This is a genomic window from Streptomyces sp. NPDC038280, assembly GCF_055600045.1.
Window position 1 is genome coordinate 1 of sequence record NZ_JBVJYZ010000020.1, and the last position, 113,661, is coordinate 113,661.

Consider the following 113,661-nt stretch of genomic DNA (forward strand, 5'->3'; position numbering starts at 1 on the left):
TCCAGGAAGGCCAGGCGGTGACCTTCGACATCACCCAGGGCCAGAAGGGCCCGCAGGCGGAGAACATCACCCCCGCCTGACCCGAAGCCGGACCGGCGCCGGGCCCCCGGAACACAACTCCGGAGGCCCGGCGCAGGTGCACCCCCGTCCCACGTGACTCAGGGGTGCATCCGGGCGCCCTTGAGGACCTTGTCCACCGCGTTGCGCGGTCCGTACACGGCGAGCCCCACCACATCCAGCTGCTCCTTCGGCACAGCCCGCACCGCCGCGCGGTTGTCCCGGTCGTTGCCCGTGGCGAAGAGGTCGGACGTGAACACCGACCGGGGGAGCGCGCGCGACAGGGCCTGGCCGTGCGCGCGCGTCAGTGTCTCCTTCGTACCCTCGAAGACCAGGACAGGCTGGCGGAACATCGGCAGGTAAGGGGTGTCGTCGGCATCGGCGTACGGTGCGCCGATCACCTCGGGAAGCGCCGAGCCGAAGCCGCTGACCAGGAACGCGGTCACATTCAGCCGCTGCCAGGGCTCCAGGTCCTCGCGCAGCAGAACAGCGATCTTCGTGTCGAACCGTACGGGGGTGCTGTCGGATGTCATGATCCGAGACTGCCGTCCGTCCCGCCGGACCGTCTTGTACGTTCTTTGCATGGTGGCCCGCCAGGAGATCTCCGCGTGGCGTCCGCGCGTCGCGGGCGTCGTCGAGGTCTTCCACGCCCACTTCACCGAGCACGCCTATCCCATGCACGTCCACGACGCGTGGACCCTGCTGATCGTCGACGACGGCGCGGTCCGGTACGAACTGAACCGCCACGAGCACGGCACCCCGCGGGACACGGTGTCCCTCCTCCCGCCGCAGGTGCCGCACAACGGCTCGCCCGCCACCCCGCAGGGCTTCCGCAAGCGGGTGCTCTACCTGGACCTGACCCAGCTGGACGAGAGCTTCATCGGCCCAGCGGTGGACAGTCCCGACCTGGTCGATCCCGTCCTGCGCCGACGCGTCGGACAGCTGCACACGGCCCTCGCGGACCGGGGAGACGAACTGGAGGCGGAGAGCCGTCTCGCCCTGATCGGCGAACGGCTGCGCACCCATCTGCGCCCCCGACTCGTCCCCCGCCCTCCGCGCCCCGATCGCGGTGTGGCCCGCGACCTGCGAGAACTCCTCGACGACCGGCTGCTGCAAGGCGTGTCCCTCAACGAGGCCGCGACGCTGTTGCACGCCCACCCCGCCCACCTGGTACGGGCGTTCAGCGCCGCCTTCGGTATCGCCCCGCACCAGTACCTGATGGCCCGCCGGGTGGACCGCGCCCGCCGGCTGCTGCTCGACGGCCGTCGGCCGGGCGACGTGGCGGCGGCGACCGGCTTCTACGACCAGTCCCATCTGAGCCGGCACTTCACCCGCGTCGTCGGCATCGCCCCCGGGCGCTTCGCCCGTCGGTGACAGGCGGGTCTCCCGGGGGGCGCCCGGCACTCTGGGTCTTCGTCACGACGGCGGTGTGCCGAGGTGTCTCCACAGGAACGTGTACGCCAGCGCGTGGTTGAAGGCGGCCTGTTCGTTGTCGGAGGCGCCGCCGTGACCACCGCCGGTGTTCTCGTGGAAGAGCACCTGGTGACCGAGTTCGCGCAGGCGTGCCGCCGCCTTGCGGGCGTGACCCGGGTGGACGCGGTCGTCACGGGTGGAGGTCATCAGGAGCACGGGCGGATACACCGGGTCGGCCGACAGATGGTGATAGGGAGAGATGGCCCGCAGGTGGGAGAGGTCGGTGTCGCTGTCGGGGTCTCCGTACTCGCCGATCCAGGACGCCCCGGCGAGGAGCTTGTGGAAACGGAGCATGTCCAGGAGCGGGACCTTGGCGACGACGGCGGCGAACAGCTCCGGGCAGCGGGCGAGCATCGCGCCCATCAGAAGACCGCCGTTGCTGCCGCCGGTGATCCCGAGCCGCGCGGGCGTGGTGATGTTCCGGGCGACGAGGTCGGCCGCGACGGCGGCGAAGTCCTCGAACGCGCGGGTGCGGTCCGCGCCGAGGGCGGCCTGGTGCCAGCGCGGCCCGTACTCGCCACCGCCGCGGATGTTCGCGACGACGTACGTACCCCCGCGCGCGAGCCACGCCCTGCCGGTCACCGGACCGTAGAAGGGTGTCAGGGAGACCCTGAAGCCTCCATAGCCGTACAGCAGCGCCGGACCGGGACCGCCCGCGCGATCGGGGCCGACGACGAAGTACGGCACCCGCGTGCCGTCCGGTGAGACGGCGAAGAACCGCCGCACCGACAGGCCGGCGGCATCGAAGTACGCGGGAGCCTGCTTGACGATCTCGCTGTCGGCCCCGATCTCCCCCCGGTGGAGCGTGGACGGCTGTAGATAACCGTCCACATCGAGGAAGTACTCGTCGGAGACGTCCGGATCGGTGTCGGTGACGGTCGCGGAGGACAGCGGCGGCACCTCCGCCAGTGCGCGCCGCGTCCAGCCGTCGCCCACCGGAGTGAGGACTTCGACGCGCGAGGAGACATCGACCAGGGTCGTCAGGATCAGATGGTGGCGGGTCCAGGAGTGCCCGACCAGCGCGGTGTGCTCGTCGGGTGTGAACAGCACCCGCGCGTCCCGGCCCCCGGCGAGGAACGCGTCGAAGTCGAAGGCGAGGAGCGAGCCGGCGGGATGGTCCAGCCAGGGCGACTTCGGCGTGACGATCAGCCACTGCCGCCAGGCGTACGCGCCGGCGTCGTCCGGCACCTCGATCTTCACCAGCGTGCCGTCGTCGGCCAGCAGAAACAGCTCGTCGTGCCAGAAGTCCAGGGAACGGGAGACGAAGTCCCGCTGGAAGCCGGGCGTCTCACTGCGCCAGCCGTCGGCCGACACATCCCCGTGATCGGCCTCGAAGACGAGCTCCGCGTCCTGAAGCGCCGTACCGCGCCGCCACCGGCGGACCGTCCGCGGATACCCGGACGCGGTGAGCGAGTCCGGCCCCGTGTCCGTGCCGACGAAGACATGGTCCTCGTCGATCCAGCTGATGCGGGTCTTCGCCTCGGCGACCTCGAACCCGCCCTCGACGAAGGCGCGTGTCCCGAGGTCGAACTCCCTGACCACCACCGCGTCCGAGCCGTCACGCGACAGGCTGACCAGGGCCCTTCGGTAGTCCGGATACCTCACGGTGGCGCCGGCCCATACCCACTTCTCTCCCTCCGCCTCCGCGAGGTCGTCGACATCGAGGAGGATCTCCCACTCCGGGGCGTCCTTGCGGTACTGCTCCAGCGTCGTACGCCGCCAGACCCCCTTCGGCCGGCCCGCCTCCCGCCAGTAGTTGTAGAGGAAGCGGCCGTAGCGGACGGTGTAGGGGATCCTGTCGACATCGTCGAGGACCTCGCGCACCTCCGTCCGCAAGCGCTCGAAACCGGGATCGGAGACCAGCTCCGCCCGGGTCTCCGCGTTCCGCTCGGCCACCCAGGCCAAGGCGGCCTCACCCTGAATGTCCTCGAGCCAGAGATATGCGTCGTCATCGGTCACGAACCGATTGTGCAGACTTCCCGCCGACGGTGTCCCGCCGACCGTCGAGTCCGCGTGTTTGGGCGTGACCGTAGCGGCAAGGCGGTCCTCGACACCCAGTGGTGCCGTTCCTGCCAGAAGGAGTGATCATTGTGTCCGCCGAGGAGAAGGCCCAGGCGAAGGCCGAGCAGGCCAAGGGCAAGGCCAAGGAGAGCATCGGCCGCGCCGTCGGCAACGAGCGCATGGAAGCCGAGGGACGCGGCGAGCAGGCCAAGGGCGACGCCCGCCAGGCCAAGGAAAAGATCAAGGACGTCTTCAAGGACTGACGTTCCCGCGACGCGGGGTGAGCCGCAAGGCACCCCTCCCAGCAGGCGAAGCGCTGAAGAGCAGGGAGCGGCGCCCCCGAAGAGGGGGCGGCCGCTCTCTGCGGTCCATGCGGTGGGCGACCGTCGCACGGATGACGCGCTCGGCAGCCCGCCGGTCATTCAGGGGTGAGGGAGCGACGCCGGGGGAGCCCGGGTCAGAGACCGAAGAGCTCCGGGGCGTGGGCCAGCTTGCGGAAGTACTCGCGCGGTTCCGCGACCATTCTGCGCTGCTTCAGGTCCAGCAGGCCGCCGACACCGGTCACCTCGGCGGCCACGGTGCCATCGACCTTGCGGATCGTCTGTTCGATGCGGAAGGTCTTGCCCTCACCCCAGATGAAGGCACACGTCACCTCCACCTCGTCACCCGCGCGCAGTTCACGCAGATAGCGCACCGTCACTTCCAGAGCGACCGGCCCGAGCCCCCTCTCCAGCAGGTCCGCCTGCCGGATGCCGGCCTCTTGCAACAGCGACCAGCGGGCGTGCTCGGCGTACTGGAGATAAACGGCCTGGTTGAGGTGGCCCTGGGTATCGGTCTCGTATCCGCGCACGACGACGGGTACGGAAAACGGCTCTGCCACTGCGTTCCTCTCGACGGGCACATGCTGAGCGCTTGCTCATCGGGGGGTAACTGTCCCGCGGCGCACGACATTCCACGGCGACGGGTTCGTACGCCTGTCGGAGGTACAGGCAGGGCAGGTCCGACGCGGACGAGTCGGGCGAGGGCGGCCGGGCGGTCACCGGTCCGGGCGCGGATCCTGGCCGGTCGGCCCCTCCGGGGGATGGTCGCCGTGACGGTGGACGATCCGCCACCGTCCGTTCTCGCGACGGTAGACGTGGGTGGCTCGCAGCGTGTACGTCGTCTGCCTGCCGTTGACGGAGACGACGTTGTGCTCAAATCCGACCGTGTAGGCGAGATCGCCGCTGGCACCGGCCGCGATCACCTCGAACTCGTAGTCACGTGAGTCGGAGAACTGCGCGGCGACCTGCTCGAACGCCTCGCTCACCTCGCCCCAGCCGGTCCGCAGCGGTATCCACGCGCCGAAGAGGCTGACCGGGTCGGTGTGCGACCACAGCGTGAACCTTGGCTCGGCGTTGCCCTGGTGCATGGCCCGTTCCGCGGCGATCTGCTGCGGCAACACCTCACGGAGAAATTCGTCGACCTCGGACGCCATGACGGCCTCCATTGCAGTACGACTATTTGATACAGCTAGCATGTATCCAATGAGTGAGACGGTCAAGAGGAGCTATGACTCGACCCGCCGCCGGGACCAGGCCCGGCAGACGCGCCGGCGGATCATGGCGGCAGCGCACGACCTGTTCATCGACAAGGGCTACGGCCGGGCGACCATGGCCGACGTCGCCCGCGCCGCCGGAGTGGCCGTCGAGACCGTCTACGCGGCATTCAAGAACAAGCCCACGCTGCTGCACCGCGTCTGGGACGTGACGGTGGGCGGCGACGACGAGGACATTCCGTTCCTCGACCGTCCCGAGCTGAGGGCCGTACTGGCGGAGCCCGATCTCCGCGCCCGTCTCGTCGGATTGGCGGTCGTCAACACCGTGACCATGCGACGTACCGCGAGACTGCACCTCGCCGTGCGCGGCGCCGCGACCAGCGACCGGGCCGCAGCCGCGATGCTGGCCGAGATCGACCGCCAACGGCTCGAGAGCATGGCCGTCCATGCCGAGGCGGCCGCCGCCACGGGACAGCTCTCGGTGTCCGAGGAGGAGTGCCGTGACGTCCTCTGGTCCACCACCGACGGTTCGCTGTGGCATCAACTCGTCGAGCAACGGGCCTGGACCGACGAGCGCTACGCGGCCTGGCTCGGCCGCCTCTGGGTCTCGCTGCTCGTCGGCTGACGCCAGACAGTGCGCAGACCGTTCCGTTTCGGATGACCGCAGAGCGCCGTAAAAATCTGGTGGACCGCTGTACGAGGCGATACGATCATCGCGATGTTGACTCACTCCATTGACAGAATGGGGGTCCCGTCCGCGCAAGGTGAGTGCTGATGCTCACTCAACCCGCGCATGGGGACTCCCGCCTTTCCCTCTGGCTGCGCGTGCGCGAGTTCGCCGTGCCGCCATCCATGATCGAGACTGCGACCGCCCGCCGTCTTACCGGCGACTGGGCGGGGGCGTGCGCCGCCGCAGGCATCGATGTCGATCTCAACCTGCGTTCCCTGGCCCGTATCCATGGCCGGGAACTCGCGGCCCAAGTCCGGGCCGATCTCCGTCATTTGGCTCCTGACCTGCTGCGCTGGCACATGCCCAGGGTCGCTCCCGACGGGCGGTTGCGCCCGGGCCTGACGATCACCCTGGCTCGGTACGACGCTGCGGGCCCTGACGGCGAGCGCCCGGTCCACCTCGTGGCCCGGACACCGCCGGCGTGGGCGGACGCCGGTCAGCGGATCAGTCTCGCCCTGTGGGACGGACCCCACGGCGAGGCCGACGCCCGCCGTCATCCACATCCGCGTCCCAACCGGCGGTTCCGCCTCGATCTGCATCGTCACCTGTGGGACGCGCGCAGAGCCGATGAGCTGCGGATCCGGTCCGGGGCCGATGTGCCGCCCTCCGATGGCGTGTCCGCGAGGGATCCGGATCCCAGGGGGACCGTGCCGCAGGGGCGCCGCTGCGCCGTCGACCGGTGGGCGGCCGAGGCGGAGATTCTGCTCCGGGCCGAGGGACGGCCCACAGGCCCCGTCGCCGTACGACTCGGGAACCGACATCCGCTGCTCCTGGACCTGGTCGCGGACGGGGACGGCGCCGGGCCGCCCGCGTTCCGGATCGCGGCGGCGTCCGCGGATGGCGCCGCTGCCCCGCTGCCGGTCCTTCCCGACGCGGCGACCTGGGCGCTGCCGGACCTGGAACTCATCCGCGCCGGGGCGATCGAGGCCGATCGGCTGCACCCGCTGGTCGCCCCGGCACTCGTACCGGAGTACTCGCCGACCGTCCCCTCCCCGCCTCCGGACCTGGCAGGACAGCCGCGCCTCGTGGACTGCCGGGGAGCGCGGCACCGCATCGGCCTGGTCGACGGCGTACTGGCCCCGCTGGACCACGACCCCGCCGAGATCCGGCGGGAGGAGCTGCTGGTCGCACTGACCGGCACCCCGCTTCCCTGTCTGCGGGCAATCGACGAGGCGCACCGCCGTCCCGAGTGTCTCACCGGCGTCCGAGAACGCCTGGACCACGGCGACATCGCCGGCGCGCTGGCCGTCGTCGAAGGCCTGTTGGGCCCCGACGCGCTGCTGCGCAACGGCGCTCTACGGGACGAACTCGAGGCGGCCGCGCGGCGGCGGATCCTCCACGGACTGTTCCGAGCGGGCCTGGCGGAACCCGGCCCCGGCTGCGTCGGGCCGCCCCCTCGCCAACCCCATGACCACCGCTCCCGCCGAAGTTCCCGCCGCGCGACTCCTCGCTGACCCGGGACCTCCGTCCCTCGCACCCGCCGCCCCAAGCGGCCTCGCACTTCTCACGGGACCTCCGTCCCGGAACCACTCGGCTCACCACACACCCAAAGGTGATGAAACTTGCCCAAGCACAGCCCGTTCGCTGCCACCGCCACGCTCTCCGATCCAGCCCACGCCTCCCAGCTCGACGTCGCCGGCGACTTGCTGGCCCTGCTGCGCGCCACCACCACCGAACCCCGCCCGGACACACAACTCGAGGCCCTGACCCTGGCCGTGGCCGCCGACCTGCCCGTGCTCCTGTGGGGTGAGCCGGGGATCGGCAAGACCGCGGCCCTGACCCAGCTCGCCGAGGCCCTGGACCTTCCGCTGACGACAGTGATCGCCAGCGTGCACGAACCGTCCGACTTCTCGGGCCTGCCCATCGTCGGAGACGACCCCGCGGAACAAGGAGTCCCGATGGCCCCGCCGGACTGGGCCGTACGACTGGTACGGGCCGGCCGAGGGCTGCTGTTCCTGGACGAGCTGTCCACGGCACCGCCCGCCGTGCAGGCCGCCCTGCTGCGCCTCGTGCTCGAGCGGCGGATCGGTGCCCTTCGACTGCCCCCAGAGGTCCGGATCGTCGCCGCCGCCAATCCGCGGTCCTCGGCAGCCGACGGCTGGGAGCTGAGCCCGCCCTTGGCCAACCGGTTCGTGCATCTTCAGTGGACACACGACCACGAGGTCGTGGTGCGCGGCCTCGGTGGCACGTGGCCCCGGGCGACACTCCCGCGGCTCGCTCCGGAGCGGCTGCCGGACGCCGTGGACCTCGCCCGCCGCGCGGTGTGCGGGCTCCTCACCGCACGCCCGGCACTCGTGCACCGACTGCCCAGCAGCGAGACGCGCCGAGGTGGCCCCTGGCCCTCCCCTCGCAGTTGGGAGATGACGCTGCGTCTGATCGCGTTCGCGACCGCGGCCGGGTCCTCCCGGGACGTACTGTCCCTGCTGATCAGGGGCACGGTGGGGGACGGGCCGGGGCTGGAGCTGCTGGCCGTGATGGACCGGATGGACCTCCCGGACCCCGAGGTGCTGCTCGCCGACCCGGCGGCTGCCGTCCTGCCCGAGCGAGGGGATCGGCGCCAAGCCACGCTGGAGGGCGTGGTGGAGGCGGTCCGCAACCGCCCGGAGAAGTCCCGGTGGGACGCGGCGTGGTCGCTCCTCGTGCGGGCCGTGGAGACCGGAGCTCCTGACCTGGTGGTCGTCCCCGCGACCACGCTCGCTTCGCTGCGCCGCGAGGACTGGGATGTTCCCCCGACGATCGAGCAGCTCGCGGGAGCCGTGTCGCTCTCCCGGCGGGCAGATGACGCGGCGGCCCGCGTCGCGGTAGCCGCGAGGTCAGGCCGATGACCGCGGACGCGCAGGGCGCCCCGGCTGCAGTGACGCCGGAACTCCCGGACGCACCGGCAACACCGGGACCGCCGGAACCACCGGGAAGCCTGGACGCCGAGAAGCTCTTCGCCGCCCGGCTGCACGCCGCCCGTGTCCGCCCGTACTTGGCGACCGCGCTGTTCGCCCTGCACCCCGTGGAGTCGCGGCGGGTGCCGACGATGGCCGTCGACCGGCACTGGCGGTGCTACGTCTCGCCGGCGTTCGTGGACCGTACGCCGGTGGAGGAACTGGCCGGCGTCTGGGTGCACGAGGTGTCGCACCTGCTGCGCGACCACCACCAGCGCGGCGACCGGGTCGCCCGGGAGCGCGGGCTGACGGGCCCCGGGGACCGGCTGCGAATGAACATCGCCGCCGACTTCGAGATCAACGACGACGCGTTCGGCGACGGACTCGCCCGGCCCGAAGGCGCCGTCATGCCCCAGCTCCTTCAGCTGAACGAGGGGCAGCTCATGGAGGACTACCTGCGACAGTTCCGGCTCGGGCCGCGTACGCAGAGCCTGGCCTGGCTGGACTGCGGCAGTGGCGCCGACGGGCTCGAACGGGAGTGGGACCTGGGACCGGACGGCGCGCACGGCCTCAGCGAGCAGGAGCGGGACGCGGTGCGGTTCCGCGTGGCGCAGGGCATCACCGGCCGCCCGGGAAACGCCCCGAAGGGGTGGCAGCGCTGGGCGGAGGAGGCCTTCCACCCACCGCAGCCCTGGCGGGAGTTGCTGGGAGCGGCCGTCCGCTCGGCGGCCTCCGGCTCCGGAGCGGGTGAGGACTACACGTACGGGCGCCCGTCGCGGCGCTCCGCCGGAGTGCCCGGAGCCGTTCTGCCGAGCCTGAGGCGCAGGCCTCCCCGGATCTCCGTCGTCATCGACACCTCCGGGTCGGTCAGCGACGCCGAACTGGGCAGCGCGCTCCACGAGGTCGCGGCGATCTCCCGTGCCGTGGGCGGGCGTCGGGACCTGATCACCGTTCTGCCGTGCGACGCGTCGGCCCGGATCGTGCACCCGCTCTGCCGAGCCGAGGGGATTCCGCTGATCGGCGGTGGGGGTACGGATCTGCGTACGGGCTTCGCCAAGGCGCTCCGGGCGCCGGCCCGGCCGGATGTCATCGTGGTCCTGACCGATGGACAGACGCCCTGGCCGGCCACGCGACCGCCGTGCCGGACGGTGGTGGGTCTGTTCCCCCGGCAGCACGAGACCGGATCGTGGGACGAGGACGATCCCGGCTACGTGCCGGACTCGCCGCCGGAATGGGCGCGCGCCGTGGTCATCGGATCGCCGAGCGGCGGCGGGTGAGCCGGCTCGGGGCCACGCTCCCGCCCGCCACCGGACGGCCGGCGGGGAAGCGTGTCGCGGCGACGGCCTTCGGCGCGGATCCGCTGGTCGGGCGTATCGCCACGGCGCAGTCCCGGGTCGCGCGGTGGCACTGCTCGTGAGCTCCTCCGACCGGGTCCCCTTTCCGCGCGCCTGCGTGCGGCGCGGCGGTGGCTGGTCAACAGTCGTGACGAGTGATCCACAACTCCAAGGAGAAACCATGTTTCGGCGCGTCTCACTGACTCTGGCCGGCCTGATGACCATCGGCTTCATCGCGGCGACCCCCGCTGCCGCGTTCCCCTTCGGTGCCGAAGGCGGGCAGGAGACCCAGTACGGGGTCGAAGGCGGCGGCTGGGAGACCCACGAGTCCGAGGGCAGCAAGACGTACGTCTACTACGTGAGGACTGACGAGACCGAGGTGGCCCGATACCACTCCGTCTCCTTCCACACCTCCTGACCTCACACTGGTACGGCGCGCCTGGGCACCAGGCGCGCCAAGCGACCGGATTCCTGCCTTTCGGACGCGGAAACCGCCTGCCCCATGCCCGTGAACGACTGGGCGTGGGGCAGGCGTATGCGGCCGGAAACGCCGAGCGTGCCGAGGCCCGGGATTCGTCGGCCTAGTCGAACGGATCGAGCGTGACGTAGGCCTGCTGCGGGTTGCCGTCGTGGACGAGCGACTCATGAGCGCCGACGTCGTCGAAGGCGAAGCCGTACGCCTTGCCGTCCGACATCTGGGCGTGGATCTTGCGGGAGTAGTGGTTGGTCACCGTGTCCTGGTAGAAGCCGGCCGAAGTGGTGTCCGGCTGGTTGGGGTTGGTGAGCAGGGTGGAGCGGTTGTAGCCCGCGCATAGGGTGCGCGAAATGGGGCCGCGTACCTGGTCGTTGGGCGCGTCGAGCAGCTTGTAGCAGCCGAACACGCTGTCCGAGTCGGGCTTCTGGAAGGACGTGACGAGCGCGCCCGAGGTGTTGGTGAAGTTCATGGTGTTGCCGGAGACGCGACCGTAGTACTTCACGGACGGCTGGTTGGCGAACGGCGTCACGGTGAGCGTCGAGGTGGCGTACTTGGCCCAGACGCGGTCGATGTAGTTGTTCATGGCGTTCGACGGCAGGGCACCGGCCTCGATGCCATGACCAGGTGCGAGCGCGCGCAGCACGGTGCCGTCGGATCGGGTCTGGATGAGGTTCGCCCAGCCGCCCGGCTGGCCCCGCAGTGCGTTGAAGAAGCCGTTGTAGCCGCCGGGCTTGAGGCGGCCGGTGGTGGCGACACTCCCGTCGGGGCGCTTGAGTCCGACGGCGTACGGCGCCGAAACCATGTCGACCTGGGTGCTGTTGATCCAGAGACCCGAGTCGTTGAGCGTGTACTCGGACCAGTTGAAGAGGATGCTTCTGTTCGGGTCGCTCGGATTCTGGACAGCCGGCTGCACCAAGCCGCCCGTCACGAGCTTGAAGACCAGCTTCTGGCCGTAGCTGAAGTAGATGCGGCCCGAGAACTTCGGCAGACGGATCGTCATGGACTGGCCCTTGGCAGGTCCGGATATCGCCGCGTCGGGCGCCGGGACGGGCACGGACCCGCCGGCCGGCCAGGGATGGAAGGTTCCGCTCGCGTCCGCCCAGCCCTGGCGACCGGTGGAGAGCTCGGTGCCGAGGTTGTAGACGTAGATCTGCTCACCGCGGTTGGAGTTGTTCTTGAAGGTGAGCGGGATGGTGGCCGGAACGGCGGTGGCTCCGGCCGTGTTCGCCCGGACGGTGGGGGAGGGGCCGGCGAGCGTGAGGCCGGCGCCGACGAGGGCGGCGGTGACGGGGATGAGCACGTTGAGCTTGCGACGGTGGAGGGAGGGCATGAGGGGGCTCCTGGGGGATGTGGGGTGTCCTGAGAGCGCTCTCAGCATGCTGATGGGTGATGCGCCTGTCAATGGACGTGACGCACCCGGCCGAGCGGAGGCTGATGTATGCGACCGCGAACTCGCCGCGCGTTGCGAGGCGTTGAGGGGGCGGCGCCGGCGGGGTCGAGAACGTGCCCACCACGCCGGGCACCGTCACGGGTCGGCCGTGCGGCGACCCGGTAGTCGCTCAGCCTTGCTGCTCGCTGATATTGACGAGCCATGTGATCCCGAAGCGGTCCGTGCACATGCCGAAGACGTCGCCCCACATCTGCTTCTCCAGGGGAACCGAGACGGTGCCGTCGCCGGAAAGCTTGTTCCAGTAGCCGCGCAGTTCCTCGGCGTCGTCCCCGCTCAGGCTCACCGAGATATTGGTCCCCGGGTTGTACGGCATTCCCGGCGGGGTGTCGGCGGCCATGAGCGTGAAGCCGCTGTCGGTCTCGAGCATGCTGTGCATGATCTTGTCGGCAGCGTCGCCCGCCTCCGCCTGCCCGAATTCCCCGAAGGTGTTCAATGCCAGCGTTCCGCCGAACACCTCCTTGTAGAACTCCATGGCTTGCCGGGCGTCACCGTCGAAACCGATGTACGGGTTGAGGCGAGAGGGCATGGAATTGTTCCTTTCACGGGGGGCTTGTTTCCGACAGGTTAGGTGGCGTACCGCCGCTGACAGGGGAGGCTCCCCGGCGGCCCAGGACGTCAGCCTGCTACCGCCTGATGCTCCATGGCCGTCGCTCAATTGCGTCCAGCCGGAAGAGCGGGCACGCGGGCGCGGCGCACGGCGCCGGCGCATACGGGCGGGGGCGTGCGGACGGTGGGGCGGTGCCGGCAGTCTTGCCCGGTACTGAGCGACGGACATGACGAGGACCGGCCGGCGCCCGGTGAAGGGCTGGTGCCCCCGCCCGCATTCTGGGCCGCCTATCTGATGCGGACGTGCCGGACGGACGACGCGGACCGCCGGCTTTCCTGCGGGGAACGACTCGCCCGCGCATTGGAGACCTGGCCCGCTTGACGTCGGCGGGCGAGGTCACAAGAGGCCATGCGGTGCGGACGCGGTCCGCACCGGGATGCCCGTGGAACCTGCCTTGCGGGATCGCGTCCTGCCGGTCGCCGCTTACGCGCGGACGAACTGACACTGCGACAGCGCGCTCCGGGTGGCTGCGGGCCCCCGGCCGCGATGTCAGTGGTCGCTGCCATGATGCCCGCAGTATCGACAACGCGGGAGCAGAGCATGGTGGAGCAGGCCGTCCAACCCATAGTCGAGGCGATCGTCGCGAATGCCCCCAGCGGCTGGACGCACGCGGTGATGCACAGCCGAGCGGGGCGAGGCGGCACGTCGGCGACCGGCGGCTACGCACCGACCCGGAACCGCTGGAACACGGGCGTTCCCAATCCCTACGCGGAGCTCATGGCGCTGGCAGAGGTGCTGCGCGAGGAGCGTGGCTGGGAGCCGGTCAGCCTCGAGTTCCGGTGCCGGCCGTCGGGCGAGTACGAGTTCGTGGCCTTCAACGACGCCGTCACCTGGGTGACCGGGGCGGGCAGCGGCTTCCAGGTGGTCCTCGACCCCGACTACCGGTTGCCCCAGCCCGGTCTGGACCAGGAGCCCGGGACCGCCGCGCCGGTGGGCGACCCCGCGCTTGCGGTGGCCCGCTTCCGCGCCTATCTCGAGCGGCGCGCCGCGATCCTCGGGCACCCCGACGAACTGCCCCTGCCCGCCACGGCCGCGGCGATCGACGAAGCCGAGCGCCGTCTCGGGCGCCGGCTGCCCGCCGACCTGCGGGCGCTGTACATGATCGCCGACGGTGACGGCACCGGCTACGAGCACCGCTATCTCTTCCAGGGCAACGCGTGGCTGTCTCTGGAGAGCCTGGTCGCCGAGCACACCGATTGGACGGGGGGCGAACGGCCCTGGTACGGCTGGGACCTGGAATGGGACGCCGTCGTCTTCGACGCCACTCCCACCAACACCGTCCGCCGTTGCGGAAGCCACCCCGGCTGGTTGCGCTTCGCCACGAGTGAGGACGGCAACTATCTCGCCGTCGACACGGACCCCGCTGCCAATGGACGCCCGGGCCAGATCATCCGCACCGGCCGCGACTACGACGACGGCCCCGCCTACGTCGACGACTCGATCACCTCACGCCTCGGCCACTACCTGGACCTGCTGGACCAGGGCGCGTTCGAGAAGCGCGGCGACCACATCTCCCTGCGCGGACCCCGCGTCGATTCCGCCCCTCGGCAGATCATCGGCGAGATCCCCGACGATGTCCCGCCCTCCCTCCAGGCCATCCACATCAACGACGCCACCGCGGTCGTCGACCTCGCACCGCTCACCGCCGCCCCCCATCTCCGCCGACTGCACCTCAACCGCTCCACCGCCGCCGATCTGATACCGGTGCGGGATCTGCCGGTCGAATCGCTGCGTGTCACCCTCGACGACGGCGATCTGAGCCCCCTCGCCGGCCACGCCCGCCTGGCGTCCCTCGACCTCATCACCTCCACGCCGGTCGACCTCACGCCGCTGCGTACCGCGCCCCGGCTGCGCGGCCTCGATCTCTCCCGAGCCGAGATCGCCGACCCGACCGTCCTGGCCGACCTGGCGGAACTCCGCTACCTCTCCCTCACCGGACGCCAGTGGAGCACCCTGCTGAACGACGGCAAAGTGCCCTCCACCCTCATGGCCGCCCACCTGGCCGACGCGGACGCCACACTCGACGATGCCCTGGCCTGGGCGTCCCGCCTCGGCCTCACCACCGAGAACGCCCTCCGCGTCACCGGGACGCTCAAGTCAGTGGGCGGGTGAAACGGGGGCCTCCCGGCGGCCCTGTCGATGACGGTGAACGGGTGATCGTCGGGGTCCGTGCATCGGCTGGGCGGGCCCGGTACGGGTGAGGGCGACTTCGGGGACGCAGGTGCCGATGGGCGCACTGTTTTCGTCGCGCGATTTGCCGTATCGGCAACTGCTGTTGGCCGGTGGCGAGGAGGGCGTCCATCGTGGGCGACGACCCCACGCCGCGGCCTTCAGCGGGCCGCCCGTACCCAGGAGCGCGCCATGTCCGCACTGCCCACGGAGAGAACCGGGCCCGCGGCCCCACCCACGAGCCGTACCCCGTCGGCCCGATGGGCGCTCGCCGGCCTGTCCGGGTCGATGCTGCTGTCCTCGCTCGGCACCAGCATCGCCAACGTCGCTCTGCCCACCCTGGCGCAGACCTTCCACGCCTCTTTCCAGGAGGTGCAGTGGATCGTCCTGGCCTACCTCCTCGCCATCACCACACTCATCGTCGGCGTGGGGCGCCTGGGCGACCTCACCGGCCGCCGTCGTCTGCTGCTGGCCGGCATCACGCTGTTCACCGCGGCCTCCGTCCTCTGCGGCCTGGCGCCCACCCTGTGGCTACTGGTCGCCGCCCGCGCGGCCCAAGGACTGGGTGCGGCCGTCATGATGGCCCTGACCATGGCCTTCGTCAGCGACGCCGTCCCCAAGGACCGGACCGGCAGCGCCATGGGCCTGCTCGGGACGATGTCCGCGATCGGAACCGCCCTGGGCCCGACCCTCGGCGGAGTCCTGATCTCCGGCTTCGGCTGGCGGGCGATCTTCCTCGTCAGCGTGCCCCTGGGCGCGGCCACCCTGATACTCGCCCACCGGCATCTGCCCGCCGATCGGCCCGGCCCCACCAGTGGCGACACCCGCTTCGACCGCCTCGGCACCCTCCTGCTCGCCCTCACGCTCGGCGCCTACGCCCTGGCCATGACCCTCGGCCACGGCTCCTTCGGCCCCCTCAACACCGCACTGCTCCTCGCCACCGCCGTCGGTGCCGGCCTGTTCGTCCTCACCGAATCCAGAACCGCCGCACCCCTGATCCGCCCCGCCACCTTGCGCAGCCCCGCCATCAGCACCGGTCTCGTCACCAGCATCCTCGTCTCCACCGTCATGATGACCACCTTGGTCGTCGGGCCCTTCTACCTCTCCCGCGCGCTGGGCCTGCACGCCGCGCTGGTCGGCCTGGTCATGTCCACCGGCCCGTTGGTCGCCGCCCTGACCGGCGTACCCGCGGGCCGCGTCGTCGACCGGCTCGGCGCCCAGCGCATGACCCTCCTGGGACTGGCTGCCCTCGTCGTCGGCTGCACCGCCCTCGCGGCCCTTCCCGCAGCCCTTGGCGCCGCCGGCTACATCGCCCCTCTCGTCGTCGTCACCGCCGGCTACGCCCTGTTCCAGACCGCCAACAACACGGCCGTCATGTCCGACCTCCAGCCCACCCAGCGCGGCGTCGTTTCCGGCATGCTCAACCTCTCCCGCAACCTCGGTCTGATCACCGGCACTTCCGTCATGGGAGCCGTCTTCGCAATGGCCGCGGGAACCGGCGACCTCACCAGCGCCCACCCTGCCGATGTCGCCGCCGGGATGCGCCTCACCTTCACCGCGGCGGCGGCCCTGATCGCCGCCGCCCTGGGAATCGCCGTCACCGGCCGCGCCTTCACTCGCCGCACCCAGCCGGCTTGAGGACCCGGCCGCTCATCCCCGGAAACCCGAGGAGGCGTCCTCGCGGGGGCTTCATTTCCCCGCGGCGGTCACCTTGCACCGGCCGTTCTCACAGGACCGCTGCAGGCGGCCCCTCGAGATGGTCTGCAGCAGGCCGATCGTCCAGCACATCGGACAGCCGCGCAGCGCCAGTACGCCGACCGGCAGGAGGACCAGGCTGATCGCGCCGACCGCCGGGATCAGCGCGAACGAGCCGATCAGGCCGCCGAAGCCGATCACGCCCCGGATGAGGTGCCGGGGCAGGGAGGTGCTCGCGAAATCGGGGCCCTCAGCCTTCGTCGCTGTCATCGTTGCCTCCAGGAGCAGAGTCGGGTGTGGGACGCAGGGCGAGCTGAACCGCCGCCCGGGCGCGGTGCAGACGTGATTTCATCGCGGCGGTACTGAGGCCCAGCGCGTCGGCGACCATCCGTCCGCTGTAGCCCTGGACGTCCCGCATGATCAGCACACGGCGCTGGTCGGCGGGGAGAGCCGAGATCGCCGCCACCACCTTGCCGGTCTCAAGGCGTTGCAGTACCTCCTCCTCGGCCGAGCGCACGGCGGAGTCCGGCACGGGGACGTGCTCCCGCATCGTCCGCGCGCGCCGCAGGCACTCATTGCGGACGATGCGGAACATCCACGAGGCCAGAGCGCCGGACGCCCGTAGCATCCCGATCTTGCGGTACAGGATGATCAACGCCTCCTGCGCCGCGTCCTCGGCATCCTCGGGCGTGGCGCAGAGTGAGCGGGCGAATCTCCGCACGTTCGGGTGCGAGCCCGACACCAGCGCGGTGATCGAATCGGCGTCACCGCGCTGCGCCGCGAGGACCAGCTGCTCACCGGGCCAGGTCGGGTCAGCCACGTGCCCGACCTCGTTTGCGCACGACGACGAAGCCGCAAGCGCAGAGCAGTACGACTCCGACGGCGACAGCGATACCAACGACCATCACAACCTCCAGACGTGTACCGGCGTTTTGTCGGTACGCGTATAAGAGGCGCGGACCCGCCCAAAGGATTCAGCCCGTGCCCCGAAAAGGTGTCCGAGGTCGAAGAAACGCGACGGTCCGGCCGCTGGTCGAAGGGAGAGGCCGCCCAAAGCCCGTCACCGGCGTCCTCACCGTCCGGTCGCGCTGAGCGCCACCAGACCCTTCACCGACATGCCGTAGACCCGGCCGCCGCCCGCCCAGAGCGCCGGCTGGGGGGTGAACGACAGCGTGGGGTTGAGCTCGTACCACCAACGGGCCTTCCCGTCCCGTGCGTCGAGGGCCCACAGGCGGCCGCCCATGGAGAGGTAGACGGTGTCGTCCGCGCTCTGGATCACGGGCGGGGGGCCCGACGAGTCCGGGAGGGATCCCGCCCAGCGCACGGTGCCGGTGCGGGCGTCGAGCGCGTAGACGACGTTGTCGAGTCCGATCCGGCCCGCGGCATAGACCGTCTTCCCGTCCGGACTCGCCACCACGGCCTTGAAGGGGACCTTGGGGGAGCGCCAGACGACCTGCCCGTTCGCCGGGTCGATGGCGTAGAGGAGGTCCGCCACATGGAGGAACCAGCCGCCGGCCGAGGAATGCGGGCCGTCGCGCCAGGGGCCGTAACTGCCCTTCAGGTACTGGTCGAGATAGCTTCCTCCAGCGCCGGGGGCCGGCTGCTCCCAGGCGGCCTTCCCCTTGCCCCGGACGTCGATGCCCGCGATCATCGGGGCGCTGCCGTCGCTGTTGTCGCTCGCGTAGAACAGGCGCGTACCGGACGACGGTATGAACAGCTTCCCGCGGCTGTACTGGGTGTCCGGGTCCGTGATGAACGATCCCCAGGCGAACTTGCGTCCGGCGGTGTCCACGGCCCAGATGAACGTGCCGCCCCTGGACGGCTGCGGGGGTTTGGTGATGTCGAACGTCGTCGTCCCACCGGTGATGTACACGTGGCCGTCGAGCATGCCGGGAACGGTCGCGTCCGACGTGATCCGCTGCGGCAGGGCAGCGGTCCAGGCGACGGCGCCGGTGTCCAGGCGGACGGCCCGCAGGCTGTGGTACATGGTCCCGCTGTGGACCAGGGTGTACGCCATGCCGCCGGCGACGGCGGCATGGAGACCCCCGATGGCCGCGCCCCCTCGGTCGGGGACATTGGCCAGCGGCCCCCATCTGCGGCGGCCCGAGGGGTCGAAGGCCCAGATGTTCTTGGCGCTGAACGCGACGACGGTGTCCCCGTCGGCCGCGAGCTGCACGACGGGTTCGGCCACGGGCACCGTCCACAGCGCGGTGGCGGAGGTGGTGGTGCCGAGCGGGCGCGCCGGGTCGGTCAGAGCGGGGGCGGGCCGTTTCCCGGTGGACGGTGTCGTCACGGAGGTGTCGCGCCCCAGCCACAGCCCGAGCGCCGTGCCGCCGCCCGCCAGCGCCACCGCGCCACCCGCCATCCCGAGCAACAGCCCGCGGCGGCCGAACGTCCGGGCCGGCGGGGGCGGCTGCGGCGAGTACGACGGCGGGGGAGGCAGCAGGAGGGTGCCGCTCGCGGGCGGCAGCGCGGCCGTGGTCGCGGTCGGGGAACTGCCGGGCGGGGCGGAGTCCGGTGGGGGAGGTGCCGGGGTCACGGAGGGCGCCATCACCGCCGCGGCCTCCTCGATCGCGGCGATCAGCGCGGGCGGCAGCCACGCCCCCGCCGACCACGGGGCCGCTCCCCGCGCGACGGACTCGACGACCTGACGAGGAGTGGGGCGGTCGTCGGGATTCTTCGCCAGACACGCGGCGACCAGGAGCCGCAGGCCGTCCGGCACCGCCGAGAGATCGGGCTCCTCGCCCACCACCCGCTTGAGGACGTCCGCCGGCCGCCCGCCGTCGAACGGCCCCTCTCCGCGCGCGGCGAAAGCGAGCGTCGAGCCCAGCGAGAACATGTCGCTCGCCGGGCCGACCGGCCGGTCCGTGGCCTGCTCCGGCGACATGTACGAGGGGGTGCCGAGGATCGTGCCCGTGGCGGTCAGGGCCGTGCCGTCGACAGCACGGGCGATGCCGAAGTCGATGACGTGGGGCCCGTCCAGGGCGAGCAGGACGTTGCTCGGCTTGAGGTCCCGGTGGGTGAGACCCGCGTCGTGGATCGCCTCCAGTGACTCGGCGATGCCGGCCGCCAGAGCACGCATCGCCGTCTCCGGCAGCGGTCCGCCGAGGGCCACCGCCCGGGCGAGCGGGACTCCCGGCACGAATGCCGTCGCCATCCACGGCACCGGTCCGTCGGGATCGGCGTCGACGACCGGGGCGGTGAAGGCCCCGGACACCGCGCGGGCCGCCGTCACTTCCGCCCGGAACCGTGCGCGGAACACGGCGTCGCCGGCCAGTTCCGGACGTACGAGCTTCACCGCCACCGTGCGTCCACCGGCCGAACGACCCAGGTACACGGCCCCCATGCCACCGGCGCCCAGGCGGCCGAGCAGGAGGTACGGGCCGATCCGAGGCGGATCCGAGGGATCCAACGGCTCCATGCTCAGGATCCGTTCGCTTGCAGGGCGGCGACCGTCGTCTGAGCGGGGTTCGAGACGCACAGCCGGTTGTCTCCGGCGCTCCAGGCGAGGTTCACGGGATTGGTCCCCTTCCAGCCGGTGTGCTTCCAGCGGGGTTTGCCGTTCGCCGCGTCGAAGGCCCACAGCACGCAGTCCGCCCCCATTCGGTACACGTTCTTGTCGGCGTACAGCAGCCTGGCGCCGAAGTACGCGGAGCTCTTGTCGTCGGCCGGTACCGGCGTCCTCCATCGAATCTCGCCGGTCGCGCTGTCCCGGGCGGCGAGCGAGAAGCCACCGTCCTCGTCGCGCCACAGGGCGTAGAGCACGGTTCCCTTCTCGTCGGTCGCGATGCCGTCGCCCCTCAGGGACGCGCCGACGACGCCCGTCGCCTTCCACGCCACCTTGCCGGTCGCCGGTTCCAGGGCCGACAGGGTCCCCGCGGAGTCCACGACGAGGAAGTACCGGCCGGCGGCGGCGACCGTGTAGGGCGTGAAGGACTTCGACCAGGCGACGGCGCCCTTCCCGTCGAGAGCGACCAGCTTCTTGGCGCTGGCGTACAGCAGGCCGCCGCCGGTGTGCGGCAAGGCGCAGAAGAGCGGTGTCGCCTCGGCGGTGTGGAGCCAGGCGGTACGGCGGGAGGCGAGGTCCAGAGCCCATGCGCCGTAGCCGCTGATGGACCCGAGGCCCTGGGTCGTCAGGGACAACAGGTGGGCGCGGCCGTCGCGTACACCACAGAGAAGCTGCACCCCCAGGCTCTCCGACCGGTCCAGGGTGGCCAGCGCCGGGTCCTTGCCGTCGGCCATGCGCATGCCGAGCACGACGGCCCTGCCGATGGTCTGGAAGCCGGTCGACACCGTCCCCGTCGTGGTGTGCGTCAGCCCGCCCACGTACAGACGGCCGGCGTCCACGGCGGCGACGGGCCTCGGGTTGGGGCCCGTCACGGCGAATGCCATCCCGTGGTCGGCGGCGTTCACCGTCCACTTGGTGGTGCCCTTGCCGTCGATCCCCCAGATCTGTTGCAGGGACACGCACGCGACAACGCCGCCCGCGGTGAGCACCTGCGTGCAGGGCGCCGACTGGCGTACCTTCCAGGCCAGCTGGGCGTCGGGGACCGACTCGGCCGAAGGACGGGCGACGGTCCGGCTCCCGCCGGGCTTCTTGGAGGCGCCCCGGTTCAGCGCCCACACGGTCCCGGTTCCGGCGACCGCGAGCGCCCCGCCTCCCAGGCCGAGGAGCAGCCCGCGGCGGCTCGGGCCAGAAGAGTCGGGAGGCAACTCGCCGACGTCCGAAGGGCGCAGCACCTCCGTCGGGCCCGTCAGCGGCATCGTCGGTTCCGGTCGGGGCAGGGCCGTCATCACGGACCGCAGGGCGAGGACATCCGCCGCGACCGGCTCGGGAAGCCACCCCGCCCCGGGCCGTGGACGGTCCTCCCGCTCAACGAACTCGATCACCTCGCGCGGAGACGGCCGATCGGCCGGGTCCTTGGCGAGACACCGCTCGATCAGGGGCCGCAACCGCCCCGGGACCGCGGAGAGGTCCGGTTCCGTGTGGACGACACGGAACATGACCGCCGCCGCGGCCCCGTCCCCGAACGGGCTCGCGCCGCCCGCAGCGAAGGCGACCGTCGACCCGAGCGAGAAAAGGTCGCTCGCCGGGGTGAGCGGCTGTCCCAGGGCCTGCTCCGGCGACATGTACGGCGCCGAACCGATGACCGCCCCGGTCGACGTCACCGCCGTACCGTCCGCTGCCCGCGCGATGCCGAAGTCGATGACGTGCGGCCCGTCCAGGGCGAGCAGCACGTTGGCCGGTTTCAGGTCCCGGTGGATCACGTGGGCGGCATGCACCCCGGTCAGCGCCTCCGCGAGACCGGCCGTCAGCATCCGTAACGCGTCCTCGGGCAGCGGCCCTCGCGTGGTGACCGCCTGATGCAGCGAGACACCGACGACGAACGCGGTCGCCATCCACGGGACCGCCGCGTCCGGATCGGCGTCCACGACAGGGGCGGTGAAGGCCCCCGACACCTGTCGCGCCGCCGCGACCTCACGCCGGAAACGGTCGCGGAAACCGTCCTCGCGCGCCAGATCCGGCCGTACGACCTTCACCGCGACCGTACGGCCCCCGGCCGACCGCCCGAGATAGACCGCCCCCATCCCACCGGCGCCCAGCCGTCCCATGAGGGCATAGGGCCCGACCTGGCGCGGGTCGGCGGCGTCGAGTGGCTTCAAGTGGATCCCCTCCCCCGTGGGCCACAACAGGTTACTGGGGAGCCTCCCGGAAGGAGATCGTTTCGCGGTACGTGAGTGGAACGCGTGGCGGGCCGACACCCGCCGGCCCGTCGTGGCGAGGATCGGACTTCCGGCGTAGCCGGGCGACGTCGTCACGGGGCGCCGTTCGGCACCGATCCTCAAGCCACAGGATCAGGGGAAGAGTTTGAAGGTCACGTCCTTGGAGCCCGGAGGCGGTGCGCTGTTGGTGTAGTGGAGCTGGATGCTGGTGAAGCGCTGGGTGTCGGGGTGCGCGGGCCAGGGCTTGGGGTTGCTCAGGGTGACCGTGACCGGGTACGGGCGGAAGCGGCCCGCCGCGCAGTAGGGGCGGCAGTCGTTGACCATGTCGGTGCCGTTGGCCGTAGCCGTGCGCGTGCCCCAGGTGTTCCAGTGGAGTCGGATGAGGCGGTTGTTGCCGTCGCCGCAGGCCAGCAAGTATTCGGCGGGGCGAATCTGGGCCCGGGAGAAGCAGTCGACCACCACGACCGGATCCGGTGCCGGGGCGGCCCGGGTCTGCGCGCAGGCGGGCACTGTGCCGGCCGCGAGAGCCGCAGCCGCGCACAGCAGGGTGGCCAGCCGCACCTTGGTTCGGGCTACGGGAGGGAGCCCGCCGTTTCCTGAAGCGTCCACGAGACCTCCTCGCGCGGTCGGTGATGCAGCAGTGCCCAGCGTCCCCCATCCGGGCGCACGGCGCACCCGCTGCGGGGTGCCGACGGGGGCCGGGGGCAGATGGGCAACAGCGTCCCCACCCCCAGCTGCCTTCTCGGCCCGGTCCTGGAGCACACGTTCTCGTGCGGTGCGTGTGCGCCTCCCTGGTTACTGAGGGCTACAGGCCACCTGCGCGCTGTATGACCAGCTCCAGGGCCTCCGGTGCTGATCGACCGGTGCGATAGTGGAAGTGACGCCTCCATGCGAATGAGGAGGGCACGCGATGTCCATCGATACCAACAAGGCGCTGGTACGGCGGTTCTTCGACGAGGTCTTGAACGGTCGGCGCGTGGACCTTGTCGACGAGCTCGCCGTGCCGGAGTACGAGGAGCACGACCCGCTGCCGGGGCAGCGCGCCGGCCGCGAGGGGCTGAAGGACCGAATGACCATGCTCATCGAGGGACTGGCACCGACCTTCACCGTCGATGACGTCATCGCCGAGAACGACCGCGTCGTCGTCCGCTGGACGAATGACGCCACGCACTCGGGCACGTTCTTGGGCATCCCTCCCACAGGGCGGTCGTGCCGGTTCGCAGGCGTCGACATCTTCCGCCTCGAGGGCGACCGGGTCGCCGAGCACTGGCACGTGGTCGACCAGCTCACGATGCTTCAGCAGCTCGAACTGCTGCCGTCCTCCCAGGGAGCGTCGGCGTAGAGGCGCGTAGCTCCGTTCCCTTCCCGTCGGCCGATACCAGGTGGCGCAGGCCTCACCTCCGGGAACACCCTCGTCGGCCCGGACAGCAGGAGGTGGGGGCTGCTGCCACCAGTTGACGACATCGGGTCCGCCGGCAGCGAACCCGTCTGGTTGCTCGGTGGTCGCGGTGCTTGGGTGTGGGGATGGAAATCTTGGTTCTGGGCGGAACAGCATGGGTGGGCCGGGAGCTTTCGCGGCAGGCGACAGCGCGTGGTCACCAAGTCACCTGCCTCGCGCGCGGAGAAAGCGGAGAAGTCGCCGACGGAGCGACGTTGGTGGCCGCCGACCGGCGCGATCCTTCCGCGTACGAGCCCCTACGCGATCGCGAATGGGACGCGGTCATCGAGGTGTCATGGCAGCCCGGCTTCGTGCGCGAGGCGCTCCACGCACTGGGTGACAGGGCCAGGCACTGGATCTACGTCTCCTCCGTCAGCGCCTATGCCTCGCACGCCGTGGCGGACGCGGACGAGTCCGCGGCACTTCTGGCCCCGACAGACCGGAGCGAGGTCGACCGCGCGCTGTACGGCGAGGCGAAGGTCGCCTGCGAGCAGGTGTCGACGGCCGCCGTGGGCGACCGCCTCCTCATCGCACGCGCCGGCCTCATCGGCGGCCCGGGCGATCACAGCGGACGCTCCGGCTACTGGGTGGCCCGCGCCGCGCGGGATCCGCGAGGACCGATGCTGGTTCCCGACGTACCGGCCATGCCGACACAGGCAGTTGACGTGCGGGACCTCACCTCCTGGCTGCTCGACGCCGCGGAGAAGGGCACCACCGGCGTCTACGACGCCGTCGGTCCGGTCGTTCCGTTCGAAGAATGGATCGAGCTGTCCCGGGCTCTCGGCGGGCACACCGGTCCGGTGGTCACCGCCGACTCGGCATGGCTGCTCGCGAACGGCGTCGCCGAGTACATGGGGGCCGAGTCGCTGCCGATGTGGGTGGTCGAGCCGGGTTGGGAAGGATGGTCGTCCCGGAGCGGTTCCGCGGCGCGCGCCGCGGGGCTGCGAAACCGGCCGCGGGCGGAGCTGCTGGCGGACACGCTGCTCTGGGAACGCGAACAGGGTCTGGACAGGGCACGACGCGCCGGGCTCAGCGCGCAGCGCGAACGGGAGTTGCTCGAGGCTCTTGGCGAGGGCTGACGTCGCCGGCCTTGTGCGCTTGGCGCGAGCCACACCTCGTGACCGACCGGGGCGGCGCTGTCGGCAGGCCCGCCATGAGCTCCAGGCGGAGCGTGTCGCCAGAGCCTGTCTCCTTGGCCGGTCGGTGACTTCGTGGCGGGGCGGGTTAGGTTGTGCCCCGTATTCACCCTCATCTGCGATCAACTCCAATACAGGCACGCTCGACATGCTGGAAGGACGCTAGTGGTGGCAACGCTCCCAGAGATCACAGCCCTGATGGGCGAACCCCGTTTCACCTGGTCGGATCCGGCTCCTTGGATCGAGCTGGAGCGGGAACTCGGTATCGAGTTTCCTGCGGACTTCCGTGAGATCGTCGATGCCTATGGTTCGATCGAGGTCAACGGGCAGTTGTATCTGACGCACCCCGCCGGTCATCTTCTGCATAGTCTGGGAGAGCAGATCAGGGGGGATCTCGAACTCTGGCGCGACGAGGACATGGTCGAGTTCCTGCCCAGTCCGGTAGGGCCGAATCCCGGTGAGTTGATACCGGTGGCATCGGCCACGACGGGGGAAGCGATATTCCTTCGTGTTCCCGACGACCCGTCGTCGCCCTGGCGCGTCGTGGTTCAGGAGTTCGACAGTCCAGCCTGGACTCTCTACGAGATGACGTTCAGCGAATGGTTGCTGGCTTATCTCAAGGGGAGGGACGTGACGGTGTGTTCTCGCAACTTCGCGCCTGACGGCCCGTTCTACAAGTTCCTGCCCTGAAGAAGAGCAGGCGCGATCCGCAAGGAGGGCCGCAGGGCGGTTTCTTGGCCTGCCGAGTCCGCTTCCTGGGATCCGGGCTCTGCCGGCTTGCCGAGACTGGATCGATCAGGATCAGCGTGAGGATCAGGCCTGGAGACGGCGCGCCATCCCCAATGGGCCGCTCAGCCGAGGACGAACGGCAGCTTCGCGGCGAAGTCGCCCAGCGCGGCCTTCTCCGCGTTCGTCGGCGTGCGACGTCCGGTGCCGACCAGCAGCGTGTCCTCGTCCGAGAACGAGGCGGGAAACGGGGAACCGGCGATCTTCTCCAGCGACGCGCGGGCCGCCGCGAGGGTCTCGGCGGGCGGCTCGGCGGCCGACGGCAGAAACGCGATCAGGTCGAGGTGGTGCAAGGTCCATTCGAGTACGTACGCGGAAAGGAAGTCGCCGACGGTCAGCACCTCGTCGCGAGTGCTGACACGGACGGTGGGATCGGCGAGTTCGGCGGCGCGGCCCGCGGCGGAACCGACGTCGTCGAAGTGGAACTTGAGCCACCGAGGATCGCCGTAGGCGGCGGCCAGCCGGGGGATCAGCGCGTCGAGCGGGTCCTCTCCGGTCGGTGGGTCGACGAGGTTCCAGTAGGTGACCGCGTCCACGGTCGGTTCGGCTGCTGCGGGCGTGACCAGGGTGATCAGGACGTCCTGGGCGTCGATGACCAGGTGGCACACCAGGTCCCGCACGAGCCAGCCGGTACATCCCGACGGCCGCTCGAAGTCCTCGTCCGGGGTCTCGGCTACCGCCGTGCGCAAAGCCGTCCAAGAGCGTGAGAAGAGATCCACTACGGCACGGTAATACCGGACCGGAACGGCGGACAAGCGCGTACGGACGGTCGGTTCGAGTGGCCCCGCAGCACTGACAACCCCCGGCCTCGACCCCTTCACGCCCCATTGTCAGAGGCGGATGGCATGGTGGGCTGAACCGAATGAGACACGGGGAGCGGAGAACCATGGGTGACTACTTCGAGCGGATCGTCGACCTCGAGGTGAGTGCCGAAGATGCCGGTGCGCTTGCGGAGCGGATGGTCGACTGGATGGTTTCCGAAGGCCTGATCACACGCGACATGTCCAGTGACTGCATGTACTCCACGAACGTAGACAAGGGTTATGTTCCCGGCCCGAACTGGCGGCGCGCCGTGGAGGACTGGGACCCGGACCGGATACCCGGCCCGGTTGCCGTCGTAGTCGGGCGGGAGGATCACATTGCGGGCCAGGGAGAGATCGAGCCGGAATGCGCTGTCTGCCCCCGCTGCGACGTCGAGACCGTGATCATCGATTACCCGAACGGGGTGTGGGAGCCGGACGAAGCGGTCTGGCAACCCTTCCGGGACGGCGTCGAACAGTGGAAGGCGACGGGGGAGGGGAGTGCCGCGTGCCCGTCCTGCGGCGCGCTGGTCCCTGTCACCGAATGGGAGTGGCCCCCTGGCTTCGAGCTCGGGTCGCTGGCCTTCGACTTCTGGGGGTGGCCACCGCTCCTCGAGAGCTTCTTCGTTGAATTCCGCGCACAGCTCGGACACCGCACCGCAGAGCATTCGGGGAAGTTCTGACACGCATCGGCGTCCGGCGCGCCACCCGCCGTACCTCGACCCCTCAAGGGCTCGAGGCAGGGGGCGACCGCGCGCACGGCAAAGGCCCGGCTCATCGCGGGCAGCAGAATGACATGTGCCGGAGCCACCTGGACTGCCTCGAGCCGACACGACCCGTGCCGGCCGGCCGGTCGCCGGCGTCAGGACGCGTCGGCTCCGCCCGTCCACCTCTGCCGATCACGCGTAACCGGCACCTGACCGCGCGGACACGAGCGCGCGAGGTCCAGCGCGTGCGTGGCGGACCGTCACCGAACGCAGCGCTCAGCGCCTGGCCCCCGACGGTCGCCTGCGGGAGGCGACGGTGTGAGTCGTTGGCTGGCTTGCGCGGCTGCGGTGGCTGACCCATAGTCCGAGGTATGGACGCGCGCGAGGCGGCGCTACGGCAGGCGTACGGCCATGCCCTCCGCTGGCTGGCGAGCCTGTCCGACCGCCCGGTTCCCGCCCGCGCTTCGGTCGATGAGATCGTGCGCGCGCTCGGTGCCGACCTGCCCGACGGACCGAGCCCACCCGCCGATGTGGTCGACCTGCTGGTCAAAGCCTGTGAGCCGGGGCTCACCGCGTTTCCCAGTGGTCGCTTCTACGGATTCGTGGTCGGTGGCACCGAACCGGCCGCACTGGCCACGGACTGGCTGGTCAGTGCCTGGGACCAGAACTGCGTGATGCGCTCCGTCTCGCCCGCCTACACGGCGGCGGAGGACATCGCCGGCGGGTGGTTGCTCGATCTGCTCGGCCTGCCGACCGACAGCGCCGTCGGCTTCACCACCGGTGCCACGATGGCGAACTTCACCTGCCTCGCCGCCGGGCGCGACGCGGTGTTGGCACGAACCGGCTGGGATGTCACCCGGGACGGGCTCGTGGGCGGGCCGACTGTGCGCGTCCTCGTCGGCGAGGGCCGGCACATGGCCATCGACCTGGCGCTGCGCTACCTGGGGCTCGGTGCCCCGGTACTGGTGAAGGCGGACGATCAGGGACGTATCGAGCCCGAGGCGCTGCGGCATGCCGTCGAGGCCGGCGGACAGAGCCCCGTGATCGTGATCCTTCAGGCCGGAGAGATCCACTCCGGCGCCTTCGATCCCTTCGCCGAGACGATCCGTGCCGCTCGCCAGGCAGGAGCATGGGTGCACGTCGACGGCGCTTTCGGGCTGTGGGCGGCCGCCTCCCCGACGTACGCACATCTGGTGGCGGGCTGCGCAAACGCGGACTCCTGGGCGACGGATGCCCACAAGACCCTGAACGTCCCCTACGACTGCGGCCTCGCCATCGTGCGCGACCCGTCCGCGGTCCGGGCAGCGATGGGCCTGCGGGGCGACTACCTCATCCAGGCCGAACACGGCGACCCCATCGACAAGGTCCCCGAGCTCTCCCGACGCGGCCGAGCCTTCACCGTGTGGGCCGCGCTCCGGTCCCTCGGCCGATCCGGAGTGGCCGATCTCGTCGAGCGGCTGTGCCGGCACGCCTCCGCGTTCGCCGGCGGGATTGCCGAGATCGACGGCGCGACAGTCCTCAACGACGTGGTATTCACCCAGGTCTGCGCCGAGTTCGGCAGCGACGAACGCACGGATCAGGTACTCGACCGGCTGCTCGCCGAGGGCACCACGTGGATCAGCGGCTCCACCTGGCACGGTCGTCGTGTCATGCGGATCTCCGTGAGCAACTGGTCGACGACGGACGACGACGTGGCACGCGCACTCGACGCGATCCGGCGCGCGTCCATCAGCGCCTGATCCGACGCCGCCATCTGGTCAAGCCGCCGGCTTTCCTCCGACGTCGGGCCTCCGTCCGCAGCCGGCCGCGACCCCCACGACAAGGAACTCCACGACCTCGTCGGCGAACTCTCCACCCGCAGCGACGCCTTCCGCACCCGCTGGGGCGCCCACAACGTCCGCCACCACGGAACCGGCTTCAAGCGGTTCCACCACGCGGTCGTAGGCGAACTCACCCTCGCCTACGAAGGGCTCGAGATGGCCGCCGTACCCGGCCTCACCCTCACCATCTACACCGCCGAACCCAGCTCACCGTCCGCGGAAGCACTGCGCCTCCTGGGTTCCTGGGCAGCCACACAAGAAACGGAATCGGCCCCGCCCCCGCTCCCGACCAGCTGAAGTAGCTTGATCCGCCGCGCGTGGACAACCCACCGCTGGGATACGCGCCCCGGACGCCGACCCTGACCGCCTCCGATCGGCGCGAGTTCGGTGCCAGACGGCGTAACGACGCGGGTCGCGGTCTTGTGGCCCGACTTACGTTTGCAGGAGGCCGAGGGAGGCACTGATGACCGATCATCCGAACACCGTCGTTTTCCACCGCGTCATGGCCGCCTTCTCGGCTGGCGACATGGACGCGCTGGCCGAGCTCTTCCATCCTGACGTGGTGTGGCACGTCGGGGGCAGGAATCTCCTGGCGGGCGACTACCGAGGGCGTGATGACACGTTCGCCCTGTTCGGCCGCGAGTTCCAGCTGACGGACGGCACCTACCGCCCGGAGCTCCACGACGTCCTCGCCAACGACGACCACACGGTCGCCCTGCTCCACGTCACGGCGTCACGCGAGGGCAGGAGGCTTGACCTGGACTATGCCCTCATCTTCCACATCGATGACGGCCGGATCACCGAGGGCTGGGTGGTGACAACGGACCCGGCGGCGTACGACGAGTTCTGGTCTTAGCGGTTCGGTCAGCCATGGCGGCAGCGGAGTCGGCGACGGTGGTGTTCCCCGACCAAGGGCCCGGGCTCGGTGATGTGCGGCAGCATGAGGCCACTCTCGGACCGGACCACGACGATCGCATCGCCGGCCTCACCAAGACGGCACAGTATTCGCGACCACCCGGTCTGCCACCGAGAACGCAGTTCCGCAGTCAGCGCACGCCGCTTCTCCGAAGAGATACGGCAGCCTTTCAGCAAGTACTGGCTGTCCATCACCGAGGGCCTGGTAGTACAGCCGCTCGGCCAAGCCCTCCAACTCTGCCGGGTCAGCCGGCCGCAGCGGGGTTTTCTCGACATCCCCCAGCGCGTAGTCCTCGCTGCATGAGAAAAAGCCGTCATCGCCCGTCACGATGAACAGGTTCACCCCGCAGTAGGGGCAGTCGACCTCGTATTCGCCCTGCGCCAAGTCGTCCAGGTGCTCGTCCCAGACCTCTACGCCCTCGAAGGCCAAGGCAGCCTGAAGCAGTCCGACATAGTCCTCCATCTCCAGAGGCAGACGGAGGCACTGCTCAGTGAACCGCGAAAGCTCGGCGATCTCCGACGAGTAGACCTCGCGGGCCGCAACGCCCTCCACCGACCGACGCGCGCTGGCCACGATCGGACCCGCCGCGAACAACACCCAGCGCCGCTCGTCAGGCTCCCGGCCGGCTGCGATCTGAACAAAGCGGGGCAGCGCCGCAAAGCTCGCGGAGAACGCTGTGTCGAGCATCGGGCAGAGCCGGTCCATCAGCTCGGACCAGACGCCACGCGGATCGGCCTCGAACCGGTCGAGCAGACCGGGGACACCCTCCGCGGAACCATGCGCGTCACTGAGCTTCGACCAATCAGCCATGCCCGGATCCAAGCAGACCGTCGACAGCCGTGACGAAACCGGTCCTCACGAACCGCGCCTGTCAGACACCGGTGAGATGCGGCCGCTGGTTGTGCGGCCGCTGTGCTCACCTCGTCGGGCGGAGGCGCCCCATGATCGTTCTTGACCCGGCGTCGGGTCATGCTCGACTCCGCTGGTCGACGAGTGCCTTGGGTTATCCGGAGCCTCCCGTCATGCGGATCGTGGTCGGCTAGAACATCCCCGACGAGATCCGGAAGGTGGCGCCCTAGGCGGCCACTGTCTGCGTCCTGTCCACGATCGGGATCAGGTCGGCGTTGTCGAAAAAGGCAGTCTCGGCCTTGTTCCACAGCGAGCAGCCGGCCGCTCCCGGCAAGGTGGCGGCCTTCGCCGTCAGGCGGTCGTAAGCCGTGTTCCTGAGGTGGGCGAAGTTGTTGCCGGATCGACCACCGGTCTCCGCGACGGACGGCTCCTCATCGCCCGTCTCGGTGCGAATCTCCCCCGAATGCCACAGCCGCCTCAAGCGGCGCCTGCGCGCGGCCGAGATCACCCTCACCACAAGGACCGAGAGCCATGGAGATCCACCCCGATGCCGACCACCACCACCCCCACCGCCCTCGACCTCGAGGCCGGCCGCCTCTACGAGACCGCGGCTTGGCAGCAGATCGTCACCAACTGGGCCGCGACCGCCCAGGAACCGACGGTCCGTCCAGCCGGGCAAGTGACTCAAGCGACCCGAGCCTCCACCCGTGGTGGCGAACCGGGGGACTGGCGCAGCCTCCTCTCCGCCCCCGTCGACCAGCTCATCACCACCGCCCTCAACGCCCTCCCGGCGCAGCCTCCCGACGAGCGGCGCCTGCCCGGCCGGCTGGGCGCGATCCTCCCCGACCGCCTCCACGCCTGGCGCCGCATCGGCCAAACAGACCTACGCCCCTCCACCCACCTCGCCTACGCCCGCCATGTGCTGGCCGAGTGGGGCTGGCAGAACACCCCGTACAAGCTCCGCAACGCCCGCGGTGCTCGCTGCCTCTGCGGTGCCATGCTCACCGCGCACCGCCTCGGCTACGGCAGCACCGACTGCATGAACCAAGCCGGCGCCTGGATTCTCACCGAACTGCGCACCCAGGGATGGAGCGGCCTCATCGGTCCCTGGAATCGAGCCCCCGGCCGCACCGCTTCCGAAGCCCTCGACCTCATCGACGCCACGATCCGACGCGCCTCCCACGCTGGGCACTGAGCCCACCCGGGGTCGGAAGCCCCGGACAAACGCCCGACATTCAGCTAGGTGTCCCGCCCCCCGACCGGATCAAGGCCGACCCGACACCAGCTCATCGTGACTGCGTACGCGGTCGCAGCGATCTGTCGGCGCCGGGAACGCTGGGCCACGGCGGGTCACCATGTGCTGCCGAGAATATTCCGGTCGGGGCCCCGCGCGGCGTGCCTCGCCCGCGCGGGCGCCGGCGCGTGCAGGATCGATGTACATCGGCCCCGCCGCCCGCCGCCCGCCGCCCGCCGCCCGCCGCCCGCCGCCCGCCGCCCGAAGAGGTCCCGCCGTGGAACTGCCCGACTCCCCGCTCCCCGACCGTGGCGACACCCTTGACGGCCGCTACGGCGAGGCGGTGTTCCCGCCGGAGCGGCCCGGTGAGGACGAACGGATCGACCTCGGCGCGCTCGCCTACGACGAGACCACCTTCGCGCGGTTCGGGGCACTCGGGGTCGGTCCCGGGTGGCACTGCCTGGACGTCGGAGCCGGGACGGGTACGGTGGCCCGCCGGTTGCTGGAACAGGCTCGCGTCACGTCCGTGCTCGCCGTCGACCGTGACGTACGCTTCCTCGCCGCCCGGCCCGCACCGGGGCTCACCGTCATGGAGGCGGACATCACCGACCCGGACTTCGATCCCGGGCGGTTCCAGCTCGTCCACGCACGGTTCGTCATGATGCATCTCCCCGCGCGGCGAGAACTCATCAGGAAACTGGGTGAGTTGCTCGCCCCCGGGGGAGTGCTCGTCCTCAGCGACGCGGTCGACCTGACCTCCGCCGGAGCGGCCGACACCTCGTACACCCGGGTGATGCGGGCGATGTGGCAGGGACTGAAGGACACCATCGGGACGGACGTCGCCTGGGTGCCCGAGTACCCCCGTCTGCTGCGCGAAGCCGGGCTCACCACCGTGGCCGCGGAGATGTACGTCCCTCCGCTGCTGCCCGGCAGCGCGATCAGCCGCTTCTGGGCCGATACGTGGCGGCGCGCACGGGAGTCGATGACGGCGACGGGCCTCGTCGACGACGCGACGGTCGAGGAGGCGATCCGCTGTCTGGATGCGCCGGACTGCGCCGAGCTGTCGCCCGGGATGATCACCGCGTGGGGCCGTCGGGCGGGAGACAACGGTTCCTGAGCGCGCGAATACGGGCGGTCGTGCTCAGGCCGGGGAGCAGCGAGCAAGACAAGAAGAGGCTGCGGGGGTCGTGGCGTTCCCCGTCCTCTTCCGACGCGCCCTGCGTCAACGGCCAAGGCCTCGTCGTCAACGGCGGCCTGGTCGGTGCCGTGCCCGGCTGGCGAACGACCGGGCACGCCGGCGCCTGGTCGGTGCCGTGCCCGGCTGACGAATGACCGGGCGTCCACCCGCAGCCGATCGGCCTTCCCGCGGGCCGCGCCGTAGCGCGGCGCTCTGAGGCCGGCGCGGGACGACCGGCCGGGCGCGGTGCTCACGACGTGGTCGGCTATTGAAGGCCGGGCCAGGGCTGTGTGGGTGCAGGCCCCGAGGTGCTGACAGGTAGTGGTGGTTCGGCCGCTCGTGAACGCCGGTCCTCCGGCAGGACTTTGCGCATATCCTCCGGAGATGGTTGATCACCGCTCGGTCGACGTGGGAGGGGTCCGGCTGGCCTATCAGGTGTCGGGGCCGCTGGATGCTGTCCCGCTCGTCCTGTTGCACGCGTTGGGCGAGGACGTCACCGACTGGGACGTGGTGACACCCATCCTCGCCCGCAGCCGACGGGTATACGCTCTCGATCTTCGCGGTCACGGCCGAAGCGATTGGCCGGGGAACTACTCCCTCGAACTCATGCAGACCGATGTGCTCCGGTTCCTGGACGTACTGGGGCTTGGCCCGGTGGACCTGATCGGGCACTCCATGGGCGGGATCGTGGCCTACCTGCTCGCGGAGGAGCATCCGCAGCGGGTGAGCCGGATGGTCCTGGAGGACGTTCCGGTTCCGCGTCCCCGGGAGCCGACCACCCCGACCAGGCCGGACGGTGACCTGGCCTTCGACTGGGAGATGGTGCTGGCCGTCAGGAGGCAGATCGACCTGCCTGACCCGAGGTGGCTGGAGCGGCTCAGCCAGATCACCGCCGAGACTCTCGTGGTGGCCGGCGGTCCACTCAGCCATGTGCCCCAGGACGGCATCGCCGAGCTGGCCCGCCGCATCCCCGGTGGGCACATGGTCACCATCCCGGTCGGACACCTGATCCACCACGCAGCGCCGGAGGCGTTCGCCGAGGCGGTTTCGGCCTTCCTCCTTTCGGACGAGGACTCCCGTCCCGCCCGCCAACCATGAGCGCGACGTCACCGGCCGTGATGTGAAGGAGCCCGCACGGTTTTTCGAGTGTGACCAAGAAGTGGGCCCGTGCGGCCCTGTCCCATCCTGCCTTCACCGGTCTCTCCCGTGCACATCTCGCCGGTTTGATCGAGACCCGTGGTCCCGGGCCGACCGGCCCGGAAGAACGCACGATCAGACCGTGATGCGCACCGAGGGCATCGCCGAGCAATTCCGCCTGCACCCACGGGTGAAGGCTGAGGTCGACGACGGCTACCGGGGCCTGGCCAACGAGTTCCCCGAACAGGTCAGCGCGCCGCCGAAGAAGCCGAAGGGCGAGGATGCGGCACTCGGCGAGCAGTACGCCTCGCGCGAGATGCGGCGCCGCCAGTCCTCCACTCGGACCTGCGTCGAGCACGCCAACGCCGAGCACAAGCAGTGGCGCCCGCTGCAACGGTTCCTCGGGCGCCGCGAGCACTACGCCGCCACCCACCACGCCCTCGCCGCTCTGGTCTCCGACCGCGCCTCCAAGCGGGCCACCCGCCGCAAGGCGAGCACCGAACTCGTGCCCGTCAGCTCATGGCCGGCTGAATCACCAACCAGCCGAACCTCCAGACCGGCACGCCCGATCTTCAATAGCCGACCACGTCGTAGTCGCGGCTGCGGATCATCGACATCAGGAGCTCGTGGGTTTCGCCGTCGGCGGCCACGACCAGTCCGCGGCCGGTCTGCCCGATCGGGGCGCCGTCGATCCCGGTGACCACGCACCCGGCTGCCTGGCACAGAGCGATACCGGCCGCGAAATGCACGCTCTCTGACAGGTCGCCTCCGTCGGTGACGTACGCCGCGCGCTTGCCGGCAGCCACCCAGGCCAACGCCAGCGTCGTGGAGACGACCCGAGGGCGGAACCGTTCGACGAACGCGGGGTGGGCCAGCAAGTCCACAGCCCGGAACCCGGGCGCGCTGGGAAACGGCGGGTCCAGGTTGACATCCACGAGGCGGGTGGAAGCCGTGGGCGCCAGCCGGACATCGGCACCGTCGTGCTGTGCCCAGGCGGTCTCACCATCGGTGCAGAAGACCTCGCCGCTGAACGGGTCGGCCACCGCCGCCGCACCCTCGCGCAGTGCCACGTTGACCGCCACCAGGGCGTTACCGACGGCGTAGTTCAGCGTGCCGCACAAGGGATCCACCAACCACTGGCGGGCGGCCTCCGCGGAGCCCTGCTGACCGCCCTCTTCGCCGAGCACAGCGTCATGGGGCCGGGCGGCCTGGATGACGCCGAGGATCGCCTTCTCGGCCTCGACATCGGCGTCGGTGGCGAAGTCCCCGGCGGCCTTGTCGATGCGGGTGCGCCACCGGCCGTACATGGCGCGTACGATGTCGGCGCCGGCCCGTGCCGCGGCTATCGCCACCCCGGCATCATCGAGGCCCGCATACGAGTCGAGCAGGTCACGCAGGTTGCTCTCCGGCCACGCGTCAAGGTCACGCGGCGTCCCCTCACGTCCACGCGGCGGCTTGCCCGTCATGCTTCCTCCAGTCACTTCGGAACCCTTCCTTCAGAGACATTCTCCGTCGGTCGGAGTCCGGTGCCTGCTCGTGATCGGCGGCCGGGCAGGGCAGTTCTCAATGACACGTCAGAGGGCGGGCGCTGGTGACGCGGCCTCCCACGCGAACCCGTCCGGGTCGGTGAAAGGCCCCGCACCGCCGCCGATCGCGAGCCGGTGCGATCCGGTGCCCTCGGGAGAGACGCCGACGTCCTTGGCCAGGGCGCGGCGCCTGTACAGCGCCAGCTTGACGGGACTCGACCCCGCGGCGAACTCGACGTACACGCGGCCGAAGCTCTTCGCAACGGCAAGGCCCTGGTCGACGTAGAACCGCTTGCTCGCGGTCACGTCCGCGACTCCCAACAGGAGCACGATCTCGTCGAACTGCCGGGTGGCAGGACCGGTGTCCTTCCTCGCCGAGGTCGCGACCTTCCAGATCGTGCCGTCCGGGGCTTGTACGACACCGCCGTAGCCCCAGAGCGACTTCGCGGCGGGCTTCAGGGGTGTGGCGCCGGCGGCGAGGGCGGCGTCGATGAGGCTGTCGACGTTGGCCGGCTGGGACACCGTGAGGGCCAGGGTGAACCCGCGGAAGCCGGTTGTGGGTGCCTCCGACGCCCGCAGGCGTATCTGCGAGTCCACACCGAAGGCAGCGGTGTAGAAGCGATGGGCGGCAGTGGGGTCGGCCACGTCGAGGGTGATGGATTCGATGGATGCCATGGCCATCACGCTAGTTGCGGCTCGGCGACCGGCGCTTCTTGATTCCTGACCGGTCTTGTCACCTGTTTCGCCACGCACGGCGGCATGCCCTCGGCCGCGCCCGTCGCGCGGCGCCGGTAGGCGCCGGGCGGCATACCGACCAGCTCGGTGAAGCGGGTGCTGAAGGTGCCCAGCGATGAGCAGCCGACCGCGAAGCAGACCTCAGTGACGCTGAGGTCGCCACGACGCAGCAGCGCAGTCGCACGCTCGATGCGACGCGTCATCAGGTACGCGTACGGTGACTCGCCGTACGCCAGCCGGAACTGGCGGCTGAGGTGGCCGGCGGACAGGTTCACGCCACGGGCGAGCGCCTCGACGTTCAGCGGCTGCGCGTACTCCCGGTCGATCCGGTCGCGCACGCGGCGCAGTCGCGCGAGATCCGTCAGTCGCGCGAGGTCACTGAGGCGCTGCGCCGCGGCACGTGCGCGCCCCCACGAGGGGTGACACATGGGAGAACTCCTTGTCATCGAGGTCCGCGAGCACCTGGGTCGCCTGCCGAGGCAGGCGGCGAGGCACTCGATGGCGATGACCGGCCTGCCGGAGTCGACGAGCCGGTCGAGCAGGCGGAGCAGACCGAGCAACTGTCCGAAGGCGGCGGGATGGAGGCGGGTGGGAGCTCGGGGAAAAGGATGTGGACGCCGTCCTTGTGGGCATTCCCGGCGCGCCGCACTCTGGTGCCCGGCACGGCTGTCCGGCGTGTGTGTCTCGGCCTCGGCGGCCGGCATCGCGAGCACTTGTGCGAGGGTGCGGCTGCCGAGGCGGTGGTCGAGTGCAGCGGCTGGGAAGCGCCGGCCGCCGCGTTCTTCGCAGGGGCTCGCGACGCGGGCCATCACGGCCGAGTCGATGGCCGTACGGCTCAGCGAAGCTCCTGGATGCGGACCATGTTGCCGGCGGGATCGCGGAAGGCGCAGTCGCGGATGCCGTACGGCTGCTCGGTCGGCTCCTGGACGACCTCGGCGTCGCTGGCCTGCACCTTCTCGAACGTGCCGTCAAGATCCCGGGTGGCCAGCAGGATCCAGCCGTAGGTGCCCTTGGCCATCATCTCGATGATCGTGCGGCGCTCGTCCTCGGTGACCCCGGGGTCGGCGGCCGGTGGTGCCAGGAGGATGGAGGTGTCGGGCCGGCCGGCGGGACCGACCGTGATCCAGCGCATCTTGCCCTGTCCGACGTCGCTGCGGACCTCGAAGCCGAGGGCGTCGCGGTAGAAGGCCAGGGACGCGTCCGGGTCGTCGTGCGGGAGGAAGGTCGTGTGAATAGTGATGTCCATGACGGTCAGGCTAGGTGCGGCCGCGTGACCCGCGCTTCTCGATTCCTGACCGATCCGGCGCCTTGTTTCACCGCACACACCGGCGCATCTCGCCGGCGCGCTCACCGCCTGGCGCCGCGCCGCCTCGCCCAGTCGTGTGACTCCGCGGCTGACTCCGCGGCCGTACGGATGGGGCGAGGAACGGCCGTACGTAGGGGGCGCGGGCCGGCGAACGTACCCCCCGCTCCCGCCTATCCGTTCCCGGATTTGCCGGTGATCCGTTCCAGGTCGCTCATCAGTGAGGCCAGCCACGACACGGACGCGTAGTACAGCCGCAGCGCGCCCGGTGGCTCCGCCGCGAATCCGTCGAAGGGCGGATCCCACCGCAACACCGGCGCCTGCGGGGTGTCGCCGCTCGGGTCCAGGAACGCCGAGACCAGCAGCATCCTGCCGGCCACCCGGTCCCCAAGCAGGGTCAACGCCGCCGCCGACTCCTGTCCCAGGGGCGGCGCGACGACCTGTTCAGTGGGTACGAGCAGCCGGCTCGCCCCCCACAGCGTGTGATGGCCGGCTATCAGCGTGGCCTGCCAGTCCTGCCCGCCGGGCGCCACCGCCAGTCCCTTCGGCTCGCTCTGGTACTGCGCGTAGGCCGACTCCGCCAGGATCAACGCGTGCTGCAGCGACCGGTGCCCCGGCGCGGTGAGCGACGGCTCCCGCACCCCGCCGGCGGCGACCTGGGCCGTTGTCGCCACCACGGTCTCCGCCGCGCCCCGCATCAGTACCGCCACCGACCGCCGCAGCTCGTCCTGCGCGCCCCGCGGCCAGGCGAGGAGCCCGAACAGGGCGCCGACGGCGCTGCCGGTCAGCACGTCCAGCAGCCGGAACTCGGCGAGCTGCCAGGTCGCGGGCGCCAGCTGCGCGAACACCAGGGCGATCACCACCGTGAACATCGCCTGGGCCCAGCCCACTCCCTTGACCGGCCCCAGCGCGAAGGTGACCAGCATCAGCGGCGGCAGAGCCGCGGCGTACACCGCGATGTCCGTCCCCACCAGGGCCAGCAGCGCGGCCGTGACCAAGGCGCCCACCAGGGTGCCGGTCAGCGCCACCCGCATCGTCGAACGCGTCCCTCGCACGGTCGTCCGGGTCAGGGTCAAGGTCGCCAGCAGCACCCAGAACCCGTGCGGCAGCGTCTCCGCTCCGGCGATGACCCGGGCGGCCGCCAGCGCCAGGCCGATCCGCACCGCGTTCTGGAAGAACACCGACCGCTGGCCCGCGTGCCCCGACAGCCGCCGCCACCACAGCTGCGGCGCACGCATCCTCGCGTACCAGAACGGCCCCGACGCCGCCCGTGCCGCTCCCGCCCGACCCCGTACCGCGATCCCGGCCGCCGTCGACATCGCCAGGGCGGCGTCCGCCACCTCAAGCAGCGCCGCGTCCCGGCGCAGTACCGCCGGGGAGCCGTCCTCGGCCGGGCCGGCCGCCAGGGCCTTACGGGCCCGCAGCAGCCGGGCGTGCGCGTCCCCGGGGCCCGCGCGGCCGCGCAGACAGCCGGCCGTCTCCTCGGCCGCGTCCCGCACCGCGCACAGCACGTCGTGCCCGGTGCCGCGCGGCGGCGAGCCCACGAGGACCGGCGGCAGCAGAGTCAGCCTCGCCAGCAGGGTGCGGGTCGCCAGACCTGTGTGGGCGAGGGCCCGGTCCCGTACGCTCGGCCCGGCCGGCCGCTCGGCCGCGGCCACCTGGGAGGACCGCAGCCCGGTACCCGCCTCCTGCGCCGCCCGCAGCGCCCCCTCGGACAGCGCGTACGGCGCCCCGGCCAGCGCACCGGCGCAACTCCGCGCGATGTCGGCTGCCCGCGCGGCCAGCTCCCGGTACGGGACGGTCGGTGGATCGGGCAGCAGGAACACCTCCGCGAGTACGAGGAGCGCGACGCCCACGGTCGCGCCCGCCAGCCGTTCGCCGAGGGAACCGGGATCGTAAGGCGGGAAGGACGGCAGGATGTACATCAGCTGCAGCCCCGGCGCGGCCCCGGCCGGGCGCGGCCCGCCCACGGCGACGAAGGCCAGCGCGAACCCGACCACCAGCATCCCCGCTGCCGCGCTCCAGGTCCGTATGGACAGGTAGGTGCCGATCGTGATCAGCACCCAGCAGGCGGGCATCAGACGCAGCAGCACCGCGGCGCGCTGCCGGCCGGTGCCGGGGATGTGCGAGAGGCCCGCCAGCGCCACCGCGGCGAACAACGCGTAGGTCGCGGCGACGGCCGAACCGAAGCCGTACAGAAACAGGTAGAAGCCCGCACTGCCGGCCAGCGTGACCCGCACCGACCCTCGGGCCGCCGCCGCGTAGGCGGCCGGCAACCGCACCCTGGCAACGCGACCCATGCCACCAGGATCACCCGGCAACGGCCGCCCGGCACGCGACGGACGGCGCAGCGCTCAGAATGTGATGGTCACGCGAAATGGTGATCGTCCATACTCTGCGCATGGAGTTCTTCTGCTATCACCGCGACCGGCCCGAATCCGTGGCGCTGCGCGACGACATGCTGGAAGAGCACTGGTCCTACATGGACCGGTTCGAGAAGGAGATGATTGCCCGCGGTCCGACTCTCACCAGCGACGGTGACCTGCCCACGGGCAGCGTGCACATCGTCGACCTGCCGGATCCCGCCGCCGCACGCGCGTTCGCCTTTGACGAGCCCGGCTACCAGGGCGGTGTGTACCGGGACGTACTGCTGCGTCGATGGCGCAACGTCCTGGGGCGCACGATGTGGGACTTTCCCGGTGGCCGGACCGGTGGCAACCGGTACCTGGTGCTCGGCCTCGGCGCGGGGCAGGCCGTCGATCTCGTGGCGCCGCCCGACCGGGACGAGTTGATCGCGTACGGGCCGCTGCTTTCCGACGACGGCACCGCCTGGTTGGGTACGGCGGCGCTGCTCCGGGCGCCTGACCCGGACACGGCGCGTGCCGTCCTGACACCGGACGGGTATGCGGACATCGAGGTCCATAATTGGCAGTTCGGCGGCCGACAGCCATGAGCCGGGGGAGGGCGCCCGGCGCTGCGCGTCGCGGGGCGTCGTCCGCCCGCTCCTCGGGGCGGCTCGCGAACCTGCGGAGCTGTGCCCGCCGCCACCCTGCCTTGCTGAAACGCCTCAAGAACCCACCGAGCCGGTCGACTGGTTGCTGACGCCACCGACCACCCACTGCCCGGATTCCTCCCGAAAGCTCATCTCCCCGGCGCCCAGCGCTTTCCCTCGAAGCAGTTGCAGGAGCAACGTATGCGGGGTGCGGGGCTGAGGCGGCAGCGCCCGGGATCCTCCGGCCATTCCGCATCCGTCGACCGGCGCACCCGTACGCAGTTCTGCGGGCCTCGTCCGCCCGGTGGCTCGTATGCGGGGCATTGTCAGGGGAGGGGTAGCTGAGGTAACCACTGGACTTTCCCTATGCAAACGTTCTATGTTTGCTGCGGCGAGAGGTCGGCCGGACAACTGGCCTATATTTTCAGGACCGGGGGGTCGTCGATGTCCAAAGCGCGTGCCGATGTTGGCGCGAGAGAAGCGTCAGCGCCAATTGCCTGCGGGGATCCTGCGTTGCGGAAGCTTCAACGCCGTCCGGAATCTCCTCCCCAGCGGCACACCACCCAGGACGCCTCAACACATCACTGCCCGGCCCATCACAGCGCAGCACGTCACCACGCCCCACAACGGACTGGTTCTCCCGCGCGGCCGCTCTCGAGATCCGGGGCCTCGCCGCCGTACACGCTCACTCTGTGGCCCACCACCGTTGACCTCACCCGACTGCACCCCAAGGAAGCCCCGATGAACAGCACCACGCCCCGCCGAGCCCTGCTGGCAGCCGCAGCCGCCGTCCTCACCCTCATAGGCGCTTCCGGCTGCGCGGCTGAAGACGCCACCAAGCCCACCGGGAAGGGCGCCCCGTCCCAGAACACCGCCTCCAATCAGGTCTCTTCGGCCGGCAGCGTCGATCAGGCCCAGGCCGACGGGCAGCCACTGGCCACCGTCAAAGGAGCGGACGACCTGACCCTGCGCGTCACCGCCGCCCAGCGCAGCCGGCAGGGCACATGGGTGACCGTACGCGGCACCGTCACCAACGACGGCAGCAAGGACTTCTTCGGCGTCGCCTACTGGCACGGCGACGTCTTCGAGATGCGCAAGAGCCCCGACTCGGTCGCCGGCGCCACACTCGTCGACGAGGCGAGCATGAAGCGCTACTACGTCCTGCGCGACACCACCGGCCTCTGCCTCTGCACCACCAACATCAGCAAGGTGGAAGCGGGCAAGACCATCTCCTTCACCGCCCAGTTCCCCGCCCCACCCAAGACATCGACCGAGGTCGGCTTCCAGCTCCCCACCTTCCCCGTCGCCACCTTCCGGCTCGGAGGCTGACCATGACCCGCCGTACCGCCCTCCTCGGCGCCGCCCTACTGCTCACACTCACCGCCGGCTCCAGCCTCGCTCACGCCGACGAAACGCCCGCGCCTGATAGCAGCCTCCTCCAGCCGGGCGCGACCCTCGCCCCTCCCGTCATCGAAGACCTGCGCATCGTCACCGCCCCCATCGCCACCGTCTCGGGCACCGACGAAGACCGCCGAGAAGACACCGCAGATCACGTCAAAGTCACCCTCGGCGCCAAAATCCTGTTCGGGAAGGACAGCGCTCAGCTCACGCCCGCGGCCAGAGCCCGCATCCGCGACATCGCCCGCGAGATGCGCAGCCGGCACGCCCCGAGCGCCGCCATCGCCGGCTATACCGATGATCTCGGCTCGGCCGCCCACGGCCTGACGCTCTCCCGCCAGCGCGCCGAAACGGTTCGTGACGCACTCCGCACCGAACTCGGCGCCGCTACGACCTATACGGTTCAAGGCTTCGGCGAAGCCAACCCCATCGCCGACAACAAGACCGAGGTTGGGCGGGAGAAGAACCGACGCGTCACCATCACCTATCCTCGCCAGCGGTAACCGCTGGTCCATGGGACGCAAAGCCATGGATGCGGGGGAACTCGCCCGTCCGAACCGTGACATGCGCGGCCTGGTCCGCCGCGCACGCGTCAGGCATGCCGGACACGTCATCCAGGCACCCGGACCCACCCCCGGCACGACCACGACGAGTGAGGCGTACGGGCTGCCGTCTCCTGCGCACCCATACGCTCAGGCATCCGGGCGGCAGGGCTCCCGCCCGGCGCGGGTGCCGGGGCCGACGGCCGGCCGCCGTCACCGGTCGGATGGATCTTGGTGGTCAGTCCCGCCGGGGGACGTCCTCGAGGCGGCCCATCACCACCAGATTGCCGTCCGGGGTGCGCCGCGCGAGCTTACCGGTGCGGAAGTAGCCGCCGGTGGTGAAGGAGCGGGCGTTGTGTTCGGGCGCCCGGTAATAGCCTCGCGGGGTGTACGGACCGCGGGCGAGGAGTTCGCCGGGCTCCCCGTCCGGCGCGTCCTTGCCGTCGACGTCGACGATGCGGATCTCGTCGTCGGGCGAGAGCGGGCGGCCCTGCGTGGTGAGCACGGTCTCGTCCGGATCGGTGGGCCGGGTGAGAGTGAGCAGCCCCTCAGGCATGCCGAAGACCTGCTGCAGGCGGCAGCCGAGCTCCGGGCCTATCCGTTCGGCGGTCGCCCGGTGCAAGGGCGCGCCGCCGATCTGCATCAGCCGCAGACTGCTCAAGTCGGCCCGGGCCGAGGCAAGTTCGTCGAGCCACAGCTGGGCGATGTCGGGCATCACCGACGTGATGGTGACCCGTTCCTGTTCGATGGCCCGAAGGCATGCGGCGGGTCCTGGGTTCTCGACGAGGACGACGGTGCCGCCGACGGAGAGGGTGCCGACGATGCCGGGGGAGCCGAAGGCGAAGGTGGACTCGGCGGGCAGCGCGGCGAGATACACGTCGTTCTCGGTGAGCGATACCAGCTCGGCGGCGGCCTGCGCCTGGTAGGCGTAGTCGTTGTGGGTGCGCGGAATGAGCTTGGGCGCCTCGCCGGTACCGCCGGAGAGCAGGAAGAACGCCACCTGGTCGGCGCTCTGCGCAAGCGCCGGCTCGGGCGCGGCGTCGATGGAGCCCAGCGGGGAGTACTGGCAGCCCGACGGGTCGGTCGTAAGACCGCCGTAGGGGGAGGAGACGCCCGGCTCCTCAAGGGTGAACACCCGCCGCAGGAAGGGCCATCGGGCCGCGATGTCCGCGGTCATCGCCGTGAGGTCGAAGCCCTGGTGCGTCGAAGGACCGACGTAGCCGACGGCCTGGGTGACCCGCACGAGGGAGGACACCTCGGACGCGCGGTGCGAGAGCGGGCAGAAAACGGGGACCGCGCCGGCCCGCATGAGCGCGAACGCCGTGATGACGAACTCGGGCACGTTCGGTAGCTGGACGACGACTCGCTGCCCGGGCCGGAGGCCGCGCAGTCTGAACCCGGCGGCCATGCGGTCCACGCGCCGGTTCAGGTTCGCGTACGTGATGCGGGTGCGGCCGTGCACGAGCGCGGTCCGCGGTCCGTGCTGCAGGGCCCAACCGCGCAGCAGATTGTCGAGCGTATTGCCACGCCAGTGCCCGACCGCCCAGTAGCGGTCGACGAACACCTCGGGCCAGGGCGTGCAGCCGTCCAGCATGGATGTCATTCGCTTCCTTCTGTACCAGTGTCTGAAGCGGAAGCCGTGCGGGGCGTGTTTCGCTGTGACAGGGGCGCTGCGGCCGAACTCCGCCTCGGCCGCCATCGCTCGAGCGCAGACCGTCGTCAGGATGTAGTCGCCGGTGTCGCCGCTCATCAACGCCGGGTTGAACCCGTCGGCTTGATCTTGTCAATCCAATCCGGCGGCTCCTCTTGCGTGCAATGCGCTTTCCCAACCATGGACGCGGAATCCCCTCAGCGGAAGGTCCAATGGGCGCCGCTGACCAGGGGGTATGGAGGGGCTCGATCCAACTCGGCTCCCGAGCCCCCGGGGGAAGCCGGTGACGTTGTGGGCGTGGCCCAGGTCGCGTTCCCCCGGCGGTTCCGTCGAGTTGGCATCGGAACGGAAACTGCGGTGCGCAACCCGTGGGTATGCCGTGACGACCGACCGGACAGCCCTGCGGCCCGCCCGATCACGCATGCGATGACCGGTGCGGGAGTGGGCCGTGGTTCTCGGCCGTCCCCGCCCGCTTTCCTGCACCCACTGGAGCGTGTGCCGCTGCCGTGCCGCGCTGTCGGCATCACCGTCCGGACCACGACCGGCCGTTCCCCGGGCAACGAGACCGCGTCCGGTCGCGTCTTCACGGTCATGATCGAGAATGTGGATCCCTCCAACACCGGCAGCTACGAAGAGTACGAGGCGGTGCGGCCCGGCCCCTGGTGGCGCCATGTGCTCTGGGTGGCCGGCGCCACCCTCCTGGGCGTCGGCCTCGGGTGGGCGACCGCCCTGTTCCGGATCAGCCCCGAGGAGTACGGGCTGCCCCCTGCCGCTCCCGGGAACGCCTGGCCCTATCTGGCCGCCTGGACCGCGACCGGAGGGGCGGCGGCATCCGTGCTACGCGCTGCCGCCGCGAGGGTTGCGGTGTTCGCCCCTGGCCGGATCGCCGTCCTCCTCACCGCCCTGGGCGTACGGCTCTCGCTGGGGTGGAGGCCGGAGGCGCCGGTCACGATCGCCATGATGACGGCGGTCCTGACGGCGGCCGTCGTCTGGTCCGTCCTCGCGCTGCGCTCCGCCACCCGGGGCGCCGGCGAGGGCCAAACCCCGTCCATGGGCTGAAGCGACGGGGGCGCCGGCCGCGAAACGGCCCCTGCCGCAGGGCGTCCCGGGCATCCGGACGTCTGCCGGGGCAGCGACATCCCCGCTTCCTGCCCCGACCGTCGTCAGCTCACGAGACGGCGGGCGATGGCCGGTGACCGCGTGAGCGTCTCCTCCCCCCGGTCATCGGGCAGCCCGCGCCAGCCGTGGTCGGCGCCGGGCAACCGCGCAGGCTCGGCGGGCGAACCGGCCTCCTCCAGCGCCCCTTCGGACAATTCGCTGTGCGACAGCCCACCAGCGCGTGTCCTCCTCACCGTCGGGCGGGAGGAACGGCGGCCGACCCGGCCGGACACGGGCGAGCGGCTCCGCGGCCCGGGCGCGCCGCGGTTCGGCTGCAGCGGCCACCGCGAGCATGAGCACCTCGGAGGCGGCGGCTTCCTCGGCAGCGAAGCGACCACGTGCGGGGGTCAGGTCGCTCGGCCCGTACCGGACCAAGGCACCGGCGCCGACGAGGGGAGTCAGGGCGAGGAGGAGCGCGCGTGGCCGCGTCCCCACACCCCGCTCCGCTCCGCTCCGTCTTCACCGTCGAGGACCCCCGGCCTCCGGGCGGCCGGGCGGGCCCGGCGGTGGGCCCGGGCGACGTCATCGGCGCGGTCGTCCGGGACACGGTCGCCACGGGCGCGGCGCTGCTCCCTGCCGCACCGGGCGCCAACTGCTGTGCCCCGGAGTCGTGTTGCACAAGCCGCCAAAGTCCGCCGGATAGCGAACATCAACGTTTCTCAATCGGACAGAAGTCGTCAAAGACTTGTGAGGTAATTGTTGGCACTCCGTCAAATTCGTTCATCCGGTGGGACGCTCGCTGCCGTCAACCCCCCACAGGACGAGCGATGGAGATCGCATGACTCCCCACAAGTACACCCGGCGCAGCGCTGCCCTCGTAGCCACGGCCGCCATGGTCGTCGTCGGCGTACAGACCGCATCCGCGAATCCCGCGCCCGCGCGGGCGGACGGTCCCGGCCTCACCCCCACGAGCGCGTCCGCGCGCGCCGAGGCCATCAAGTCGGCCCAGGCCGACGCTCCTTCGGCCGCCGGCAAGCTCGGCCTCGGAGCACAGGAGAAGCTGATCGTCCGTGACGTGATCAAGGACGCCGACGGCACGGTGCACACGCGCTACGAGCGCACCTACGCCGGGCTGCCCGTCCTCGGCGGCGACCTCGTCACGCACACCGCGAAGAACGGCACGCTCAAGGGCGTCGACAAGGCGAACGACGCCCGCATATCGGTGGCCACCACTGCCACCGAGCGCCGCGCCGCGGCCGGCGCCCGCAAGGTGATCTGGGCGCGCCACGGCAAGCCCGTCCTCGCCTTCGAGACGGTCAGGACCGGCGTACAGAAGGACGGAACGCCCAGCAGGCTGCACATCATCACGGACGCGGCCACCGGCCGGAAGCTGCACCAGTACGAGGCGGTCGAGACCGGCAGCGGCACCAGCCAGTACAGCGGCGCGGTCACGGTCGGGAGCACCAAGGGCGGCTCCGGCTTCGACCTCGCCGACGGCGAGCGCGGCGGCCACAAGACCTACAACCTCGACCACGGCCAGAACGGCACCGGGACCCTCTTCAACGACGCCGACGACACCTGGGGCAGCGGCAAGCCGGACGACCCGCAGACCGCAGGCGTCGACGCCGCCTACGGCGCGGCCCTCACCTGGGACTTCTACAAGGCGGAGCTCCAGCGCAACGGCATCGCGGGTGACGGAAAGGCCGCCTACTCGCGGGTCCACTACGGCAAGGCGTACGTCAACGCCTTCTGGGACGACAGCTGCTTCTGCATGACGTACGGCGACGGCGACGGCGACAAGAAGCCGCTCACCTCGATCGACGTCGCCGGCCACGAGATGACCCACGGCCTCACCGCCGCGACCGCCAAGCTCGAGTACGCGGGCGAATCCGGCGGGCTCAACGAGGCGACCAGCGACATCCTCGGCACCTCGGTCGAGTTCTTCGCCGCCAACAAGGAAGACGTCGGTGACTACCTCATCGGCGAGAAGGTCGACATACGCGGCGACGGCACGCCACTGCGGTACATGGACAAGCCGAGCAAGGACGGGCAGTCCCTGGACGCGTGGAAGACCGGCGCCGGCGACGTCGACGTCCACCACTCCTCCGGCATCGCCAACCACTTCTTCTACCTGCTGTCCGAGGGCAGCGGCAAGAAGACGATCAACGGCGTCGAGTACGACTCCCCGACCGCCGACGGCTCGACGGTCACCGGGATCGGCCGGGAGAAGGCCTACAAGATCTGGTACAAGGCCCTCACCGCGTACATGACCTCGACGACCGACTACAAGGGCGCCCGCGAGGCGACCCTGAAGGCCGCCGGCGACCTGTACGGCGCCGACGGCGCGGAGGCCAAGACGGTCGCCGCGGCGTGGGGTGCGGTCAACGTGAAGTAACGGTTCGCCATGCACGGACCTCTTCCCGGCGCGGGCCGGGAAGAGGTCCGTGGTCGTTGCGCCGGCCGGTCCGCCAGTCGGGCGACCAAGCAGTGGGCCCATGTCCGGCCGGTCAGTTCTTGACCGGCCACTCCAAAGGCTCCTTGTAGAAGCCCCGGGTCAGTTCCACCGCCGCCGCCTTCTGGCCCTCCGGGATGAGGAAGGCGGTGCAAATCTTCCCCGACTGCCCCGGGGTCAACTGCTTCTCGCTGCCAGAGCTGGACCGGCCGACGACCAGAGGCGGTGTCAGGACTCGGCGGTGTAGAGCTGCTGCAGGGGCTGGGCGGTGTCGGTGCCCGCGTGCCCGAACGGGGCGTCGAAGCTCCACACCAGGAACAGCAGGAACACGATCAGCGCGCTGAACGTGGTGGCCAGGAGCAGCTCTCGTGGTGAGCGGCGGATCTGCAGGGTGTAGATGAGGCCGAGGGTGACCGCGCCTCCGGCGATCAGGCCGAACCACACCACCCCCGGCAGGGTCGACCCGCCGGTGTCCAGGCGCTGGTGCCGGGCGTCGTCGGCGGCGGCGACCTGGTCCAGCAGCGGCTGATAGGCCTGGGCCTGCAGTTCGTCGCCGGGGGTGTGGTGGGCGATGTCCGTGCGGATCTCCTTGAGCAGGCCGGCTCCCTTGGAGTCGACCTCGTCGTCGTTCTTCAGCGCCGGCCATTCGCTGGTCACGGCGTGGCGGGCGTAGGCGTGGATCCGGTCGCGGACCTGCGCACGGAACGCGGCGGGGTAGACGTCCAGGCGCTGGTCGATCTCGTACAGCGCCTGGGCCTCGCGCTGGACGGTGTCCTCCGCCGCCCCGCGAGCCTCCCAGACGCCGGCGATCGCGAGCCCCAGGACGATCGCGTAGACGACCCCCACCATCATCACCATGTACTCCAGGACGTCCGGGGTCTCGGAGGTGTCCTCGTCGACGGCGACCCTGCGGTGACGCATGACCGTGGCGGTGACCACGAGGGCGCAGACCAGGACCGAGGCCAGGGTGTAGATCAGCCATTCCGGCACAGCACAACTCCAGAGCGGACGCAGGGGGATGAGGGAAGGAGGAACAGTCGTTCAGCCGTTCTGACCGCGGCGCCGGGAGCCGGGGCGCAGGGCCGCGGCCGCCAGGATCGCCGGGATGGTCACGACGGTGGCCGTCGTCGTCATCGGCAGACCGACGGGCGCCGGGCGCGACGAGCGACCGGCGTAGCGGAAACGCGGAATCCATCGGTACCCCGGCGCAGGGCGGGCGGGCTCCGGCGCTGCGGCTCGCGGGGGTACGTCCGGTGACGGGGCGTCAGCACTGACGCCGGGCAAGGGCGGCGCCGGTTCGGGGGATGGCGCACGGTCAGGGATGGGAGCGGCGGTCGGCGGCGCGGGGGGCGTCACCGGGTGTCCGGCGGGCGCGGTCGGTCGTACGGAGGGCGCGGGGGACGGCGACGCGTCGGGTGTCGGCGGTGGTGTCGCCGGAGGCGCCGTGGGTGTGGCCTCGATCGGTGCGTGGTCGACGGTGACCCAGGCGTTCCCCGAGCACACCACCACGTGCGACGCGGCAGACGAGTGGTCGACGATGACCAGCCCGCCGGTATGGCCGGGCACCGGACACAGCACGACGGCGGCCCCGAGACCGATCGTCATCCAGCCGCTCACCAGGGTCTTCCTCTCCGCAACGGCACCACGTCCGCCGGGCGAGAGCGGACCTGTGCCGGATGTGATGTCCGGATGTGTGTTCCGTCGAACCGGAAGCCGACGTTGCGAGCAACGATCATGGCGATGTGTGGTTACGGTGCCACCGCCACACGCGCACCGCCGTCCGCGCCGGCGGGCGCTCGCCGCGTCGGCAATCCCGGCGATTCGAGGCTTCTGCCCTTCACCCGTACCTCTCTGGGGACGCGCCCGGCGGTGGCCCGGGAGTCGGATCCAGCGCTGAGCCTTGCCCAACGGCTCTACGCGCAGTGGGGAACGCATGACACCGGGCCCGCGGTTCGGCCGAATCAAACGCCATGCACAGCGTCTTTGAGTACGGTGAGGCCGCAGGCGGGGGCAAGGGGGTGGGGGGATGGCGCACGTGTTCTCCGGGAGACGCGGCCGGCACCCTCGGAATCGGACGTCCGTGCGCTGGTGGATCGCAGGGCGCTCGGTCCATGCCCTGCTGCTCATCGGCTTGGGCGCACTGCTGTCCATCGCCGTGCCGATCGCCTTGGCCTTCGTCCTCGCCGCCGACTCCCCACGGAGCATCGCCGGGCGGATGGGTGACCTCTCGCTGCTTCTCGACACGTCGTTGGAGGCGCTGCGCGCCTGTGTCGGCACGGACAACCTCGACGTGCAGAAGGGCAACACGGTTCAGGAGTGGCTCGCCACCCTGGCCTCGATGACGGGAGCGCTGGCGCCCGCGACCCTGCTCGGCGTCGTCCTCGTCAAGATGTTCACCGTACGGCCGTTCGTCTGGCGCCGTCGGGCGAGCATTGCCCCAGCTGTCAGCGCGCACCACTTCCCCGGCTACGCCCGGCGATACGCGAACAGCGATCACGCGATCATCGCCGTACGGTTCTACAACCGTCTGGACAACCTGTCCCTCGTGGACGTCCGCGTGCGAGCCCAGCTTCGATATCTCGAGATCCCGTCAGGCATCGAGATGTTCGTGATCTACAAGAAATGGCTGAAGGTCCTGGACCAGGAGGGCGAATTGGCCGATGAGCGGGCTTGGCTGACGGTGGAGCGCGGCGCCCCTTTCACCGTCTGGATACCCGTCGACGCACCCGTGGGACAGCTGCCGCTCACAGAGATCCAAGGCAAGCGGCTGGAGCACGCCCACGGCGCGAAGTTACTGGTCCGGCTGGACGCCCGGACGGTCGGCATGGACACGAACATTGTGGACGAGTGTTGGTTCGACCTGGACGGGGATGACGTCGAGTTGGGTCGGTTCGTACCCCTGGAACCGGATACGCGCACCGACGTGTGGTCATGGCGAGGGTGGGAAGGTTTTGACGAACTTCTGCCGCCCGGACCCTCGGATGACCCGGGTGCGCGCCCCACATCCTGAGCCCGCCGCAGCGCCGACGACGGGTCGCGTCACGATCACGTGGCCATGTGTTCCGCATCCCGCGAGCGAAGCGCCGCCACATCGCGCCGGGCCCCGGGCTTCCAGTGCCCGGTGCCCACGGGGTCGTACGCCCACGCCAGGCGACGAGGACGGCGCGTCCGCGGCGGTTCCGGCGTCGTAGCGCCCGTGACGTCCCTCCGGGCGCGGGTGGGCTAGGCACTGTCTGATAATTGATCTTGTGGTGGCAGAAGGCCAACCGCCTGCGGCGCGGGAAGGCCGGCGGCAGGCCGCCGGCCTTCGACCGCGAGCTCTACAAAGCTCGCAACGTGGTCGAGCGCTGCTTCGGCCGCCGCAAGCAGTTCCGCGCGACCGCCACCCGCTTCGACAGACTGGCCGCCCGCTACAAAGCCGGAGTCCACCTCGCGTCGCTCATCCTCTGACTCCGCGAACCCACCCAAGATCCGGGTACCCGGGTTCCGTAGCCGACAGCTCGACCCATACGGCGGACGCCGGGCGCCGGAGGCTTAAGGAGCGCGGCCCCAGCACAAGCCTCCGTACATGGAGGTCGAGGAGATGATCTGGTAAGCGGAGGTGCGAGAGGAGATCGCAGGCGGCTTTCTGGCCCGAGCAGTCTCCGGGCTGAGGGCTCAGCCGACCGTGCCATGCGGTCCAGGGCAGATTGGCGTCCGCCCAGATTGCCCCCCGCGCAAGAGCGAGTACGGTGGAACTGAAATGTGCGGCTGAGTCGCCGCTTGCGCCTGAACGCTAAGGCCGGCGGCTTGACGCTAGTTGCCGATCTGGTTACGGATACTCGCCAGAGGCATCTAAGGTGGCCGGAACCCTGCGGTTTATCCCTTTGGCTGCAAAGACATGTTTCGCGACTGTCGTTGCCATTTTCTTCCGCATTCTCTGCGGGAATAAATTTCGGAGGTTCAGTCATGGCAGGACCAGTAAGTGGGACAGGTGTGAACGAACCCGGGGTAACCGGGACAAGCCAGCAGAACGATGGAGTCCTTGGGGTAGCTACGGCTGCCGGAAAGGCAGGCGTGGCTGGTGTCAACGAAGGCAGCAACGGCCTCTATGGCAGGGGGCGCACCGGCGTAGCAGGCCTAGGGGGAGCGGGGAATGGCATCTACGGCAAGAGCGAGTCGGGGGACGGAGTCCTTGGGGTAGGCAAGCATCCCGCTAAAGCAGGCGTGGCTGGTGTCCACGACTTCGGCGGCAACGGCGTATACGGAAGGGCGGATGGCGGAGGGTCGGCAGGACTCTTCGATGGCGTGGTGACGGTCACGAAAGCCCTCGAAATACCAGGCACCTTGCTCGTCCACCACAGCAACGCTTACTGCGCCTACTTCACTAGGCCCATTATGGTCAATGGCAAGGTAATAGGCACTAACGGCTACGCCGAGATCTTTGCTGCAGAGGGGGAGATGCTGCTGGGGGCTGTGGCGGTCATCAGGGACAACGGCCTTCTCGCCCCGTGCAGCGGGGAATACGACACCCAAGTGGTTGGCGTGGTTGTGGACAGCGAAGACGAACGAGAGAGTTCACACCAGGTGGCGGTCGCAATGGCCGGACAGATTTCGGTACTGATTGACCCGCAGTACGGGGAAGTTTCGCCCGGTGATCTACTCACCACTTCGCCCACGGCGGGGTGCGCCATGCTAGTGAAAGACCGAGAGCGCGCTTCCGGCGCGATTATCGGAAAGGCCCTTTCGTCGCTAGACAAGGAAACCGGGCTTGTTCGCATGCTCGTAATGGCCACCTGATGCCGACCCGCGTAAACGCCGCGACCAGGTCGCCAACCGCCGCCGACGCGGGAGCCTCGGCGGCCGCCCACCCGCCTTCGACAAGGCGATCTACCGCGACCGCAACGTGGTCGAACGAGCTTCGCAGCCTCAGGCAGCTCCGCGCGATCGCCACCAGGTTCGACAAGCTCGCCGACCGCTACCACGCCGGAGTCATCCTGGCCTCACTGATCCTCTGGCTCCGCGAACCAGCCAGGTGGTCATTTGTCAGACGCGCCTTTAGGAGCCGGGCTAGTCGTGCCGGGCGCGTGATGCGCTCCGGATCTGCTCTGTCGCCTCGCGGAAGGCGGGCGTCGCGCGAGTGAAGTAGTCGAAGAGCAGGTCGAGTTGTTCGGGAGTGTAGTCGGCGAGTACGTCGGCGACGCGGCGGCGGGCAGGTGCCACCACGCGCTCGATGGCTGCGAGGGAGCCGGGTACGGCCTCGACGACCACCTTGCGCCGGTCGGCGGGGTCGGCGGTGCGTCGCGGCAGGCACCTACCTGTATCTCGACGCCACCTCCGGGATTCGCCACGTCGGCGCCGCCTCCTGCGCGCAGGTCGTCCCCGTCGGCGCCGACCCGGCCGACGGCGCGGCGATCTGCGCGACCCTCGACGCCCTCACCGGCGCTTGGAACCGTGGCGACGCCGACGCGTACGGACGCCAGTTCACCGAAGACGCCACCTACACCACGTACGTGGGCAGCCACTACGAGGGGAGGGCCGACATCACCGAGGGGCACCGCGCGCTCTTCCGGGAATTCGTCAAGGACACGAAACTGGCGGGGACTTACCTCAACCTGCGATTCCTCGGCAAGGACGCGGCGATCCTGACCGGCCGCGGCGACGACTACACCGGCACGCGGCCCGCGGACGACGAGCTGTCCAAAGTGCAGACGTACACCCTGGTCCGGGACGCCGACGGCGTGTGGCGCATCGCCGCCTTCCACAACACCAAGCGCCAGAACGTCATGGAACGCTTCTCGTTCCTGTACGCGCCCGCGACCGCGCCGAAAGCCGAGCAGTGAGCCCGGGCCGCCCCCGCGCCCTGGTCACCGGCGCCACCGAAGGCATCGGCCGGGCCCTGGCCCTCGCTCTCGCCGCCGAGGGGTACGCCGTCACCGCCGTCGCCCGCACCCCACAGCGTCTGAACGAGCTCATGGGCGCGCTGACACCCGGCGAGCCGGAAGGCGAGCGGGACCACCGCTTCCTCACCGCCGACCTCGCCACACCGGACGGTCTGGGCAGGGTCGCGGCGGAGCTCACCGCCGGCACTCCCTACGACCTGTTGGTCAACAACGCAGGCGCCATCCGCCACGGTCCCTTCCACGAGGTCCCGCTCGAAGAGCATCTCGCGGTGACCCGTCTCAACTGCGAGGCGGTCATCACCCTCGCCCACGCCTTCCTCGGTACGGCCCGCCCCGGCGCCGCCCTGCTCAACGTCTCTTCCACTCTCGGCTTCAACCCCAAACCGGACGAAGCCGTCTACAGCGCGACCAAAGCGTTCGTCACCTCTTTCTCGCAGGTCCTGTGGCACGAGCACAAGGAGCGCGGCGTGTACGTGGCCGCCCTCTGCCCCGGCCCCACCGCCACGCGCCCCGGCCTGCACGACGCCACCCCCTCATGGCTGATCCAGTACCCGGGCGCGGTCGCTGCCCGAGCGCTGGCGGCCCTGCGCCGGCGCCACCGGCCGACGGTCCTGCCCGGCTACCCGAACCGTCTCCTCACCGCGGCGCTCCGCGTCCTGCCCCGCCGGACGGCACTCGCCCTGCTCGCGGAAGACGCCCGCCCGGCCCTCTCGTCACATCGTTAGCCCCGTGCGGGGGCATCGAGGTCTGCCCGCATTCATTCGAGGGGTGCAAGGGTGGGCGGCGGCCAGGGCGCGTCTTCTCGGCACGACGTCGGACGCCGGCCAAGACCGTCGCGCCGCCAGGGCGACGGCTACGGCAGAGCCTCGCCGGGGACCAGCGTGTTCTTGGAGGCACGTGCAGGTCCGCGACGGAGTCCGGTGGGACGGGGCGCGCTGCTGTCCCGAGGTGATCGACGGCGAACTGCCGTGAACTGCCTACCTGTTGCCCTTTTCGTGCCCCTGTTGGCAGACTCACTCTGATCACTTTCGATCACCAGTTCTTCACGGGGGGTTCACACAGTGAAATTCCGCATGCCCGCACGCGCCGCCGCTCGCACGGCCGCCGTGCTCGCCGCCGCCGCTCTCGCGCTCCCGATGGCCACCGCCGGCACGGCCCGGGCCGCCGAGATGCCGCAGGGCGAGTTCAGCTGGTCCGGGGATCAGGGCGACGGCTGGGACGACCAGGCTCGCTGGTACGGGCCGGGCCAGGGCGACAAGATCGACGTCACCGCCTCCGCCGACCACCGCACCCTCCGGGTCACCATCACCCGTCCCGGTGACTCCTGGACCATGGACCTGGCCGCGCCGGCCGGACAGGCCCTGGCGGTCGGCACGTACCAGAACGCGGTGAAGACCCCGGAGATGCCGGACACCGTCCTGGACCAGCCGAGCATGTTCGTCAACGGCTACTACGGCGGCTGCGCCACTCTCACCGGCGCGTTCACCATCAGCGAGCTGGTCTTCGGCGAGGGCTCCGCCGTCAAGAAGATCAACCTCTCCTACGAGCAGGACTGCGACGACCGCGGCCTGCTCAGGGGCTACCTGACGGCCAACGACGTCACCCCGCCGAAGCCGGTCGTCCTGGGCATGACGATCAGCGGCAACGGCAAGCTGTCCAAGGCCGGCAAGGCCACGGTGAAGGGCACGGTCACCTGCACCAAGCCGGTGAAGGTCGCGATCGGCGGCTCGGCCGGCCAGGAGCAGCCGAAGTTCGTCCAGGGCTTCATCCGGGCCGAGGTGGACTGCGTGCCGGGTAAGACCTTCGCCTGGCAGTCGCCGGTTCAGGTGCACACCCCTGAGACGGACACCCCGTTCATCAAGTCCGAGCGGCTCAAGGTCCTCGGCTGGGCCTCGACCACGGACCCCGACCTCGGCCAGTACGTCTCCGTCAACGCCGACAAGTGGGTCAAACTGAGCTAGCGGATGGCGTGTCGGGCGGCTCGGATCAGCGGCGGAGCACCTCCGCCGGCTCGATTCGGCCCTCCGGCACACCTCGTAGATGCCCAGGGCAGCCCGGTCAGCCGCCCTACAAGCGCACACGGCCTCCGGCTCCGGGGGCAGGCCCGAGGCGGTGCGCCCGTTCTTGTAGGTCATTGAATCCTCCCCGTTCAGGGCGCGTTGGCAGGGATCGGGTGGTCCTACGCCGGCGTCCGTATGCGTTCGACGCCTTGCTCGAAGGCTTCGTCGAAGGAGACGGGGGTCAGGGCCCGGCGGACGGCCGTGGTGATGCGATCGACGTCGCCGCGTTCCCCGGGGGGAAGCGGCATGCCGGCGGCCTCGCGTGCCGCGGCCGCCGAACCGAGCAGCCGGGCGGCTTCTCCGTGGTCACCTGTGAGGGCGTGGGCGCCGGCGAGACCTTCGAAAGCGCGGGCGAGTACCCGTTGGTCGCCGGTCCGCCGGGCGTAGTCCAGCCCTTCCTGGTGCAACGTCAGCGCGGCGTCGGCCTCGCCCCGCTGCTCGGCGATGAATCCCAGTTCGGACAGGATGAACGCTACGCCGAGGTCGCCTTCCCACCGGCGGCACCAGTCGAGCCACACGCGCAGGTGGGTTTCGGCGTCGTCCAGCCTGCCTTGGCGCCGTGCCACCAGGGCCAGGCCCACTTCGGCGAACTCCTCGCCGCGCTGGTACGAATGCGTGGCCGCGAGCTGCTTGGCACGTCTGTGCAAGGTTTCGGCGCGGTCGAGGTCGCCGGTGAGCAGCGCGGTACGTCCCAACCGTGCCAGCATCTTGGACGCCTCGTTCCACAGCTCCAGCTGCTCGGCCAGCCGGAGCCCGTCCCGGCGCAGGCGTCCTGCCACGTCGTAGTCGCCGGTGAATTCGGCCAGGTCGCCGAGGGTGACGGTGGCCTGCAACTCGCCCCATGCGTCGCCGAGTTCTCGGAACAGCGTGCCGGCGAGCTCTGCGTCGGCGCGCGCGGTGTCCGGGTTCCCCCGGTACATGGCGACCTCGGCGCGGACGGAGAGCGCGGCGGCCGTTCCCCAGCGGTCCTCCAGGGTCCGGAACTCGGCACAGGCCTGGTCGGCGAGGTCGAATGTCGCCTCCACGTCGCCGAACCCGGCCCTGCCCAACGCCACGAACCATCGGGCCCGGGCCCGTCCGGCGGGGTCGTCGCCCTTGTCGTAGAGCGTGAGCACGGGTTGGCTCTCGTTGTCGGGGGCGTCGAGGAGCAGCAGCGACATGCCCGCCCGCCACGCGCGGGCCGAGTTCCTCAGCCTGGGGTCGCCCCCGATCGACAGGGCGAGGTCGAATGAGCGTCTCGCTTCGGCGAAGCGGCCGCGCAGGAACCAGAACCAGGCGGTCGCGTTCGCCAGCCGAAGTGCCCTGTCCCCGCTGTCCCTACGGACGGCGTATGCGAGCGCGGCGCGCAGATTGGCGGCCTCGGCGTCCATGCGTTCCAGCCAGAGCCGCTGCTGGTGGCCCCGCAGCAGTGGATCGGCGTGTTCGGCGAGGTCGACGTAGTGGGCGAGGTGGCGGTCGCGCACGCGCTCTTCGTCCCCGGACTCGACGAGCCGCTCCAGGCCGTAGGCCGCGACCGACTCCAGCAGCCGGTAGCGCCCGCCGCGGTGGACGACCAGGGAACGGTCGACCAGCCGTCCGAGCAGACCGAGGACGTCCTCGGTCCGCACGCCCTCGCCCGCACACACCGCCTCGGCGGCCCGCAGATCGCAGCCGTCCGTGGGCACGGCCAGGCGGCGCAGCACCATCCGCTCGCTCTCGGTGAGCAGTCCCCAGCTCCAGTCGATCACCGCCCGCAGTGTGCGCTGCCGCGCCGGCACTCCGTGCAGGTTCGCCGCGAGAACCCGGAACCGGTCGTCGAGGCGGTCGGCGAGGTCTCCCACGTGCATGACGCGTACCCGGGCGGCGGCCATCTCCAGCGCGAGCGGGATTCCGTCCAGCCGACGGCAGATCGCCGCTACGGCTTCCGAGTTGTCGGGCTTCAGGGCGAAGCCGGGGACGGCGGCTGCGGCGCGGGCGACGAACAGCCGCACGGCGTCCGACTCTTCCGGCCGGTCGGCTTCCGGTTCGGGCGGATCCAGCGGAGGGACGGGCCAGGTGTGTTCACCGGTGACCGCCAGCGGTTCCTGGCTGGTGGCCAGGATCCGCAGGTCAGGCGCGGCGCGGAGCAGCCGCGCGGCCAGCTCGGCGACCGGCTCCACGACGTGCTCGCAGTTGTCGAGCACGAGCAGCATGCGCCGCCCGGCCACGGCGTCGGTGAGCCGACTGGCCAGAGACCGGACCACGGCGCGGGCCTCGTCCCGCAGTTCGAGAACAGCCGCGATGGCCTCCTGTATGTCGGCGCCCGTGCGTGCGGCGCCGAGCTCCACCAGCCAGGCGCCGTCAGGGAGATCCTCGGCTCGGCGCGCGGCCACCTCCAGCGCCAGGCGCGTCTTGCCGACCCCTCCGATTCCGGTCAGGGTCACCAACCGCTCGGAGTGCAGCAGTTCGCCGATCCGACGCACTTCCTCGGTGCGGCCGATCAGGTCGGTGAGCGGAGCGGGAAGGTTGCCGCGTGGCCGCTCTGCGGGAACCCTGTCGGGGGCCAGGGTGGCATCCTGCCGCACGATCGCCTGGTGCAGCTCGGCCAGCTCGCGGCCGGGATCGACGCCGAGGTCGTCCCGGAGCCGGGCGCGGAGCTCTCCGAGGCTTGCCAGCGCGGAATCCTGCCGGCCCGACCTGTACAGAGCGCGGACATGAGCGGACCGCAGACCCTCGTGCAGCGGATGCGCGGCGACAAGTTCCCCCAACTCGGCTGCCACCAGACTGTGTTCGCCCAGCTCGAGGCGCGTCTCGGCAAGCTCTTCGTGGGCGACCAGTCGCTGTTCTTCGAGTCGCCGGGCCTCGGCCTGGACGAACTGCGCGTCCGCGCGGTCGGCGAAGGCCGACGGCCCGCGCCACAGCGCCAGCGCCTCGATGAGCAGCCCGGCCTTCGCGCGCGGGTCGCCGGAGATTGTCCGAGCCCGCCTCAGGAGCGTTTCGAAACGCCCGGCGTCGACCGCGTCGCCGTCCACGCGGAGCAAATATCCCGGCGGCGTCGACACCACCAGGTCACGGCAGCCCTGCTCAGCGTCCTCCAGGGTCCGCCGCAACAGCGACACCTTGGACCGCAACGTGCGGACGTCGTTGGCCGGAGGCACGCCGCCCCACAGGTCGTCGATCAGCCGATCCACCGAGACGACCTGCCCCCGCCGTACCAGCAGAGCGGTCAGCAGCGTGCGGACTCTGGTCTCGCGCACCTGAACGCGCCGGCCGTCCGCCGACCAGACCTCCAGCGGACCCAGCACCCCGAAACGCATACGGCCACGTTACCCGCAACCCAACCACAACCTTTCCGGAGACCGAGCGGAACCTCCCTCGCGCACAGTCGTCCCATGAACAACACACCTGTCACCGTTATTGGACTGGGGCTGATGGGCAAGGCCCTCGCCGCCGCCTTCCTCAGGGCCGGCCACCCGACGACCGTCTGGAACCGCACGCCGGCCAAGGCGGAGGACCTGGCGGCCCAGGGAGCCGCCGTCGCTCCCACCGTCGGCGATGCCGTCCGGGCGAGCTCATTGATCGTCGTCTGCCTGACCGACTCCGCCGCCGTTCGCGACACGGTTGGCCCCCACCGGGCCGAACTGGCCGGCCGCACCCTGGTGAACCTGACCTCCGGCACGTCCGACGAAGCCCGCGCGACCGCCGCGTGGGCTAGTGACTACCTGGACGGCGCGATCATGGCCGTCCCCGAGGTGATCGGCCGGCCCGAGGCGTTCTTGCTGTTCAGCGGATCATCCGGCGCGTTCGGCGACCACGAGGACACCCTCAAGCGCCTCGGTAACGCGGTCTTCTTCGGCGAGGATCCGGGGTTGGCCTCCCTCTACGACGTGGCACTGCTCGGCGTCATGTGGGGCACGCTGAACGCCTTCCTGCACGGGGCCGCCCTGCTCGGCGCCGCCAAGGTCGACGCGTCCGCCTTCGCACCGTTCGCCAACCAGTGGGTCTCCAGCGTGACCGGGTTCGTCAGCGCCTACGCCGACCAGATCGACCGCGGCGCCTACCCCGCAGAGGACGCCGCCCTCGAAACCCATCTGGCCACGATGAAGTACCTGGTACGCGAGAGCGCGGCCGCGGGCATCGACACCGACTGGCCCGCCCGCATCCAGGCCCTGGCCGAACGCGCCATCGACGCCGGTCACACCGGCGCCGGCTACGCCAGCCTCATCGAGGTCTTCCGAGGCCAGGTGTAACCGACACCGACGTCCATGACGTGCCGGGGGAGTGGGTCGCCCAGGAGATCCACTCCCGCACAGCAGGAACGAACCCCCGACACCGGGGCCCCGCCCGCCTCTCGCGCACGCGCCCGCACCATCGTCCTCGACCCTTCCGGACGAGGCGTCAGGGGGTGTGGTCGGGCCAGGGGACGTCGGTGGCGACCGGGGCTGTGTAGTCGATGCCGGGCACCGAGAACCCGTAGAGGCGTCGGACCTCCGCGCGGAACCAGTCGAGGTCGGCCAGGTCGGCGATGGTCGTCGTGGTGGCGGTCTCCCAGCGTTCGGCAACGGCAGCCTGGACCTCGTCGGTCAGTTCGAAAGTGTCCAGGCGGATCCGGCCCTCGTCGTCGAGGGCGAGCGGGGTGGCACCGGTGAGCTGGTCCCACAGGGCGGCGAGTTGGTGGATCGGCGGGACGAGCCCGTCTCCGAGGACGCCACGCAACAGGCCGGTGTACAGGGCGATGCCGGGGATCGCCGTGGAGGACTGGGTGACGGCGGCGCCATTGACGGAGGTCACGGCCCGCCCGCCCACCATCTTGTCGAGCCGCTCGTTCAGGGTGCGGGCGGTGGCCTCCAGGTGGGCCTTGGCCGCGCCGATGGTGCCCTGCCGGTAGATCGCCGCCGTCAGCGACGAGCCGATGTAGGACAGCGCGGCGGTGGTGAACGTGTCGGCGAGCAGTCCCCGCCCGGCGAGGTGGTCGATCCACCGTTCCCAGTCCGCGCCGCCCATCACGGCCACGGTCTGCTCCACGTCGTCGCGCTCGGCCGGGCCGGTCTCGACCTCGCGGACCTCGGGAACACCCTCGTCGTCGAAGACAAGGGTCTTGGTGCGGTTGGCCTGGCCGATCGGCTTGAGGACCGAGGCGTAGGTGGCGCCGGTGGCGGGGTCGGTACGCCGGGGCGCGGCCACCGAGTAGATCAGGTAGTCCAGCCGGCCGCCGAAACGCCGCTCGATGAGGTCGGCGACCCGATCCTTCATCGCGTCGGAGAACGCGTCGCCGTTGAGGAAGACCACATCCCGCCCGGCAGCGCGAGCGATGCCGGCGGTGGCGGCGGTGCGGTACCAGCCGGCCGTCGCGGTACGCCGCACGGTGGGGGCCTTCTCGAAGGACACGCCTATGCCGCGGATACCGGCGCGCTTGAGTCCGGCGAGCGTGGCCGCGAGACCGTATCCGGCGGAGGAGCCGATGACCAGCGCGACCGGTCCGTCGCCCTCCGGCACGTCGACAGGGGCCGGGCATGCCTGCCACATATCGGCCACCAGCTGCGCGCACCCCGCCGGGTGGGAGTCGAGAAAGAGAAAACCCCGATTGCGGGGAGTGAGAACGCGCTCGTTCACGATGGCAGTCCTTGGGTCGGCCGGTACAGGGACGCGGCGGCCGTCCGGGCCACCGCGCTCTGCAAGTCTGGGCCAGTGCGCGCGCACGCAGTGGCCCCGCCAGTAACAATGATCACGAGCCGATCTTGGAGTGTTCCACCACTTCCAGCCGTACGCCGCCCACCACGTCGCCGGGCAATATTCCCGGGTCGATCCGACCGGCTGTGCCGGTGCTGTGCCGGACCGCCCCGGGTCTCCTACGGGCGAGCCTGATCTTCGCCCTCTCGCGCGCTATCGGCCACCGGAGCTCGCGTGGACCTCGGTGTCCGCGTTCGGCCGCGCCCCCTGGCGGTCCTGTTCGAAGGTCCGGAGCAGGTCGGCCGCGACGCTCACCGCGATCGTGGCGGGTTCCTTGCCGGTGATCTCGGTCAGTCCGATCGGGGTCTTGATCCGGTCGATCGTGGCGGTGTCGTGGCCGCCCTCGGTGGACAGGCGGTGCCGGAACCGCGCCCATTTGGCGGCCGAGCCGATCAGTCCGATCGAGCCGAGACCGGCGGTGCGCAGGGCGGCGTCGCACAGTGCGGCGTCCTCGGCGTGATCGTGGGTCATGATCAGGACGTGGGCGCCGGACGGCAGCTCCGCGAGCACCTCCTCGGGAAGCAGCGGCGTGTGGTGCACGTGGATCTGCGCCACCGCGTCCGCGAGCACAGCGAGTCGTTCGTCGGTGAGCATGTCGGGGCGGGTGTCGATCAGGTGCAGATCCAGGTCCTGACGGGCCAGGATGCGGGCCAGTTCCAGTCCGACGTGCCCGACGCCGAAGACGGCCACCGCCTGGACCACCGGCAGCGGTTCGAGCAGGACGCTGACGGCTCCGCCGCAGCACTGCACGCCGTGCCGGCCGGTGACCTTGTCGTTGAGGGCGAAATCCATCAGCTCGGGTTCCGGATCGGGCGCGCCGATCAGCTCGCGTGCCCGATCGATGGCGACGGCCTCGATGTTGCCGCCGCCGATGGAACCCCACGTCTCGGTCCGTCCCACGACGAGCTTGGCACCGGCTTTGCGGGGCGCGTGGCCGCGCACGGTCGCGACGGTCACGAGCACGCCGGTTTCCCGGCGGGCCCGCAACCGCGCGACCGCGGCCACCCATGTCATGTCAGGCATTGCTCAAAGCGCTCGTGCCGGCGAGGATCTCGCTGTCCTCGGGCTTCACGTCACCTCGGCGCGCCGCTTCGATCGCCCAGTACACCGCCTCAGGTGTCGCGGGGGCGGCGAGTTCCACGCTGACCCCGGCGGGCCCGAACGCCGCGGCGGCCTGCCGCAGTGCCTCGCGCACCGAGAACGCCAGCATCAGCGGGGGCTCACCCACCGCCTTGGACCCGAAGACCGCGCCCTCCTCGGTGGCGTTCTCCAGCAGCCTGACGTTGAACTCCTCGGGCATCTCGGAGAAGCTCGGCAGCTTGTAGGTGCTGGCGGCCTGGGTCAGCAGCCGGCCGCGGTTCGGACCGTCACCGGCGTCCCAGCGCATGTCCTCGAGCGTCAGCCAGCCCGCGCCCTGTACGAAACCGCCCTCGACCTGACCGATGTCGATCATCGGGGACAGGCTGTCGCCGACGTCGTGCACGATGTCGACGCGCCGGATGCGGTACGCGCCGGTGAACCCGTCCACCTCCACCTCGGTCGCGGCTGCGCCGTAGGAGAAGTACTTGAACGGCGAGCCCCGGAACGTCTTCGCGTCCCAGTGCAGACCCTCGGTCCGGTAGTAACCGGCCGCCGACAGCTGGACCCGCTGGAAGTACGCGGTGCGCACCAGGTCGTCCCAGGCCAGCTCCGTGTCGCTGCCGAGCACGCGCGCGACGCCCTCGACGATGCGCACGTCCGAGGCGTTCGCGCCCAGCTGGGAGGCGGCCACCTGCAGCAGCCGCTCGCGCAGCTGCTCGCAGGCGTTCTTCACCGCCCCACCGTTGAGGTCGGCCCCGGAACTGGCCGCGGTGGCGGAGGTGTTGGGCACCTTGTCGGTCCGCGTCGGGGCCAGCCGCACCTTGTGCAGCGGGATGCCCAGCGTGGTCGCGGCCACCTGCAGCATCTTGGTGTGCAGGCCCTGCCCCATCTCGGTGCCGCCGTGGGTGATCAGGACCGAGCCGTCCTTGTAGATCAGCACCAGTGCGCCGCCCTGGTTGAAGGCGGTGAGGTTGAACGAGATGCCGAACTTGATCCCGGTGATCGCGAGCGCCCGCTTGGTGTGCGGGTGCGCCGCGTTGAACGCCTCGATCTCGCGCTTGCGATCGGCGATGCCGCCGTCCGCCTGCAGCTCCTGCCAGATGGTGGAGATCCGCTCGGCCTGGGTGACCGGCTGACCGTACGGCGTCGTCTGGCCCTGCCCCGGCTGGTAGAAGTTGCGCTCCCGCAGCTCCATCGGATCCAGGCCGAGCAGCGGCGCGCACCGGCCGAGGATGTCCTCCATCACCAGCATGCCCTGCGGTCCGCCGAAGCCGCGGAAGGCGGTGTTGGAGACCTTGTTGGTCTTGGCGATGCGACCGGCGACTCGCGCGTTGGGAATCCAGTAGGTGTTGTCGATGTGGCACAGCGCGCGGGCGACCACCGGCTCGGACAGGTCCAGGCTCCAGCCGCCGTCCGCGGTCAGCGTGGCGTCCAGGGCCTGGATGCGGCCGTCGGCGTCGAAGCCGATCTTCCACGTGGCATGGAACCCGTGGCGCTTGCCGGACATGGTCAGGTCCTGGGTCCGGTTGAGCCGTACCCGGACCGGCCGGCCGGTCAGCTTGGCGCCGAGCGCCGCGACGGCCGCGAAGCCGTGCGGCTGCATCTCCTTGCCGCCGAAGCCGCCGCCCATCCGCAGGCACTGCACGGTCACCTCGTGGCTGTGCAGGCCGAGCACGTGCGCGACGATTTCCTGCGTCTCCGAGGGGTGCTGGGTGCTGCTCTGGATGAACAGCTGCCCGTTCTCGTCGACAAGGGCCAGCGCCGCGTGCGTCTCGAGGTAGAAGTGCTCCTGGTCGGAGAACTGGAACTCGCCGGTGAACACGTGCGCGGAGTCGGCGAAGCCGGCGTCGATGTCGCCGGTCACCATCACCGGCCGGGCGCCGTGGAAGCTCTCGGCCGCGATCGCGTCCTGCAGCGTGATCAGGGAGGGCTGCTCGTCGAGTTCCACCTCGACGGCCGCCGCACCGAGCCGGGCCGCCTCCAGGGTCTCGCCGAGCACCCAGGCGACCGCGTGGCCGTGGAACATGACCTCGTCGGGGAAGAGCGGTTCGTCGTGCTTCATTCCGGCGTCGTTGACGCCGGGCACGTCGGCGACGGTCAGCACGCGGACCACGCCGGGCACGGCGAGCGCGGCCTCGGTGCGCAGCGCGGTGATCCTGCCGTGGGCCTTCATGACCTGCACCGGGTAGGCGTGGAGTACGTCCTTGGTGCGAGCGACCAGGTCGTCGGTGTAGAGCGCGGCACCGGTGACGTGCAGGTTGGCGCTCTCGTGCGGCATCGGAACGCCGACGACAGGCTTCTCGGGGAGCTCGGACAAATGACTCATGACGACACCGCCTCGGTGGTCTGGGCGTACAGCTTCAGCAGGCTCTGGCCGAGCATCGCGGAGCGGTAGCCGGCGCTGGCGCGGTGATCATTCATCGGCGTGCCCTGGGCCTGCAGCACCTGGGCAGCGGCCTCGACGGTCTCCGCCGACCACGTCCTGCCCTCGAGGGCGGCCTCGGTGGCGAGGGCCCGGATCGGGGTGGCGGCCACGCCGCCCAGGCCGATGCGCGCCTTGCGGACGGTTCCGTCCTCGATGTCGAGCGCGAAAGCGACCGCCACGCTGGAGATGTCGTCGAAGCGCCGCTTGGCGATCTTGTGGAAGGCCGTGACCGGCGACAGCGGCAGCGGGACGCGCACCGCGCGGATCAGCTCGCCGGGCCGCCGCACGCTCTGCCGGTAGCCGGTGAAGTAGTCCGCCAGCGGGACCTCGCGCTCACCGTCGGCGTGGGAGAGCACCAGCGACGCCTCCAGCGCGAGCAGCACCGGCGGGCTGTCACCGATGGGAGAGCCGGTACCCAGGTTGCCGCCGAGGGTCGCACTGTTGCGGATGAGCCGGGACGCGAACTGCGGGAACAGCTCTGCCAGCAGCGGGACGCTGCCGTCGAGACGGCGTTCGATCTCGGTGAGCGTCAGCGCCGCCCCGATCTCGATGTGGTCGGATTCGACGCGCAGCTCGCGGAGTTCGGGCAGCCGGTCGACGGCAACCACGCAATTCGCGCGGCGGGAACGGATGTTCACCTCCACGCCCCAGTCGGTGCTACCGGCGACCACCACCGCGTCGGGCCGCTCGTTCAGCAGCTGCAGCGCCTCGGCCAGGGTGCCCGGCCGCAGGAACGTGCTGTCGTCCTGGGTGTAAGCGGTGGCAACCGGTTCGGGCGGCGACTGCTCGCGACGCTGCGCCAGCGGGTCGTCCTCGGAAGGCGTACCGACGGCGAACGCGGCATCGCGAATCGGGCGGTAACCGGTGCAGCGACACAGGTTTCCGCTCAGCGCGTGCAGGTCGAAACCGTTCGGACCGTGCTCGGAGTCCGTTTCGTCCGCCGAGTCCGAGCCTGAGGCCGCGTGAGCGCAGCGGTCGGGCCGGTAGTACTCGGAGGCCATGCTGCAGATGAATCCCGGTGTGCAGTAACCGCATTGGGAGCCGCCGCGGACGGCCATCTCCTCCTGGACGGGGTGCAGCTCGGGCGGCGTGCCGTCCTCGCCGGCGGTGGCGAGACCTTCGGAGGTGATGATCTCCTGGCCGTCGAGCGCGGCGGCCGGAACCAGGCAGGCGTTGACCGCCACCCAGTCAGTGGGCTTGTTCACTCCGGGACGGGCCACCAGGACCGAACAGGCGCCGCATTCCCCCTCGGCGCAGCCTTCCTTGGTGCCGGTGAGCCCACGCTCGCGCAGGAAATCCAGCACCGTGGTGTGGGGCGCAGCCGGTGAGATCGGTGTTTCTTTCCCGTTGACCGTGATCCGCGCCGCTACCATGGCACATCCTCATTTCGGTGCGCGGTCGATCGGATTGTCCTAGTCGCCATTTCAGGAGCTTTCTGTTTTGGTGGCGCAGCTCGAGACCCGGAGCGCGCACATCAGCACGCAAGGGCGTGCCGCAGGCGGTGACAGAAATGGAAAGGTGCCGGGGCCACAGTCGGGCACGCCGGAAAAAGGGCGGCTGCTTAGCAGCCGTGTGCTACACGACCCCGTGTCCAGGCGGTCTCGTGAGCGAGGCGATGTGCTTCGGAGATGGTCGACATCCGAATTCGCCTCCTTCCATCAGCTCACGAACCGGTGCGCTCGCAAGCTACGTTGCCGCACGTCCATCGGTCAAGCCGTCGTGCGGACCAGTTGTATCTGTCGAAATGGTGGGCCGAGGACCGACAGCGGTGTCGTGCCGGCGAAGAACCCAGACGGGCGCGGCTCGCTCCTCGAACCGCACTTCCGATCGACCTCCCGGCCTCGTCGTCATCACCGAGGTGGGCAGGGCGAGGGGCCCGTGCGCGCCGGCCAAGGCGGCCACGAGCCTGCCGCAACCGGGTCCTTTCTCCGGCGCATGTGCGCGGGGCGTGGGGCGGCGGCCTTGGAGGCCGCTCCCACGCCCCGCGTCACGTCTGCGAGCCGACGGCTTCGGGCCTCAGCCGGAGTCGCCGGTCACCAGGCCGATGACCAGTAGAGGGCGTTGCTCGTCGCACGCAGGGGAGCGGCGCCGCTGCTGGTGTGCCGCCAGCCCTGTCCGCCGTCGTTGGAGTAACTCATGGGCTTGGTTCCCCGGCTGATGATGCGCAGTTCGCTGTGGCTGATGCCGGCCGACTCGTCGTAGCGCACCAGGTGCGGTGCCCCGTGGTCGGTCGGAGTGGCGCTCCTGGGCGACACCGACTCGTCGGCCTGAGAACCGATGAACGTCCAGTCGGTTCCATGGCGGGACTGGGGCACCTTGGCGTCGGTCAGCCAGTTGCTGAAGTACGAGCCGGGTGTGATGTCCACACACTGCTGGGCCGTCGGGAAGGTGTCGACGCAGATGTCGGCGTTGAACGTGCCGTAGTGCGGGGTGCCGAGCGTCACCGCGTCCTCGACGTAAATGTAGTCCGGCCAGTCCTTCTTGTGCTGTTGGGTGCCCAGCACGGCGGCCCGGATGATGAGCCCGCCCATGGAGTGGCCGACCAGGTCGACGCTCTCGCCCTTGACGGAGTGGTTGAGGTGGATGTTCCACGCCAGTCGGCGGCCGAGCTCTTCCAGGCCCAGCGCCCATGTGCCGTCTCTCGGCGCGAGGTTGATGTCGCAGTTGTAGTCACCTTTGTAGAAGCCGACCTGGGTGAACTGCTTCTTCTTCCAGCCCCAGCGCTTCGAGGCGTTGACCAGGTACTTCCAGCGGGCGTTGCAACTGACGCCGTCCGATGTGGGATCCGGGTTGAATCCCTTGACGAGGTACACCGTCTCGTTGGAGCTGTTGTCGCGCGGCGGTGGTGTGTCGCCAGGATCGGCGGCCGCGCCGGTGGCACCGCCGACGATCGTGGCCAGGCACAGTGTCACTATGCCCAGTAACTTCCCCAGATGTCTCATATTTTCCCCTTCGTTTCCCGTGCTCTGGCTCCCGCGCCCGGAGCGCGGGCGGCGTGCCCCGACGACTGCGCGGACGGGCTGCACCCCCGACCATTGGGAAAGCCGCATGGGCATGTCCATCCGATGCGCCTGTCCGGGACAGTCCCGGACAGATCTGTCCGGCGACCCGACGGCCGGCACGAGGTGACGGCTGAGCGGCTGCGGAACAGCCCCGCGCGCAGGTGCTGAGTGCGCGGCCGGGGTCCCGGGAGCAGGACGTGCTCGCCGAGGGGCCCCGCCGCACGACCGTGGAGAGGAAGTGGAGAGCGAGCTCCTGAGCGCCTTTGATGCCGTCGTCCTCCATGACGAGCCAGGGCGAGGGCAAAGGCGTCGGCCGGCGCGTAGGCGGCACCGCGGCCGTGATCAGGCCTTCGTTCCGTCACCCGACCGGCCCACCAGGACCTAGAGTATGCGCGTGACCGAGCAGAACTCCGAACTCATCGCCGGCCGGTACCAGCTCGTCGAACGCATCGGCCAGGGCGGCATGGGGCGGGTCTGGCGGGGCGTCGACCAGCAGCTCTTCGGCCGCGAGGTGGCCATCAAGGAGATCCTCTTCCCGCCGGGAATGGACGACGGCGACCGCGCCACGCTTCTCAGGCGCTTCACCGGCGAGGCCCGTGCGGCGGTCACTCTCAGCCATCCCGGGATCATCACCATTCACGACGTCGTGGAGCACCAGGGCGCCCCCGTCATCGTCATGGAATTCGTCCGGGGACAGTCCCTCGCCACGGCCATCCGCCGGCAGGGCCGGTTGTCCGTGGAGCGGGTGGCGGAGATCGGCTCCGCGATGCTCGACGCGCTTGCCGAGGCGCATGCCGCGCGGATCGTCCACCGCGACATCAAGCCGGACAACCTGCTCCTGACCAAGGACCGCGTCGTCCTCACCGACTTCGGCATCGCCTACCTCGCGGATGCCACGACCAAGCTCAGCCACAGTGGCATCGTCATCGGCACCCCGCACTACATGCCGCCGGAGCAGTTGGAAGGCAAGCGCCCGACCCCCTCCAACGACCTGTGGGCGCTCGGCGCCACCCTCTACCACGCTGTCGAGGGGCAGCCGCCGTTCGATGCCGAGGGGCTCCACGCCCTTGCGGTGGCCGTTTTCACCCGCCCCCACCGGCCGCCGGCCCATGCCGGCCCGTTGGCGCCGGTGCTGGACGCTCTCCTCACCAAGGACCCGGCGCATCGACCTGGAGCCGCCGAGGCCGCCGAATTGCTGGCGTCGGCGCTGCGGTCCTCCCGGTCCCGGGCGGGCGTCACCGACGAGGCCGTCCCGCCCGAGCCCGAACTCCCACCCGCACCGGATCCGGCCTCCCTGCCGGACGCGGCGACGGAGCACGCCCCCACTGCTACGGAGCGGGGGGCGGAACCACCGCCTCCGCCACCCCTGCCCACGCCCACCGCCAAGGACTCCGCGCCCACTTCCCCCACCCCCGGTGGGTCCGCACCGGACCGGTCGACCGCCTCGCCCGTGCCCACGGCCGAGGCCGTGATCTCGCTCGGCCGGAGGGGCCGGGAGGGGCGCGGCGAGCAGGGGGCCGCCCGGCGGCGCGCTCGCATCCGCCGCTCCGCCGTCCTCGGGGTGGCGGTGGCCACGCTCGCCGTCGGCTCCGTCCTGGCCTGGACCTTCAACCGTAACGACCCGCCCGGCAGGGGCGGTGCGGGCGGCAGTGGCGGGGCGGCTTCCGCCGTCACCGTGGTGATCGGGGTGGACGCACCGCTCAGCGGCGACCTGTCCTCCCTGGGCGTCGGAATCAAGAACGCCGCCGACCTGGCGGCCAGGAACGCCAACCGGACCCGGCACGTACCCGGCGTGAATTTCACGATCAAAGCCTTGGACGACGAGGCCAATCCCGCCAAGGGCCAGTCGAACGCGGCTCAGTTCGTTGCCGACGAGAAAGTGCTGGGCATCGTCGGACCACTCAACTCGGGCGTCGCCCAGACCATGGTGAAGCCGCTCGTACAAGCGAGCCTGGTCAGCGTGTCACCCGCCAACACCAACCCGGCGCTGACGCTGGGGCCCCGCTGGGCCGAGGGAACCAAGTCCCGCCCGTACAAGACCTACTTCCGTACTGTTGCGACGGACATCGACCAGGGGCCGTTCGCCGCCCGGTATCTCCACGAAAAGGCAGGGAAGACGAAGCTCTACGTCATCGACGACAGCAGCGCCTACGGCACCAGCCTCACCGCCGGGTTCAAGACCGAGTTGAAGAGGCTCGGCGGCGCGGTCGTGGGCGCGGACCAAGTCGACCCTGCGGAAAGCGATTTCTCGGGGCTCGCCTCGAAAGTACGGGCATCCGGTGCGGATGCCGTGTACTTCGGCGGCTACTACACCACTGCCGGGCCGCTTTCCCAGCAGCTCAAGCAGGCGGGCGCGAACATCCCCCTGATGGGCGGCGACGGCGTCTTCGACCAGCAGTTCCTCACGGCCAACGCGAAGGCCGAGGGCGACCTCGCCACCAACATCGGCGTCCCCGCGGAAAGCCTGCCGGGGGGAGAGGCGTTCCTCGCGCAGTACCGAAAGGCGGGGTATCCCGAGGAGGCTGGTTCGTACGGCCCATACGCATACGACGCGACCTGGGCTGTCATCGAGGCGGTCAAGGCCGTCGTGGCGGCTCACGGAGGCACCCTCCCCCAGGACGCCCGGGCGCAGATGCCACAGGCGGTGGCGGGGGTGGGGTTCGACGGTGTGACGGGTCGCGTTGCCTTCGACGAGTACGGTGACACGGTCAACCGCCGACTGACGGTGTACGCGGTGAAGGGCGGCAGCTGGACGACTGCGACCAGCGGCCCCCTCACGTTCTGACCCGACGTGGTCTCTCCGAGCGTCGCCGCGCATTCGGGACGGGGAACGGGCGGTCGGCCTGGGGACCCCTGGGGCCCCACGAGGCGGCTGGGACCGGCCCCGGAAGGATGAGACCCCGGGGAGTTGGTTCCCCCGAGGTCCCTTCACAGCTACGGCTGTGCGTTCTGCGCGTCGGAGACCGCGCGCTGGGTGCGGAAGTTCTCCCGGTAGGCGTCGAACACCGAGGCGGTGGGGTGCCCAAGGTCCGTGGAATCGTCCCACTTCAGGAGCGCCTCGTCGTTACCGACGAGGGCCGACTTGGTGTAGGGGTGGCTGCCGGTGAAGACGATCTTCTGGTTCTTCAGGCCCTTGTAGGTGCCCGGCCCAGCCTGCGAACCCGGGCCGGCGTCGCCGGGGTATCCCGGACTGTCCTGGCCCCGCCGCGCTCAGAGTTTTCCGCCGACCGTTCGGACGCGGTGGCCGAGGACCCGGCCGAACTCGGTGATGAACTCCGGGCGGAGGCGCGCCGCGTTCCAGATCTCGAACCCGAGGTGGCCGCAGGCGAAGCGGTCCTCCTGCCACGTCCACTCGGGGAGCGGGGCCGAGCGTTCGCACCCCGGGCACCGCAGCTCGGCCCTTCCGGTCTCGTGCCAGGCGGTCAGAGCCTCGAGCCCGGACCCGGTGAGGTCCGGCGCGGAGCAGTGCGGGCAGACGGGGGCGCCGTCGGAGCCCAGGGAGCCCCAGAAGACGGTGCGGCCCCGGATGACGGCCAGCCCGTCGGTGCCTTGCCCCGGCCACTCCGTGACGTCGTCCCAACGCGGCCCCGGCGAGTACACCGGCCTGCCGAGCATCTCGTACGTCCGCTCGGCGCGCACGAGCTCCTCGCCCACCAGCCATGCCACCACCCGCGCCGCGAGCGCCTCGGCCTCCTCAGGTGCCGCCTCGATGTCGACGATCGTCCGGAAGTAGTCCCCCATCAGCCCACACCCCATGACTCACTACGGTGATCCTTCACGTGCGAAGACTGCCAGACGGCCGCAGATCCGGACGCGGCCGCTTGTCCGGCCCGGGGGCGTAGCGCTGCGGCTGGGCGGCAGCCGGGCACTGCTGAATCGATCTGTCAGACCGGCGCGGACAGCAGCGGAGCCGCCCAGTGTGCGAAGTCCTCGATGTCGCGCGGTTCACGGCCGGTCAACTCCCGTACCGCGCCCGTGGTGGACGAGTTCAGGCCGTCGCGCAGTGCCCCGAACGCGGCCACCACCTGCTCCGCCAGCCACGGCGGCAGACCCGCCTGGGCCATCCCCTGGATGGCCGCCTCATCGGGAACCGCCACGTACTGGATCGTGCGGCCGAGCGCGCTCGACAGATGGCCCGCCACGTCCGCGTAAGTGATCACCTCCGGGCCGGTGAGTACGTGGGTCCGCTCGCCCTGCACCGCCGTGCTGAGCACCGAGGCCGCCGCCGCGGCGACGTCCCGAGGATCGACCATCGCGATCCGCGCGTCACCGGCGGGCAGGAAAAAGCGGCCGGCCTGCTGGATGGTGGCGGCAGAACCGAGGATGTTCGACATCATGTGGCTGGAGCGCAGGACCACCGCCGGCAGCCCCGAGCCGCGCAGGTGCTCCTCGATCCGGCCGTGCTGGTCGAAGAACATCGTCGGGGACCCGGCCTCCGCGCCGATCGTGGACAGCATGACCACCTGCCGGATCCCGGCGCCTGCCGCCGCGTCGATCGTCCGCGTTCCGTACTCGACCTGCCGGGGGTCGTTGGAGCAGAGCAGGAACAGCCGCTCCACGCCGTCGAGGGCTTGGCGGACCGACGCCGGCTCGGCGAAGTCCCCCTGCGCCATCTCGACCTCACCGCTGAGCACGGCAGCCGCGCGGCCCGGGTCCCGTACGAAGGCCCGGAGGGGAATTCCGCGGTCCTGGAGTTCCGCGACGACCTTCGAGCCGACGTTCCCCGTCGCGCCCGTCACCAGCACCGTCGCCATCTTCGCTCACTCCTCGAGGCTCAATCGCCGACAGCTCAACCTACCCGAGGGATGACATGGGGTGACAGATCGCCACAGACGGTAACCGGCGAGCGTGCTGCTGGGGAGGGCGCCCGCCCAGCGCACTCGGCTGACCGGCACCCGCTACTCCCTCATGCCTCAATGTCGCAAAAGGGTAGTTCTGCGCGGGCATGCCGAGGGCGGGGGCTCGGCGTAGTCGGATGGCGTCCGATTTTGGCCTCAAGCGAGGCCGGCTTCGACAAGATCAAGACGGCTCGCGCGAACGCCATGCCATGGGAGCGGGTGGCGGCTCCGGTCACGGCGCGAAACCGCCGCCCGCCCTTCGTCCCAGCTCTTGCTTCACCTATCGAAGTTCGATAGATTCCGATCGCAACTCGATGGAAGGGTGGGTCATGGGAAAACTGACAGTGGGTGCGCTGCGCGCCGTGCTCGTGGTGGTGCTCGCCGGCACCGTGTTCGTACAGGCATTGATGGTGTGGGCGTTGGCCACCGACCCGGAGGACGGGTCGCTCCCGCTGACCCCGCTGCGCGTGGTCACGACCCTGGGCATGGTGTCGGTCCAGGTCGCCCTGGTCTGCGTATGGCGGCTGGTGACGATGGTGCGGCGCGGAACCGTGTTCTCCCACGCCGCTTTCCGGTACGTGGACGGCGTGATCGGCGCGATCGTGGCGGCTGCCCTCCTGTGGTTCGCGGTCACGATCCTCAATGCGCCGGGCCAGCGGGAGGACCCGGGCGTCACCGTCATCATGGGCGGGGTTGGCCTGGCCATTCTGGGGGTCGCGCTGATCGTGCTCGTCCTGCGGATGCTGCTCGCCCAGGCCGTCGCGCGCGACGTCGAAGCGGCGCAGATGCAGGCCGAGTTGGACGAGGTGATCTGATGCCGATCGCCGTCGACATCGACGTGATGCTGGCCAGGCGGAAGATGTCCGTGGGCGAGCTCGCGGACAGGGTAGGGATCACGCCCGCCAACCTGGCGGTACTCAAGAACGGCCGCGCCAAGGCGGTGCGCTTCGCGACGCTCGCCGCGCTCTGCGAGGTGCTCAAGTGCCAGCCGGGTGACCTGCTGCGCTGGGAGGCCGACGACTCCGCCAGCGGATGACGTCCCCCCGGGCGGGGTGTGGAACCGCCTGGCACCACCGGCCCGTGACACGGGACGGGGACCGCATGACCGTGGATCGCCCCTCACCGGCAGCAGCGCCCCGACCCGTTGGGTGGATTCCGGTTGACCCGCACCGCACCGTCCTGGTCGACGATCGGTGATCTGCGTGACCTGCCCACCGCAAACCCCCGTCCTTCCAGCGCGGAAGGGCGGGGGTTGGTCGTTGGGCGGACAGCTGGAGCTGCGCCGTAGCCATTGACACCGGATCCGTGACGAACTGTCGGTTCTACGGAGTTCTGGGAACGTGACAGGCACAGGCCTCCAAGGTCATGGAGTCCTTGGCGTCCCGTGATCCGAGTGGAAGACCGCGTCGGAGCCGGAGGTTGTTCCGGGGGCTGCGTGGGTACGGGGGGCGCCTGCCGACGCGCCATCGGCACCGCTGCTCGCCCGACCCCGTCTGCCTTGACGAACTCCGTGCGCATACCGGGGCCGTGCCGAGGAGATCCCGGGCCTGCTGGAGCGACTGGCCGAGGTGCCCGGCCCTCGCGATCCGCGCTGCGCACGGCACGCTCTGGTCGTCGTGCGCGCGCTGACCGCGTGCGCGGTTCTGGGCATGCGCCGGGCCTCCCGTGGGGAGCCGGGAGGCGGCGCGGTCCGCGCTGTCTTCGACGGGCAGGGCGGACCGGGGCGGCCACTCTCGGACGGGGGATGACCGAGGGGCCGTATGGATCACAGCATGCACCTGAACAGGCCACTCGGATAGAGGTGTGGTGGCTGAAAGATGCCGACCTCGTGTGTGCGCCGGCCATCGGCGTCGACTTCGAGGTGACCCGCCGGCGTCCAGGAGTCAGACGGAAGCCTGGCGGGCCGCCCGTGCAGCGGCCCCTCGGCGATGCAGCGGGCGGCCTGGCTGTCGGTCTTCTCCGGGATCGTGGCTTCGGGACCGTGCTTGTTGCTCTGCACGACGAGGGGGCCCGGGTGTTGCCGAAGTCCAAGGTCGATCTGTCCGCGGCGATCCGCCGTGACTCGCGTCAGGGGCTCTTGAGCCGCGCTCAGCAGCGGAAGTACGGCATGGGGTTCCTGACCGTGCGGAAGGCGTGGGCGTGGGCGTGGCCGGAGCTGCCGCCGACGGGGACGCCGGAAGCCCACGGTGGAACAATCGCCCTCGTACGCGGACGCCGAGGTTGGCGCAGTAGATGAGGGAGCACACGTGACAACACCCCGTGACCTGGTGATCGGTTACGTCGATGCTCTCAGCTCGGCTGGTGAGGCCATGCTGGCGGCGTTCCCCTCGCTCGAGCGGCTTTCGGACGTGCTAGGCCTGGTCCATTCGCACCGGATCAGCCGGAGCGGTGACATCGGCACCCACTCCTACAGCGTCCATGGGGCAGGTTGCCTCTTCATCAGCCTGGACGGCTCTGAGATCGATGTGGACTTTGCGGCCGACGGGGCGGAGGTCTTCGACCTCTGGCGGCTGCGCCTCTATGGGCAGAGTTTGCCTGAGCCTTTTGACCTCACGGAGCATGATGTGCGGTCCGCGGTGGAGTCGCTGAAACCCCTGCTGGCCGAGGTGCGGCCTGGGTGGTTCAGCGTTGGCGAAGCCAAGGCTTCAGCGTGAGACCGGCGTGTCAGGTGGCTGTCGGTGGCCTCGTCAAGCAGAGTCCGCGGGGTGCCCAATGAGCCTGCACCCGATGACCTTTGGGAGCGCATAGTTCCGCTGCTGCCGCGGCCGCCGAGCGCAAGTACCGATATGTCGGTCGACTCCGGGTGCCGGATCGGGTGGCGCTGGCCGGACGCGTCTATGCGCTCCGTAAGGGCGTTGCTTGGAGAGACGTTCCCACGTCAGTGGTGGGCTGCTCCGGAGTGACCTTCAGTGACCGGGCGGCAGTGCGGCGCCGGAGTGGTCGATGACGTTTCCGTTGGAGCAGTTGTTCTTGTGGTTGCCGGTCCAGTCGCTCAGGGCGGGGACCACGGCGAGTTCCTGGATGCACGTGTCAGCGGCGGTGAAGTTCCAGTTGTTCGCCGCGTTGACCCCGCTGCCGAAGTTGCTGTCGTTGTCGGCGAAGGCAGGCGTGGCGGCGGAAAGGGCCGCGGCGGCCAGCAGGCCGCAAGTGATGATCTTTCGCATGACCGATGAACGGGCCCCTGCTTGTGGAGGTCACGCAGCAATCGTCCGTACGTGAACGGGCGAGGGTCAGCTGCCGGACACGCGCGAGGTTGCGGAACGCCCAGCCCCACGGAGGCCACAGCACAGAAGTTGAGCCGGCCGGAACTCCTGAACCAAGTTGTGACGCCCGCTGCAGCCTCTCAGACGCGGGCGCGTGCGCAAGGCGTGCCCCAGCCTTCACGGCCGCGCACGCCCCCGCAGGCGGCGGCCACGAGCCGGCTGCCGTGTCACTGACGTCATCTGCTCTCCGTCACTCCTGTCGGCTCACCCCCGTCCTGCCGCCGCGGGACGGGCGAGAGTGGCAGCGCTGTCGTAGGGGAGGAGGGATTCGTCCTCGACGAGCGGCAGGACGACCTGCAGCAGGTTTTCGGAGGCGGGGCTGCTGGTGCCGGCGTGACGAGCGGCGATGGCGGCGGCGGCGCCTGCGAGGAGATCGGCGAGCTGTATGGACGGGTGCTGCTCGGAGTTATCGCGCACGAGGTGGGGGAGGGCAACGCCCGTGATACGGGAGGACGGGGTTGCGCCCTGAGTGACGAGCAGGGCGCCGGCGAGGACGCCGAGCCGCTCGTCGGTGAAGGACTTCTGGTCGTTGGTGAGGACGCTGACCGGGCCCTGGAATTGACGGGCCCACCCTCGGGCTACCTCGGCAATGCAGGGGACGAGCATCTCCAGGATGGGCAGGGGGCCCGCGTCGGCTTGGAGGACGTCGTCATGCGGGCGGGTGCACGTAGGCTGCCACCGGCCATCGAGCGTGCCGCCGGGCGCCCAGCGCCAGCGCAGCAAGTCCCGGCGCCCGGGGCTGCTCTGGAAGGACTTGAACTTCAGCTCGGGACCCTGCGCCCGAGTCGCACGGCGCAGCTCCTCCACGATGGGCGCGGCCTTGACGTCATCGATGGCCACCGAGGCGTACACGAGGTAGCGGCCGTTGTTCAGCAGCCTGTTCACCGCCGTAGCCAGACTCGTCACAGGCGATCCAACGGCCGGTGTCAGCGCTGTCCTTGGTGGGCTCGGTCCGGCTGTACTGGGTGAAGTCATCTCCGCTAAGGGGCATCCCCGTAGTGTTGCGGATCCGCCTCGCATGCTTCATGGCGGCCCCTGAGGCGTTTCATGAAGCGGAATCAGGCTCCCCGCCGCTCACCGGCTTCCGGACGTCGTCCCCGCCCTGCCCTGTTTGCACGGCGCAGATGCCGTCGGAACCTGCTTGACCTGGGAAAATCGTTTGCCTCACACTTGCCCGACCCGCGGGCATGAGGAGGGAACTTCGTGAGGACGCTCGACGCCTACCAGGACCACTGTGAGCAGCTGTTCGTCGCCCGCGGTTACGCCGCTGTGCGGCGCGCGGCGCAGGGAGGGCTCGACGAGCTCGGCCCGCAGCCGGACCTGTACTGCTGGCTCGCCCTCGGGCATGTTGCCGAGGATGACGACGATCATGACGATTTGGCAGAGGAGGCGTTCCGGGCCGGTCTCGCGCTGGACGGGGACCATCTGGGACTGCTCGCCGGATATGCCGAACTGTGTCTGAGGGCCGACGGCTTCGACCACCCCGGCCGGGCGGCGCGGGCCGTCGGTCTCTCCCGACGCGTGAAGGAGCTGGCGCCCGAGTCCGCCGAGGGCCAGCGGCTCGCTGCCGCCGAACGCTGGGCGCGCCGCGGTTACTGGGATGACGTCAGGATGCGAGTGGCGGTCAGGTCCGCCGAGCTGCAGGACGGGCACCACCCTACGGGGGCGCAGGCCCGTGCCCTCGCCGACGACCTGGCGCAGGTCGCGGCAGGCAAAGCGACGGGCGCGGACCCCCTCGACCGGGCGGCTGTCATCCGCGCCGTGACCGCCGAGGCGCTCTCTGGGCCGTGGAACGCTCCGGTCCGGCTGCTCGGCCGCTACCGCACCGCGGCGTGGGCCGTGGCTGTGGTGCTTTGCTTCCTCACCAACGCGTTGCTCCGCCAGACAGGTGTCGTCGAATCGTTCAGCCTGTGGGGCTGGCTCTGGCTGCTGCCCTGCCGCTTTGTCGACCGCCGCTTCGCCGCCGTGCGGAAGGAAGCCGAGGCCCGCCACGTCGCCGCTCTCGAAGCATCCCTGACCGAACGCGACTGAGCGGCCCGACGGCCGGCGGGACTGCCGGGTACATGGGCAACGGCCCTGGAGGATTCCCGCCGGAGGTTCTGTCCCGCGGCCTCGGCGCAGAGCCGTGCATGCTTCGCCCCAAGGCCCCCGGCATCCACCGGCCTGCACGGTTCGGGCTTGTAGCGGAGCCCGCATCGCGCCCACCGCAGCCTTGTAACACACGGGGTGCAACGCACGCCGCGTTGCACCCTTGACCTGCCTAAGCTTGTTCTTTAAACCGCAGGTTGCTGGGGAGTGCTTGCCGGTGGGGAAATTGCGGTGCGTGCCGGCGCCACGCTAGGCAGACTCGCGGACATGACTGAGAAGATCACCCGCATCAACCCCGAGCAGCTGCATGAGACGCCCGGCTACCACCACATCACGGTGGTAGAGGCAGGGCGTACGGCCTACCTGGCGGGACAGTGCCCGCTGGATCGGAACGGTGACCTCGTCGGTGCCGGTTCCCTCGCGACGCAGGTCGACCAGGTGGTCGCGAACGCGCTCACTGCCCTGGCCGCGGCGAGTGCCCAGCCAAAACACGTGGTGCGGTCAGTGATCTACGTGCGGAGCGACGAGAGGGACATTCTCGGAGCCGCATGGCGTCGGCTCACCGAGTCTGCCCTGGGGCCGGCGTTCACCACCGCCAGCACGCTCTTGGGCGTTGCCCAGCTGGGCTTTCCCGGACAGCTCGTCGAGGTGGATCTCACCGTGGCGCTGCCTGACTGACTTCGAACGGCGTATCGAACTGGGTAGCCCAGCGCCGCCCTGGACGCCGTACTCGTCCCCCATCGCCCCACGCCGTGACCTCCGCTTCCCGTTCTTCGGTAAGGAGCCAGACCATCATGACCACCACCCCTGGAGCCCCTGAGCGTGCCTTTCGCGCCCTCGTCTACATAGCCACGAGCCTGGACGGGTTCATCGCCCGCCCCGATGGTGACATCGACTGGCTCAACGAGCGCGGCGCGCAGGCCGGTGACATGGGCTACGAGGCGTTCATGGCCGGCATCGACACGTTGGTGATGGGCCGCAACACCTACGAAAAGATCCTCACCTTCGGCTTCTGGCCCTACGAAGGCAAGCGCGTCGCCGTCCTGAGCACCCGGCTGACGACCGAGGCCCCGAACGTCACCGTCTACCGCAGCCTCGACGCACTCCTGGGAAGCCTGACCGCCGAGGGCGCGAAGAACGTGTACGTGGACGGCGGACAGGTGGTCCAGACGTTCCTGCGCGAAGGCATCGTCGACGAACTCATCATCACCACGGCACCGGTCCTGCTGGGCGCAGGCATTCCCCTGTTCGGCCACCTGGACCACGACATCGACCTCGTCCACCGCGAGACCCGCACTCTTGGCGCAGGATTCGTACAGACGACCTACGCCGTCGGCCAGAGGCCGGCGGGCTGTGAACCAGGCAGAGGCCGAAGCTGCCGCGAGAGCTGAGTGACGCAGCCGGAGACTGGCTGTGGGCCGATTCGTAGTCCGAGTCGATGCCATTCCCGCACGCAGAGGCTAGTCGGCCATGCAAGGGGCGATGTCGATGCAGTAGCTGTAGTCGCCGGCGGTCGGCGCCCCAGTCCGCTCTCGTCCGGGCGCGCCGGCGCCCGCGTCTCGGCCGCCCCGGGCGCGCGTGATGCGCCGGCTGGTGCGCGGCGCTGTGACGGCGTGGGCCAGCCAGCTTGTGCGAAGCGGGGGTCGGGGTAGGTGCGCAGGGCGTGGGCGTGGCGGAGGGGACGGCACGTTCCGGGCAGCCACCCGGGGCGCGCGCAGTGAAGGTCTCCAGCACGGTCGAGGCCCCGATCGTCGTCGCGGCTCATTTGTGAGCAGGCGATGCGCGTGACGTGCGCATCGCTCACTTCGGCGAACCGACGGACCTGCTTCACAGAGCGTCCCCGACTGACCAGGCCGAGCTCCTCGCCCCGGACGACGGGCATTTCATAGAGCCGGGCTTATCCTGGCCCGAGTTACTGGCGTGATGGAGCCGCAACCGTCTGCCAAGTGGGTTCAGTGCACACGCAGACGCTCCGAGCCGGCGAGTGGCCAGGGTGCTAGGTGTATTGATCAAGACCGCCGAGTGTTAACAACGCTCGTGATCAATACAGCTAGGGCCTGGTCGGCGGATCATGGCTGGGGCGCGATGGTCCGGCACATCCATCCGCAGCGTTGTTGTCAGGTGGGGGAGGAGAATGAGCGGCATGGCCATGGTGAAAGGCATCGATGTCCGCGGTATGCAGCACTGCGAGACGACGGCGTTGGGCGTGCTGCTGCGGCATGAGGGACTCGACTTGTCGGAGCCCATGCTGTTCGGGCTCGGCTCTGGACTGTCGTTCATCTACTGGGACAGCAAAGCCATGGGTTTTCCGTTCCTGGGAGGTAGGGTCAAGCCGTTCGAGCTCACCAGGAACCTGGCCGCCGCCCTCGGGTGCGAGCTGCTCATCGGGGAGACCACCTCTCCGCGCAAGGCATGGCAGAACGTGGCGGCTTCCATTGACGCCGGTCGGCCGGTCGGCCTTCAGCTCGACAGCTACCACCTGGACTACTTCAGCACCAAGGTGCACTTCGGCGGACACGTCGTGGCCATGTACGGCTACGACGAACAAGACGCCTACCTGGTGGACACCCAGCCGCAGGGCGGAGCCGTCTCGACCAGCCTCGCCGCCCTGGCCAGGGCCAGGGCCGAGCGAGGCCCCATGACCGCCAAGCACCGCTCCTTCACCATCACGGCGCCCAGCAGGCTGACGTCACCGCAGGACCGGATCATCCCCGCGATCAAGACCTGCGCCGACGCCTTCCTGAACCCGCCCATCGCGAACCTGGGCCACCGGGGCATCGAGAAGACCGCCAAGCAAGTGCCGAAGTGGCTGCAGCGCAGCGACAATCCGCGCGAGGACCTGCCACGGGCCGCCGTCCTCATGGAGAGGGCCGGCACCGGCGGCGCCCTGTTCCGCAATCTCTACCGGGACTTCCTCGCGGAGTGTGCCCAGCTGATCGACAGCAGCCACCTGCGCACTGGCCACAGCCTGTATACCGAGGCTTCCACTCTCTGGACACAGGTGGCCGCGCTCGTCGCGACAGCAGGTGATTCCGGCGAGGTGAAGACGCTCGTGGAGGCCGGCTCCATCCTCCACGAGCTCGCGCGCATCGAACGCGATGCCATGCAGGCACTCAGCCTGCTCTAGGGCCTGTCCGGCGGGTCATTGCGCGGAGCCGCGCTTGTCGAAGACGGCGCGTGCGGTCGGCCAGCTCAGGCCGGTGAGCGGTGCGAGGGGGACGGCGGCTACCAGGGGCCGCGTCCCAGAGCCAGTCAAGCAGCCTCAACGAGGGCCGGGCAGCGCAGTGGCATGGCCGGGTGGATGAGCACCGTGGCGACGTGCAGCGCCACGGGCACGGTCCTCCAGCCATGGCCGGAGAATGCGGGGCGGGGGTGGCGGACCGTCCGCAGACGCCACGCTTCATCACGGTTGACGCGCAAGGGCTGCGGGCAACCTTGTGGCGTCTTCCCGCTCGCGCCAAAGGAGACTTACACCGTGTTGGGCCGATCTGCTTTCACCCTCTTCACCGTGGCGGGCCTGGCCATGACCGCGGCACTGACCGCCGCGCCGGCCGTCGCGGTGCCCCCGGCCGCGGCCGCCGCCTACCCTCCTCCCACCCCGGTCTACGTCTCCGACGGCGCAGGCAGTTACATCTCGGGCACCCTGACTTGGTACAACCGGTCGGTGGTCTTCACAGGGACGTTGAAGTCCGTCGGCTGCCGCAGAGCGTGGTACAGCGTGTTCGATGCCTATGCGAACCCGCTCGGCCCCAGGAGCAGCAGTACGCACTGCAACACGGTGACTTCGGTGCCTGCCACACTTCCCGCGGATGTTGTCGGCGGCGGCTCGTACGTCGGGGTCTGTCTTGACGATGCGAACGGCAAGCCGGTGACGTCGTGCGGCGTCTACCCCCGTCCGTGACCGATCCCCAGCCCTCGCACGAGCCGGATGTGCTGGGCGCCCACGGGGAGCGCCGCCAGCGTTGTCGACTGCCTCGCTGACCGTTTGACGGAGCGACGATTGGCGGCGGCCGTGCCTTCGCTGCGCCCCCGCGAGAGCGAGACCCCGCGCGCTTCGTGCGGAGGGGTGCGCCATGGCGCGCATTCCGCTCAGGGCGCCATTCAGTATGCCCATGGCTTGGCGTTGAAGGCGGGAGTCGTAGGTCGATATGGATGCCAATGTGGGCGTGTTCCCTGATGACGACGAGAGTTCGGGCAGCTCCGAGGGGCTGATCCGTTGGCCCCGCGCGGAGTTGGGGCCAGGCAGCGCATCCACCTGAATCGGTGCCGGGATCCTTCCGTACCCAGGCAGAGCGTCCGTGAGAATGCCGTCGTAGCCCGCAGTTCACGTGTCGCCCACTCCCGCAGCTCTGCGGAGCTGCCGTGACCGCCGAGGACCACGCATCTGCGCAGGACTGAAGGGAGCGGCTTCGACTTTCAGGCGGAAAGGGCGTCGTCGACGGGCCTGTCCGGCTCCTCGTGCAGCGGGTGGTTCACACGGAGGCCCGGCGCCGCTTACGCGGTGCCGGCCCAACGCGGATGTGTGTCAGCCTGTCATCCGCTGCGCATCCGGACGATGATGCAAGTGACGATCAAGGCGCCAAGGGGCACCCGCAGCCCAATGCAGTTGCTTCATGAGTGTCAGAGGCGAGTGCCATGATCGCGGGATGACCTCCACACTCACCTTTCAGCAGCTCACCTCACCGGACGACGTCACTCCCCAGCTCCGACGCGCTCTTACCGAGTGCTGGGTCGAAGTCACTAACGCGGGTGGCGCGGCCGGCTTCCCTTTCCCTCCCGTCAATGCAGCCACGGTGACTTCTGTTCTCGATCGCATCATCGACCTGCTCTCTCCCGACACCAGTCGAGTGCTCACGGCATCCCTGGACGGGGAGCTTGCAGGCTGGCTCAACGTCCGTCGCGACCCGTTCGAGTTGGTCTCGCACTGGGGAACCCTTCACCACGTCCAGACTCGCACCGCCATACGTGGGCGCGGTGTCGGCCGTGCCCTCATGCATGAAGTGCGTAGGGTCGCCAAGGAAGAGATGTGCCTGGAACAACTGCACCTCGCCGCCCGCGGCGGCGTCGGCCTGGAGGACTTCTACGGGCAGCTCGACTGGAAGGAAATCGGCCGGTGGCCCGGCGCCCTCCGACTCGCAGCAGGCGACGACCGCGACGAGATCCTCATGATCCTTGCCCCACTCTGATCCGCGTATTCAGGGCGGAGTTGTGGGCACGCGGGCCACGGGTCTTCCGGCGCCGCGGTGCTTTTCTGCAATGCTGGCCGGGTTGAAGGCCCACCGGACGGGCTCGACCTTGCTGCAGCCGCGCCGGGTTCGCAGGATCGGCCACCGCATCGGCCTCTTTATCGCGCGGGGGCAGTATCGGCTGGTCCGAGGCGGCAGCAGAAGGGAGCGGGCTGCTCGGGCGGCCTTCGCCCAGGCGCTGGTCAGCACGTGCCGGGGGGGCGATGTACTGGGACGGCACGCTGCGTCGGGCGATCCGGACGCAGCGGAGGTAGGAGCACCGGTCGGCGTCCAGGACGGGACCGGTCGCCGAGACGGAGTGCGCGAACAGGCGGACAGCCTGGTGGACGGCGAGTTGAGCCCACAACTCCTGCCGCACGGCCAACGGCCCGTCCAGCCGGTCCACCAGGCCGTCCGCCGGTCAAAGCAACCGCATTGGCACCAGCAGCCCTCGCAAGCCGCCGGCAGGACATTGGGGTCGGTCCGCGATGGCCACCCCGCACGTCCTGGGCGCGGTCGCGGGGACGTGGTTCGGTAGCCGGCCCGATCGTCGCGTACGCCGTGGGTATCGTCCAATCGTTCGGATCAGGGGCGCGCACGATCCAGCGGGACCTCGCCGCCGTGTTGCTGCGGTGGGAGGGCGCGCCCGACACCACCTACTTCCGGGCCCAGGCGTGGAGCTACCTCACCGAGCTGCCCGAGGGCGCACAGGCGACGGCCGAGGACGACGCGCCCCGCTTCCTCGTGGAGGTGACGGTTCCCCAGGGAGCGCTGTCGCAGCGGCGCAAGGCGGGCCTGGTCGAGGAGGCCACCGCCACCGTGCCCGCGGCCGCCGGTCTGTCCCCGGGTGAGGCGCTGCGGGTGTGTGCTGGTGCACGAGCAGCCCGACGGCAACTGGGGCGCGGGCGGCTCCGTCGTCCGGTACGCCGACCTGGTCGCCCTGGCGAAGGGGCAGCAGGCCGATGCGTGAACTGACCTACATCGCGCGGCGCACGGTCGAGTGGCGCGAGGCACCCGACCCCAAGGTCCGGTCCGTCCAGGAGGCGATCGTCGCCCCGTCGCCGCCACCTCCTGCGACGTGGACTCCTCCATCCTCGCCGGGCAGGCCACGCGGCGGCAGCCGCAGATTCAACACAGCATCGACCCGCCGTTCGCCCTCGGCCACGAATGCGTGGCCCGCGTCACCGACATCGGCGACCACGTGACCAGCGTGGCCCCCGGCGACCTGGTCGTGGTGCCGTGGTCCATCAACTGCGGCACCTGCGCCCCCTGCCGGGGCGGGGTGACCGCCCACTGCACCTCAGTCCCGCACATGGCGATGTACGGCGCGCCGATCGGCGGCAGCTGGGGCGGCCTCTTCTCCGACCTGGTCCGCGTCCCCTACGCGGACGCCATGCTGGTACCGCTGCCTGCCGGCCTCGACCCGGTCGCCATGGCCTCGGCCAGCGATAGCTGGTCCCTGTCCTGGCGCCTGGTCGCCCCGCACCTGGCGGCCCGCCCGGGCGCCCGGGTCCTGGTCGTCGCACGCGGCAGCATCGGCCTGTACGTGTGCGACATCGCCCGCGCGCTCGGCGCCTCCGACGTCCTCTACGTCGACCCCGACGCCGGGCACCGCCGTCTCGCCGAAAGCTACGGCGCTCGCACCGCCGAGGCCATCGAGCCGATCCCGCACGGCTTCGACCTGGCCATCGAGGCCACAGGTCGCGTCGACCAGCTCGCGCTCGCCGTCACATCACTCGCTCCCGAAGGCATCTGCGAGTCCGCCGGCAACCACTTCCGCCCCGGCGAACTCCCCCTGCTCGACATGTACCTCACCGACGTCACCCTGCGCATCGCCCGCGACAACGTACGCGCCCACATCCCCGACGCTCTCGACCTCGCCTCCTCCGGGAAGGTCGCACCCGAACGCGTCGTCTCCCACGTCCTCGACTGGGAGCAACTGCCCGACGCGCTGCCGGAGAAGCACCTCAAGCCCGTTTTCGTACGCGACATCACCTCGTCCCCGGCCCGGAGCTGACCCAGCCGAGTACCCCTGGCTGCGGTTCCGCGGCCATGCAACGAGAAGCCCGATGAAATCGCCTCTGCCGCACCGCTTCGCTACGAGCACCACTCCTGAGCAACCGGACGAGGAGGACCCGCGTCAGCGACGGACGGCGATCACCGCGCTCGGCCACGACTTGCGCGCTCCGGCCGACGCGGCTGTCCGCACGACACCGCACCGCACACTCTGTACCGCGTGGGGGGACGGCGCCCCCAGCCTCGTCGCTCAACTGGCCGTGCACCGCGGCGCATGTGCGGAAGAGGTGGACGAGTCTCCGGGAGGAGCGTGGGTGTACAACCCCGCCACCAGTACCGGCAGCCCGCTGGCGCCGCCCCCGCAGGTGACACGGCTCGACCGCGTCGCGGCCGGGGCACCCATGTCCTCGGCATCGCCCACGAGGGCCGCCAGGCCACGGACACGGTCGGTATCAGCGCCATGCTGCTGGACGAGCTGATGCGGTGGGCGTGCGCCGTAGCAGGTAGGGGATGACGTGACTCGAGCAGCAGGTGGCGATCACTGCAGCGATGGAAGTTCACGAGTTTCGACGGCGCTTCACGTCAGTGATCTTGGCCTGCCGTCCATGCGAAGCAGTCGTGTCCGTCGCCGGGCAGGCCCATGACGTTCAGCATGGGTTCTTCGCCCTCGGGGATCTCGAAAGTGAAGTGCGCTCCTGACGGGATCGCCACGAGCGTGCACTGGTCGTCGAAGGTCAGCGGAGCGTACGGCTTCCAGGGACAACAGGTCTTGTCCAAGGCGGAAACCACATCCGCATGCTTGATCCCTGCGGGGAAGCTGCCCGTCCCCCCGACAACCGACGGGGGGAGTTCGACGACGTCCCGCCAGGTTTGGACGCAGATGAGAGAGACCCTGCGGCAGCGGCAGACACTCAGCTCAAGGTCTCCGTAGGCGAAGAGCCGTGGCCACTCTCTGTTCCGGCTCATCGTTCCGACGTCCCACGGTTCGCCGAGTGCTGCGGTCACATCGTTCCAGTCGGCTCCGCTGAACACCGGGCCCAGGCGGCCGGTCTTCGCCATGTCTGTCAGGACATCGAGTATCTCCACGAGGCGGAGCGTGGCAGGTACCCTGACCAGCAGTCCAATGGATTCAAGGCGCTACGCATGTCCGCCGCGGCGGCGGGTACGACCCCTTCCTACGGGCAGTCGCGTAAGCAGCCGAGGAACGAGGGGTGTCGGAAGTGATTCGAAAGCTGCAGGCGGTCGCGCTGGACTGCGCCGATCCGGTACGGCTCGCGGAGTTCTACGCACATCTGCTCGGCGGTCGGGTGGTCGCGGACCCGGAGGATCCCGACTGGGTCGAGGTGCACGGGTTCGAGGGAGTGCCACTGGCCTGCCAGCGGGTGGACGGCTACCGACCGCCCGAATGGCCCGGCGAGCAGCACCCGCAGCAGCTCCACCTGGACTTCGACGTGGACGACCTCGACGGGGAGGAGGAGCGAGCGCTCGCCCTCGGCGCGACCGTGCTGGAGCGTACGGACCAGCTCCGCCCGGAGGCCAACTGGCGGGTCTACGCGGACCCGGCCGGCCATCCGTTCTGCCTCTGTCTCCACTGAGTCCACCGGGCCCCCACGGCCATTGAGGCGGCCCGGCCCCTGCCTGTGTCAGGCGTGACATCTGAGCGGGGGAGCCGTGACCGCGGTCATGCTCGCCGTCAGCGTCAGCGTCACCGTCAGCATGAGCGTCACCTCGCTCCACACCGCCGACGCGGACGCGGACAGGTCGTGCTCGAGGGGAGAGTTGTTACCGTGCATGCATGACAGCTTGCGCGGAATGCGGTTTCGAGTACGACCTCGCTCTGGCTCCCGAAGTCTCGGTGCTCGCCAAGGGTCACGCCCGCGAGTACGCGGACCTGCTGGGCGCCGAACCGTCGGTGCTGCGGCGGCGCTCCGCGCCAGAGGTGTGGTCACCTCTCGAGTACGCCTGTCACATGCGTGATGTCCTGCTCGTGCAGCGTGAGCGGGTTCTGGCCGCACGACGTCGTGATACGCCGGTCGCCGAGTCCATGGGGCGCGACGAGCGCGTGGAGCACGACGGATACGCCCAGCAACAGCCCGCCGATGTCGCACGCCAACTCCAAGACGCGACACTCCTGTTCACGGATACGCTCGACCGGCTGTCTCCCGCCGACTGGGAGCGCACACTGGTATACACCTATCCCGAGCGCGAGCAACGCTCACTGCGCTGGGTCGCCGTGCACACCCTGCACGAGCTGCGCCATCACCTGCTCGACATGCGCCGCCAACTGGAACACGCGCGAGGTGGCACGATCCATGCTTGAGGCCTTGCTGCGGTGGCCGTAGTCGTGTCGACCCGGCGGTGGCCCGGCTGCCCCTGCGGCACGGACGGGTGCCGACCCCAAGCGCTGGAAGGACACCACCCCGTGCCGGCATCTGCTCGTGCTGCCGACCAGGCCATCGCGCTACTGCGCGGGCTCGGCGCAGCAGACATCGCCCACCCGGGCGGCACTCTTCTCGCCCACCTCCAGCGCGTTCAAGGGCAACTCGCCTTATGGGGCGCACGCCCCGCCCTCCAGCTCGCGGGCCTGTGCCACGCCTTCTACGGCACCGACGGCTTCCCCATCGCCCTGCATTCTCCGGGCCACCGAACCGAACTCGCTGAGGTAATCGGTGACGAGGCCGAAGCCATCGTCCACCTCTACGCGTCATGTGACCGGAGGGCTACCTATCCTGGGCTCGCGGATCCCCACGGGGCCTTCCGAGATCGGTTCACCGGCCGCATCCACACTCCACAGGCGCAGGCGCGGCGTGACTTCGCTGAGCTGTCCGTTGCCAACGAACTCGACGTTGCCCGTATTGACCCTGCCTTCCGTGAGAAGTGGGGAGCTGACCTTCTCACCCTCTTCACCCGCTTCCGGCCCCTGCTGAGCCAATCCGCTTGGGCGGACTGCAACGCGGGGCTTTCTGCGGCTCAGCCTCCCCGGGACTGAGCAGCTCGAAGAGAAATCCGCCCTCTGGCGGATCCCTCATGCGGATCGCGCACCCCCGGCCCTGGGGAGATGCCGTCCGGGCCGCGCCGACGAGGACGCGGGCCGACCCGCGCTCCCAGGCGACCGGCACGAGGGACCTGGGGGCCGAGGCTGCCGCGGTGCGGCGATGCCGTTCATGCCGACGCTCCGTCATCCCTGGAGGAACGTCTGCTCCCCGCCGCTCCGCACCTGCAGGGGTGTGATGAGGTCGGTGCGCTGGCAGGCTGCTTCGGGCTCACAGCGGTCTGCGCCACCGCAACGCTTGCCCAAAACCAGAGACCCCCTTTAAATTTAGAGGACTCTCTAAGTTTTCGCGGAAGGGTGAGCGCGTATGCAGCCGGTCGAAGGGGGACTGCGCGAGCAGCACAAGGCCCAGCGTCGAATCCGGATCCTCGACGCGACGCGCGAACTCCTCCGGGAGAGCCCGGAATCGGTGATCAGTGCCGAGCGGATCGCCGAGCGAGCGGAGGTCGCCCCGGCCACGGTGTACAACCTGATCGGGCCGCGCGAGAAGATCTGGGAGGCGCTGGCCGCCGGGTTCATGGACGAACTCGAGCGCCGCCTCGTGGTGCTGGGAGCCGGCGGCCCACGGGAGGTTGTCCAGTCGACCGTACGTCTGTTCGTGGACGACCCAATCGTGTCGCGTCGCATGGTGCGTGAGTGGGAGGAAAGCGGCCTCGTTCTCGACCGCAGTCCGCTCACCCAGCTCCGCCGGGCGATGGCCGAGGCGCAGACGCAGGGAATCCTGCGCGCCGACATCAACACGGACGCGCTGGCCGCCGTTGTCGGCACCTCGTGCGTGGGTGCACTGCATCAGTGGGTCGCAGCGCTGATCGACGACGACCGGTTCCTCGCGCGTGCTCTGTTCGCACTGGACGTCGTGCTCGCAGCGGCGGCCGCGGATCCCTACCGCGACCAACTGCTGGCGCCGCTGCGGATCCGGGGCACGGTATGACGCCCGGCGCGCTGTCACGGCCTCGAAGTTTCGTGGGCCGTGGCGGGATCCTGCTCACGGCGGATACATGGGGCGCAGCGGCGTCCTCGCCACCTCTTGTCCTGCTGCACGGGGGCGGCCAGACACGACACGCCTGGGACGGGACCGGCCCTCGACTGGCCACGCTGGGGTGGCGGGTCATCGCTCCGGACCTACGCGGGCACGGCACCAGCGAATGGTCAGCCGATGGCGACTACGACCTCGACCTGTTCGCCGAGGACGTCCGGGCGCTCGTCGCCGAAGTCGGCGACCGGCCAATGCTCGTTGGGGCCTCGCTCGGCGGTCTGAGTTCGCTGCTCGCCGCAGGAGAGGCACCCAGGGCGGCTGTCCGCGCTCTGGTGCTCGTCGACGTCGCCCATCGACCGGATCCCCGCGGGGTTCGCCGGATCGTCGCATTCATGCGCAGTCGGCCGGACGGATTCGCCAGCATCGAGGAAGCAGCCGCGGCGGTCTCTGCCCACCTACCGCATCGCACGCGACCGTCCGACCCCGGGAGCCTACGGAACAATCTGCGACGCCACGGCGATCGCTGGGTCTGGCACTGGGACCCCCGGATCCTCGACAGCTTCGAGGGCCGGATGGACCCGCCTGGCATGGCCGAGCGTCTCCTCCACGCCGCTCACCACGCCGACGTGCCGATCCTGCTCGTCCGCGGCGGGCTCAGCGACGTGGTGCGCGAGGACGCCGCCGAGGAGTTCTGCGCCAGGGTTCCCAACGCGCGGTACGTCGATGTGGCCGACGCCGGGCACATGGTTGTCGGTGATCGGAACGAGCCCTTCATCGATGCCCTCGTCCCGTTTCTGGAAGGCATCGAGTGAGCGGCGAAGCGAACGGTTCGGTGTCGCAGTGGCATGCTCATGGTCGATCCCCGCAACGCTTTGACCTCCCGCTGATCTTCACACATCTGATCTTCACCCATCGGTGCGGATGACTGTCTTGTGAGACATGCAAATCCCTTCTGCCGACGCAAAGTTGATGAGGCGAACGGCCGCTTCGATACGCATTCGCTACAGCCCGGGCTGGAAGGTCCGCGTCGTTCAGGGCTGGCCCTGCGCACGCGCGGTGAGGCGGCCGGCCGCTGCGAGCCGGGCCAGGCGGTGGTCTTCGCGCCGCGCCCAGCGCCGTACCCGCCCGGGCTTCAGGGGGGTGCCGTGGCCGACGTGCAGGGTGGTGGGGTTGAGGGCGAGCATCGCCTGGAGGCTGGCGAGGTTGCCGACCGGGTCGTCGTGGAAGGGCGGGTTGGCGGGCTTTCCGGGAATGAGGCCCATGAAGGAGTTGGCGACAAGGTCACCGGCGACGAGGTCGCCCTCGTCGGTGAGGACGGACACGGAGCCCGCGGTGTGCCCGGGGGTGGGCATGATCCGCCCTGCGACGCCGAAGTCCTCCATGCTGGTCTCGGAGCTGATGAGCACCTCGGGTTCGAACGGTTCGGCCCGGACGTGGAGCTCCTTACGGCGGGCCATGGCGCGGCCCATCGGCCCGGTCGGCAGGTACGGTTCGCGGGCCCGGCCGGAACGGAACGGTCCGAGGTCGGCGACGTGGGCCGCGACGGGCGCGCCGGTGAGGCGGTGCAGCTCGGCGGCGGAACCGAAGTGGTCGATGTGGCCGTGCGTGATGACGATCAAGGAGACGTCGGCCGGGTCCACCCCGTGCTCGCTGACCCGCTCGATGATCCGCCGGCCGCTGCCGGGCGTCCCCGCGTCGACGATGACCGGCCGGCGGCCCAGCAGCAGGTAGGCGTTGACCGCGTGCCGGCCCAGGACCGGGATGGGGAGGACTTTCGTACGGGACATGGCGTGCTCCAGGGTGTCGCGGCGGCCTCGTGTGCGGGCATGCCTGAGATCCGCCGGGCGGCGGTTGATGGTGCGCGGTATCGGGATGGCTACCGGAAGCGGCGGCGGTACTCGGCGGGGGTGGTTCCCAGCCTGCGCTGGAAGGAGCGGTGCAAGGTGTCCACCGAGCCCAGACCGCTGGCCGCGGCGGTTTCCGGCAGGCTGTGGTCGCTCTCCTCCAGCAACCGCCGGGCAGCCTCCAGGCGGGCGGCCTCCACGTAGGCGGCAGGCGTGGTGCCGGTGCGCTGGCGAAACACGCGTGTGAAGTGTCGCACGCTCAAGTGCAGCCGTTCGGCCAGGACTTCGGCCGAGAGGTCATCGGTGAGGTGGTCCGAGATCCACCGTCGCAGGTCGTCGATCCGGTCGTCCGCAGGGGCCTGGGCCGCCTGTTCGGAGAGCGGCACGCTGAACTGGCTCTGCCCACCGGAGCGTTTGACATACATGACCATCATCCGGGCGGCGGCCAGGGCTACTGCTCGGCCGTGGTCCTCGGCGACCATCGCGAGTGCCATGTCCATTCCCGACGTGACACCGGCGCAGGTCCACACCGGTCCGGAGCGGATGAAGATCGGGTCCGGATCGACGGTGACCCGCGGATGCTCGGCGGCCAGCCGGGCGGCGGTCAGCCAGTGCGTCGTGGCGCGTCTGCCGTCGAGCAACCCGGCCGTGGCCAGCAGGTGGGCGCCCGCGCAGATCGAACCCGTCCTACGGGCCCGCGGCGCCGCCTGGCGCAACCACGCGGTGACCTGGGCGTCGACCACTGGCTCCACCGCGCCGTCGACCAGGTCGATCGCACCTGCGACGAGCAGGGTGTCGACCCGGCCGTCCGCCTCGTCCAGGGCCAGGTCTGCGAGCAGCCGGACACCACTTGCCGTCCGCAGTTCGCCGCCGTCGGCCGTCGCGATCTGCACCCGGTAGCCGGGGTGTTCGCCGACGAGCATCCGGGAGGCGACGGAGAACACCTCGGCCGGGCCGGTGACGTCCAACAGCTCCACCCCGGGGAAGGCGGCGATGACGACTCTGTGCGTTTCGGGCATGCCCTGATCATCACGCCCCTTCCGGATGGCCGCAATGACGAGCATGTGGCACATCCGGCCATCAGCACGCGGGCCCGGCGATGCCGCCCCGCACCCGGCTCGGTGGCCCTGTACGGCGACCTGACGCCACCGCGGCCGTAGGGTCGGCCGGTCACGAGCGCGCAGGCGCCGCGCGGTGCGGGCCGCCGAGGTGGACCTCGTACCGCGCCGCTGCCCGCGTTCGCTGAGCTCCCTGGGGAGCAGCCGGCCAACCTCAGCAGGACGGGCGACCGTCGCGAGGAGCAGGGAGATGAGGGCCTGACGTCTTCGCCGGAGAGTCGGCGGCGTTTGCAGCGCATACGGAGATCTCCTGGTGTGTGAGGTGCGGTGAGGTGCGGTCGGGGGAGGTGTGGGCTCTGTGACAGAGGCTGTCTGACGGTGCGTGGCTCCGGGACGGTCCATCGGCGGCCCCCGACGCCGATGCCCACATGGGCACGCCGGGTGTGGCTCCCGGTCGCCGCTGGTGTGAGCCGGACGTACCGTACTGACGGGGCCGTTGACCGCTGGTGCACCTGTGGGCCCGGTGCCGGGTCATCGCCCGGGACAACAGCCGGCCGGTGCGTGCGACCCGCCAACGGCTTTGAAAGCAGGGGATTTCGACATGTTCAAGGTGGCTTCATCCGACGGCACGGCGATCGCGTGTGAGCGGCACGGCACCGCGGGCCCGACGCTGATTCTCGTCGGCGGCACCTTGATGACCCGGGTACGGCACGCACCGCTCGCCTCGCTGCTGGCGCGTGACTTCAGCGTCGTCAACTACGACCGCAGAGGACGCGGTGACAGCGGTGACAACCCCGCCTACGACGTGCAGCGCGAGGTCGAGACCTGGACGCGGTGATCGAGCGGGTGGGCGGCCCGGTGCTGCTCTTCGGGATGTCCTCCGGAGCCGTCCTGGCCCTGGAGGCCGTGGCCAGGGGCAGCGCGGTCTCCGCCCTGGCCCTGTACGAGCCGCCGTTCATCGTCGACCACACCCGCCCGCCGCTGCCCGCCGACTACGTCGACCGCATGAAGGCGATCGTGGCGCGGGGGGATGCGACCGAGGCCCTCACGTACTTCCTGACGGCGGGCCTGGCCATGCCGGGCGAAGCCATCGCCGCGATGCGGCGCACCCCTGTCTGGACCGCGTGGAAGGCCGCTGCCCCGACCCTGCCCTACGACGGTCACGTGAGGGGCGACACCATGTCCGGCCGGCCACTGCCCACCGACCGGTGGCGGTCCGTGAACGTACCCGTCCTGGTCGGCTACGGCAGCGCGGGCGAGACGTACATGGCCAACGGGGCGAAGGATCTCGCCTCCCACGGGGACAACTACACACTGCACGCACTTCCCGGCCAGGACCACAACGTCGACCCACAGACCCTCGCGCCCGTGCTGACCACATTCTTCACCGGTGTCGTAGGTGTCGGTCGGTAGCCTCGGCCGGGAATGAGCCTCAGCGCGGCCGCGAGCCGACCAGCACCGCACAGCCCCGCGGGCCGGCCGGCAGCTCTGCCAGGTGTCGGCAGCGTGGCGGGGGAGTGGGGTGCGGGCCGGAGTTCACGACCGCCGGCACCCTGGAACGCCTGGCTGTGGCGGGTACGGGACCTGGTTCACGTCGACGACATCGCCAACGGCACCCTGTGAGCCCTTGGCAGCCCCCGTGTCCACACCGAGACCGTGAGCATCGGCACCGGCGTGCCCACCCCTGCGCAAGGTCACCGAGCTGGTGCAGGACCACTACCCGCACACGGCGTTCCTGGAGACGCCATTACCGGCCGGTGACCCGCTGGATGCGTACGCGGCCGTGCGTAAGGTGGAGAACATCCTCGGCCGGAAGCCGAGGGTCAGCATCGCCGGGGGCGTAGACCGGTACGTGAAGTGGCTGTGGACCACCCCGCCGCCGCCCCCAACTGGCTCCCGGACGTCCGCCACCGCATGGAGACCAGCGTCCGTCGCCAGCGGCTGTGTCAGCAATTCACCGGGTGAAATTGCCTTGGCCCGGGGGGCGTTCGACCGCCCGCGGGCCAAGGCCCGTCGGCCCGCCACGTACGCCAAGGCCCGCGCCGTCGGCGGCCGCTCGCTGAACCAATGCACACCGACCGTCGCTGAGCAGCACCATCCTGGCTCGCACCGTCCTGACTGACGCCACCGCCCGCAGCCCCGCGGTGTTGCAGCGTCCCAGGCGCGGCGGGGCGAGCCGACTGCTCCGGGCCCCTCGCATCGTGAGGTTCTCTTCACCGTGTCGGCACAGGACGGGTGCGCGGTGTCCACTCGCTTCTGATCGGATGCTGGCAGGCTTCATCCCCCGAACTACCGATCGACATCCGCCTGTTGGGCACGTCGTCGGACTTCTGGCCGCCGGTTGAGGCCGTGATTCCGCGGTGTGCCCGCCGAGAAGGAGAGGACACCCCCCACATCATGTCCGCTCACCGTAAGCGCAGCCCTTGGCGCGGTCCCGTCCTGGCCGCGGCTGCGGCCACCGCGCTCGCCGTTCCGGCCTCGGCCTTCGCCACCGCCAGTACCCCGCCCGCCGCACCCGGCGCCGCGGTGGCGATGCCGCTGGACGACGCCTACTACAAAGCAGCTGCCGGCAAGACCGGCGGCGAGCTCAAGACGGCCCTGCACGCGATCATCAGCGAGCAGACGAAGCTCTCCTACGACGACGTGTGGGAAGCACTGAAGACCACCGACGAGGACCCCGACACCCCCACCAACGTCATCCTCCTGTACAGCGGCCGCTCCCAGTCCAAGGACGCCCACGGCGACGGTGCGGACGACTGGAACCGGGAGCACGTGTGGGCCAAGAGCCACGGCGATTTCGGAACGCGCCCCGGACCGGGTACCGACATTCACCACCTGCGCCCCGAAGACTCCTCCGTCAATTCCACCCGCGGCAACCTCGACTTCGACAACGGCGGCGACCCGGTCGACGAAGCGCCCGACAGCCGCATTGACAGCGACTCCTTCGAACCCCGCGACGCCGTCAAGGGCGACGTCGCCCGCATGATCCTCTACATGGCCGTCCGGTACGACGGATCCGACGGCTCCCCCGACCTGGAACCCAATGACCAGGTCGGCAACGGTAGTGCTCCGGCGATGGGACGGCTGTCGGTGTTGAAGCAGTGGCACGACGCCGACCCGCCGGATGCGTTCGAGAAGGCCCGCAACGACAAGATCTACGGCATACAGAAGAACCGGAACCCGTTCATCGACCACCCCGAATGGGTCGCCGAGATCTGGAAGTAGCTGCCACCGCGCGCCGCCGTCCGAGAACTGTCATTCGGTGGTGCCGCGGCCGGACGGCCGCGGCACCACCGACACCCACCACCGGAGTCGGCGGACAGGAAGAATAACGCCCGCCTCTTGTCCGCCGCACTGGGCCTCGCGGGGCCCAGTCCACCGCCCCTTCCCGTCGGCCGGGTCGAATGGCATCCGGGCGTCCCGATTCCAGATAGCGTTCCTTCAACGCCATCTGGGAGGCCGCCATCTACTGCTCGACGGAAGCGACGGTGCTGACGCCCGATGAGATCGCCCGCCTCGACGAACTCCCGGACGCAGCCTTCACGATGCTCCCGGAGCTCGAGTGTGCACTGGAAGACGGTCACGTCGGCTCCCACGTCGCGTTGGGGCAGTCGCAGGACCACACCTTTGAAGATCAGACCCACTGGTGGCTGCGCTGGACGGACGAGGGCGACCGCCACTGGACGCATGAGGCTCTGTGTCCCGCTGAGCGCGGAGACGACGTGTGTCTGCTGCCGACGGAGCACGCCAGCGGGCACCATTGGGGCTGATGAGCGGCCGACGCACAGACCGCCATCCCGCTGATCCGGCAGCTCCCCAGCCCGCTGAGCGGTGAAGCCAGCTCACTCTCGTAGCTGAGGTCGGCAGCCTCGACGCCGTCATCCAACCGCAGGGAGGCATCGTGGAGGGTAATGACGGGATCGGTGACGGTGGATATTGAGCTACTCATGGATCAGCTGGGGAGGGCCGACGTCACTGTCCTCCTGGGCATCGATGACGCGAACAACGTCACTACGGTGAAGGTGCTCCAGCGGCTGATCCGCAATGCGGGCGGCGCGATCGCCTGACAGTCCGAGTGTCAGGGCAGGTCGCCCGGTGCCCTGGTGAGTTCGTGGCAGATCAGCCGACGGGGTCGCCCAGCGAGGTCAGGCCACCGTGTTCTACCCCGCCCTGGCGCGACAAGCACTGTGACCGCATCGCAAACACGCTCTAGTAGTCCATGGCCATCACGACGTAGAGGCACGCCGCGACTCCGATTGCGCCGATAACGGCCGTGGCGGTCAGCGCGCAGCCGAGCGCTCCTACGGTGCCGATGATCGCTGCCCAGCCAAAGCGCGTTGCTCGTTCGGCCCGTTGGACTGAGTCGTGGTATTCACCGTCGTCGTCCCAGTCACGCTCAGTCATGGTCATCCGCCCTTCAACCATACAGCTCGGGCATCTCGCCCCGGCATCAGACAACTCCGGGTTCGTCCCGACCCCCGGCGCGCGGGCCGAAGCACAGCGCTCGACGTCTCGGGCTGCGCCGGCGAGGCCTCGACCACCTGATCGAAGCCGGACTCCTGACGCCCTCCGAGCACAGTGACCCCGGTTCCTTCCAGGTCAGCGAGGACGCGCTCGTTGCCATTGCCGACCTGCCCCTGGGGACGGCTCGCGTAGGGGTAGCGGGTCGACGGTGAGCTCCCACTGGTGGCGGCTCTTGTCGATCACGAGCAGGAGGGGGCCGTCCGGGATCCGTACTTTCTCCTTGACCTTGCGGCCGTTCCAGGCGTGGACGAGCTCCTCGGCGGGGCGCCTCAGCTCGCCGGGGGCGTTGCCCTTGTGGTGGTTCAGCTGGAACCACCCGTTGTGGCGGTCCGTCGCCCGGACCCTCAGATCGGCCGCGGCGCCCGTGTGGACGAAGACCTCGCGCCCGCTTCCGCGGACCGTCCCGGCGCCGATCGGGCGGGCCGCCGACAGGGGCAGAACAGTGAGCTCCCACTTCCCCGAGTGGCGCACCTTCATCTTCACCGGGCCGCCCTTGCGTGGCGGCACGAGGAGGGCACGACCGTAGAAGTCGGGCAGGTCGTTGCAGAAGACTTCGTCGGAGCGGCCGGGGATCTGGACCCCGAGGAAGTGGTACTCCTCGACCCGTGCCTCCAGGATCACCGGATCCGAGTCCGGCGGGAACGGCAGGTCCACGGTGACCGTCTTCTCGCCCTTGCCGTTGTAGACGCGCGGTTCGAAGTCGAAGAGGCCGGCTTCCCAGGAGTGGGTGCCGGCCCGGCTGGCGACGGCGAGCGGGCTGGCGACGGCGAGTGGGCTGGTTACGGGTGGGGAAGGCACCGGGACGGCCGACTTCGACAGGGGAGGGGCCGCCGCGGCGGGCGCCGGCACCAGTGGCGCGGCCGTCCCCAAAGGCGCCGAGCCCGTCTTGGCCACGTCCTTCAACGGCACCGGTCCGGACGCCGGCGGAGCCACCGGCACCGCACCCTCTGCCACCACGACCCCGAAGTCCGTCGCCAGCCCCGCTAGCCCCGAGTCGTAACCCTGACCCACCGCGCGGAACTTCCACGCCCCGTCGCGCCGGTAGAACTCCCCGAGCGCGAAGGCCGTCTCGCTGGAGGCGTCCGTCACGTCGTAGTGCGCCACCACGGCGCCGTCGACCGACACCACCTGTGCGTACAGGCCGGGAACCTGCCCGAACGCCCCGCCGTGGCAGTACCCGGCGATCAGAACCCGCTGGACGGCAGGTTCGATCCGCAGCAGGTCCAGCTCCAGCCACTCGGCGAGCTGCCCGCCGCCCTCACCTGTGCCCATGTGCCGCACGGCGCCGGACGGATGCGCGGGCCGGCCGTGGAAGACGACGTCGGCGTCGCCGCGCACCGTGCCGGTCGCGTCGAGCAGCAGGGCGGCGACGTCCACGGTCGGCGCCCCGGGCACCCGGTGCCGGCCCACGGCGATCCGCAGAGGGGCGGCCGGGACAGGGACGTTGGCGCCCTTGGTGATGTGCGTCATGGGGGACATGGTGACAGCGAAGACGGTGCGAAGAAAAGATCTTCGGTGCGGAGTCGAACGTTCCGTCAGAGAACCGCGTCATAGGGGAAACGCGGCGAGGCTCGCCAGCGTCCGCGCCTGGCCGACTGACGTGAACGAGACCGATGACCTCCGCCGGTACCGCACGGCCGCGCAGTTCGCACGGCCGCGCGGTCCGTGCGGCCGATGACCGCCGAACGCACGCGGTGGGAATTCGGACAGGGAGAGTCGCTGCACTGCGCAACAGCGCCCCGTCCCGCCCCCGCCCCGATACTGCGGATTGCGGCCGTGGGCGCCCGCGTACCCGCCCCTCCAAAGGTCGTATGTCCGGGCGGCCCTCTTGTCCCCGCCGGCGCGCCCGCGCACATGGGTGGCAGGAATCGCTCAGGTGTGGTGGGTGTCGTCCGGGCGCAGGACGGTGCGGACGCCGGCGATGACCGCGGTGATCAGGCACAGGGCGACGATGGTCTCGGCCCAAAGGAAGGCGATCCAGTCCATCGCGCAGCCGATCGGGGGTGTGCCGGGGGCGTTGTTGCGAAACGCCGAGAGAGCGAACAGGGTCGCGGCCATCCACGCGAGGGCGGGCCAGACCAAGCCCTGACGGCGGGTCGTCAGGTACCAGGCCCCGATGATCACGGACGCCGCCAGTGCCCACATCACGACCATCATGAAGAGCGCGAAGACGAGCACGCTGCCCGATCGGGTCAGCCCCAGCCCGACGACGGCCTCCTGCCGGGAGGGCTTGGGTGTCGCGGAGACCGACAAGAGCACGTCGTTGTTGGACAACAGCATGCGCACCGGCACCTGCTTGCCACCCAGCAGCGCCCTGAACCCGATACCGGTCTCGTAGGAGTCGAACGGATAGTCGCTGATCGATCCGCCGGTGAGCGCGACCTGCACGTCCCTGGTCGCGAGCCGCTCGTGCGCGTCGAACGCCAGGTCGTCGAGCGTTGCCCCGGAGGTCTGGAGGCTGAGATCGGCCACCGGAGCGGTCCCTTCCTCCTCGCCGAAGGCCCCGCGCGGGGTGACCTGGACCCGCAGTACCAGCTCTCTGGCCGCGGCGTCGACGTATTGGACGTCGGCCTCCACGTCCACCCGGTCGGCGGCGCTGGATCCGACCGTGTGGACCGTGTCGATCGCCTGCCGCTCGGTGAACTGCAGCCACGACCCCACGCTCACCGCCACCACGATCAGAACCGCGATGGGAAGCAGGACCGGCAGGATCGACGCCCCGGAGCGGCGCGGGCGAGGTGAGGCCGAGGGTGGGGCCATGGTGACTCCGACGAGATGGGAGGGCAACGGGCTCATCCGGCCCGACGCCGGGAGCAGACCTCGCGCCCACACGGCACGGTCGTCGAAGCCGGGCACGCCCGTGGCGGGCGGCCGTCTTCTCCGAGACGCGGGGTGGTGGCCGCAATGCGATCCTCGTCGACCGGGCCGACGATCCACCGCATCCGGGCGGGCGTGTCGGCACCGACCGGACCCGATTCCTCGCCCTTTGCCGGTCCGCCTCGAAGGCACTCTGCCGCCCGGCCCGGCTGGGGGTGAACAGCCTCCGGAGTTCCTGCTCGGCAGGATGGGCCGACTGATTCTGGCCCCGGTGGATGCAGGGACGGGCGCGCTGCAGAGGGCGCGAAGGATGCCTCATTACACAGGCCGTCGGGCTTTCCGCCGGCTGTGACCAGGAGACGGTGCCGACTGGCAGTGCGAGGGCGGCCCGCCGGGTACCGGTCTGGGCGCGAGCGGACGCACCTGCGGCCCGGCGCGGCTCCTCCGTGGTCGGCACACCGCCGTCGGCGACCTCACCCCCGCGAGGACCACCTCGGCCCAGAGGCCCGCCGGTGCGGGCAGCTTGAGCGTCTCACCCTCGGCGCCCGCCGTACCGAGGAAGCCCAACAGTTCTCGGCCGCTGTGGCGTCTGCCTCTACCCCGGGAGCATGACGCCGACCGAACTGCTCGCGCACTGTCCCCCTGACGCGACGCGCCTCGACACGGCGAGCCTGACCCTGGACGAGGTCATGGCGCGGATCCTCGAGGCCCACGAGAAGGGGGTCGATGTCGCGCGGCTGTGCTCGGGGGATCCGTCCCTCTACAGCACCGTCGCCGAGCAGATGCGGGTGCTGGACAAGGCCGGTGTGCCGCACGAGATGGTGCCGGGCGTGTCCGCGTTCGCGGCATCGGCGGCGGTGCTCGGGCGGGAGCTGACCGTGCCGGGGGTGGGGCAGAGCCTGATCATCACGCGCGCCCGTTCGCGGTCGGGGTCCATGCCTCCCGGCGAGACGCTGGCGAACTTCGCGCTGACCGGGGCGACGCTGGCGATCTATCTCGTGATCAATCACCTGGAGGACGTGGTCGCGGACCTGCTCCCGCACTACGGCGAGGACTGCCCGGCGGCTGCTGTGGCGCTGGCGAGTCAGCCCGGTGAGACCGTCGTGCGCTCGACCCTCTCCCGCATCGCAGGCGATGTGCGGGCGGCCGGGGTGGCGAGGCTGGCGACGCTGCTCGTCGGCCGGACCCTCGAAGCCGAGGGCTTTCCGGACAGTGTGCTGCATTCCGCCGCTCGCGCCTGGTCCGCCTGATCAGAACACAGAACAGGAGTAGCTCTTTCCCATGGCCGGTCCTCAGGATGTACGTACGTATGCGACCGAACTCGATCTGGCCGGGCGTCGGGCGGTCGTCTTCGGGGGCGAGCCCACGGTGCTGCGGCACCTGGCGCGCTTGCTCGGTACCGGTGCGGAGATCACCGTCGTGGCACCTGCTGTGTGCCCGGCGATCGAGGCGATGGCGAAGGCGGGACGGCTCCGGTGGCACGCCCGTTCCTGGCAGCCGGACGACCTGGCCGACACCTGGTACGCCATCGCCTCCACCCCGGGCGACGACGCGGCCATCGCCGAAGCAGCCGAGAAGCAACGGGTGTTCTGCACCCGCACCGACACCGAAGCCATCAGGACTCCGGCGCCGGACCACCCAGGGTCCGGTGTGGCCCTGATCGGCGCGGGGCCGGGGGATCCGGACCTGATCACCGTGCGGGGCCGGGACCTGCTCAGGGCCGCCGACACGGTGCTCGTCGACCGCCTGGCGCCGCTGGAGTTGCTGGCCGATCTGCGACCGGAGGTCGAGATCATCGATGCGGCCAAGCTGCCCTACAGCCGGACCACCGCACAGGAGCAGCTCAACGAACTACTGGTGGACCGTGCCCGCGCCGGGCAGTTCGTGGTCCGGCTGAAGGGCGGGGACCCGTACGTCTTCGGGTGCGGTTTCGAGGAGGTGACCGCCTGCGCGGAGGCCGGTGTGCCGGTGACGGTGGTGCCGGGCGTGAGCAGCGCGCTTGCCGCACCGGCGCTGGCCGGAGTTCCGGTGACGTACCGGGGCATGACCCAGGAAGTGACCCCCGTGTCCGGTCACTTGGCGCCGGATCAGGAACGCAGTCTCGTGGACTGGTCCGCACTGGGGCAGCGCAAGGGCACGCTGGTGATCCTGATGGGAGTCACCCACGTGGCGAGGACAACGGAGTTGTTGATGCGCGCGGGCCGGGCCGCGACCACCCCCGCACTCGTCATCCAGGATGCCGCCACCCGCTTCCAGCGAGTCGTGACGTCCACCCTGGCCGACCTCGCCGAGGACTGCCGTACTCATGACGTCACACCACCCGCAGTGTTCGTCATCGGTCCCACTGCTGGGCTGAAAGTGCCGAACGTGGTGGCGCAGCCGGAGCCCTGCCCGAGTTCGTGACCCGCGCCGCGGGAGAGCGCACACGCAGCGCGCTCCCGCGCCTTTGCCCGGCCGGCCTGTACGCCCACCGGGACAACAACCCCTTCCAGCCCGTCGAGTAGTCCCGCCCGGGTGACCCCGGGCACGATGCCTTCAGACGCGCACCGGCCGACAGGAGCTGGCGAGGTAGGCGTAACACCGGCGTAGTGGCGCTGCGCCAAGGTTCTCCAGCTGGCCGTGGTCGTGGTCGTGGTCGGCAACGGCAGCGCGAGGCCGGACCAGCCTCCCCCACGCATGACGGACTGGGTGATCACTCACCGGGGGTGCCACCGAGCGACCATGGCCGGTCGTCCGGTCGCGTATCCGGTCACAGGCAGCCCATGAACCCGCGCATTACGCAGCGCAGGGCGCAGCACGACCAATTGGCCGCTCATTACCTCCGGGGTAATCGACCGCTCTCCCCTCGCCCGGCAGGATCAAGCACACCGACGGGAGCCCCCGCCGGATCCGGCCGCAGCTGCGAGGAGTGCGCCATGTCCGTCAAGTCCACGGTCACCACGCCGAGTACGACCGCCCACGCGAGTCGCGTCGCCGATGCCACCCGGGCCGCCGTGCAGGAATTCATTGCCGCCCGGGCGGCCGGGGACATCGGACGGCTCGTCGCACTCTTCGCCGCCGAGGTCGACTGGCTGCTCGCCGAGAACCCCGCCGTCCCGTGGATCCGCCCACGCTCCACCGCCGCCGAGTGCGCCGCCCAGTTCACGGAGCTGATGGAGCACACCGTGCCTGAGGACGCGCGCGCCTCCGTCGACACCTTCCTCGTCGACGCCAACGACGCCGTCCTGATGGGACACCTGTCAGGGACCGTACGCGCGACGGGGAAGTCCTTCGAGGGCCCGTTCGCACTGCACCTCACCGTCGAGGACGGCCGGATCACCCGGCACCACCTCTACGAGAACAGCCTGTCGATCGCCGAGGCCTGCACCCCTTGAGGACGCCCGAGGACGGGCCCCGAAGGGCATCCCGCATCGGCCTCAAAGGGCGCCGGCACGCTCCGGCCCAAGCAGCTGGGAGGCGGCCGTCCGCTTGTGAACGCACCGCGGGATCCGTTTGACCTTGACACGGTGACAAGGCGTTCACTGCTTGCCGAGGAGGTGGTCCCGATGACCATGACGAGACAGGACACGGACGCACTACGAGCGCTCCAGGGGCTGGAGGACGGCCGTTCGTCCGTGCGCTTGCGGGCCGCACTGGCGGTCGGTACGACGCCTGACCCGCGCTTCGTCGACAAGCTCGTCGAGCGATGCGCGATCGAGCCCGAGTTCTTCGTCCGTGACATGCTGACATGGGCGCTCACCCGCCACCCAGCATCCATGACGCTCCCCAAGCTGCTCCGCGAAGTCCACTCGAAGCGCGCGCAGGCACGGAGTCAGGCGTTGCACACGCTGTCCAAGATCGGGGACAGGCAGGTGTGGCCGGCGATCACGCGATCGCTTCTGACCGACGCCGACGACGAGGTGGCGCGGAGCGCCTGGCGGGCCGCGGTCGTGCTCGTCCCGGAAGGCGAGGAGATCGGGTTGGCCGCGGTACTGGCGGAGCAACTCGGACGCGGTGAGCGGGAGACGCAGCTGAGTCTCAGCCAGGCACTGGTCGCGCTGGGTGAGGGGATTCTGCCTTCTTTGCGCGCTGCGGTGACGGACCCTGACCCGCGTGTGCGTGAGCACGCGCTCGCCACACAACGGCTCCTGCGCGACCCGGACGCCGGATTCGAGTCCGCGATCGAGGAGGCGAAACGCGTCGTGGCCCTCGGTGTGTCCGGACAGGAGAGGTGATACGGAGTGTTGATCGGTGAGGTGGCGCGACGGTCCGGGGTCAGTGCCCGCATGCTCAGGCATTACGAGTCGCTCGGCCTGGTGCGGCCTTCAGGTCGTACGGGCTCCGGCTATCGGGAGTACTGCGGCGAGGACATCCGGCGGATCTTCCATATCGAGAGCCTGCGTTCGCTGGGATTGTCACTGCGTGAGATCGGGCGCGCGCTCGACGATCCGGGCTTCACGCCCGCGGAGCTCGTCGGCGACCTCATCCGTCAGGCGCGCGTACGTATCGCGGCCGAGACCGAACTGCTCACGCGGCTCCGCCGGATCGACGCCGCGGAGCCCGCCGGTTGGGAGGACGTCCTTCAGGTCGTCGCGCTCCTGCAGGCACTGGGGTCGAAGAGCACCGACACGCGCCAGCGCGCGGCCCTGTCCTCGGTCGACGTGGTGCCAGTGCCGGTGGAGGCCCTCGTTGAGGCGGCCCTGCGCGAGACGGAGCCGAACGTCGCCGGAGCCCTTCGATGGGCGCTGGCGCGATCGGACGACGGCGGCCCTGCACTGCTGGCGAAGGGCCTCGGCTCACCGGTGGCAGCGGTACGGGAACGTGCCGTTCAGTCCCTCGCCGAGATGCCCGGTGACGAGGCGACCTCGCGGCTGCGGGAAGCCCTCGCGCACTCCGACGCCGTGGTTCGTGGGTACGCGGCGCTGGCGCTCGGGACACAGGGGGTTGTCGATGCGGTCCCGACGCTCGTCGACATGATCGTGGAGGGAAGGAACGACACCGATGCGGCCGACGCACTGAGCGTGCTGGCGAGCGACACCGCGACGGCGGATCACATCGCGACCATCCTCGTCGACCGCTTCGCCCACGACACTACGGAAGCGCCCGCACGCGCACGGCTGACCCAGGCATTGGCGGACATCCCGGGGACCACGGCGTCGCGTGCCCTCGTGGAACTGGCGCGTGACGAGGACCCTGCCGTTGCCCTGACTGCGGCGTACCTTCTCCAGCGACGCGACAACCGGTGACGGTGACGGGGCTCTGCGGCCGTCGCCCGGCTTGTCGCGCCGCGCCCGCGCCGAGGTCGATGCGGAGGTGCGGGCGATGCGCGGGGCCGTTTGGAGCCGCGCGGACCGCACCGGAGGCAAGCTGGTCCGTGCGCCCGAATCGGAGACGCGCGCAACGGCCGCCACCTCACCGACCGCCGCCGTCCGGGGCGGACGCCCGGTCCGTGCGGCGGAAGGCGGCCCGGTAGGCGCTCGGGCGGCGGCCGGTGTGACGGGCGAAGAGCGCGGCGAAGGTGCCCGGGTCCTGGTAGCCGACGGCCGCGGAGACGGCGGCGACGGTGCGGTCGGTGGTCTCCAGGAGATGTCGGGCGCGGCGGACCCGGGAGGCCTGCAGATGGGCCAGCGGACTGCGTCCGGTTTCCTCGGCGAAGCGGCGCAGCAGCGTGCGGGTGCTGACACGGAACGCGGCCGCGAGCGCGGTCAGGTCGTACCGCTCGGCGAGGTTCTGGTCGAGCCGCCGCATGACCCGCTGGGAGAACTCCCGGCCGGGATTCGGAAGGAGCCGCGGGTCGACGTACGGGGTCTGGGAGGCTCGCGCATCGTCGACGAGCGCCACCCGCGCGGTGGTCCGGGCCACCCGGGCGCCGTTGTGCCGGCGGATCAGGTCCAGCGCGAAGTCGTACATGGCACTGAAGGCGGCCGTGGTCGTCACCCCTGTGTCGGTGACGACCAGGTGCTCGGGCCGCACGTCGGCGTCCGGACAGCGCCGGGCCAGTTCGCCGGCGTGCAGCCAGGAGGTGGTGGCCCGGCGCCGGTCGAGGAGCCCCGCCTCGGCGAGTAGGAACGCGCCGACGCAGAGGGAGACGACGGCGGTGCCGGCCCCGGCCTGCGCGCGGATCGCCGCGATCTCGGGGGCGAGCCGGGCGAGCTGCTCGTCGAGGTCCGTGTCCGGGCGCAGTTCGAAGCCGGGGACCACGAGGACGTCGACCTCGCGCAAGGGACGTACGTCCAGGTTCGCGCCGCCCGAGGCGGTGACCCGGCGGCGGGGCGAGACGACCGACACCCGGTAGCCGGGCGCGTCCGGTCCGGCGATGTGCCCCGCCATCGTCAACAGGTCGGGGACGCCGAACACTTCGGACGCGAAGCAGCCCGGGTACGCCAGGACCCCGACCCGCAGGGCACCCGGCCCGGCGCTCGGACCCACCGCGTCCTCCGCCTGCCGCGCCGCCTCCGCCGTCACCGCCGTACCCCCTGGTGTCCCCGGCCCCGTATCGCCGACCGCATACCGCTCGCCTCTCTCGCGTGTGGCGAGATTACCCCTGGCCTCGGCGATCCCGCCCCTCACCCGGCGGCCGGCTGCAGGACAGGCTGGCCCCATGAGCGACGACGATCCGATCACCGACTTCACCCGCCGGAGCGTGGCCGTGGAGGGGGTGGAGAAGACGGTGTACGTGGCCGGGGCCGGGCCCGCGGTCGTGGTACTGCCCGAGATGCCGGGCATCAGTCCCGACGTCCTGCGGCTCGCGCGCTGGGTGCGGGACGCGGGCTTCACCGTCCATGTGCCCTCCCTGTTCGGGACGGACGGCGCCTTCCCCACGGTCGAGGGCGGCCGGGAGGTCGTCCGCCGCGCCTGTGTCAGCGCGGAGTTCCGCGCCTTCGCCGGGGGCGGCACCAGCCCGGTGACGGTCTGGCTGCGCGGCCTGGCGCGCCAGGCCCACACGGAGTGCGGTGGGCCCGGGGTGGGCGCGATCGGCCTGTGCTTCACCGGCAATTTCGCCCTCACCATGGCCCTGGAGCCGACGGTGATCGCCCCGGTGATCAACCACCCGTCGCTGCCCCTCGACGACCCCGGTGGACTCGAACTCGACGCGGCGGACGCGCGCGCGGTGCGCGACCGGCTCGACCGCGACGGACTCACCGTCCTCGCCTACCGCTTCGAGGGCGACCGGTGGTGCACGGGGCAGCGCTTCGCCGCCTACCGCGCGCTGCTCGGCGACGCCTTCGACGGGCGCGTCCTCCCGGACAGCGCCGCCAACCCGGCCCCGCCGCCCTTCTTCGCCGACCTGGTCGGCACTCCGCACAGCGTCGTCACCGCCCATCTCGTCGACGAGGCCGGCCACCCCACGGTCCGGGCCCGCGACGAGATCCTCGCCTTCCTCACCGACCGCCTGCACCCGCACGGAAGCCGGCCACTGCCCACGACCTGACCGGGCCCTTGTCCACCGGACACCCTGCTGCCCCACCAGCGCCCGCCATCCTCATGGGCTGCACCGGAGTCCGCAGACCGCGTTCGCCGGAAGGGGCGCACTGCCTCGTCCGCGGATGGTCCGCGGACTCTTCGAGGGATTCCGGATGTTCAGCAGCAAGAGCACCGCAACGCTCGCCGCCGCACGGCCGAGGTAGCCCCGGTCGGGCAGCGAGGGAGAACGACAGCCCTCACCGCCGAGCCGGCCGGCCGCAGTTCCCGGAGCAGGGGAACTGTTGACCACTGCACCGCCCATTTCCTGCGCGGGAATCGCCGCGTGGCCCCACGAGCGCCGCTGCCTGGGCCTCGGGGGACGCGGTGGTTGCCGTTGGCCATGCGGCGCGCGAGCCGCTACGCCCCGCTGGAAGGCCGCTGAGGGAGCTCAGGTGGCGGGGACGACCGCGACGCCGGTGAGGGTCCGGAAGGTCTGGCCCGATGCGAGGACGTGTTGTTCGCCGGTAGCCGGGTTCACCCGGAACAGGGTGGGGTCTCCGGTCGTGGCCTCGTTGTCGGTGATCAGCAGGCTGCCGTCGGCCTCGACGGCGATGGAGGAGGGGCTGACGAAGCTGCCGCCGGAGGCCACGACGGTCTGCGCCCCGCTCGTCAGGTCCACCTTGATCACCCCGCCGCCGAAGCCACTGAACGCGTTGGCGTCGACGACCAGGATGTTGTTGTCGCGGTCGAGCGCTACGTCCACGGGGCTTCGGAGCTCGCCGGCGGAGGAGATGACTGTGCGTGCGCCGCTGGCCGGGTCGATGCGGACCACTTGGGCCGCGTGGTCTGCGCCGACGGGGCCGGCCTGCTCGACGACCACGATGCTGTTGTCGGCGGCGACGCACAGCCCGGTGGGCCGCAGCGGAGGGTCGACGGTGGCGTCGCTCACCGCCAGGACGGTCTGCTCGCCGGTGAGGGGGTCGACCCGGATGACCGCTCCCGGGCCTTTGGAGAAGAGGTCGGCGACGAGGATGCTGCCGTCGGCTTCGACGGCCACGGCGATCGGGACGACGAAGTTCCCGTCGGACGAGACCGCCGTCTGCGTTGTCTTTCCGTCGGACATCGAGACGCGCAGCAGCGTGCCGGTGCTGGGAAAGTGCCGGTCCTTGGTCACCAGGACGCTGCCATCGGCTTCGAGGTCGATGCCGTTGGCTCCCACGAGGTCGCCGCCCAGGGAGAGGAGTCCCTGCATGCCCGTGGCGGGGTCGACGCGGTGCACCGCCCCGGCGCAGCCGAGGGTGTCGGCATCGGTGAGCAGAATGGTGCCGGAGGGGAGTTGGTTCCGGGCGGTCACGGCGGCTCCTGAAGACGGGGAGCGGGGGAGGACTCCGTACTCAACCCCAAATGCTGCCGCCGCCTGCCGAAGCGGGCCGCGCCACGCCGCCTGGTGGGGGGCGAACCGCCCGATAGCAGCACTACGCCACCCGAGGGCGGCGCAGCGTTGCTCGCACCGATGGCGGTGGGGGAGGGGCCGCCGGAAATGAGGCGGGAGGGACGAGCTGATCGCGCGTCGGGAGACCGTTCAGCAGGCCCGTGCACCCTCGCTGCCGGACGTGCTCGGCTTCGGCTGACCACGTGGACCTATGACAGCGTCGCGAATGCTCAATCCGCGGTCGGCTCCCGGGCCACGGCCGCCGCGCGTTCGCACCTCCCTCGCATGTGACAGCGGGGTACGGAACGTGTCACAGGGCTCCTGTCGCCAGGTGCCGTTGCTTCCCCCGTAGCCCCATCGGTGGGATGTTTGCCGGCCGGAGCGGCCCGCAGCAGGCCGCAGGGAGGGATCGGGGTGGACGCCTTGACACGTCAACAACACGGCACCGGCAACGGCAGAACCGTCGGACGGGCTCGGAGAATCGGCAGGACCGGCGCGAACGACACAACGCGGCGCAGACGGGCGGTGGTGACCGCCGCGGCTATCGCCATCGCCGCACCACTGACCCTCGGTACCGCAGGAGACGCGGGGGCGGCGGGGGACCCGCCGATTGTCTTCGCCCGTTACACCGCGGCAGCGCCCACGGAAGACCTCTACGCGATCTCGCCCAGTGGTGGCACGCCTGTCGAACTCACCCACACCCCTGCCGTCAGCGACGTGATGCCCAGCTGGTCCCCGGACGGCAAGCGGGTGGCCTTCGTCCGCTATGGATCCGGTGGCGCCATCGACGGCATCTGGACGAGGAAGATCACGGGCGGCGGCCTGAAGGCAGTCCCCGGCACCAAGGGCGCCTCCGACCCGGCGTGGTCCCCGGACGGCAAGCGGATCGCCTACGCCAAGCCGGTCGGCTCCCAGCGCGAGATCTATGTGGCCGACATCGACGGCACTCCCGCGACCCGGCTCACCCACACCGCGGCGGACGACCTCCATCCGACGTGGTCACCGGACGGCAAGTACCTGGCGTTCAACCGCGCGGACGCGAGCGGACACAGCAGGGTGATGAAGATCCGGCTGTCCACACTGGCCCAGACGGCGGTCACGGGACCCGGCTCCCAGGACTGGACGCCCGACTGGTCGCACAGCGACCGGATCGCCTTCAGCCGCGTGGACTCTTCGGGCTTTGCCCACCTCTACCTCATCCGCCCCAACGGCACCGGCCTTCACCGCATCACCGCGGCCCGCTTCAACGACAAGAACCCCTCCTGGTCCCCGGGCGGCAGCCGCCTGGTCTTCACCAGAGGCGGTGGTGACGACGCGGACCCCGAACACCTCTACCTCGTACGGGCCGACGGCACCGCACTGACCCAGCTCACGACGACCGACTCCCATGACCTGGAGGCTGACTGGCGCCCGTAGGCGCCCGTCGGCGTGGGTGGCCTGCGCGGGTTGGGCGAGCCGGGGTGCCGGCCCGCGCGAGCCGCGTAGGCCAGTTGGAACGGAAGCCCGCCGGACGGCGACTCTGCCGAAGGCCGTGAAGACTACGGCTTCGCCACTGCCTCCTGACCCGCGTCCCGTTCGACGGAGCCATTTCCTTCCTACCGGCCGTCGCACCGGAGCACGGGGGCTCTGACAACTGGCGGGGGACCGGTTCGGAAGGCTGCTTCAGTGGGCGAGCGAGGCCGTTACGCGGCTCGATCCCCGGTCCGCCGGGCCGGCCCGCCGCCCCCGGCCCGCCGACTGCTCGACGGCATGGTGCCTTCACACGCCCAGGTGTCCGGCTCCGCCCAGGAGACCGGTGTCGACGGTCCGCCGCGCTTCATCGAAGAGCGCCCCAGGTCGCGAAGCCGTCAGGCGTCCTTGTCCATCGGCGGTCGCAAGCGCTGGAGCAGGGCGTAGAGCGTCGCGCTCTCGGCTTCGCCCAAGGCGTCGAGGGCGCCGTGGGTCTCCTGCATCTCCTCTCGCACGCGGCGGATGATCTCGCGGCCCGCGTCGGTCGCGACGACGTTCTTCACTCGGCGGTCCGCGGGGTCGGCTTCACGGCGGACCAGCTCGCGGGCCTCCAGGCGGTCGACGATCCCTGTGACGTTCGACGCGTCGCACACCAGCAGGGTGGCGAGGCCGCGCATCGGCAGTGGGCCGTCGAGCTGGGCGAGGACCTTGGCCTGCATGGCGGTGAGGCCGTGATGGGCCGCGGCGGCAGCGAAATCGCGCCACTGGGCGTTGCCGATGGAGGCGAGCAGTTCCAGGAGCTGGAGCTTGCTGGGGGCCTGCTGGGCGGTGTCGCTCATGGGTGGAGCCTACTCGAAATACTTCACATCATCAATTATTTACTTGACCTGCTTAAGCATTCAGGCCTATCTTCGGTGCAAGTACTTGATGTCATCAAACATCAGCGATCTGAAGCATTGAGAAGGTCCCGCAAGCCATGAGCCACGCAACATCCGCCCCCGCGCAACGGAACGAGACGGTCGTCGTCCTCGCCCTGAGCCTGGCCGCCATGGTCGTGTCGATGATGCAGACCCTGCCCGTCCCCATCCTGGGCCTGATCCAGGGCGACCTCGGCACCTCGACCGCCAACGTCAGCTGGGTGACCACCGCCACCCTGCTCTCCGCCGCCGTCTTCACCCCACTACTGGGACGCTTCGGCGACCAGCACGGCAAGAAGTCCACCCTGGTGGCCGTGCTCGTCGTCATGGTCGCGGGCTCCGTCATCGCCGCGCTCGCGAGCTCGCTGCCGCTGCTGATCCTGGGCCGGGTGCTCCAGGGCGCCGCCACCGCGATCTTCCCGCTGGCCCTCTCCGTCCTGCGTGAAGAGGTCCGGCCGCAGAAGCTGCCCGGCGCCATGGCGCTGGTCAGCGGCACGCTCGCGTTCGGCAGCGGACTCGCGCTCGTCGCCACGGGCCTGCTCACCTCCGGCGACGACGCCGACTACCGCAACGCCTTCTGGATGGCGACAGGCTTCGCCGTCCTGGCCCTGCTCGCCGTCGCCTTCCTGGTCCCGGCGACCCGGCACAAGACCGGCGGACGCACCGACTTCCTCGGCGCGCTGACCCTCGGTACCGCCCTGCTGCTGCTCCTGCTGCCGATCTCCCAGGGCCACGAGTGGGGCTGGGCCTCCGGCCGTACGCTGGGCACCTTCGCCGGCGCGGTCGTCATGACCGTGGTCTGGGTCCTGGTCGAGCTCAAGGTCCGCGAGCCCCTCGTCGACATGCGGATGTTCGTCCACCGCCCGGTCCTCATGGCCAACCTGGCCGGCATCCTCGTCGGCTTCGGCATGTTCGCGAACTTCCTCGGCGTCTCCTACCTCGTGCAGATGCCCGAGGCGCTCACCGGCTTCGGATTCGACGCGTCCATCCTGCGCGCGTCCGTCGAGTTCCTGCTGCCCGGCGCGATCGTCTCCCTGCTCGCCTCGCCCATCGGCGGCCGGCTCGTCCGCCACCGGGGCCCCCGGTACGCGCTCGGCGTGGCCGCCGCGTTCGGGGCCGCCGGCTTCGGCTGGCTGGCCCTCGACCACGGCCACACCGCTTCCGTCATCGGTGCCGGCCTCATGACCGGCGCGGCCGTCAGCTTCGGCTACGCCGCCATGCCCGCCGTCATCATGGCGAGCGTCCCGCACCACCAGAGCGGCATCGCCAACGGCATCAACTCGATCTCCCGCTCCACCGGCAGCGCGATCGGCAGCGCCGTCGTCACCACGATCCTGGCGTCCCTGACCATCGAGCACCTGCCGGCGGGCGTGCCCGCGCTGCCCGCCGAGTCCGGGTTCACCCTCACCTTCGGCCTCGGCGCCGTGGCCTTCGCGCTGGTCGCGGTGATCGGCCTGCTCGGCCTGCGCGGACAGCACGGCCCCCGGGCCGAGGCAGGCGGGGCAAGCGCGGACACGCCGTCGACTCAGGCCGCGGAGAAGGCCGTTGCTGATCCGGTGACGGAACCCGCGGCCCAGACCGATGCTGTCCCGGCCGGGGCCGGGTTCCACGGCCTGGTGCGGGACGCCGAGGGCGCGGTGCTGGATGGCGCCGCCCTCTCCCTCATCTCGCCGGATGGACGGCAAGCGGGCCGCACGGTCTCCCAACCCGACGGCCGGTACGCACTGGACGCCCCGACCGTTGGCCCGTACGTCCTGATCGCAGCCGCCGACGGCCATCAGCCGCAGGCCGCCACGGTCATGGCGACGGCCGCCCCGGTCGCGCACAGCGTCAGTCTTTCCCGCGCCACAAAGCCGGCGGGTCTGCAGGTCCGAGGCACCGTACGCGCCGGATCGGGCGGCCGCCGACTGCCCGATGCCCGGCTGACGCTGCTGGACGCCGACGGGAACGTGGTGCGCACCACCCTCACGGACGCCGACGGCGCGTACGCCTTCACCGATCTGACCGCGGGTGAGTACTCGCTCATTGCCAGCGGCTACCCGCCCGTGGCGTCGACGCTGGCCGTCGACGGCCGTGGTACGGACGGCTTCGACATGGCGTTGACGCACCCCTCGGCGTAAGGGGCGGCCGCTGGCCGGGATCACGGGGGCAGCTCGCCTGACAGGCGGCGCCATGCCCGCCCGGACATCCGATCCCCGCACGCATTCAATGCATGCTGCACATACCTACTGATTTCCGACAAGGAGTACCTCCATGACCGTCACCACCTCTTCCTCCTCCCGTGCGGCCGAGATCCTGTCCCGCCCCGTCACGCTGAACGGCCTGACCGTCCCGAACCGCATCGTGATGGCGCCGATGACGCGCAGGTTCTCGCCGGGGGGCGTCCCCGGGGAGGACGTGCGGTCGTACTACGCCCGCCGTGCCGCCGCGGGTGTGGGCCTGATCGTCACCGAGGGGACGTACGTCGGTCACGAGTCGGCCGGGTCCAGCGACCGCGTGCCGCGGTTCTACGGTGAGGAGCGGCTGGCCGGGTGGGCGAAGGTCGCCGAGGCCGTCCACGCGGCGGGCGGCACGATCGTGCCGCAGCTGTGGCACATCGGCATGGTGCGCAAGCAGGGCGATGCGCCCTACGCCGACGCCCCCGCCGTCGGCCCCTCCGGCATCCGCGTCGACGGCACCGAGAACGCCGGCAAGGCGATGACCCGGCGCGATCTGGACGACGTCATCGGTGCGTTCGCCGAGGCCGCCGCGGCCGCCGAGCGCATCGGCTTCGACGGCGTCGAACTGCACGGCGCCCACGGCTACCTCCTCGACCAGTTCCTG

The 113,661-nt window shown here is 70.4% G+C and carries 101 protein-coding genes and 8 pseudogenes (1 of these 109 only partly in view); 66 read left to right on the plus strand and 43 right to left on the minus strand.

Going from position 1 to position 113,661, the window contains the following annotated elements; genetic code table 11:
- A partial coding sequence (locus tag ACZ7J0_RS29205) for a cold-shock protein (RefSeq protein WP_470892500.1) occupies window positions 1–80 on the plus strand: 80 nt, incomplete at its 5' end.
- 78 nt (window positions 81–158) lie between these two features.
- On the opposite strand, the gene ACZ7J0_RS29210 is transcribed toward ACZ7J0_RS29205, so the two are convergent.
- Window positions 159–590: a DUF2000 family protein gene (locus ACZ7J0_RS29210; RefSeq protein ID WP_470892312.1), complete on the minus strand. Its 432-nt coding sequence runs from the start codon at window positions 588–590 to the stop codon at window positions 159–161.
- Window positions 591–639: 49 nt separating this feature from the next.
- Here ACZ7J0_RS29210 and ACZ7J0_RS29215 point away from each other — a divergent pair, with 49 nt between their 5' ends.
- Complete coding sequence (locus tag ACZ7J0_RS29215; protein WP_470892314.1) at window positions 640–1,431, plus strand: AraC family transcriptional regulator; 792 nt, start codon at window positions 640–642, stop codon at window positions 1,429–1,431.
- A 42-nt stretch (window positions 1,432–1,473) separates the two neighbouring features.
- On the opposite strand, the gene ACZ7J0_RS29220 is transcribed toward ACZ7J0_RS29215, so the two are convergent.
- Window positions 1,474–3,489, minus strand: coding sequence for a prolyl oligopeptidase family serine peptidase (locus ACZ7J0_RS29220; protein ID WP_470892316.1), 2,016 nt, complete (start codon window positions 3,487–3,489; stop codon window positions 1,474–1,476).
- Between the two features lie 131 nt (window positions 3,490–3,620).
- Between ACZ7J0_RS29220 and ACZ7J0_RS29225 the strand changes: the two genes are divergently transcribed.
- Window positions 3,621–3,794, plus strand: coding sequence for a CsbD family protein (locus tag ACZ7J0_RS29225; protein ID WP_470892317.1), 174 nt, complete (start codon window positions 3,621–3,623; stop codon window positions 3,792–3,794).
- 194 nt (window positions 3,795–3,988) lie between these two features.
- Here ACZ7J0_RS29225 and ACZ7J0_RS29230 read toward each other — a convergent pair whose 3' ends face one another.
- Both ACZ7J0_RS29230 and ACZ7J0_RS29235 read right to left on the minus strand, forming a co-directional pair.
- Window positions 3,989–4,411: an acyl-CoA thioesterase gene (locus ACZ7J0_RS29230; protein WP_470892319.1), complete on the minus strand. Its 423-nt coding sequence runs from the start codon at window positions 4,409–4,411 to the stop codon at window positions 3,989–3,991.
- A gap of 156 nt (window positions 4,412–4,567) precedes the next feature.
- Window positions 4,568–5,005 (minus strand): nuclear transport factor 2 family protein, encoded by a 438-nt coding sequence (locus ACZ7J0_RS29235; RefSeq protein WP_470892321.1) that lies wholly within the window; start codon window positions 5,003–5,005, stop codon window positions 4,568–4,570.
- 49 nt (window positions 5,006–5,054) lie between these two features.
- Between ACZ7J0_RS29235 and ACZ7J0_RS29240 the strand changes: the two genes are divergently transcribed.
- The 5 genes from ACZ7J0_RS29240 (at window position 5,055) to ACZ7J0_RS29260 (ending at window position 10,420) form a co-directional block, all read left to right on the plus strand.
- Complete coding sequence (locus tag ACZ7J0_RS29240; RefSeq protein WP_470892323.1) at window positions 5,055–5,690, plus strand: TetR/AcrR family transcriptional regulator; 636 nt, start codon at window positions 5,055–5,057, stop codon at window positions 5,688–5,690.
- A 149-nt stretch (window positions 5,691–5,839) separates the two neighbouring features.
- Window positions 5,840–7,249 (plus strand): hypothetical protein, encoded by a 1,410-nt coding sequence (locus ACZ7J0_RS29245; protein ID WP_470892325.1) that lies wholly within the window; start codon window positions 5,840–5,842, stop codon window positions 7,247–7,249.
- Window positions 7,250–7,357: 108 nt separating this feature from the next.
- Window positions 7,358–8,620, plus strand: coding sequence for an AAA family ATPase (locus ACZ7J0_RS29250; protein ID WP_470892327.1), 1,263 nt, complete (start codon window positions 7,358–7,360; stop codon window positions 8,618–8,620).
- Entirely contained in the window at window positions 8,617–9,945 is a 1,329-nt protein-coding gene (locus ACZ7J0_RS29255; protein ID WP_470892329.1) for a vWA domain-containing protein, read from the plus strand. Before ACZ7J0_RS29250 ends, ACZ7J0_RS29255 begins: the two co-directional genes overlap by 4 nt.
- Before the next feature lie 238 nt (window positions 9,946–10,183).
- Window positions 10,184–10,420, plus strand: coding sequence for a hypothetical protein (locus tag ACZ7J0_RS29260; protein ID WP_470892331.1), 237 nt, complete (start codon window positions 10,184–10,186; stop codon window positions 10,418–10,420).
- A gap of 163 nt (window positions 10,421–10,583) precedes the next feature.
- Here ACZ7J0_RS29260 and ACZ7J0_RS29265 read toward each other — a convergent pair whose 3' ends face one another.
- Both ACZ7J0_RS29265 and ACZ7J0_RS29270 read right to left on the minus strand, forming a co-directional pair.
- Window positions 10,584–11,807: a glycoside hydrolase family 64 protein gene (locus ACZ7J0_RS29265; RefSeq protein ID WP_470892333.1), complete on the minus strand. Its 1,224-nt coding sequence runs from the start codon at window positions 11,805–11,807 to the stop codon at window positions 10,584–10,586.
- A 229-nt stretch (window positions 11,808–12,036) separates the two neighbouring features.
- A complete protein-coding gene (locus tag ACZ7J0_RS29270) occupies window positions 12,037–12,453 on the minus strand; it encodes a VOC family protein (protein ID WP_470892335.1) in 417 nt (138 codons plus the stop codon).
- A 621-nt stretch (window positions 12,454–13,074) separates the two neighbouring features.
- Here ACZ7J0_RS29270 and ACZ7J0_RS29275 point away from each other — a divergent pair.
- Both ACZ7J0_RS29275 and ACZ7J0_RS29280 read left to right on the plus strand, forming a co-directional pair.
- Window positions 13,075–14,646, plus strand: a complete 1,572-nt coding sequence (locus ACZ7J0_RS29275; RefSeq protein ID WP_470892337.1) for an SMI1/KNR4 family protein — start codon at window positions 13,075–13,077, stop codon at window positions 14,644–14,646.
- A 249-nt stretch (window positions 14,647–14,895) separates the two neighbouring features.
- Window positions 14,896–16,341, plus strand: a complete 1,446-nt coding sequence (locus ACZ7J0_RS29280; RefSeq protein ID WP_470892339.1) for an MFS transporter — start codon at window positions 14,896–14,898, stop codon at window positions 16,339–16,341.
- Window positions 16,342–16,392: 51 nt separating this feature from the next.
- Here the strand turns inward: ACZ7J0_RS29280 and ACZ7J0_RS29285 are convergent, their stop codons facing one another.
- The 5 genes from ACZ7J0_RS29285 to ACZ7J0_RS29305 form a co-directional block, all read right to left on the minus strand.
- Window positions 16,393–16,668 carry a hypothetical protein gene (locus tag ACZ7J0_RS29285; protein WP_470892341.1) on the minus strand — a complete coding sequence of 92 codons (276 nt, stop codon included), beginning with the start codon at window positions 16,666–16,668 and terminating at the stop codon, window positions 16,393–16,395.
- Window positions 16,649–17,218 carry an RNA polymerase sigma factor gene (locus ACZ7J0_RS29290; protein ID WP_470892342.1) on the minus strand — a complete coding sequence of 190 codons (570 nt, stop codon included), beginning with the start codon at window positions 17,216–17,218 and terminating at the stop codon, window positions 16,649–16,651. The genes ACZ7J0_RS29285 and ACZ7J0_RS29290 overlap by 20 nt, the downstream gene beginning before the upstream one ends.
- Before the next feature lie 252 nt (window positions 17,219–17,470).
- On the minus strand, window positions 17,471–19,819 hold the full coding sequence (locus tag ACZ7J0_RS29295) for a protein kinase domain-containing protein (RefSeq protein ID WP_470892344.1): 2,349 nt from the start codon (window positions 19,817–19,819) through the stop codon (window positions 17,471–17,473).
- Window positions 19,820–19,821: 2 nt separating this feature from the next.
- The gene (locus tag ACZ7J0_RS29300) at window positions 19,822–22,062 is read right to left on the minus strand and encodes a protein kinase domain-containing protein (RefSeq protein WP_470892346.1); all 2,241 of its coding nucleotides are present in this window, start codon (window positions 22,060–22,062) and stop codon (window positions 19,822–19,824) included.
- A gap of 192 nt (window positions 22,063–22,254) precedes the next feature.
- Entirely contained in the window at window positions 22,255–22,731 is a 477-nt protein-coding gene (locus ACZ7J0_RS29305; RefSeq protein ID WP_470892348.1) for a hypothetical protein, read from the minus strand.
- 301 nt (window positions 22,732–23,032) lie between these two features.
- Here ACZ7J0_RS29305 and ACZ7J0_RS29310 point away from each other — a divergent pair, with 301 nt between their 5' ends.
- From ACZ7J0_RS29310 to ACZ7J0_RS29320, 3 genes are all read left to right on the plus strand, one after another.
- A complete protein-coding gene (locus tag ACZ7J0_RS29310) occupies window positions 23,033–23,464 on the plus strand; it encodes an ester cyclase (protein ID WP_470892350.1) in 432 nt (143 codons plus the stop codon).
- A gap of 182 nt (window positions 23,465–23,646) precedes the next feature.
- Complete coding sequence (locus ACZ7J0_RS29315) at window positions 23,647–24,639, plus strand: NAD-dependent epimerase/dehydratase family protein (protein WP_470892352.1); 993 nt, start codon at window positions 23,647–23,649, stop codon at window positions 24,637–24,639.
- Between the two features lie 225 nt (window positions 24,640–24,864).
- Complete coding sequence (locus ACZ7J0_RS29320; protein ID WP_470892354.1) at window positions 24,865–25,386, plus strand: SMI1/KNR4 family protein; 522 nt, start codon at window positions 24,865–24,867, stop codon at window positions 25,384–25,386.
- A gap of 161 nt (window positions 25,387–25,547) precedes the next feature.
- Here the strand turns inward: ACZ7J0_RS29320 and ACZ7J0_RS29325 are convergent, their stop codons facing one another.
- The gene (locus tag ACZ7J0_RS29325) at window positions 25,548–26,201 is read right to left on the minus strand and encodes a maleylpyruvate isomerase N-terminal domain-containing protein (protein ID WP_470892356.1); all 654 of its coding nucleotides are present in this window, start codon (window positions 26,199–26,201) and stop codon (window positions 25,548–25,550) included.
- Window positions 26,202–26,368: 167 nt separating this feature from the next.
- On the opposite strand from ACZ7J0_RS29325, the gene ACZ7J0_RS29330 reads away from it, so the two are divergent.
- The 4 genes and pseudogenes from ACZ7J0_RS29330 (at window position 26,369) to ACZ7J0_RS29345 (ending at window position 29,665) form a co-directional block, all read left to right on the plus strand.
- Window positions 26,369–26,965 (plus strand): hypothetical protein, encoded by a 597-nt coding sequence (locus ACZ7J0_RS29330; RefSeq protein WP_470892358.1) that lies wholly within the window; start codon window positions 26,369–26,371, stop codon window positions 26,963–26,965.
- A gap of 395 nt (window positions 26,966–27,360) precedes the next feature.
- Window positions 27,361–28,728 carry a pyridoxal phosphate-dependent decarboxylase family protein gene (locus tag ACZ7J0_RS29335; protein WP_470892360.1) on the plus strand — a complete coding sequence of 456 codons (1,368 nt, stop codon included), beginning with the start codon at window positions 27,361–27,363 and terminating at the stop codon, window positions 28,726–28,728.
- Between the two features lie 60 nt (window positions 28,729–28,788).
- Window positions 28,789–29,106 (plus strand): annotated as a pseudogene (locus tag ACZ7J0_RS29340) (MmyB family transcriptional regulator); the annotation flags it as partial.
- A gap of 166 nt (window positions 29,107–29,272) precedes the next feature.
- Window positions 29,273–29,665 carry a nuclear transport factor 2 family protein gene (locus tag ACZ7J0_RS29345; RefSeq protein ID WP_470892362.1) on the plus strand — a complete coding sequence of 131 codons (393 nt, stop codon included), beginning with the start codon at window positions 29,273–29,275 and terminating at the stop codon, window positions 29,663–29,665.
- A gap of 129 nt (window positions 29,666–29,794) precedes the next feature.
- Here ACZ7J0_RS29345 and ACZ7J0_RS29350 read toward each other — a convergent pair whose 3' ends face one another.
- On the minus strand, window positions 29,795–30,535 hold the full coding sequence (locus tag ACZ7J0_RS29350) for a hypothetical protein (RefSeq protein WP_470892364.1): 741 nt from the start codon (window positions 30,533–30,535) through the stop codon (window positions 29,795–29,797).
- Window positions 30,536–30,800: 265 nt separating this feature from the next.
- Window positions 30,801–31,082 (minus strand): hypothetical protein, encoded by a 282-nt coding sequence (locus tag ACZ7J0_RS29355; RefSeq protein ID WP_470892366.1) that lies wholly within the window; start codon window positions 31,080–31,082, stop codon window positions 30,801–30,803.
- A gap of 39 nt (window positions 31,083–31,121) precedes the next feature.
- Here ACZ7J0_RS29355 and ACZ7J0_RS29360 point away from each other — a divergent pair, with 39 nt between their 5' ends.
- From ACZ7J0_RS29360 to ACZ7J0_RS29375, 4 genes and pseudogenes are all read left to right on the plus strand, one after another.
- On the plus strand, window positions 31,122–31,769 hold the full coding sequence (locus ACZ7J0_RS29360) for a DUF6197 family protein (RefSeq protein WP_470892368.1): 648 nt from the start codon (window positions 31,122–31,124) through the stop codon (window positions 31,767–31,769).
- 238 nt (window positions 31,770–32,007) lie between these two features.
- The gene (locus ACZ7J0_RS29365; RefSeq protein WP_470892370.1) at window positions 32,008–32,925 is read left to right on the plus strand and encodes a class I SAM-dependent methyltransferase; all 918 of its coding nucleotides are present in this window, start codon (window positions 32,008–32,010) and stop codon (window positions 32,923–32,925) included.
- A 444-nt stretch (window positions 32,926–33,369) separates the two neighbouring features.
- Complete coding sequence (locus ACZ7J0_RS29370; RefSeq protein WP_470892372.1) at window positions 33,370–34,083, plus strand: alpha/beta fold hydrolase; 714 nt, start codon at window positions 33,370–33,372, stop codon at window positions 34,081–34,083.
- A gap of 61 nt (window positions 34,084–34,144) precedes the next feature.
- Window positions 34,145–34,564 (plus strand): annotated as a pseudogene (locus ACZ7J0_RS29375) (transposase family protein); the annotation flags it as partial.
- Between the two features lie 130 nt (window positions 34,565–34,694).
- Here the strand turns inward: ACZ7J0_RS29375 and ACZ7J0_RS29380 are convergent.
- The 5 genes from ACZ7J0_RS29380 to ACZ7J0_RS29400 all read right to left on the minus strand — a co-directional run bounded on the left by ACZ7J0_RS29380 (window position 34,695) and on the right by ACZ7J0_RS29400 (window position 39,986).
- A complete protein-coding gene (locus ACZ7J0_RS29380) occupies window positions 34,695–35,510 on the minus strand; it encodes an inositol monophosphatase family protein (protein ID WP_470892502.1) in 816 nt (271 codons plus the stop codon).
- Window positions 35,511–35,696: 186 nt separating this feature from the next.
- Window positions 35,697–36,323 (minus strand): glyoxalase, encoded by a 627-nt coding sequence (locus tag ACZ7J0_RS29385; protein WP_470892374.1) that lies wholly within the window; start codon window positions 36,321–36,323, stop codon window positions 35,697–35,699.
- 5 nt (window positions 36,324–36,328) lie between these two features.
- The gene (locus ACZ7J0_RS29390; protein ID WP_470892376.1) at window positions 36,329–36,811 is read right to left on the minus strand and encodes a helix-turn-helix transcriptional regulator; all 483 of its coding nucleotides are present in this window, start codon (window positions 36,809–36,811) and stop codon (window positions 36,329–36,331) included.
- Window positions 36,812–37,218: 407 nt separating this feature from the next.
- A complete protein-coding gene (locus ACZ7J0_RS29395) occupies window positions 37,219–37,629 on the minus strand; it encodes a VOC family protein (protein WP_470892378.1) in 411 nt (136 codons plus the stop codon).
- A gap of 230 nt (window positions 37,630–37,859) precedes the next feature.
- Window positions 37,860–39,986 carry an FUSC family protein gene (locus tag ACZ7J0_RS29400; protein ID WP_470892380.1) on the minus strand — a complete coding sequence of 709 codons (2,127 nt, stop codon included), beginning with the start codon at window positions 39,984–39,986 and terminating at the stop codon, window positions 37,860–37,862.
- Window positions 39,987–40,087: 101 nt separating this feature from the next.
- Here ACZ7J0_RS29400 and ACZ7J0_RS29405 point away from each other — a divergent pair, with 101 nt between their 5' ends.
- The 3 genes from ACZ7J0_RS29405 to ACZ7J0_RS29415 all read left to right on the plus strand — a co-directional run bounded on the left by ACZ7J0_RS29405 (window position 40,088) and on the right by ACZ7J0_RS29415 (window position 42,579).
- Complete coding sequence (locus tag ACZ7J0_RS29405; protein WP_470892382.1) at window positions 40,088–40,639, plus strand: YciI family protein; 552 nt, start codon at window positions 40,088–40,090, stop codon at window positions 40,637–40,639.
- 780 nt (window positions 40,640–41,419) lie between these two features.
- The gene (locus ACZ7J0_RS29410; RefSeq protein ID WP_470892384.1) at window positions 41,420–42,007 is read left to right on the plus strand and encodes a hypothetical protein; all 588 of its coding nucleotides are present in this window, start codon (window positions 41,420–41,422) and stop codon (window positions 42,005–42,007) included.
- 2 nt (window positions 42,008–42,009) lie between these two features.
- Window positions 42,010–42,579, plus strand: coding sequence for an OmpA family protein (locus tag ACZ7J0_RS29415; protein WP_470892386.1), 570 nt, complete (start codon window positions 42,010–42,012; stop codon window positions 42,577–42,579).
- A gap of 277 nt (window positions 42,580–42,856) precedes the next feature.
- Here ACZ7J0_RS29415 and ACZ7J0_RS29420 read toward each other — a convergent pair whose 3' ends face one another.
- Entirely contained in the window at window positions 42,857–44,221 is a 1,365-nt protein-coding gene (locus ACZ7J0_RS29420; protein WP_470892388.1) for a (2,3-dihydroxybenzoyl)adenylate synthase, read from the minus strand.
- Window positions 44,222–44,764: 543 nt separating this feature from the next.
- On the opposite strand from ACZ7J0_RS29420, the gene ACZ7J0_RS29425 reads away from it, so the two are divergent.
- Together ACZ7J0_RS29425 and ACZ7J0_RS29430 are read left to right on the plus strand one after the other, a co-directional pair.
- Entirely contained in the window at window positions 44,765–45,328 is a 564-nt protein-coding gene (locus ACZ7J0_RS29425) for a hypothetical protein (protein WP_470892390.1), read from the plus strand.
- Between the two features lie 877 nt (window positions 45,329–46,205).
- Window positions 46,206–47,762, plus strand: a complete 1,557-nt coding sequence (locus tag ACZ7J0_RS29430) for a M4 family metallopeptidase (RefSeq protein ID WP_470892391.1) — start codon at window positions 46,206–46,208, stop codon at window positions 47,760–47,762.
- A gap of 112 nt (window positions 47,763–47,874) precedes the next feature.
- Here ACZ7J0_RS29430 and ACZ7J0_RS29435 read toward each other — a convergent pair whose 3' ends face one another.
- Both ACZ7J0_RS29435 and ACZ7J0_RS29440 read right to left on the minus strand, forming a co-directional pair.
- Window positions 47,875–48,000: a hypothetical protein gene (locus ACZ7J0_RS29435; RefSeq protein WP_470892393.1), complete on the minus strand. Its 126-nt coding sequence runs from the start codon at window positions 47,998–48,000 to the stop codon at window positions 47,875–47,877.
- Between the two features lie 47 nt (window positions 48,001–48,047).
- Window positions 48,048–48,809 (minus strand): bestrophin-like domain, encoded by a 762-nt coding sequence (locus tag ACZ7J0_RS29440; RefSeq protein WP_470892395.1) that lies wholly within the window; start codon window positions 48,807–48,809, stop codon window positions 48,048–48,050.
- 1,090 nt (window positions 48,810–49,899) lie between these two features.
- On the opposite strand from ACZ7J0_RS29440, the gene ACZ7J0_RS29445 reads away from it, so the two are divergent.
- The 4 genes and pseudogenes from ACZ7J0_RS29445 to ACZ7J0_RS29460 form a co-directional block, all read left to right on the plus strand.
- Window positions 49,900–50,829, plus strand: a complete 930-nt coding sequence (locus ACZ7J0_RS29445; RefSeq protein WP_470892397.1) for a hypothetical protein — start codon at window positions 49,900–49,902, stop codon at window positions 50,827–50,829.
- Window positions 50,830–51,074: 245 nt separating this feature from the next.
- Window positions 51,075–51,269 (plus strand): annotated as a pseudogene (locus ACZ7J0_RS29450) (IS5/IS1182 family transposase); the annotation flags it as partial.
- Window positions 51,270–51,767: 498 nt separating this feature from the next.
- Window positions 51,768–52,598 (plus strand): hypothetical protein, encoded by an 831-nt coding sequence (locus tag ACZ7J0_RS29455; protein WP_470892399.1) that lies wholly within the window; start codon window positions 51,768–51,770, stop codon window positions 52,596–52,598.
- 13 nt (window positions 52,599–52,611) lie between these two features.
- Window positions 52,612–52,889 (plus strand): annotated as a pseudogene (locus ACZ7J0_RS29460) (hypothetical protein); the annotation flags it as partial.
- On the opposite strand, the gene ACZ7J0_RS29465 reads toward ACZ7J0_RS29460, so the two are convergent.
- Window positions 52,869–53,021, minus strand: coding sequence for a hypothetical protein (locus tag ACZ7J0_RS29465; protein ID WP_470892401.1), 153 nt, complete (start codon window positions 53,019–53,021; stop codon window positions 52,869–52,871). The pseudogene ACZ7J0_RS29460 and the gene ACZ7J0_RS29465 overlap by 21 nt on opposite strands.
- Between ACZ7J0_RS29465 and ACZ7J0_RS29470 the strand changes: the two genes are divergently transcribed.
- The 3 genes from ACZ7J0_RS29470 (at window position 53,015) to ACZ7J0_RS29480 (ending at window position 55,662) form a co-directional block, all read left to right on the plus strand.
- On the plus strand, window positions 53,015–53,641 hold the full coding sequence (locus ACZ7J0_RS29470) for an SgcJ/EcaC family oxidoreductase (protein ID WP_470892403.1): 627 nt from the start codon (window positions 53,015–53,017) through the stop codon (window positions 53,639–53,641). The genes ACZ7J0_RS29465 and ACZ7J0_RS29470 overlap by 7 nt on opposite strands.
- Window positions 53,638–54,426 (plus strand): SDR family NAD(P)-dependent oxidoreductase, encoded by a 789-nt coding sequence (locus ACZ7J0_RS29475; protein WP_470892405.1) that lies wholly within the window; start codon window positions 53,638–53,640, stop codon window positions 54,424–54,426. The genes ACZ7J0_RS29470 and ACZ7J0_RS29475 overlap by 4 nt, the downstream gene beginning before the upstream one ends.
- Before the next feature lie 348 nt (window positions 54,427–54,774).
- Window positions 54,775–55,662, plus strand: coding sequence for a hypothetical protein (locus ACZ7J0_RS29480; RefSeq protein ID WP_470892407.1), 888 nt, complete (start codon window positions 54,775–54,777; stop codon window positions 55,660–55,662).
- Between the two features lie 218 nt (window positions 55,663–55,880).
- Here the strand turns inward: ACZ7J0_RS29480 and ACZ7J0_RS29485 are convergent, their stop codons facing one another.
- On the minus strand, window positions 55,881–59,036 hold the full coding sequence (locus tag ACZ7J0_RS29485; protein WP_470892409.1) for an AfsR/SARP family transcriptional regulator: 3,156 nt from the start codon (window positions 59,034–59,036) through the stop codon (window positions 55,881–55,883).
- Between the two features lie 75 nt (window positions 59,037–59,111).
- Here ACZ7J0_RS29485 and ACZ7J0_RS29490 point away from each other — a divergent pair, with 75 nt between their 5' ends.
- Complete coding sequence (locus ACZ7J0_RS29490; protein WP_470892411.1) at window positions 59,112–59,969, plus strand: NAD(P)-dependent oxidoreductase; 858 nt, start codon at window positions 59,112–59,114, stop codon at window positions 59,967–59,969.
- 148 nt (window positions 59,970–60,117) lie between these two features.
- Here ACZ7J0_RS29490 and fabV read toward each other — a convergent pair whose 3' ends face one another.
- The 5 genes from fabV to ACZ7J0_RS29515 form a co-directional block, all read right to left on the minus strand.
- Entirely contained in the window at window positions 60,118–61,332 is a 1,215-nt protein-coding gene (gene fabV, locus ACZ7J0_RS29495) for an enoyl-[acyl-carrier-protein] reductase FabV (protein WP_470892413.1), read from the minus strand.
- Window positions 61,333–61,602: 270 nt separating this feature from the next.
- On the minus strand, window positions 61,603–62,463 hold the full coding sequence (xdhC, locus tag ACZ7J0_RS29500; RefSeq protein ID WP_470892504.1) for a xanthine dehydrogenase accessory protein XdhC: 861 nt from the start codon (window positions 62,461–62,463) through the stop codon (window positions 61,603–61,605).
- Window position 62,464: 1 nt separating this feature from the next.
- On the minus strand, window positions 62,465–64,855 hold the full coding sequence (gene xdhB / locus ACZ7J0_RS29505; protein WP_470892415.1) for a xanthine dehydrogenase molybdopterin binding subunit: 2,391 nt from the start codon (window positions 64,853–64,855) through the stop codon (window positions 62,465–62,467).
- Entirely contained in the window at window positions 64,852–66,327 is a 1,476-nt protein-coding gene (locus ACZ7J0_RS29510; RefSeq protein ID WP_470892417.1) for a xanthine dehydrogenase small subunit, read from the minus strand. Before ACZ7J0_RS29510 ends, xdhB begins: the two co-directional genes overlap by 4 nt.
- Before the next feature lie 660 nt (window positions 66,328–66,987).
- Window positions 66,988–67,896, minus strand: coding sequence for a lipase family alpha/beta hydrolase (locus ACZ7J0_RS29515; RefSeq protein ID WP_470892419.1), 909 nt, complete (start codon window positions 67,894–67,896; stop codon window positions 66,988–66,990).
- 454 nt (window positions 67,897–68,350) lie between these two features.
- Between ACZ7J0_RS29515 and ACZ7J0_RS29520 the strand changes: the two genes are divergently transcribed.
- Window positions 68,351–70,741 carry a bifunctional serine/threonine-protein kinase/ABC transporter substrate-binding protein gene (locus tag ACZ7J0_RS29520; RefSeq protein WP_470892421.1) on the plus strand — a complete coding sequence of 797 codons (2,391 nt, stop codon included), beginning with the start codon at window positions 68,351–68,353 and terminating at the stop codon, window positions 70,739–70,741.
- 425 nt (window positions 70,742–71,166) lie between these two features.
- Here the strand turns inward: ACZ7J0_RS29520 and ACZ7J0_RS29525 are convergent, their stop codons facing one another.
- Together ACZ7J0_RS29525 and ACZ7J0_RS29530 are read right to left on the minus strand one after the other, a co-directional pair.
- Window positions 71,167–71,697, minus strand: coding sequence for a hypothetical protein (locus ACZ7J0_RS29525; protein WP_470892423.1), 531 nt, complete (start codon window positions 71,695–71,697; stop codon window positions 71,167–71,169).
- A 143-nt stretch (window positions 71,698–71,840) separates the two neighbouring features.
- Window positions 71,841–72,710 carry an SDR family oxidoreductase gene (locus ACZ7J0_RS29530; protein ID WP_470892425.1) on the minus strand — a complete coding sequence of 290 codons (870 nt, stop codon included), beginning with the start codon at window positions 72,708–72,710 and terminating at the stop codon, window positions 71,841–71,843.
- Between the two features lie 413 nt (window positions 72,711–73,123).
- Here ACZ7J0_RS29530 and ACZ7J0_RS29535 point away from each other — a divergent pair, with 413 nt between their 5' ends.
- The 3 genes from ACZ7J0_RS29535 (at window position 73,124) to ACZ7J0_RS29545 (ending at window position 75,448) form a co-directional block, all read left to right on the plus strand.
- A complete protein-coding gene (locus ACZ7J0_RS29535; RefSeq protein ID WP_470892427.1) occupies window positions 73,124–73,609 on the plus strand; it encodes a DUF2975 domain-containing protein in 486 nt (161 codons plus the stop codon).
- The gene (locus tag ACZ7J0_RS29540) at window positions 73,609–73,830 is read left to right on the plus strand and encodes a helix-turn-helix domain-containing protein (protein WP_470892429.1); all 222 of its coding nucleotides are present in this window, start codon (window positions 73,609–73,611) and stop codon (window positions 73,828–73,830) included. The genes ACZ7J0_RS29535 and ACZ7J0_RS29540 overlap by 1 nt, the downstream gene beginning before the upstream one ends.
- 1,210 nt (window positions 73,831–75,040) lie before the next feature.
- Window positions 75,041–75,448 (plus strand): DUF6896 domain-containing protein, encoded by a 408-nt coding sequence (locus ACZ7J0_RS29545; RefSeq protein ID WP_470892431.1) that lies wholly within the window; start codon window positions 75,041–75,043, stop codon window positions 75,446–75,448.
- A 252-nt stretch (window positions 75,449–75,700) separates the two neighbouring features.
- Here ACZ7J0_RS29545 and ACZ7J0_RS29550 read toward each other — a convergent pair whose 3' ends face one another.
- Both ACZ7J0_RS29550 and ACZ7J0_RS29555 read right to left on the minus strand, forming a co-directional pair.
- Window positions 75,701–75,958, minus strand: a complete 258-nt coding sequence (locus tag ACZ7J0_RS29550; protein WP_470892433.1) for a hypothetical protein — start codon at window positions 75,956–75,958, stop codon at window positions 75,701–75,703.
- Between the two features lie 303 nt (window positions 75,959–76,261).
- Complete coding sequence (locus ACZ7J0_RS29555; RefSeq protein WP_470892434.1) at window positions 76,262–76,963, minus strand: hypothetical protein; 702 nt, start codon at window positions 76,961–76,963, stop codon at window positions 76,262–76,264.
- 297 nt (window positions 76,964–77,260) lie between these two features.
- Between ACZ7J0_RS29555 and ACZ7J0_RS29560 the strand changes: the two genes are divergently transcribed.
- From ACZ7J0_RS29560 to ACZ7J0_RS29600, 9 genes and pseudogenes are all read left to right on the plus strand, one after another.
- On the plus strand, window positions 77,261–78,088 hold the full coding sequence (locus ACZ7J0_RS29560) for a hypothetical protein (RefSeq protein ID WP_470892436.1): 828 nt from the start codon (window positions 77,261–77,263) through the stop codon (window positions 78,086–78,088).
- 324 nt (window positions 78,089–78,412) lie between these two features.
- Window positions 78,413–78,823, plus strand: a complete 411-nt coding sequence (locus ACZ7J0_RS29565) for a RidA family protein (protein ID WP_470892437.1) — start codon at window positions 78,413–78,415, stop codon at window positions 78,821–78,823.
- Between the two features lie 116 nt (window positions 78,824–78,939).
- Window positions 78,940–79,536 (plus strand): dihydrofolate reductase family protein, encoded by a 597-nt coding sequence (locus ACZ7J0_RS29570; RefSeq protein ID WP_470892439.1) that lies wholly within the window; start codon window positions 78,940–78,942, stop codon window positions 79,534–79,536.
- A 752-nt stretch (window positions 79,537–80,288) separates the two neighbouring features.
- Window positions 80,289–81,272 (plus strand): BtrH N-terminal domain-containing protein, encoded by a 984-nt coding sequence (locus tag ACZ7J0_RS29575; RefSeq protein ID WP_470892441.1) that lies wholly within the window; start codon window positions 80,289–80,291, stop codon window positions 81,270–81,272.
- Window positions 81,273–81,620: 348 nt separating this feature from the next.
- Entirely contained in the window at window positions 81,621–82,046 is a 426-nt protein-coding gene (locus ACZ7J0_RS29580; protein WP_470892443.1) for a hypothetical protein, read from the plus strand.
- 745 nt (window positions 82,047–82,791) lie between these two features.
- Window positions 82,792–83,331 (plus strand): GNAT family N-acetyltransferase, encoded by a 540-nt coding sequence (locus tag ACZ7J0_RS29585; protein ID WP_470892445.1) that lies wholly within the window; start codon window positions 82,792–82,794, stop codon window positions 83,329–83,331.
- A gap of 585 nt (window positions 83,332–83,916) precedes the next feature.
- Window positions 83,917–84,340 (plus strand): annotated as a pseudogene (locus ACZ7J0_RS29590) (tautomerase family protein).
- Window positions 84,333–85,387, plus strand: a pseudogene (locus ACZ7J0_RS29595) (zinc-dependent alcohol dehydrogenase). The pseudogenes ACZ7J0_RS29590 and ACZ7J0_RS29595 overlap by 8 nt, the downstream one beginning before the upstream one ends.
- A gap of 309 nt (window positions 85,388–85,696) precedes the next feature.
- On the plus strand, window positions 85,697–85,900 hold the full coding sequence (locus ACZ7J0_RS29600) for a hypothetical protein (RefSeq protein ID WP_470892447.1): 204 nt from the start codon (window positions 85,697–85,699) through the stop codon (window positions 85,898–85,900).
- A 68-nt stretch (window positions 85,901–85,968) separates the two neighbouring features.
- On the opposite strand, the gene ACZ7J0_RS29605 is transcribed toward ACZ7J0_RS29600, so the two are convergent.
- The gene (locus ACZ7J0_RS29605) at window positions 85,969–86,472 is read right to left on the minus strand and encodes a hypothetical protein (RefSeq protein ID WP_470892449.1); all 504 of its coding nucleotides are present in this window, start codon (window positions 86,470–86,472) and stop codon (window positions 85,969–85,971) included.
- Between the two features lie 134 nt (window positions 86,473–86,606).
- Between ACZ7J0_RS29605 and ACZ7J0_RS29610 the strand changes: the two genes are divergently transcribed.
- Complete coding sequence (locus ACZ7J0_RS29610) at window positions 86,607–86,981, plus strand: VOC family protein (RefSeq protein WP_470892451.1); 375 nt, start codon at window positions 86,607–86,609, stop codon at window positions 86,979–86,981.
- A gap of 48 nt (window positions 86,982–87,029) precedes the next feature.
- On the opposite strand, the gene ACZ7J0_RS29615 is transcribed toward ACZ7J0_RS29610, so the two are convergent.
- Window positions 87,030–87,179, minus strand: coding sequence for a hypothetical protein (locus tag ACZ7J0_RS29615; protein ID WP_470892453.1), 150 nt, complete (start codon window positions 87,177–87,179; stop codon window positions 87,030–87,032).
- Window positions 87,180–87,181: 2 nt separating this feature from the next.
- On the opposite strand from ACZ7J0_RS29615, the gene ACZ7J0_RS29620 reads away from it, so the two are divergent.
- The 4 genes from ACZ7J0_RS29620 (at window position 87,182) to ACZ7J0_RS29635 (ending at window position 90,226) form a co-directional block, all read left to right on the plus strand.
- Window positions 87,182–87,706, plus strand: a complete 525-nt coding sequence (locus ACZ7J0_RS29620) for a DinB family protein (RefSeq protein WP_470892455.1) — start codon at window positions 87,182–87,184, stop codon at window positions 87,704–87,706.
- Between the two features lie 102 nt (window positions 87,707–87,808).
- Complete coding sequence (locus ACZ7J0_RS29625; RefSeq protein WP_470892457.1) at window positions 87,809–88,375, plus strand: DUF6817 domain-containing protein; 567 nt, start codon at window positions 87,809–87,811, stop codon at window positions 88,373–88,375.
- 370 nt (window positions 88,376–88,745) lie between these two features.
- A complete protein-coding gene (locus tag ACZ7J0_RS29630; protein WP_470892459.1) occupies window positions 88,746–89,369 on the plus strand; it encodes a TetR/AcrR family transcriptional regulator in 624 nt (207 codons plus the stop codon).
- Window positions 89,366–90,226, plus strand: a complete 861-nt coding sequence (locus tag ACZ7J0_RS29635; RefSeq protein WP_470892461.1) for an alpha/beta fold hydrolase — start codon at window positions 89,366–89,368, stop codon at window positions 90,224–90,226. Before ACZ7J0_RS29630 ends, ACZ7J0_RS29635 begins: the two co-directional genes overlap by 4 nt.
- A 219-nt stretch (window positions 90,227–90,445) precedes the next feature.
- On the opposite strand, the gene ACZ7J0_RS29640 is transcribed toward ACZ7J0_RS29635, so the two are convergent.
- Both ACZ7J0_RS29640 and ACZ7J0_RS29645 read right to left on the minus strand, forming a co-directional pair.
- Entirely contained in the window at window positions 90,446–91,201 is a 756-nt protein-coding gene (locus ACZ7J0_RS29640; RefSeq protein WP_470892463.1) for an MBL fold metallo-hydrolase, read from the minus strand.
- Window positions 91,202–91,290: 89 nt separating this feature from the next.
- Entirely contained in the window at window positions 91,291–92,277 is a 987-nt protein-coding gene (locus ACZ7J0_RS29645; RefSeq protein WP_470892465.1) for a GlxA family transcriptional regulator, read from the minus strand.
- 640 nt (window positions 92,278–92,917) lie between these two features.
- Here ACZ7J0_RS29645 and ACZ7J0_RS29650 point away from each other — a divergent pair.
- The 4 genes from ACZ7J0_RS29650 (at window position 92,918) to ACZ7J0_RS29665 (ending at window position 96,086) form a co-directional block, all read left to right on the plus strand.
- Entirely contained in the window at window positions 92,918–93,154 is a 237-nt protein-coding gene (locus ACZ7J0_RS29650; RefSeq protein WP_470892467.1) for an alpha/beta fold hydrolase, read from the plus strand.
- On the plus strand, window positions 93,151–93,729 hold the full coding sequence (locus ACZ7J0_RS29655; RefSeq protein WP_470892469.1) for an alpha/beta fold hydrolase: 579 nt from the start codon (window positions 93,151–93,153) through the stop codon (window positions 93,727–93,729). Before ACZ7J0_RS29650 ends, ACZ7J0_RS29655 begins: the two co-directional genes overlap by 4 nt.
- Window positions 93,730–94,713: 984 nt before the next feature.
- A complete protein-coding gene (locus ACZ7J0_RS29660) occupies window positions 94,714–95,541 on the plus strand; it encodes an endonuclease I family protein (protein ID WP_470892471.1) in 828 nt (275 codons plus the stop codon).
- 263 nt (window positions 95,542–95,804) lie between these two features.
- Window positions 95,805–96,086, plus strand: a complete 282-nt coding sequence (locus tag ACZ7J0_RS29665; protein ID WP_470892473.1) for a hypothetical protein — start codon at window positions 95,805–95,807, stop codon at window positions 96,084–96,086.
- A gap of 439 nt (window positions 96,087–96,525) precedes the next feature.
- On the opposite strand, the gene ACZ7J0_RS29670 is transcribed toward ACZ7J0_RS29665, so the two are convergent.
- From ACZ7J0_RS29670 to ACZ7J0_RS29680, 3 genes are all read right to left on the minus strand, one after another.
- Entirely contained in the window at window positions 96,526–96,720 is a 195-nt protein-coding gene (locus tag ACZ7J0_RS29670) for a hypothetical protein (protein WP_470892475.1), read from the minus strand.
- A 195-nt stretch (window positions 96,721–96,915) separates the two neighbouring features.
- Window positions 96,916–98,310 (minus strand): TerD family protein, encoded by a 1,395-nt coding sequence (locus ACZ7J0_RS29675; protein ID WP_470892477.1) that lies wholly within the window; start codon window positions 98,308–98,310, stop codon window positions 96,916–96,918.
- A gap of 402 nt (window positions 98,311–98,712) precedes the next feature.
- Window positions 98,713–99,600: a DUF4436 family protein gene (locus tag ACZ7J0_RS29680; protein WP_470892479.1), complete on the minus strand. Its 888-nt coding sequence runs from the start codon at window positions 99,598–99,600 to the stop codon at window positions 98,713–98,715.
- Between the two features lie 611 nt (window positions 99,601–100,211).
- On the opposite strand from ACZ7J0_RS29680, the pseudogene ACZ7J0_RS29685 reads away from it, so the two are divergent.
- The 5 genes and pseudogenes from ACZ7J0_RS29685 to ACZ7J0_RS29705 form a co-directional block, all read left to right on the plus strand.
- Window positions 100,212–100,907, plus strand: a pseudogene (locus tag ACZ7J0_RS29685) (cobalt-precorrin-4/precorrin-4 C(11)-methyltransferase); the annotation flags it as partial.
- A 31-nt stretch (window positions 100,908–100,938) separates the two neighbouring features.
- On the plus strand, window positions 100,939–102,060 hold the full coding sequence (gene cobA, locus ACZ7J0_RS29690) for a uroporphyrinogen-III C-methyltransferase (protein WP_470892481.1): 1,122 nt from the start codon (window positions 100,939–100,941) through the stop codon (window positions 102,058–102,060).
- Window positions 102,061–102,572: 512 nt separating this feature from the next.
- Complete coding sequence (locus tag ACZ7J0_RS29695) at window positions 102,573–103,031, plus strand: nuclear transport factor 2 family protein (RefSeq protein WP_470892483.1); 459 nt, start codon at window positions 102,573–102,575, stop codon at window positions 103,029–103,031.
- A gap of 171 nt (window positions 103,032–103,202) precedes the next feature.
- Entirely contained in the window at window positions 103,203–103,871 is a 669-nt protein-coding gene (locus ACZ7J0_RS29700) for a HEAT repeat domain-containing protein (RefSeq protein WP_470892485.1), read from the plus strand.
- 6 nt (window positions 103,872–103,877) lie between these two features.
- A complete protein-coding gene (locus ACZ7J0_RS29705; protein ID WP_470892487.1) occupies window positions 103,878–104,882 on the plus strand; it encodes a HEAT repeat domain-containing protein in 1,005 nt (334 codons plus the stop codon).
- Between the two features lie 166 nt (window positions 104,883–105,048).
- Here the strand turns inward: ACZ7J0_RS29705 and ACZ7J0_RS29710 are convergent, their stop codons facing one another.
- Window positions 105,049–106,101, minus strand: coding sequence for a GlxA family transcriptional regulator (locus tag ACZ7J0_RS29710; RefSeq protein WP_470892489.1), 1,053 nt, complete (start codon window positions 106,099–106,101; stop codon window positions 105,049–105,051).
- A gap of 136 nt (window positions 106,102–106,237) precedes the next feature.
- Here ACZ7J0_RS29710 and ACZ7J0_RS29715 point away from each other — a divergent pair, with 136 nt between their 5' ends.
- The gene (locus ACZ7J0_RS29715) at window positions 106,238–107,068 is read left to right on the plus strand and encodes a dienelactone hydrolase family protein (protein WP_470892491.1); all 831 of its coding nucleotides are present in this window, start codon (window positions 106,238–106,240) and stop codon (window positions 107,066–107,068) included.
- Window positions 107,069–107,488: 420 nt separating this feature from the next.
- Here ACZ7J0_RS29715 and ACZ7J0_RS29720 read toward each other — a convergent pair whose 3' ends face one another.
- A complete protein-coding gene (locus ACZ7J0_RS29720) occupies window positions 107,489–108,394 on the minus strand; it encodes a Vgb family protein (protein WP_470892493.1) in 906 nt (301 codons plus the stop codon).
- A 606-nt stretch (window positions 108,395–109,000) separates the two neighbouring features.
- On the opposite strand from ACZ7J0_RS29720, the gene ACZ7J0_RS29725 reads away from it, so the two are divergent.
- Window positions 109,001–109,888: a hypothetical protein gene (locus ACZ7J0_RS29725; RefSeq protein WP_470892495.1), complete on the plus strand. Its 888-nt coding sequence runs from the start codon at window positions 109,001–109,003 to the stop codon at window positions 109,886–109,888.
- Between the two features lie 431 nt (window positions 109,889–110,319).
- Here ACZ7J0_RS29725 and ACZ7J0_RS29730 read toward each other — a convergent pair whose 3' ends face one another.
- Window positions 110,320–110,760, minus strand: coding sequence for a MarR family winged helix-turn-helix transcriptional regulator (locus ACZ7J0_RS29730; RefSeq protein ID WP_470892497.1), 441 nt, complete (start codon window positions 110,758–110,760; stop codon window positions 110,320–110,322).
- Between the two features lie 137 nt (window positions 110,761–110,897).
- On the opposite strand from ACZ7J0_RS29730, the pseudogene ACZ7J0_RS29735 reads away from it, so the two are divergent.
- From ACZ7J0_RS29735 to ACZ7J0_RS29745, 3 genes and pseudogenes are all read left to right on the plus strand, one after another.
- A pseudogene (locus ACZ7J0_RS29735) lies at window positions 110,898–112,382 on the plus strand (MFS transporter); the annotation flags it as partial.
- Between the two features lie 72 nt (window positions 112,383–112,454).
- On the plus strand, window positions 112,455–112,958 hold the full coding sequence (locus ACZ7J0_RS29740) for an MSCRAMM family protein (RefSeq protein WP_470892506.1): 504 nt from the start codon (window positions 112,455–112,457) through the stop codon (window positions 112,956–112,958).
- A 133-nt stretch (window positions 112,959–113,091) separates the two neighbouring features.
- Window positions 113,092–113,661, plus strand: partial view of an NADH:flavin oxidoreductase gene (locus tag ACZ7J0_RS29745; RefSeq protein ID WP_470892499.1) — the 5' portion only. The gene runs 558 nt beyond the window's last position; the window shows 570 of its 1,128 coding nt (coding positions 1–570); its start codon is at window positions 113,092–113,094; the stop codon falls past the right edge of the window.

Coding starts and splice junctions, on each gene's coding strand:
- ACZ7J0_RS29420 (WP_470892388.1), bottom strand. CDS start 44,221: ATGACATCCATGCTGGACGGCTGCACGCCCTGGCCCGAGGTGTTCGTC.
- ACZ7J0_RS29615 (WP_470892453.1), bottom strand. CDS start 87,179: ATGCACGGTAACAACTCTCCCCTCGAGCACGACCTGTCCGCGTCCGCG.
- ACZ7J0_RS29585 (WP_470892445.1), top strand. CDS start 82,792: ATGACCTCCACACTCACCTTTCAGCAGCTCACCTCACCGGACGACGTC.
- ACZ7J0_RS29540 (WP_470892429.1), top strand. CDS start 73,609: ATGCCGATCGCCGTCGACATCGACGTGATGCTGGCCAGGCGGAAGATG.
- ACZ7J0_RS29675 (WP_470892477.1), bottom strand. CDS start 98,310: ATGACGCACATCACCAAGGGCGCCAACGTCCCTGTCCCGGCCGCCCCT.
- ACZ7J0_RS29515 (WP_470892419.1), bottom strand. CDS start 67,896: ATGAGACATCTGGGGAAGTTACTGGGCATAGTGACACTGTGCCTGGCC.
- ACZ7J0_RS29480 (WP_470892407.1), top strand. CDS start 54,775: ATGCCCGCACGCGCCGCCGCTCGCACGGCCGCCGTGCTCGCCGCCGCC.
- ACZ7J0_RS29485 (WP_470892409.1), bottom strand. CDS start 59,036: ATGCGTTTCGGGGTGCTGGGTCCGCTGGAGGTCTGGTCGGCGGACGGC.
- ACZ7J0_RS29570 (WP_470892439.1), top strand. CDS start 78,940: ATGACCACCACCCCTGGAGCCCCTGAGCGTGCCTTTCGCGCCCTCGTC.
- ACZ7J0_RS29270 (WP_470892335.1), bottom strand. CDS start 12,453: ATGCCCTCTCGCCTCAACCCGTACATCGGTTTCGACGGTGACGCCCGG.
- ACZ7J0_RS29350 (WP_470892364.1), bottom strand. CDS start 30,535: ATGGCTGATTGGTCGAAGCTCAGTGACGCGCATGGTTCCGCGGAGGGT.
- ACZ7J0_RS29535 (WP_470892427.1), top strand. CDS start 73,124: ATGGGAAAACTGACAGTGGGTGCGCTGCGCGCCGTGCTCGTGGTGGTG.
- ACZ7J0_RS29510 (WP_470892417.1), bottom strand. CDS start 66,327: ATGGTAGCGGCGCGGATCACGGTCAACGGGAAAGAAACACCGATCTCA.
- ACZ7J0_RS29530 (WP_470892425.1), bottom strand. CDS start 72,710: ATGGCGACGGTGCTGGTGACGGGCGCGACGGGGAACGTCGGCTCGAAG.
- ACZ7J0_RS29275 (WP_470892337.1), top strand. CDS start 13,075: ATGGTGGAGCAGGCCGTCCAACCCATAGTCGAGGCGATCGTCGCGAAT.
- ACZ7J0_RS29715 (WP_470892491.1), top strand. CDS start 106,238: ATGAGCGACGACGATCCGATCACCGACTTCACCCGCCGGAGCGTGGCC.
- ACZ7J0_RS29415 (WP_470892386.1), top strand. CDS start 42,010: ATGACCCGCCGTACCGCCCTCCTCGGCGCCGCCCTACTGCTCACACTC.
- ACZ7J0_RS29365 (WP_470892370.1), top strand. CDS start 32,008: ATGTACATCGGCCCCGCCGCCCGCCGCCCGCCGCCCGCCGCCCGCCGC.
- ACZ7J0_RS29430 (WP_470892391.1), top strand. CDS start 46,206: ATGACTCCCCACAAGTACACCCGGCGCAGCGCTGCCCTCGTAGCCACG.
- ACZ7J0_RS29700 (WP_470892485.1), top strand. CDS start 103,203: ATGACCATGACGAGACAGGACACGGACGCACTACGAGCGCTCCAGGGG.
- ACZ7J0_RS29630 (WP_470892459.1), top strand. CDS start 88,746: ATGCAGCCGGTCGAAGGGGGACTGCGCGAGCAGCACAAGGCCCAGCGT.
- xdhC (WP_470892504.1), bottom strand. CDS start 62,463: ATGACATGGGTGGCCGCGGTCGCGCGGTTGCGGGCCCGCCGGGAAACC.
- ACZ7J0_RS29455 (WP_470892399.1), top strand. CDS start 51,768: ATGGCAGGACCAGTAAGTGGGACAGGTGTGAACGAACCCGGGGTAACC.
- ACZ7J0_RS29310 (WP_470892350.1), top strand. CDS start 23,033: ATGTCCATCGATACCAACAAGGCGCTGGTACGGCGGTTCTTCGACGAG.
- ACZ7J0_RS29210 (WP_470892312.1), bottom strand. CDS start 590: ATGACATCCGACAGCACCCCCGTACGGTTCGACACGAAGATCGCTGTT.
- ACZ7J0_RS29640 (WP_470892463.1), bottom strand. CDS start 91,201: ATGTCCCGTACGAAAGTCCTCCCCATCCCGGTCCTGGGCCGGCACGCG.
- ACZ7J0_RS29695 (WP_470892483.1), top strand. CDS start 102,573: ATGTCCGTCAAGTCCACGGTCACCACGCCGAGTACGACCGCCCACGCG.
- ACZ7J0_RS29660 (WP_470892471.1), top strand. CDS start 94,714: ATGTCCGCTCACCGTAAGCGCAGCCCTTGGCGCGGTCCCGTCCTGGCC.
- ACZ7J0_RS29650 (WP_470892467.1), top strand. CDS start 92,918: ATGTTCAAGGTGGCTTCATCCGACGGCACGGCGATCGCGTGTGAGCGG.
- ACZ7J0_RS29620 (WP_470892455.1), top strand. CDS start 87,182: ATGACAGCTTGCGCGGAATGCGGTTTCGAGTACGACCTCGCTCTGGCT.
- ACZ7J0_RS29335 (WP_470892360.1), top strand. CDS start 27,361: ATGGACGCGCGCGAGGCGGCGCTACGGCAGGCGTACGGCCATGCCCTC.
- ACZ7J0_RS29490 (WP_470892411.1), top strand. CDS start 59,112: ATGAACAACACACCTGTCACCGTTATTGGACTGGGGCTGATGGGCAAG.
- ACZ7J0_RS29245 (WP_470892325.1), top strand. CDS start 5,840: ATGCTCACTCAACCCGCGCATGGGGACTCCCGCCTTTCCCTCTGGCTG.
- ACZ7J0_RS29385 (WP_470892374.1), bottom strand. CDS start 36,323: ATGGCATCCATCGAATCCATCACCCTCGACGTGGCCGACCCCACTGCC.
- ACZ7J0_RS29395 (WP_470892378.1), bottom strand. CDS start 37,629: ATGGACATCACTATTCACACGACCTTCCTCCCGCACGACGACCCGGAC.
- ACZ7J0_RS29410 (WP_470892384.1), top strand. CDS start 41,420: ATGAACAGCACCACGCCCCGCCGAGCCCTGCTGGCAGCCGCAGCCGCC.
- ACZ7J0_RS29390 (WP_470892376.1), bottom strand. CDS start 36,811: ATGTGTCACCCCTCGTGGGGGCGCGCACGTGCCGCGGCGCAGCGCCTC.
- ACZ7J0_RS29550 (WP_470892433.1), bottom strand. CDS start 75,958: ATGCGAAAGATCATCACTTGCGGCCTGCTGGCCGCCGCGGCCCTTTCC.
- ACZ7J0_RS29670 (WP_470892475.1), bottom strand. CDS start 96,720: ATGACTGAGCGTGACTGGGACGACGACGGTGAATACCACGACTCAGTC.
- ACZ7J0_RS29730 (WP_470892497.1), bottom strand. CDS start 110,760: ATGAGCGACACCGCCCAGCAGGCCCCCAGCAAGCTCCAGCTCCTGGAA.
- xdhB (WP_470892415.1), bottom strand. CDS start 64,855: ATGAGTCATTTGTCCGAGCTCCCCGAGAAGCCTGTCGTCGGCGTTCCG.
- ACZ7J0_RS29295 (WP_470892344.1), bottom strand. CDS start 19,819: ATGGAGCCGTTGGATCCCTCGGATCCGCCTCGGATCGGCCCGTACCTC.
- ACZ7J0_RS29635 (WP_470892461.1), top strand. CDS start 89,366: ATGACGCCCGGCGCGCTGTCACGGCCTCGAAGTTTCGTGGGCCGTGGC.
- ACZ7J0_RS29575 (WP_470892441.1), top strand. CDS start 80,289: ATGGCCATGGTGAAAGGCATCGATGTCCGCGGTATGCAGCACTGCGAG.
- ACZ7J0_RS29315 (WP_470892352.1), top strand. CDS start 23,647: ATGGAAATCTTGGTTCTGGGCGGAACAGCATGGGTGGGCCGGGAGCTT.
- ACZ7J0_RS29405 (WP_470892382.1), top strand. CDS start 40,088: ATGGAGTTCTTCTGCTATCACCGCGACCGGCCCGAATCCGTGGCGCTG.
- ACZ7J0_RS29285 (WP_470892341.1), bottom strand. CDS start 16,668: ATGACAGCGACGAAGGCTGAGGGCCCCGATTTCGCGAGCACCTCCCTG.
- ACZ7J0_RS29255 (WP_470892329.1), top strand. CDS start 8,617: ATGACCGCGGACGCGCAGGGCGCCCCGGCTGCAGTGACGCCGGAACTC.
- ACZ7J0_RS29240 (WP_470892323.1), top strand. CDS start 5,055: ATGAGTGAGACGGTCAAGAGGAGCTATGACTCGACCCGCCGCCGGGAC.
- ACZ7J0_RS29565 (WP_470892437.1), top strand. CDS start 78,413: ATGACTGAGAAGATCACCCGCATCAACCCCGAGCAGCTGCATGAGACG.
- cobA (WP_470892481.1), top strand. CDS start 100,939: ATGGCCGGTCCTCAGGATGTACGTACGTATGCGACCGAACTCGATCTG.
- ACZ7J0_RS29360 (WP_470892368.1), top strand. CDS start 31,122: ATGCCGACCACCACCACCCCCACCGCCCTCGACCTCGAGGCCGGCCGC.
- ACZ7J0_RS29645 (WP_470892465.1), bottom strand. CDS start 92,277: ATGCCCGAAACGCACAGAGTCGTCATCGCCGCCTTCCCCGGGGTGGAG.
- ACZ7J0_RS29280 (WP_470892339.1), top strand. CDS start 14,896: ATGTCCGCACTGCCCACGGAGAGAACCGGGCCCGCGGCCCCACCCACG.
- ACZ7J0_RS29345 (WP_470892362.1), top strand. CDS start 29,273: ATGACCGATCATCCGAACACCGTCGTTTTCCACCGCGTCATGGCCGCC.
- ACZ7J0_RS29215 (WP_470892314.1), top strand. CDS start 640: ATGGTGGCCCGCCAGGAGATCTCCGCGTGGCGTCCGCGCGTCGCGGGC.
- ACZ7J0_RS29235 (WP_470892321.1), bottom strand. CDS start 5,005: ATGGCGTCCGAGGTCGACGAATTTCTCCGTGAGGTGTTGCCGCAGCAG.
- ACZ7J0_RS29680 (WP_470892479.1), bottom strand. CDS start 99,600: ATGGCCCCACCCTCGGCCTCACCTCGCCCGCGCCGCTCCGGGGCGTCG.
- ACZ7J0_RS29370 (WP_470892372.1), top strand. CDS start 33,370: ATGGTTGATCACCGCTCGGTCGACGTGGGAGGGGTCCGGCTGGCCTAT.
- ACZ7J0_RS29265 (WP_470892333.1), bottom strand. CDS start 11,807: ATGCCCTCCCTCCACCGTCGCAAGCTCAACGTGCTCATCCCCGTCACC.
- ACZ7J0_RS29260 (WP_470892331.1), top strand. CDS start 10,184: ATGTTTCGGCGCGTCTCACTGACTCTGGCCGGCCTGATGACCATCGGC.
- ACZ7J0_RS29400 (WP_470892380.1), bottom strand. CDS start 39,986: ATGGGTCGCGTTGCCAGGGTGCGGTTGCCGGCCGCCTACGCGGCGGCG.
- ACZ7J0_RS29525 (WP_470892423.1), bottom strand. CDS start 71,697: ATGGGGGACTACTTCCGGACGATCGTCGACATCGAGGCGGCACCTGAG.
- ACZ7J0_RS29330 (WP_470892358.1), top strand. CDS start 26,369: ATGGGTGACTACTTCGAGCGGATCGTCGACCTCGAGGTGAGTGCCGAA.